The sequence below is a fragment of the Aquibacillus albus genome (assembly GCF_016908325.1).
GTDB classification, from domain to species: Bacteria; Bacillota; Bacilli; order Bacillales; family Amphibacillaceae; genus Aquibacillus_A; species Aquibacillus_A albus.
This window is the reverse complement of sequence record NZ_JAFBDR010000012.1, coordinates 1-115,343: the sequence shown is the minus strand read 5'-3', so window position 1 is coordinate 115,343 and position 115,343 is coordinate 1. Positions and strand designations below refer to the sequence as shown.

General features: G+C 37.3%; 94 protein-coding genes and 2 pseudogenes (1 of these 96 running past the window's edge). 21 read left to right on the top strand and 75 right to left on the bottom strand.

Annotation, left to right across the window (positions count from 1 at the left end; genetic code table 11):
• From JOC48_RS11915 to sppA, 22 genes are all read right to left on the bottom strand, one after another.
• Positions 1-194, bottom strand: partial view of a BglG family transcription antiterminator gene (locus JOC48_RS11915; RefSeq protein ID WP_204499991.1) — the beginning only. The gene continues 1,894 nt to the left of window position 1, outside the view; the window shows 194 of its 2,088 coding nt (coding positions 1-194); the start codon lies at positions 192-194; the stop codon falls past the left edge of the window.
• 103 nt (positions 195-297) lie between these two features.
• Positions 298-2,223 (bottom strand): PTS mannitol transporter subunit IICBA, encoded by a 1,926-nt coding sequence (locus JOC48_RS11910; protein WP_204499958.1) that lies wholly within the window; start codon positions 2,221-2,223, stop codon positions 298-300.
• Positions 2,224-2,649: 426 nt separating this feature from the next.
• Positions 2,650-4,875 (bottom strand): alpha-galactosidase, encoded by a 2,226-nt coding sequence (locus tag JOC48_RS11905; protein WP_204499956.1) that lies wholly within the window; start codon positions 4,873-4,875, stop codon positions 2,650-2,652.
• Between the two features lie 145 nt (positions 4,876-5,020).
• Positions 5,021-7,081, bottom strand: coding sequence for a beta-galactosidase (locus JOC48_RS11900; RefSeq protein ID WP_239584335.1), 2,061 nt, complete (start codon positions 7,079-7,081; stop codon positions 5,021-5,023).
• Between the two features lie 214 nt (positions 7,082-7,295).
• Positions 7,296-10,355, bottom strand: coding sequence for a beta-galactosidase, LacZ type (lacZ, locus tag JOC48_RS11895; RefSeq protein ID WP_204499954.1), 3,060 nt, complete (start codon positions 10,353-10,355; stop codon positions 7,296-7,298).
• Between the two features lie 186 nt (positions 10,356-10,541).
• Positions 10,542-13,664, bottom strand: a complete 3,123-nt coding sequence (ebgA, locus tag JOC48_RS11890) for a beta-galactosidase subunit alpha (RefSeq protein WP_204499952.1) — start codon at positions 13,662-13,664, stop codon at positions 10,542-10,544.
• 137 nt (positions 13,665-13,801) lie between these two features.
• The gene (locus JOC48_RS11885) at positions 13,802-14,629 is read right to left on the bottom strand and encodes a carbohydrate ABC transporter permease (protein ID WP_204499950.1); all 828 of its coding nucleotides are present in this window, start codon (positions 14,627-14,629) and stop codon (positions 13,802-13,804) included.
• Positions 14,626-15,552: a carbohydrate ABC transporter permease gene (locus JOC48_RS11880; RefSeq protein WP_204499948.1), complete on the bottom strand. Its 927-nt coding sequence runs from the start codon at positions 15,550-15,552 to the stop codon at positions 14,626-14,628. Before JOC48_RS11880 ends, JOC48_RS11885 begins: the two co-directional genes overlap by 4 nt.
• Positions 15,553-15,791: 239 nt before the next feature.
• Positions 15,792-17,099, bottom strand: coding sequence for an ABC transporter substrate-binding protein (locus JOC48_RS11875; protein ID WP_204499946.1), 1,308 nt, complete (start codon positions 17,097-17,099; stop codon positions 15,792-15,794).
• Positions 17,100-17,530: 431 nt separating this feature from the next.
• The gene (locus tag JOC48_RS11870; RefSeq protein ID WP_204499944.1) at positions 17,531-19,291 is read right to left on the bottom strand and encodes a cache domain-containing sensor histidine kinase; all 1,761 of its coding nucleotides are present in this window, start codon (positions 19,289-19,291) and stop codon (positions 17,531-17,533) included.
• A 15-nt stretch (positions 19,292-19,306) separates the two neighbouring features.
• Positions 19,307-20,836: a response regulator transcription factor gene (locus JOC48_RS11865; RefSeq protein ID WP_204499942.1), complete on the bottom strand. Its 1,530-nt coding sequence runs from the start codon at positions 20,834-20,836 to the stop codon at positions 19,307-19,309.
• A 745-nt stretch (positions 20,837-21,581) separates the two neighbouring features.
• Positions 21,582-23,123 (bottom strand): malate:quinone oxidoreductase, encoded by a 1,542-nt coding sequence (locus JOC48_RS11860; RefSeq protein ID WP_204499940.1) that lies wholly within the window; start codon positions 23,121-23,123, stop codon positions 21,582-21,584.
• Positions 23,124-23,453: 330 nt separating this feature from the next.
• Positions 23,454-24,632, bottom strand: coding sequence for a DUF4871 domain-containing protein (locus JOC48_RS21280; RefSeq protein WP_239584334.1), 1,179 nt, complete (start codon positions 24,630-24,632; stop codon positions 23,454-23,456).
• Positions 24,619-25,143, bottom strand: coding sequence for an RNA polymerase sigma factor (locus JOC48_RS11850; RefSeq protein WP_239584333.1), 525 nt, complete (start codon positions 25,141-25,143; stop codon positions 24,619-24,621). The genes JOC48_RS21280 and JOC48_RS11850 overlap by 14 nt, the downstream gene beginning before the upstream one ends.
• A gap of 188 nt (positions 25,144-25,331) precedes the next feature.
• The gene (locus JOC48_RS11845) at positions 25,332-25,679 is read right to left on the bottom strand and encodes a DUF4260 domain-containing protein (RefSeq protein WP_204499937.1); all 348 of its coding nucleotides are present in this window, start codon (positions 25,677-25,679) and stop codon (positions 25,332-25,334) included.
• Positions 25,680-25,683: 4 nt separating this feature from the next.
• Entirely contained in the window at positions 25,684-27,216 is a 1,533-nt protein-coding gene (locus JOC48_RS11840; RefSeq protein WP_204499935.1) for a gluzincin family metallopeptidase, read from the bottom strand.
• Between the two features lie 210 nt (positions 27,217-27,426).
• A complete protein-coding gene (locus tag JOC48_RS11835; protein ID WP_204499933.1) occupies positions 27,427-28,800 on the bottom strand; it encodes an MATE family efflux transporter in 1,374 nt (457 codons plus the stop codon).
• A 222-nt stretch (positions 28,801-29,022) separates the two neighbouring features.
• On the bottom strand, positions 29,023-30,111 hold the full coding sequence (locus JOC48_RS11830; RefSeq protein ID WP_204499931.1) for a serine hydrolase domain-containing protein: 1,089 nt from the start codon (positions 30,109-30,111) through the stop codon (positions 29,023-29,025).
• A gap of 69 nt (positions 30,112-30,180) precedes the next feature.
• Positions 30,181-30,369 (bottom strand): hypothetical protein, encoded by a 189-nt coding sequence (locus JOC48_RS11825; RefSeq protein WP_204499929.1) that lies wholly within the window; start codon positions 30,367-30,369, stop codon positions 30,181-30,183.
• Between the two features lie 195 nt (positions 30,370-30,564).
• Positions 30,565-31,620, bottom strand: coding sequence for an LLM class flavin-dependent oxidoreductase (locus JOC48_RS11820; RefSeq protein WP_204499927.1), 1,056 nt, complete (start codon positions 31,618-31,620; stop codon positions 30,565-30,567).
• Between the two features lie 89 nt (positions 31,621-31,709).
• Entirely contained in the window at positions 31,710-32,174 is a 465-nt protein-coding gene (locus JOC48_RS11815; RefSeq protein ID WP_204499925.1) for an RDD family protein, read from the bottom strand.
• Positions 32,175-32,186: 12 nt separating this feature from the next.
• A complete protein-coding gene (gene sppA / locus JOC48_RS11810) occupies positions 32,187-33,188 on the bottom strand; it encodes a signal peptide peptidase SppA (RefSeq protein WP_204499923.1) in 1,002 nt (333 codons plus the stop codon).
• A gap of 167 nt (positions 33,189-33,355) precedes the next feature.
• On the opposite strand from sppA, the gene JOC48_RS11805 reads away from it, so the two are divergent.
• Together JOC48_RS11805 and JOC48_RS11800 are read left to right on the top strand one after the other, a co-directional pair.
• The gene (locus JOC48_RS11805; RefSeq protein ID WP_204499921.1) at positions 33,356-33,499 is read left to right on the top strand and encodes a hypothetical protein; all 144 of its coding nucleotides are present in this window, start codon (positions 33,356-33,358) and stop codon (positions 33,497-33,499) included.
• A gap of 537 nt (positions 33,500-34,036) precedes the next feature.
• Positions 34,037-34,138, top strand: a complete 102-nt coding sequence (locus JOC48_RS11800; protein ID WP_204499920.1) for a YjcZ family sporulation protein — start codon at positions 34,037-34,039, stop codon at positions 34,136-34,138.
• A 130-nt stretch (positions 34,139-34,268) separates the two neighbouring features.
• Here JOC48_RS11800 and arsC read toward each other — a convergent pair whose 3' ends face one another.
• The 3 genes from arsC to JOC48_RS11785 are packed head-to-tail and all read right to left on the bottom strand — an operon-like array spanning position 34,269 to position 36,366.
• Entirely contained in the window at positions 34,269-34,688 is a 420-nt protein-coding gene (gene arsC / locus JOC48_RS11795; RefSeq protein ID WP_204499919.1) for an arsenate reductase (thioredoxin), read from the bottom strand.
• A gap of 18 nt (positions 34,689-34,706) precedes the next feature.
• The gene (locus JOC48_RS11790; protein WP_204499918.1) at positions 34,707-36,011 is read right to left on the bottom strand and encodes an arsenic transporter; all 1,305 of its coding nucleotides are present in this window, start codon (positions 36,009-36,011) and stop codon (positions 34,707-34,709) included.
• Between the two features lie 10 nt (positions 36,012-36,021).
• Positions 36,022-36,366: an ArsR/SmtB family transcription factor gene (locus tag JOC48_RS11785; RefSeq protein WP_204499917.1), complete on the bottom strand. Its 345-nt coding sequence runs from the start codon at positions 36,364-36,366 to the stop codon at positions 36,022-36,024.
• 206 nt (positions 36,367-36,572) lie between these two features.
• On the opposite strand from JOC48_RS11785, the gene JOC48_RS11780 reads away from it, so the two are divergent.
• Entirely contained in the window at positions 36,573-37,514 is a 942-nt protein-coding gene (locus JOC48_RS11780; RefSeq protein ID WP_204499916.1) for an arsenic resistance protein, read from the top strand.
• A gap of 208 nt (positions 37,515-37,722) precedes the next feature.
• Here the strand turns inward: JOC48_RS11780 and JOC48_RS11775 are convergent, their stop codons facing one another.
• Positions 37,723-38,733 carry a DUF3231 family protein gene (locus JOC48_RS11775; protein ID WP_204499915.1) on the bottom strand — a complete coding sequence of 337 codons (1,011 nt, stop codon included), beginning with the start codon at positions 38,731-38,733 and terminating at the stop codon, positions 37,723-37,725.
• A gap of 257 nt (positions 38,734-38,990) precedes the next feature.
• Between JOC48_RS11775 and JOC48_RS11770 the strand changes: the two genes are divergently transcribed.
• From JOC48_RS11770 to merF, 3 genes are all read left to right on the top strand, one after another.
• Positions 38,991-39,431 (top strand): cell wall hydrolase, encoded by a 441-nt coding sequence (locus tag JOC48_RS11770; protein WP_204499913.1) that lies wholly within the window; start codon positions 38,991-38,993, stop codon positions 39,429-39,431.
• Between the two features lie 439 nt (positions 39,432-39,870).
• Complete coding sequence (locus JOC48_RS11765; RefSeq protein WP_204499911.1) at positions 39,871-40,296, top strand: MerR family transcriptional regulator; 426 nt, start codon at positions 39,871-39,873, stop codon at positions 40,294-40,296.
• Positions 40,297-40,482: 186 nt separating this feature from the next.
• Positions 40,483-40,725 carry a mercury resistance system transport protein MerF gene (merF, locus tag JOC48_RS11760; protein WP_204499910.1) on the top strand — a complete coding sequence of 81 codons (243 nt, stop codon included), beginning with the start codon at positions 40,483-40,485 and terminating at the stop codon, positions 40,723-40,725.
• 61 nt (positions 40,726-40,786) lie between these two features.
• Here the strand turns inward: merF and pckA are convergent, their stop codons facing one another.
• From pckA to JOC48_RS11695, 13 genes and pseudogenes are all read right to left on the bottom strand, one after another.
• Positions 40,787-42,367 (bottom strand): phosphoenolpyruvate carboxykinase (ATP), encoded by a 1,581-nt coding sequence (pckA, locus tag JOC48_RS11755; protein WP_204499908.1) that lies wholly within the window; start codon positions 42,365-42,367, stop codon positions 40,787-40,789.
• A complete protein-coding gene (locus JOC48_RS11750) occupies positions 42,345-42,512 on the bottom strand; it encodes a GapA-binding peptide SR1P (RefSeq protein WP_338024292.1) in 168 nt (55 codons plus the stop codon). The genes pckA and JOC48_RS11750 overlap by 23 nt, the downstream gene beginning before the upstream one ends.
• Entirely contained in the window at positions 42,487-43,524 is a 1,038-nt protein-coding gene (gap, locus tag JOC48_RS11745; protein WP_338024291.1) for a type I glyceraldehyde-3-phosphate dehydrogenase, read from the bottom strand. Before gap ends, JOC48_RS11750 begins: the two co-directional genes overlap by 26 nt.
• Before the next feature lie 260 nt (positions 43,525-43,784).
• The gene (locus JOC48_RS11740; RefSeq protein ID WP_204499906.1) at positions 43,785-45,122 is read right to left on the bottom strand and encodes a 2-hydroxycarboxylate transporter family protein; all 1,338 of its coding nucleotides are present in this window, start codon (positions 45,120-45,122) and stop codon (positions 43,785-43,787) included.
• Between the two features lie 211 nt (positions 45,123-45,333).
• Positions 45,334-46,044, bottom strand: coding sequence for a response regulator (locus JOC48_RS11735; RefSeq protein WP_204499905.1), 711 nt, complete (start codon positions 46,042-46,044; stop codon positions 45,334-45,336).
• Positions 46,037-47,641, bottom strand: coding sequence for a DcuS/MalK family sensor histidine kinase (dcuS, locus tag JOC48_RS11730; RefSeq protein WP_204499904.1), 1,605 nt, complete (start codon positions 47,639-47,641; stop codon positions 46,037-46,039). Before dcuS ends, JOC48_RS11735 begins: the two co-directional genes overlap by 8 nt.
• 338 nt (positions 47,642-47,979) lie before the next feature.
• Positions 47,980-49,173, bottom strand: coding sequence for an NADP-dependent malic enzyme (ystJ, locus tag JOC48_RS11725; RefSeq protein ID WP_204499903.1), 1,194 nt, complete (start codon positions 49,171-49,173; stop codon positions 47,980-47,982).
• 281 nt (positions 49,174-49,454) lie between these two features.
• Positions 49,455-50,234, bottom strand: a complete 780-nt coding sequence (locus JOC48_RS11720; RefSeq protein WP_204499901.1) for a sulfite exporter TauE/SafE family protein — start codon at positions 50,232-50,234, stop codon at positions 49,455-49,457.
• Positions 50,235-50,289: 55 nt separating this feature from the next.
• The gene (locus JOC48_RS11715) at positions 50,290-50,517 is read right to left on the bottom strand and encodes a sulfurtransferase TusA family protein (RefSeq protein WP_204499900.1); all 228 of its coding nucleotides are present in this window, start codon (positions 50,515-50,517) and stop codon (positions 50,290-50,292) included.
• 20 nt (positions 50,518-50,537) lie between these two features.
• Positions 50,538-51,661, bottom strand: a pseudogene (locus JOC48_RS11710) (MBL fold metallo-hydrolase).
• Positions 51,662-51,700: 39 nt separating this feature from the next.
• Positions 51,701-52,276 carry a sulfurtransferase TusA family protein gene (locus JOC48_RS11705; protein ID WP_204499899.1) on the bottom strand — a complete coding sequence of 192 codons (576 nt, stop codon included), beginning with the start codon at positions 52,274-52,276 and terminating at the stop codon, positions 51,701-51,703.
• A gap of 117 nt (positions 52,277-52,393) precedes the next feature.
• Positions 52,394-52,873: a DsrE/DsrF/DrsH-like family protein gene (locus tag JOC48_RS11700; protein WP_204499898.1), complete on the bottom strand. Its 480-nt coding sequence runs from the start codon at positions 52,871-52,873 to the stop codon at positions 52,394-52,396.
• A gap of 484 nt (positions 52,874-53,357) precedes the next feature.
• Positions 53,358-53,948 (bottom strand): DsbA family protein, encoded by a 591-nt coding sequence (locus JOC48_RS11695; RefSeq protein WP_204499977.1) that lies wholly within the window; start codon positions 53,946-53,948, stop codon positions 53,358-53,360.
• Positions 53,949-54,412: 464 nt separating this feature from the next.
• Here JOC48_RS11695 and JOC48_RS11690 point away from each other — a divergent pair, with 464 nt between their 5' ends.
• Positions 54,413-55,948 carry a BCCT family transporter gene (locus tag JOC48_RS11690; protein ID WP_338024290.1) on the top strand — a complete coding sequence of 512 codons (1,536 nt, stop codon included), beginning with the start codon at positions 54,413-54,415 and terminating at the stop codon, positions 55,946-55,948.
• 73 nt (positions 55,949-56,021) lie between these two features.
• On the opposite strand, the gene JOC48_RS11685 is transcribed toward JOC48_RS11690, so the two are convergent.
• Positions 56,022-57,329 carry an MDR family MFS transporter gene (locus JOC48_RS11685; RefSeq protein WP_204499896.1) on the bottom strand — a complete coding sequence of 436 codons (1,308 nt, stop codon included), beginning with the start codon at positions 57,327-57,329 and terminating at the stop codon, positions 56,022-56,024.
• Between the two features lie 640 nt (positions 57,330-57,969).
• A complete protein-coding gene (locus JOC48_RS21680; protein WP_204499895.1) occupies positions 57,970-58,974 on the bottom strand; it encodes a DUF3231 family protein in 1,005 nt (334 codons plus the stop codon).
• 378 nt (positions 58,975-59,352) lie between these two features.
• On the opposite strand from JOC48_RS21680, the gene JOC48_RS11675 reads away from it, so the two are divergent.
• Positions 59,353-60,294: a glycine betaine ABC transporter substrate-binding protein gene (locus JOC48_RS11675; RefSeq protein WP_204499894.1), complete on the top strand. Its 942-nt coding sequence runs from the start codon at positions 59,353-59,355 to the stop codon at positions 60,292-60,294.
• A 164-nt stretch (positions 60,295-60,458) separates the two neighbouring features.
• Here JOC48_RS11675 and JOC48_RS11670 read toward each other — a convergent pair whose 3' ends face one another.
• Together JOC48_RS11670 and JOC48_RS11665 are read right to left on the bottom strand one after the other, a co-directional pair.
• On the bottom strand, positions 60,459-60,887 hold the full coding sequence (locus JOC48_RS11670; RefSeq protein WP_204499893.1) for a DoxX family protein: 429 nt from the start codon (positions 60,885-60,887) through the stop codon (positions 60,459-60,461).
• A 35-nt stretch (positions 60,888-60,922) separates the two neighbouring features.
• Positions 60,923-61,714: a DODA-type extradiol aromatic ring-opening family dioxygenase gene (locus JOC48_RS11665; protein WP_204499892.1), complete on the bottom strand. Its 792-nt coding sequence runs from the start codon at positions 61,712-61,714 to the stop codon at positions 60,923-60,925.
• Positions 61,715-62,036: 322 nt separating this feature from the next.
• Here JOC48_RS11665 and JOC48_RS11660 point away from each other — a divergent pair, with 322 nt between their 5' ends.
• Complete coding sequence (locus tag JOC48_RS11660; RefSeq protein ID WP_204499891.1) at positions 62,037-62,576, top strand: helix-turn-helix domain-containing protein; 540 nt, start codon at positions 62,037-62,039, stop codon at positions 62,574-62,576.
• 73 nt (positions 62,577-62,649) lie between these two features.
• On the opposite strand, the gene rlmD is transcribed toward JOC48_RS11660, so the two are convergent.
• Positions 62,650-64,152: a 23S rRNA (uracil(1939)-C(5))-methyltransferase RlmD gene (gene rlmD / locus JOC48_RS11655; protein WP_204499890.1), complete on the bottom strand. Its 1,503-nt coding sequence runs from the start codon at positions 64,150-64,152 to the stop codon at positions 62,650-62,652.
• Positions 64,153-64,344: 192 nt separating this feature from the next.
• Entirely contained in the window at positions 64,345-65,298 is a 954-nt protein-coding gene (locus JOC48_RS11650) for a tRNA dihydrouridine synthase (RefSeq protein WP_204499889.1), read from the bottom strand.
• A gap of 487 nt (positions 65,299-65,785) precedes the next feature.
• On the opposite strand from JOC48_RS11650, the gene JOC48_RS11645 reads away from it, so the two are divergent.
• The gene (locus JOC48_RS11645; protein WP_204499888.1) at positions 65,786-66,049 is read left to right on the top strand and encodes a hypothetical protein; all 264 of its coding nucleotides are present in this window, start codon (positions 65,786-65,788) and stop codon (positions 66,047-66,049) included.
• A 68-nt stretch (positions 66,050-66,117) separates the two neighbouring features.
• On the opposite strand, the gene JOC48_RS11640 is transcribed toward JOC48_RS11645, so the two are convergent.
• Both JOC48_RS11640 and JOC48_RS11635 read right to left on the bottom strand, forming a co-directional pair.
• Positions 66,118-66,708 (bottom strand): PIN domain-containing protein, encoded by a 591-nt coding sequence (locus tag JOC48_RS11640; RefSeq protein WP_204499886.1) that lies wholly within the window; start codon positions 66,706-66,708, stop codon positions 66,118-66,120.
• A complete protein-coding gene (locus tag JOC48_RS11635; protein WP_204499884.1) occupies positions 66,692-67,369 on the bottom strand; it encodes a helix-turn-helix domain-containing protein in 678 nt (225 codons plus the stop codon). The genes JOC48_RS11640 and JOC48_RS11635 overlap by 17 nt, the downstream gene beginning before the upstream one ends.
• Positions 67,370-67,675: 306 nt before the next feature.
• On the opposite strand from JOC48_RS11635, the gene JOC48_RS11630 reads away from it, so the two are divergent.
• From JOC48_RS11630 to JOC48_RS11595, 8 genes are all read left to right on the top strand, one after another.
• On the top strand, positions 67,676-69,217 hold the full coding sequence (locus tag JOC48_RS11630) for a glycine betaine uptake BCCT transporter (RefSeq protein WP_204499882.1): 1,542 nt from the start codon (positions 67,676-67,678) through the stop codon (positions 69,215-69,217).
• A gap of 853 nt (positions 69,218-70,070) precedes the next feature.
• Complete coding sequence (locus JOC48_RS11625) at positions 70,071-71,132, top strand: amidohydrolase family protein (RefSeq protein ID WP_204499880.1); 1,062 nt, start codon at positions 70,071-70,073, stop codon at positions 71,130-71,132.
• Between the two features lie 14 nt (positions 71,133-71,146).
• Complete coding sequence (locus tag JOC48_RS11620) at positions 71,147-71,506, top strand: Rieske (2Fe-2S) protein (RefSeq protein ID WP_204499878.1); 360 nt, start codon at positions 71,147-71,149, stop codon at positions 71,504-71,506.
• A gap of 19 nt (positions 71,507-71,525) precedes the next feature.
• Positions 71,526-72,527: an NAD(P)/FAD-dependent oxidoreductase gene (locus JOC48_RS11615; RefSeq protein ID WP_204499876.1), complete on the top strand. Its 1,002-nt coding sequence runs from the start codon at positions 71,526-71,528 to the stop codon at positions 72,525-72,527.
• 3 nt (positions 72,528-72,530) lie between these two features.
• A complete protein-coding gene (locus JOC48_RS11610) occupies positions 72,531-73,112 on the top strand; it encodes a chromate transporter (protein WP_204499874.1) in 582 nt (193 codons plus the stop codon).
• 7 nt (positions 73,113-73,119) lie between these two features.
• On the top strand, positions 73,120-73,653 hold the full coding sequence (locus JOC48_RS11605) for a chromate transporter (RefSeq protein WP_204499872.1): 534 nt from the start codon (positions 73,120-73,122) through the stop codon (positions 73,651-73,653).
• Between the two features lie 18 nt (positions 73,654-73,671).
• Positions 73,672-75,147: a betaine-aldehyde dehydrogenase gene (gene betB / locus JOC48_RS11600; protein WP_204499870.1), complete on the top strand. Its 1,476-nt coding sequence runs from the start codon at positions 73,672-73,674 to the stop codon at positions 75,145-75,147.
• Between the two features lie 180 nt (positions 75,148-75,327).
• Positions 75,328-76,116: an HAD family hydrolase gene (locus JOC48_RS11595; RefSeq protein ID WP_204499867.1), complete on the top strand. Its 789-nt coding sequence runs from the start codon at positions 75,328-75,330 to the stop codon at positions 76,114-76,116.
• A gap of 99 nt (positions 76,117-76,215) precedes the next feature.
• On the opposite strand, the gene JOC48_RS11590 is transcribed toward JOC48_RS11595, so the two are convergent.
• The 13 genes from JOC48_RS11590 to JOC48_RS11530 all read right to left on the bottom strand — a co-directional run bounded on the left by JOC48_RS11590 (position 76,216) and on the right by JOC48_RS11530 (position 93,976).
• Positions 76,216-77,946: a prenyltransferase/squalene oxidase repeat-containing protein gene (locus JOC48_RS11590; RefSeq protein WP_204499865.1), complete on the bottom strand. Its 1,731-nt coding sequence runs from the start codon at positions 77,944-77,946 to the stop codon at positions 76,216-76,218.
• A gap of 24 nt (positions 77,947-77,970) precedes the next feature.
• Entirely contained in the window at positions 77,971-78,981 is a 1,011-nt protein-coding gene (locus JOC48_RS11585; protein ID WP_204499863.1) for a LacI family DNA-binding transcriptional regulator, read from the bottom strand.
• A gap of 189 nt (positions 78,982-79,170) precedes the next feature.
• Positions 79,171-79,734: an HAD family hydrolase gene (locus tag JOC48_RS11580; protein WP_204499862.1), complete on the bottom strand. Its 564-nt coding sequence runs from the start codon at positions 79,732-79,734 to the stop codon at positions 79,171-79,173.
• A complete protein-coding gene (locus tag JOC48_RS11575) occupies positions 79,715-80,746 on the bottom strand; it encodes an ABC transporter ATP-binding protein (RefSeq protein ID WP_204499860.1) in 1,032 nt (343 codons plus the stop codon). The genes JOC48_RS11580 and JOC48_RS11575 overlap by 20 nt, the downstream gene beginning before the upstream one ends.
• The gene (locus JOC48_RS11570; protein ID WP_239584331.1) at positions 80,739-81,791 is read right to left on the bottom strand and encodes an ABC transporter ATP-binding protein; all 1,053 of its coding nucleotides are present in this window, start codon (positions 81,789-81,791) and stop codon (positions 80,739-80,741) included. Before JOC48_RS11570 ends, JOC48_RS11575 begins: the two co-directional genes overlap by 8 nt.
• Before the next feature lie 89 nt (positions 81,792-81,880).
• Complete coding sequence (locus JOC48_RS11565; RefSeq protein WP_204499857.1) at positions 81,881-83,050, bottom strand: ABC transporter permease; 1,170 nt, start codon at positions 83,048-83,050, stop codon at positions 81,881-81,883.
• Between the two features lie 3 nt (positions 83,051-83,053).
• A complete protein-coding gene (locus tag JOC48_RS11560; RefSeq protein ID WP_204499855.1) occupies positions 83,054-84,052 on the bottom strand; it encodes an ABC transporter permease subunit in 999 nt (332 codons plus the stop codon).
• A gap of 78 nt (positions 84,053-84,130) precedes the next feature.
• Positions 84,131-86,113 carry an ABC transporter substrate-binding protein gene (locus JOC48_RS11555; RefSeq protein WP_239584330.1) on the bottom strand — a complete coding sequence of 661 codons (1,983 nt, stop codon included), beginning with the start codon at positions 86,111-86,113 and terminating at the stop codon, positions 84,131-84,133.
• Positions 86,114-86,386: 273 nt separating this feature from the next.
• Complete coding sequence (locus tag JOC48_RS11550; RefSeq protein WP_204499853.1) at positions 86,387-87,430, bottom strand: Gfo/Idh/MocA family protein; 1,044 nt, start codon at positions 87,428-87,430, stop codon at positions 86,387-86,389.
• 1 nt (position 87,431) lies between these two features.
• Positions 87,432-88,454, bottom strand: coding sequence for a Gfo/Idh/MocA family protein (locus JOC48_RS11545; RefSeq protein ID WP_338024287.1), 1,023 nt, complete (start codon positions 88,452-88,454; stop codon positions 87,432-87,434).
• Positions 88,455-89,081: 627 nt separating this feature from the next.
• Positions 89,082-91,508 carry a glycoside hydrolase family 2 TIM barrel-domain containing protein gene (locus JOC48_RS11540; RefSeq protein ID WP_204499851.1) on the bottom strand — a complete coding sequence of 809 codons (2,427 nt, stop codon included), beginning with the start codon at positions 91,506-91,508 and terminating at the stop codon, positions 89,082-89,084.
• Positions 91,509-91,582: 74 nt separating this feature from the next.
• The gene (locus tag JOC48_RS11535; RefSeq protein WP_204499848.1) at positions 91,583-92,971 is read right to left on the bottom strand and encodes an MATE family efflux transporter; all 1,389 of its coding nucleotides are present in this window, start codon (positions 92,969-92,971) and stop codon (positions 91,583-91,585) included.
• 153 nt (positions 92,972-93,124) lie between these two features.
• Complete coding sequence (locus JOC48_RS11530; protein ID WP_204499845.1) at positions 93,125-93,976, bottom strand: helix-turn-helix domain-containing protein; 852 nt, start codon at positions 93,974-93,976, stop codon at positions 93,125-93,127.
• 217 nt (positions 93,977-94,193) lie between these two features.
• On the opposite strand from JOC48_RS11530, the gene JOC48_RS11525 reads away from it, so the two are divergent.
• Entirely contained in the window at positions 94,194-96,593 is a 2,400-nt protein-coding gene (locus tag JOC48_RS11525; RefSeq protein ID WP_204499843.1) for a glycoside hydrolase family 2 TIM barrel-domain containing protein, read from the top strand.
• 179 nt (positions 96,594-96,772) lie between these two features.
• Here JOC48_RS11525 and lacZ (JOC48_RS11520) read toward each other — a convergent pair whose 3' ends face one another.
• The 8 genes and pseudogenes from lacZ (JOC48_RS11520) to JOC48_RS11485 form a co-directional block, all read right to left on the bottom strand.
• Positions 96,773-99,832, bottom strand: a complete 3,060-nt coding sequence (gene lacZ, locus JOC48_RS11520; protein WP_204499841.1) for a beta-galactosidase, LacZ type — start codon at positions 99,830-99,832, stop codon at positions 96,773-96,775.
• A gap of 48 nt (positions 99,833-99,880) precedes the next feature.
• Complete coding sequence (locus JOC48_RS11515) at positions 99,881-101,494, bottom strand: glycoside hydrolase (protein WP_239584329.1); 1,614 nt, start codon at positions 101,492-101,494, stop codon at positions 99,881-99,883.
• A gap of 202 nt (positions 101,495-101,696) precedes the next feature.
• On the bottom strand, positions 101,697-102,311 hold the full coding sequence (locus tag JOC48_RS11510) for a YesL family protein (protein WP_204499839.1): 615 nt from the start codon (positions 102,309-102,311) through the stop codon (positions 101,697-101,699).
• A gap of 142 nt (positions 102,312-102,453) precedes the next feature.
• On the bottom strand, positions 102,454-103,284 hold the full coding sequence (locus JOC48_RS11505) for a carbohydrate ABC transporter permease (RefSeq protein ID WP_204499837.1): 831 nt from the start codon (positions 103,282-103,284) through the stop codon (positions 102,454-102,456).
• A complete protein-coding gene (locus JOC48_RS11500; protein WP_204499835.1) occupies positions 103,281-104,291 on the bottom strand; it encodes a carbohydrate ABC transporter permease in 1,011 nt (336 codons plus the stop codon). Before JOC48_RS11500 ends, JOC48_RS11505 begins: the two co-directional genes overlap by 4 nt.
• A gap of 109 nt (positions 104,292-104,400) precedes the next feature.
• Positions 104,401-105,858, bottom strand: coding sequence for an ABC transporter substrate-binding protein (locus JOC48_RS11495; RefSeq protein WP_204499834.1), 1,458 nt, complete (start codon positions 105,856-105,858; stop codon positions 104,401-104,403).
• Between the two features lie 176 nt (positions 105,859-106,034).
• Positions 106,035-106,397 (bottom strand): annotated as a pseudogene (locus JOC48_RS11490) (glycoside hydrolase); the annotation flags it as partial.
• A gap of 125 nt (positions 106,398-106,522) precedes the next feature.
• Positions 106,523-107,563 carry a LacI family DNA-binding transcriptional regulator gene (locus tag JOC48_RS11485; RefSeq protein ID WP_204499833.1) on the bottom strand — a complete coding sequence of 347 codons (1,041 nt, stop codon included), beginning with the start codon at positions 107,561-107,563 and terminating at the stop codon, positions 106,523-106,525.
• A gap of 421 nt (positions 107,564-107,984) precedes the next feature.
• On the opposite strand from JOC48_RS11485, the gene JOC48_RS11480 reads away from it, so the two are divergent.
• The gene (locus tag JOC48_RS11480; RefSeq protein WP_204499831.1) at positions 107,985-108,152 is read left to right on the top strand and encodes a hypothetical protein; all 168 of its coding nucleotides are present in this window, start codon (positions 107,985-107,987) and stop codon (positions 108,150-108,152) included.
• Between the two features lie 47 nt (positions 108,153-108,199).
• Positions 108,200-108,322, top strand: coding sequence for a DUF6254 family protein (locus tag JOC48_RS21275; protein ID WP_239584328.1), 123 nt, complete (start codon positions 108,200-108,202; stop codon positions 108,320-108,322).
• Between the two features lie 134 nt (positions 108,323-108,456).
• Here JOC48_RS21275 and JOC48_RS11475 read toward each other — a convergent pair whose 3' ends face one another.
• The 7 genes from JOC48_RS11475 to JOC48_RS11445 all read right to left on the bottom strand — a co-directional run bounded on the left by JOC48_RS11475 (position 108,457) and on the right by JOC48_RS11445 (position 114,838).
• The gene (locus tag JOC48_RS11475; protein ID WP_204499830.1) at positions 108,457-108,690 is read right to left on the bottom strand and encodes a DUF2316 family protein; all 234 of its coding nucleotides are present in this window, start codon (positions 108,688-108,690) and stop codon (positions 108,457-108,459) included.
• 254 nt (positions 108,691-108,944) lie between these two features.
• A complete protein-coding gene (locus JOC48_RS11470) occupies positions 108,945-109,223 on the bottom strand; it encodes a nucleotidyltransferase family protein (RefSeq protein ID WP_239584327.1) in 279 nt (92 codons plus the stop codon).
• Positions 109,224-109,269: 46 nt separating this feature from the next.
• On the bottom strand, positions 109,270-109,671 hold the full coding sequence (locus JOC48_RS11465; RefSeq protein WP_204499827.1) for a nucleotidyltransferase substrate binding protein: 402 nt from the start codon (positions 109,669-109,671) through the stop codon (positions 109,270-109,272).
• 219 nt (positions 109,672-109,890) lie between these two features.
• A complete protein-coding gene (locus JOC48_RS11460) occupies positions 109,891-111,009 on the bottom strand; it encodes an SMP-30/gluconolactonase/LRE family protein (RefSeq protein ID WP_204499826.1) in 1,119 nt (372 codons plus the stop codon).
• Positions 111,010-111,249: 240 nt separating this feature from the next.
• Positions 111,250-112,371: an IS200/IS605 family element RNA-guided endonuclease TnpB gene (tnpB, locus tag JOC48_RS11455; RefSeq protein WP_204499825.1), complete on the bottom strand. Its 1,122-nt coding sequence runs from the start codon at positions 112,369-112,371 to the stop codon at positions 111,250-111,252.
• Positions 112,372-112,759: 388 nt separating this feature from the next.
• Positions 112,760-113,818 carry a homocysteine S-methyltransferase family protein gene (locus tag JOC48_RS11450; protein WP_204499823.1) on the bottom strand — a complete coding sequence of 353 codons (1,059 nt, stop codon included), beginning with the start codon at positions 113,816-113,818 and terminating at the stop codon, positions 112,760-112,762.
• 99 nt (positions 113,819-113,917) lie between these two features.
• Positions 113,918-114,838 (bottom strand): LysR family transcriptional regulator, encoded by a 921-nt coding sequence (locus JOC48_RS11445; protein WP_204499822.1) that lies wholly within the window; start codon positions 114,836-114,838, stop codon positions 113,918-113,920.
• Positions 114,839-115,343 lie beyond the last annotated feature (505 nt).

The following is a 115,343-nucleotide window of genomic DNA, read 5'->3' as shown; positions in this document are numbered from 1 at the left end:
ATAAAAAGACCATCATTTGAAGTACGTTTTAGCTCTAAATCAAATTGTTTTAAAATCTTTTCTACTGATTTTAAATCTCTTTGTACCGTTCTTACACTAACGTTTAAGAACGTAGATAGAGAATGTACAGTATGCTTTCCTTTTGTCTTTACGATTAAGTCAACGATGGACTTTTCCCTTGATGTAATAAACATTGTTCTCACTCATTTCAATGAAATAAATCCTTTTTCAAGAGAAAAAAGCATCCAAAGTAGAACAGAAAGGTAGGAAACCCCCACCTTTCTCATTCTTTTTATTTTATTTACTGTTGATAATACCCTTTAACTCCTCTGCCGTTTTTGCTTGTACCATTTGATCGACACTTTCCTGTTCTGAACAAATGACTGCAATATCGGAAAGGATTTCTAGGTGTGTACCATCTTTTCCAGCAATTCCGAAAATCATTTTCGCTTGTTCCCCGTTAAAGTCAACGCCGTTAGGTACTTGGATAACCGTAAAGCCAGATTTAATCACAGCTTTCTTCGCATCTTCTGTACCATGTGGAATAGCCACGTTATTGCCCATATAAGTAGATGTGATCTCTTCTCGTTCAATCATCGCATCCACATAGCTATCTTCCACATATCCGGCTTTGACTAACACTTCTCCAGCAAAGCGGATTGCTTCTTCTTTTGAAGAGAATTCCTTGCCGATAAAGATGTTTTCTTCAAGTAATAAATCATCATCTTTATCCATATTCGGTTCTACGTCTACTGCATCTTCCTCAGATTCTTCTACAAGCTCTGCCTGCTCGCTTGTTATTTTATTTTGCAAACTGGAAATAAGCTTGTCGTATTCAGGGCTTGATAAGAAATTATCCACTGATATATGATAAGCACTTGGAAGCTTGTTCTGTGCCCGAGGTGTCAATTCTTCCTGTGTGATGATAACTTGGGCATCACTTGGAATATCAGTGATTGATGTATTTGTAACCGTTATATCAAGGCCTGCTTCTTTTACTTTCTTGCGAAGAAGGGAAGCCCCCATCGCACTTGATCCCATTCCTGCATCACATGCAAACACAATTTTATTTACTTCTTCAGGCAAAGTTCCTTTCGTTTCTGTTGCTTTTTCAGCTGCTTTTCCAGCCACTGAACTTTTCTTCCCTTTCATTTGTTCCATTTTCTTTGTCGCTTCTTCAATATCTTCATCTGTTTGTTTTCCTGATTTAATCACTACAGCAGATACCAAGAAGGAAACGGTCGCTGCTACAATTACTGCTGCGAAATTTGCTACATATACCATACCCTGTGGAGGGGTAACAGCTGTAATCGCTAAAATACTACCAGGCGATGCCGGTGCAACGAGACCTCCACCTAAAAGTACAAGCGTAAAGACGCCACTCATTCCACCAAGGATTACAGAGACAATTAACATTGGTTTCATCAGCACATACGGGAAGTAAATCTCGTGAATACCACCAAGGAAATGAATGATCGTTGCTCCCGGAGCTGATTGCTTTGCAGTCCCTCTCCCAAATAGCATGAAAGCTAATAACACACCAAGACCTGGTCCCGGGTTTGCTTCAAGAAGGAATAGAATCGATCGTCCACCCTCCTGAACCTGTTCTAACCCGATTGGTGACAGCACACCATGGTTAACTGCATTATTTAAGAACAAAATTTTTGCAGGTTCAATTAAAATACTTGTTAATGGTAATAATCCAGCATCAATTAACCAGTCAACACCTGCAACAAGTACTTTTGTAAAAGCGTCGACAGCTGGACCTATACCTAAGAAAGCAAGGATTGCAAGCAAACCACCAAGGATACCTGCCGAGAAGTTGTTAACGAGCATTTCAAACCCAGCTCTTACTTTTCCTTCAATCGCTTGATCAAATTTCTTAATAACATATGCACCGAGTGGTCCCATAACCATCGCACCTAAAAACATCGGAGTATCAGGCGCACCAACAATAACCCCCATCGTAGCGATTGCACCGACAACCCCACCACGCTGATCATGGACAAGCTTACCACCTGTGTAACCAATAAGTAGAGGCAACAGATAAGTAACCATTGGACCAACTAATGAGGCAAGGTTTTCATTTGGGATAAACCCAGTTGGTATGAATAATGCGGTAATTAATCCCCAGGCTATAAAAGCACCGATATTCGGTAAAACCATCGAACTCAAAAAGTTACCGAACTTCTGTACTGCAACTTTAATATTTGATTGAGCCATTTCACTCTTCCTTTCATGTAGAAAATTATCTCTAATGATGTCCTTATTTAGCATAGTTTAGTAATAGCTGTTCATTCAACGATAATGAAAACTAACTTTGTCGTACGATTAATGACAAACTTATTGTTTCTCATTTTTAAACTGTTATTCTTTGGTGCCTGGAACCACCCGGAATTTGTCATGTTTTGTCGAAGGAGAACCTGTTCCTCTGTTGCACAAAATGCAAAAGGACAAGGAGATTGATGTCCCCTTGTCCTAAATCAGTACCAATTTAGCGCCTGTTTTTCAATTTCTTTTACCAGTTTTTCTTTACCAATAATATAGGCTTCCATATGATATGGATATCTTTTAGCTAGTTGTTTAGTATTTAGACGAGTCCAATATCTAAGTAAAATTAACCCTCTTTCGCTGTTAGTATTTCATTTTCTACTGAAAGCATTTTTCAACGCTAGTTAACTTAAAAATCACGGATGTAAAGTCCCCTGTTAGACGATCAGCAAAGTACTTCTCAAGTTGTAATCCTGCCTGCATTAATTCATCGCCGTAAAATGTTTCTTCAGTCCCATCCATGCGGTACTCGACATCTGCTTCCAACCCTTGAAGAATTAGGCGTTTAAAACCAGGATTCGGGGATGCTAATATTTGAAAATAACCTACAATTGCTTCAGTCTTGTCTTCGGAGACGACCATCCAACTAGTATAGTTTGTCTCTTCGTTAAAAGGGCTTTCCAACCTGTAAAATATTCCTTTTTGAATTAAACTCCGATTTGCTTTATAAAACTGAATTTGCTGTTTCACTTGGTCTTTTTCTTTTTCGTTCATTTTAGTTACATCTAGTTCATATCCGAATGCACCAAAATATGCAACGTTCGCACGAGTAGCTAATTTAGTAATTCGACCTACTTGGTGATTAGGAATCGCCGAAACATGAGCACCCATCGTACTGATTGGATATACCATCGATGTACCATATTGAATCCTTAACCGTTCAACAGCATCTGTATCATCACTTGTCCACGTTTGTGGGGCATAGTAAAGCAATCCTGGGTCAAAGCGACAGCCACCGCTTGCACATGATTCAAACAAAACACCTGGAAATTCACTAGTCAATCTTTCATATAACTCATAAACACCGAGAATATATCGATGAGCAACTTCTCTTTGACGATTAGCTGGAAGGTTTACAGAACCTATTTCAGACATGTAACGATTCATATCCCACTTCACATAAGAGATTGGTGCTTCACGTAAAATATCTGCCATCAATCCGTAAATATAGTCAATTACTTCCTGACGGGAAAAATCTAGGACATACTGATTTCTACCATGGCTAATTTTACGTTCTGGTCTATGTATCACCCAATCCGGATGAGCTTTATATAGTTCACTGACTTTTGATACCATTTCCGGTTCAAACCACAAACCAAAATCTAATCCTAAATCTGTTATTTTCTTAGCTAAACCAGTTATACCGTTCGGTAATTTAGCTTCATCCACAAACCAATCACCTAGTGATGTTGTGTCATCATCCCTTTTTCCAAACCAGCCATCATCAAGTACAAACAACTCAACACCCAGCTGTTTCGACTCTTTAGCGATATCAACAATCTTTTGTTCATCGAAATCAAAGTAAGTTGCTTCCCAATTGTTAATCAATACAGGTCTTTCTTGATCACGCCACGTGCCACGAGCTAGTCTGGTTCGATATAATTCGTGAAAGGTTTGACTCATACCGTTCAACCCTTGGTCAGAATATACCATCACCACTTCCGGCGTTTGAAAGCTTTCGCCACCTTCTAGCAACCAATTAAAGTTAAACGGGTTTATTCCAATCATTAAACGACTAACATCATAGTGATCGACTTCTACTTGGGCTGAAAAATTGCCGCTATACACTAAGCTAACACCAAACACTTCACCTTGATGTTCATCAGCAGTAGGTCTTTTTAACGCAATAAATGGATTTTGTTGGGCACTGCTTGCTCCTCGTGCACTACTAATGCGTTGGATGCCCGGGACTAGCTTTCTCGTTATTATGTGTCTTTCCCTTGCCCATGAACCAGAAAGCTGGATCATTTCAAAATCTGAGTCAAAGAAATCAATACTGGCACTCATTACCCTTGTAAGATTTAGGTTCTGATTCCCATGATTAATGAATTTCGTTGTTCTCGTGATTGCATCCAACTCTTCAAAGACTGTATAGGTTAGTTTAATTTCTGCATCTATTACGGAATCGTATAAACAAACTTCTAATGTAGTGGCCTCAGTTTCTGATTCCACATACGTAGCAGGTAAACCTTCTAACTTCTTTTTCCCTTTGTAAATGTTATGTTCCTTGTATTCAAAATTACTTGTATTACTTCCACTTTCTTGTGAAATTTGGTAAGCAGGTTCTCTAAAATCAGTCGTACCAAATGCCGGGTATTCCTGCTTAATTATATCTAATGAAAATTCGCTATTGCCTTCATATTCATAATTGGTATTCGGACGATGACTAACGTAATACAATCGCTCGAATGAATTGCGGTGTGTTAGTCTTTTGCCATAATAAATATGACCGAGATGATTATTTTCTAGTAATTTAAAAATATAACTAGTGTTTCTTGCTTGAAGGTGAAACTCTCTTGTTTGATCATTAAATAGGATTGGCATAACAACTCTCCTTGCAAATTAGTATTTTTATAGACTTTGCATGGGAAAGACATCCACTCTTGTCTTTATTTTCTTAAGAATGGATGTCTTTAATTTTAGTTCATTAAACTTATGGGGTTACTCTTATGTTACGAAGGAAAACACCCTATTTCTTTTCTTCGACAATTCTAACTTCATATTTTTTAAGAGTTACTTCACCGGTGAGTTCTTCTCCGCTAATTATATCTTTTACCGTTGATTCAAATACAACTGGTTGGGCTTCTTCAGTGAAGTTCATGATAAATGCGTACTTACTATCGTTATCGTGTCTCGTTTGCACGGATACACCTTTTTCATGTTTAACGCGAACTACAGGCTCCAACACTAGTTCTTGCATTAACTCTTCATAAAAATCAGTATGGAATTCTGCTTCCATACGCCCACCAATATAGTAAGTTTTGCCTTTACCAAAATCATGGCTAATAACCGCTGGTGTGTTTGCATAAAAATCTTCTACATACGTACCTTCCGTATTAGCTGTGTTTAGTTCTAGCACAGTTGCATAATCTCTCAATTCGTATTGCTTATTGCGGAAGGTTACATAGTTGCGGTCATTTGGATAAAACGTATCTGTCTCTACAGGCTGCATACCGAAGATTTCTTGTAATTCTTTATGCCACCCACCTTGGTAAGTTAAGTCATGTTCATTTACAATACCGCTTATATATGTCATAACTAATCGTCCTCCATCTGCCACGAATGCTTTCAAGCGTGCAATGGTATCTTCACTCATTAAATAAAGCATCGGTACGATTAATAGCTTATATTCTGAGAAATCTTGTTCTTTTGTAATGACATCGACAGGAATATCTTTTTCCCAGAACGGACGATAATGCTGCTGCAACGTTTGTGGATATTGTTTTGTTTTCCGGCCATAACCTTGTGCATCATTTAACGCCCAGTTACTTTCCCAATCGTAAAGAATTGCTACATCAGCAGGACGATTCGTTCCAACAATGGTTGTTAATTTTTCTAACGTCTCACCCACTTGAGCAACTTCTTTAAATACACGATTGTTTGAGCTATTATCATGGTCTACAACAGCACCATGGAATTTTTCTGAAGAACCCCTTGATTTCCGCCATTGAAAATACATTACACTGTCCGAACCGTGGGCAACCATTTGCATTGAAGACAATAAATGCATCCCAGGGCGTTTTGCCTTATTTACTTCATGCCAGTTTACTAGACTTGGAGTTGATTCCATTAATAAAAATGGTTGCTGTTTTAGGCTTCTGTAAAGGTCATCAATAAAGCCTACTTTCATTGCGAGATTTGCGGTTGACTCCCAATCATTATGCCAAGCAGGATAAGCATCCCAGCTGATGACATCGACATGTTTGGCAAATTTGCTGTAGTCCAATGATTGAAAAGGAATTAAATCAAACGTATCTGCCATAAAGTTTGTAGTGATTGGGATGTCCGGCGTAATTTCTCTTATCGGTACAATTTCATTTTCATAGAATGATATGGTTTGGTCAGTAACAAACCGACGCCAATCTAAGTTTAAGCCATGAACCGCACTTTCCCCGAGTGGTGATGGTGACTCAATTTGAGACCAGTCAGAGAAAGTGTGACTCCAGAACGGTCCCCACCACGCATCATTTAATGCTTTAAGATCATTGTTGTATTTTTCTTTGAGCCAACTTCGAAACGCTGCCTGACACTGGTCACAATGACACTCCCCACCATATTCATTCGATATGTGCCACATTAACAACGCTGGATGGTCACCATATCTCTCTGCAAGTAGACGATTCAGCTGTTTTGTCTTTTCACGGTACACTTCCGAAGAAAAGCAATGATTGTGGCGTCCACCGTGTAATTGCTTATCGCGGCTGCTGTTTACACGCAATACTTCTGGGTATTTTTGTGACATCCAAGCTGGACGAGCACCACTTGGAGTTGCCAAAATAACGTTTCCTCCTATGCCATGGATGTTTTCAAAGATTTCATCGAGCCACTCAAATTGATAATTTCCTTCTTCTGGCTCCAGTGTACTCCAAGCAAAAATACCTACTGAGAAGGTATTCGTATGAGAAAGCTTCATTAATTTTATGTCATCAGATAATATTTCGGGACGGTCCAGCCATTGGTCTGGATTGTAATCACCACCGTGGAGCATATTCTTAGCTTTTGTTACATATGTCTTCTCACGTTTTGCCATAGTTTTCGCCCTCTTTCGTATTAGTTGGTCTAAAAAACTCTTTGTATCACATTCTCCATTCCTTACCCCTCGTCGATACTGTTGTCTTTCAAAGGCGCACCTTTGGATTCTTTAGCTGTTGCTTTTCCCGTTGGAGTCAACTTCCTTCCGCTTCAATCAACAATCTAAGATACAACACTGTTGAGATATGGTTAATAATGAATTATGAAATTAACTAGATTCTACTTACAAAAAACTCAAACTCCATATCCTCATTTGATTTAATAAGATGCTCATCATGGACCGGTGCACCCCAGCTATCGTCTCCACCAACTCCCATTTGTTTACCTGCAACCGTTACAACTGTGTAATGAACATTCGGTAATTCATAATGATGTTGTGCATTCTCAAGTTCAAAAGCGGTATATGGGGAAAAATTACATTCAAGCGCTTTGTTAAACGATGATATTTTTATCCCTTGTCCTTTTTGGTCTGTTACATTTACCCAGCGCACACCAGTTCGATTTCCTGATTCTTGCGGCATTAAATATTTTGATAAATTATTAGTTACTTGATTTTTAAATATGCCTAACTTAGTTCCCATTGCTCGGTCGGAATAATTTTCTTCTGGACCCTGCGCATACCATTCTAAATTGTGGTAGTCTGCTGGTATTTTGAATGAAACTGCAAAGATTGGCATTATTGGTAAACCATTAGCACCTTGATATGCAGATTTCACCCGGATACTTCCATCCGCATAAACTGTGTATATTACCTTTGTCTCAATTTCATCATTTATGGAAAATTTATAGGTAAATGCTACTTTCACTCTGTTTTTCTCTTCTTTAAATGTAACCTCCGTACATTTTCTAGCAAGACTGGCTGTTAACCAGCATCCTGATTGAAAACTTTGTGCATATCCTCGATCATTGTCTGTTGTTGCTCTCCAAAATAATGGGGCAGGTGGAGATTCAATCATTTCTTTTCCTGCATAATTAACTGATATTAAGCTGCCTACTTGTTTAGAGAACATAATTTTAAAGTCATTGCCATGAACTCCGATGTTCACATCGCCTTCTACAACTCGAAAACTATCTTTTAAACTTTCTTTTTCACTTAGTTCGGTTTGTTTTTCTGTAAACACAAACTGACCAAAAGCAACTTCATATCCAACATCTTCCCACAAAGTCTTCTCTTTCAACTTAAGTGAAGTATGGATACAATACTCCCCAGACTCCGTTTGTAAATGATTTGGCCAATCAAAATCACTCCGTCCTTTACTCTGTGCTTCCACATCAACCGAAAGTTTGCTTCGATATATTTCTTTTCCTTCTAAATATAGGATATATTCCAGATCATACTCATTCACATTCGTAAAGAGATTATCGTTAATAATCGTAACTCCAGTTCGATCAGGAATGAGCTTGACGTTTTGATATAAAAACTTCACCTCTTGTATTTTGGGTGATTCTTCTCGATTAGCATAAACAATACCGTTTCCACAAAATTCATAGTCAGTTGGGCGATCACCAAAATCTCCGCCGTATGCTAAAAATTCATTGCCATATCGATCTTTTTTCGTGATAGACTGATCCATATAATCCCAGATAAACCCACCTTGATACATTGGGTATTTATGTTCAAGGTCAGTATATTTATACATACCACCTAGTGAATTGCCCATCGCATGCATATACTCACAACTAATATATGGCTTTTGAGGGTTTTCTTTAAGATATTGCTCTATATCAGCAGGTTTTGCATACATACGACTTTCCATATCACTCGTATCATTATAATCTCTATTGTAGAAAACTCCTTCATAGTGAACAAGACGACTTGGATCAACCGATTTAAAATATTTAGAAACGTTTAGAATCACTTCTCCAGCATAGGATTCGTTACCACAAGACCAAATAAGGATAGATGGGTGATTTTTATCTCGTTCATACATGGAAATCGCCCGGTCCATGACAATGTTTTCCCATTCTTTTTTATTGCCTGGTATATTCCAAGAAGGTTCAACAGCACCCATCTTTTGCCATGAACCATGCGTTTCCAGATTCATTTCATCAATCACATACAACCCATATTCATCACATAGTTCATACCAATATGTTTGGTTTGGGTAATGGGATGTTCGAACAGCATTGATGTTATTTCTTTTTAATGTCTTAACATCCCATAACATGTCCTCTTTCGTAATTGTTCGTCCACTATAGCAATTAAATTCATGGCGGTTAACACCCTTAAAAACAATTCGCTTTCCATTGATATGCATAATTTTATCAATCATTTCAAACCTTCTAAAACCAACCTTTTGTGGGATAACCTCGACTAGATGATCAGACTTATTAAAGGTTTGAATATACAATTTATATAAATATGGGTCTTCAGCACTCCACAAGTGAGGAGTATTAACCTCAAGAGAAATGTTGCCTATTAGTTGCTCAGGCTCAATCGTATGGGATACTACTGAATCTCCACTTTTATCGGTTAATATTGCTACTACTTTTGTGCCGCTTGGTACTTCTGATAAGAAGCTTAAATCAATGTTAAGTGTGCCCATTTTATAAGTGGAATCTAACTCCGTACGAACTTTCAAATCATTCACATGGATTTTAGGCACAGTATAAAGGTACACATCTCGGAATATACCAGAGAATCTCCAAAAATCCTGATCTTCCAACCAGCTTCCTGTGCTTCGCTGATAAACCTCTACCGCTAACTTATTCTCTCCAACAGTTAAAAAGGGAGTCAATTCAAATTCAGCCGGAGTAAATGAATCTTCACTGTACCCCACAAACTCACCATTTAACCAAACATAAAAAGCTGACTCTACCCCCTGAAAAGATATGTAAACCGGATTATTTTTCATATTAAATGGCACATGAAAAGACTTTATGTAACTACCAACCGGATTGTAATCATTCGGGATTTCTGGTGGACGGATATCGTTATGCCCATCCCACGGATACATAGTATTGACGTATTGGGCCTTACCATAACCTTGTAGCTGAATATGGCCTGGAACAGTTATATCTCCCCACGCTGAGTAATCAAAATCAATTTTATAAAAATCTTCAGGTCGACTTTGCGGATTGACTTCATAATTAAATTTCCAATTCCCATTTAAACTATGTCTCATTTTCATAGGAGCATTCGAACTTGCCTCAGTCATTGTTTCATAATACACATGGTCTGAGTGTGAAGAAATTCGATTAACTGCAAATACATTTACATCTGAAAGCCAATTAATATTTGGCTGAGTTTCTGTTCTATAGTTTGTTTTCAATCTACTCACAATTCCTTTCTATTTAAATGTTCATCTACTTTTTAAAATAGAGTGGCGTTAGTAACAATTATTCCCATCAGAATGGAACCTTGCAAAACTAGGACTTTTGACCTAATCCATGCAAGATTCCCATTTTCCCTATAGCACTTTATCTAAACATTATTGCGCAAAGATTCCTCCTATCACTTAGTTAACACTAGGCTTCAACTGTAACGCAAACTGGAATGGACCACTGTATAATCTGTACTTTTCGAGTACGTCAGGGCCACAGCTGGAAGATCCCAGTCCGTGTTGCTTGTGGTCAACTTGTATGGTAATGAAGTCTTGTTTCACTAAGTCATACGTATGCTGCGCTTCTTCGATAACTTCTGGTGTATAATAACAAACATTAAAGTCAAAGTTTGGCTGTCCTTGGAACTTCATACCAACACCACTTTCGTTTGTTAGTGTTGCCCAACGCACTTCATGCCTATTTCCACTTTCTTGCGGATAGACGTAAGGTGTATAAAGTTCTTCTACATTTTTCGACCAAACGCCAAAGGCATTCGCTTGTCTACTATCGACGTAAGCTTCTCCGGGACCGCGACCATACCATTTCACACGATTAAGCATGTTAGGTACTTCCATTTTCAAGCCGATTCTAGGGAACGTCTTTGGAAGCTTACCATATGGTTCACCTTTTACATCGATAGCAATCTTGCCATTTACGTCGATTAAATACGTGTAGGTAGTTGTAATTCCCCAGCTCAATACTGGTGGTGCAACACGTGCCTCAACAACTACTTCCACTTGATAGTCTCCTAGACTGTTATAGTTTACAGAATCCACTCGTTGCTGTAACCTATGCAGACCATGATCCTTCCATTCTTTGACCGACGGAACATCTTTCCAATGAGGTTGAGCCCATAAATCATTATCAATTGGTGCACGCCATAGATTTAATTTTGGCCCCGTTTTAATTAAATCTATACCTTGGTGTTTCCACTCTTCTAGACTACCGAAAACCTTATCGAATCGAACCTCAAAGTCATCGCCACTTACAACTAAGCTATTACGTAAATCTTCTACACGCAATTGGTTATCCGAGAAAGCTACTTCCTCTATCTCTGCTTTTTGTACAGGTAATTCGAATTGTGCCCAAGCAACTTTATGTCCTGTTTGAGCCCACTCTGTATCGTTAGTTAGCGTGAAATCAATGTTTAACCAAAAATCATCTGTTGAACCATGAAACACGTTAAGGTCATAGCCTAACTCAACTACTTGACTAGAACGTCCAGCAATTTCGCTTACTGGCAGTGTTCCTCTTGCAACAACGGATTCCCCTGTCTTAATTGACCATGTCGCGTGTAGATGCGCTAGTGAGATAAAATCATAACGATTCGTGATGTTTACTTCGCCTCTTTCCAAATCAATGGCTTTTACCAACACGGGCTCAATCACTTTTTTGTACTCAATTAAACCTGGTGAAGGCGTACGGTCTGCCATCACTAATCCATCAATAACAAAGTTGGAATCGTGTGGTTTTTCACCAAAGTCACCACCGTAAGCAAAGTATTCTTGTCCATCTTCTGTGTATTGGCGAATACCGTGATCCAGCCATTCCCAAACAAAACCACCTTGCAAACGCTCATGTTTATAGAAAGTTTCCCAGTATTCTTTTAAACCACCTGGACCATTCCCCATTGCATGTGCGTACTCACAAAGAATGTGTGGTTTTTTTAAATCCGTACGCTGACCTAATGTGTCCATCACTTCAACTGCTGTGTACATCGTTGTAAATATATCAGAAGACTCTGGGTCACGATTAGGGTTATAGTCGCTCTCTGTACGTGTAATGGCACGACTTTCCCCTTCATAGTGGATGAGACGTGTGTCATCATATGCTTTTGCCCAATTTGCCATTGCAACATGGTTACGGCCATAACCGGATTCGTTTCCTAGTGACCACATAATAATTGATGCATGGTTTTTGTCGCGATGTACCATACGCTTCATGCGGTCTAAGTAAGCCGCTTCCCATTCCGGGTCATCACTTAGCTGATCCCAATTACCAATCACATCAAACCCGTGTGTCTCTAGGTCCGCTTCGTCAATCACATATAAACCATAACGGTCACACAAGTCATAGAACCTTGGATCGTTCGGATAGTGAGCTGTTCTCACTGCATTGATGTTGTGTTGCTTCATTAGCTCTACGTCTTTAATCATCCACTCAATTGGAACCGCTCGCCCTAAATCTGGATGATGATCATGACGATTCACACCTTTAAGCATTATCGCTACACCATTGACTAAGAATACGCCATCCTTAAGTTCAACAGAACGGAAGCCAACCCTTGTGGGAATCACTTCAGAAACTTCGCCAGTGCCATCTTTTAATGAAAGTAATAAATTATATAAGTACGGATCTTCCGCAGACCACTTATTTGGTTTTGAAATATTAAATGTTTGAACGATTGTTTCTGTGCTGTTTGCAGCTATAGAAATAGATTCTGATTCGTGCTCAGTTACAACAGCTTTCCCATCAACATCCATCAACTCATACGCTAGCTTGTAGCCATCAACTGATTGATCACTACTATTCTCAACGATTGTTTCTATTTCAAGAATAGCGTTTTCATAATTTTCATCAAGCATTGTTTTAACAAAGTAATCTTGCACATGCACTTTAGGCTCCGCTAACAAATAAACATCACGGAAAATACCACTGAGCCACCACATATCTTGGTCTTCAATATACGTCGCATCTGACCATTGGTATACTTGGACAGCAACACTATTTTTTCCCTCTTGAATATACGGAGTAATATCAAATTCTGATGGAATACGACTTCCTTGACTGTAACCAACTTCGTCACCGTTTACCCATACGTGAAACGCACTATCTACACCTTCAAACTTAAGCGTAATTTGCTTATCCAGCCAAGCTTTTGATATGAAAAACTCTCTTGTGTAAGAACCAGTTGGATTTTCATTAGGAACAAATGGTGGATCAACCGGAAATGGATAAACAACATTTGTGTATGCCGGCTTACCATACCCGTGCATTTGCCATGAAGATGGAACGTATAAGTCATCCCAGCTACTTGTGTCATAGTCTGCTGCATAAAATTTCTCAGGTGCAAGGCTTGGATTAGTTGCATAATGAAATTTCCAAAGACCGTTTAATAGTTTGAAAGATGATGCATTGTTACGATCAAATGTTAACGCGCTTCGCTTATCATCAAACGGAATAAAATGAGCGCGATCCGGTCTGCGGTTTCGTTGTAGTACGTCTAAGTTTTCCCAATCGTGTTTAATTGTAGGCAATTTCTATCCCTCCATGCAATTTAAGGACGGATCTCTTGACCCATTCAGTTGGGACAAGGGAATCGTCCCTTTGTTAACTTTAAACATAAAACAGGCATCCTTGCCCACCAAAGTGGGACAAGATGCCTGTCCCCAAATTATCCTTTTACTGACCCCATCATACCTGCAACGAAGTGCTTCTGCATGAAGAAGAAAACAAGCGCTGTTGGTAATGTTGCAATTACAATTGCAGTCATTATTACACCATAGTCTGGTGAGTAACCAGCACCAAGATTGGAAATTAACAATGGAATCGTCAATTTTTCTGGTGACTGTAAAACAACTAATGGCCATAGATAGTTGTTCCAGCTATTCATAAACGCAATTATTGCTGCTGCTGCATATGTTGTTTTCATTGTTGGAACATAAATACGGAAAAAGATTCCCAGTTCACTTAAACCATCAATTCTACCAGCTTCCACCAATTCCTTCGCAAACATCTTTGTGTTTTGACGGAAGAAGAAGATGAAGAAGGCGGTAATAACAGTAGGCAATAGTGCCGCCGCTAACGTATCAATACCTATAAACGGAGCAGTTCCTGAGATTCGACCAAACAAGCGGTACAACGGAATCATAATAGCCGCAAATGGAATCATCATCGATAACAGTAGAATATTAAAAATCATGTCTTTCCCACGCGTACGATAAATTTCAAAACCATAACCTGCTAAGGAGCCGATTAACAGTGTCAAGAACGTTGTGATTACCGCTATAATGGTTGAATTCCACATAGCACTTGCAATATCTACTTGCCCAAATAATACTTTCAAGTTTTCAAATAAATGCGTACCAGGTAACAACCGACCAGCGGTAACATCCACGGATTTATTTGTCATACTTACTAGCATCCATAAAAATGGAAATATCGATACCAAAGCTGCAATACTTAAAAATAGATAAGTAGCTACTCTTTTTAACTTCTTCATCTTTTATCACCTGCCACTCTGAATTGAATCATGGATAGGATAACAACTAAGATAACAATGACGTAAGATACGGTCGCTGCATATCCAAAGTCTGGCGTATATTCAAACGATAGGTTGTAAATGTACATGGAAATGGAAAGTGTCGCATTTCCTGGCCCACCAGCCGTGATGTTCATAACCTCATCAAACAATTGCAATGTACCAATAGTAGAAATAATTGAAGTAAATAAAATAATTGGCTTTAACATAGGAACTGTAATATAAAAGAATTGTTGGATAGCAGAAGCTCCGTCAATTCTTGCCGCTTCATACATTTGCTTGTCTACGTTTTGAAGTGCTGATAAATAGAAAATCATGTTATAACCAGTCCATCTCCATGTGATGGCTGCAATAATTGTGATTTTAGCTAAGACAGGATCAGATAACCAATTTAAAGGCTCTGAAATAAGGTGTAAATTCAATAATAACTTGTTCACTAGACCATCTACACCAAATAAATATTTAAAAATTACTGCGTAAGCAACTAATGAAGTTACACACGGTAAAAAGATAGCTGTTCTAAAAAATCCTTTAAATTTTAAAGTCGCATCGTTTAATAAAACAGAAAAGAATAATGCTAACACGATCATAATTGGTACCTGAACCAATAGATAGATTATCGTATTGGTTAGTGCTGAAATAAATGTAGGATCATTAAATAATCTTGCATAATTTTCTAAGCCAACAAATTCAAGGTTAGCACCCATACCAGATTTTAATGAAAGTAGAAATGCTTGTACCATTGGGTAAAAATAAAATAAACCAATTCCGACTACTGATAACGCAATAAACAACCAACCAATATAATTCTTTTTAAAACGTTGGACGAATGTCTTTTTATTCAAAGATGATTGTACATTCGTACTTTTCGTTAGTTCACTCATGTTCCAACTCCTCCTTACTCATGCGGCCTTTAAAAGAAAATGATTCTTTTGAAAGTATGTTGCTTTCGTAGAATCCCCATTACCCTTACATGCTTTTTCAAGCTTGCGATGCTTCTCTAATAGGTCATAAACTAGACTTGTTTTTTAGTAAATAAAGCCTAAGGTTAGCTCTGTATTGGCATAGTACTTTATCTACTTTATCCAGTTCAGGCTTTCCCTTAGGCTTATTTACTTACTACTTATCTCAATTGTGATTCTGCCTGAGCTTGTGCGTCTGCAAGTACATCTTCTAACGGCTTACCTTTTAGGTAATTTTGCATTTCAGCAGATATGATATCCTCAATAGCATAAGTGTGTAATCCCATGTTTACAGGAGGAACATCTGCCATCCATTCAGAGAAATCTTGAACAATTGCTTGGCCACCAAAGTATTCATTCGGAGTAGCATAAGCATCGCTTTCAGATGCTGGCTTATACGTCCCAATCGCACCTACTTCAGTAACTAACTGCTCATAGAATGGAGTGCTTGAACCAAAAGTTTGACCTAAGAATTCAGCAGCTTTTTCTTTGCCATCAACGTTAAGAACATACCATGAGCTACCACCTTGGTTAGATGCATTTTTTGCACCATCGATGTCCAAGCGTGGAGTTGGAGCTACTGCCCATTTACCAGCTTGAGACTCTTCCGCTTCGATACTTGCTGCAATCCAGTTACCTACAGGAACAGTTGCAACGTCACCACTGTTAAATGCTGCAAGGAATTGGCTCCAGTCAGAGTTAGCTTTTACCAAGTCCGCTTCCATAATTGCTTTATAGTTTTCCATAGCTTGTTTCAATGGTTCATTGTCTACTAGATTTACAGTAGTACCATCACCTTCTACATACCAAGCACCAGCTGTTTGCATCATAACACGAAGAATACCTAAGTCGTTTGGATCTAAAGATATGAAATCATGACCTGTTTTTGCTTTTACATCTTTACCAATTTCAACATATCTTTCCCACGTAATGTTAACTAAGTCATCATGAGTGTATCCAGCTTCTTCAAGGTAGTCCGTACGATAGAATAAACCAGTTACACCTGTGTCAAATGGAAGACCAAATTGAACACCGTCTAAGCTAGTTGGCTCCAATTTGTATGCTGCAAAATCGTCTTTGTTGAAATATTCATCAATTGGGAAGAACGCATCTGGATACGCTTGCAAAAAGCTTTGAGCACGTTGGTCTTCAATTAGTACAATATTTGGCATACCTTTCATTGTACCTGAGCTAAGACCAGTGTTTAATTTTTGAACGATATCATCTTGTGCATTTTCAACGATTTCTAATTCTACATCACCATCGTATTGTTCTTCAGCAATATTAAGTGCAGCGATGTTAAAGTTTGGATCCCATGCCCAAGCTTTGATTGTTGTCGTTTCATCACCTGAACCAGCATCACCCGAGCCAGAACCGTTGTCTCCTGAAGTTCCTGATTCTTCACCGCCACAAGCAGCTAAGAAAAGGATTGATAATACAGTTATTGCTAAAAACCATAGTTTTTTCATGATGAAAAAACCCCCTCTTATTTTTGTGTTTTTGGAAGCGTTATCACACCGCCTGAATTAATCATAACATTGAATAAAAAAAGACTGGTAGAACGATATTTAGATAATAATTTGAATAATTTTAGATATTTTTGAAAGCGGTATCATTATTAATTGTAATTTTTTTAGAAATTGTAATATGTTTAGATTTTTATATACTCTAGACCACACTAGCCCGTGTAGTTACTTTTCCTATAACAAAAATTTAACTATAGCGCGCTTTACATAGTCTTTAGAAGAACTCGACATTCGTCTCGTACTATAACGAGTGTCGAATATTTTCTTATACTTCATTCCTGAAAATTTGTACTACGCCGAATTACTTCTCCGCTAAAATTTTCTTAACGTAAAAAAACTGCCACTCAGCGAGACCATCTCACCGAGTGGTAGTTTTACTTCATTAGAGGTAAGGTGATTTTCACTTTCGTTCCTTTTCCTAGTTCACTTGTTATTTCTACACCATAATCTTTACCATACAATAACTGAATTCGTTCATTTACGTTTCGCACACCGATGCCACTAAATAATTGACGCTTCTCTTTTAAATAAGGCAATTTCTTTTCTGTCTTGTCCACTGCGATCCCATCACCAGTATCGATTACTTCACAAACAAGGTTATTCTCTCTCTGAGCAATCAATATTTGAATATAGCCATGCTTTTTATGGGTAAACGCATGGAAAAAAGCATTCTCGATAAATGGTTGAATGACAAGCTTTGGTAAGTGATACTGCAAGCAATCTGGAGAGATGAGGTAGTTTACTTTTATCCGATCTCCATACCTCGTTTGATTTATTAAGACATAATTTTTCATATTAACAATCTCTTGTTCAACAGAAATAGTCTCATCTACATTTCCTAAAGCATTTTGCAATAAAGAAATCAGGGCATCTATCGTATCAAAGGCTGATTCTTTTTTTCCTTCTTTTACTAAAAACTTAATCGAAGTCAACGTATTGTAAAGAAAATGCGGATTGATTTGATGTTGCAATGCTTCTAATTCCGCTTTCCGTTGCTTTTGCTGCGTTTTCATTAATATATTGACATATTCGTGTAGCTCATTGAGCATATAGTTGAATGCACTTGCCATTTTTCTTGCTTCATACCCACCAGTCACTTGAACAGGTTTACTAAAGTTGTATCGTGCCATATTAGAAATTTGATTGATTAATTTACTTAACGACACTGTCATTCTTCTTGAAATAATAAATACCACTAATACAGCTAAGAGTACTATTCCGATACTTATAAGAACTATTTCTTTCGTATCTACTAGGTTGTCTATTACTAAATCCTTATTAATCAAATTAACAATGTATAAATCGAGGGTTGGTAAATACTCCGATAACATTAAATAGTCTTTTTCAAATACGTTTACTTCTTTATGATCTAGATTATTGTCTTCAATTTCGCTCGTATAAGATAATAGATTAAGCGCATTTTCCCCAATCATCTCTAGTTGATTACTAGATATTATTCTCCCATCACTATTCATTACTAACACATTGTTGCCCTGACTTGTATAGCCTTCATAAAATTCTCTAAAATTTTGTTCACGGATTGGAACATATAAATACCCATAGATGTTTCCCGTTGATCTTTCAGTAAGAACCTTTGTTGCCACAATCATCGGTACTCCATTTGTCGCTTCAGACCAATCAAACTGATACAGAATTTTATTGGGATTTTCCCTTGTCTTAACCGTCATCGGATGATTGACTAACGTATCCGCTGTAACAGGCCAGTTGGAATATTTCATGTTAAATAAATGATAATTAACTCCTAATAAAATCATATTTGCATCGGTAGAATTATCATTATAAATGCGTTCCATTTCCTCTTTAATCGAATAGAATGAAGTATTCATCTGCAAGGAACTGCCATCTTTTTGTGTCAGAACTTCTTTAACCGTTCCGTTATTTTGTACATCAATTGCTGTAACAACAACTGAGTAATTAAAGGCTTCGAGCCGTTGTTTAATCTGGTTAAGAACCTTCGTATTGGTAATACTAAATGTTTCCATAAAAAGGTTACTTGACATCCGGATTGTGCTAAAAGTAATTAAGACAGATACAGACACGATACTTATGACCATCACTAGAAACATTTTCACAAATAGGTTGTTGTTTTGAATAATTTTTAGTAAATTCTTCATAAGATTTTCCTCAGATCATTGCTGAAATTTTTTTCGATAACTACTAGGAGACATGCCTTCGATCCGCTTAAACACTTTACAAAAATAACTTGGCTCTGAATAGCCGACCATTTCACTAACAGTCGCAATTGGCATTGTTCCGGAATTCAAGATGAGCTTCGCTTTATTAATTCTTACTTGATTCAAATAATCACTGAAACCTTCTTTATGATGGGTACTAAAATAACTAGATAAATAAGATGGATTAAAATGAAAATGGTTTGCTAACGTTTTTAAGGATAGTGGCTCTGAAAAATGATCCTCAATATATTGTAATAACAACTGCATGTTCCTTGGGCGATCCTCTTTATCTGTTGAAACAATTTCTTTTACCTCGGATAAGAAATCATAGAAATGGTCAAGTGCGTCACTTGCATACTTTGCTTCATTAACACTAGTAAAATAATCATATTTTTTGGACTCGAGTTCCGTCATATCATATTTCATATTCCCTAATAATACAACGATATTAAAGATAATGTTCGACAGCCATGACTTAAATTCATGTATATCTTTTGTATAGTTACTCGCTAAAGCATCTAAATGCTCCGTTAAATAATGAATTGCAACACTAAATTGCTTATGTTTTAAAAAATGAATAAACTGGTTTAAATCAAACTGGTTATTATTTTCCACTACTTCTGGCAAGTTATCGTACATTAATATTTTTCTATCTTGTAAATAGAAGATATAATTTTTCATTCTTACTAGATCTTCTTCATATATTTTTTTTACTTCGAGAATGGAAGTAAAAGGATTACTCATAATCCATACGCTAACTTGGTTTGAATCGTTGTATTGATTTGCTAATTCATTAACTACCTCTTTAATAGAAGGTAATTGGTTGAGCTCATAATTAAGCACAAATATGATATCGTTTGCATTCATTGGAATCAAATAGCTCTCGATTTGTCCTACACGTTGTTTCATTTGATCATGTATTTCTTTATAAGTTAAGACATTTTGATTATCCTCGGGACAATAAACTGCTACTAAACTATAATGGCTAAATGGAAAAGCTTCGATAAGTGTGCTTTCGCTGTTCATTAACGAATAACCATTAATACTTTTTTGCAATAGTTCTTCTACGGAAATTTGACTATATTTTGTTCCGCTATTATCTAACTCGTTAGGTACAATTTTGCGCAACGTTTTAATTAGCTCTTCTCCATTAAGCTTTGGCTTTAATATATAATCCGCAACACCACTCTGAAAAGTAGAGCGAACATAATCGAAATCTTCAAAGCTGCTTAGCACCACGATTTCAATCGCAGGGTACTTCGCTTTAACCTCTTTCACTAGTTCAATACCATCCATGCCCGGCATAACAACGTCGGTAATAATAATGTGAGGTTGATCTTGTTCAATTAATTGGAGTGCTTCATCTCCGTTTCCCGCTTCTCCAATAATTTGAAAACCTTCTTCCTCCCAGTTGATGTAATTAATAAAACCCTGTCTAATAAGCATCTCATCATCAACAATTAATACTTTCCATGATTCATTCATATTGTCCCTCCTTTTTTTCACATGTGAAGGCCAACGAATATTTTGAAGATGACTGACCAATCAATGACAACATTTTACTAAGGTGGCCTGTTCCCAAAATTGTCTCATACTGATTCATTCACCTTGTGCACTGGATAAGATTTCTGGCAGAGTAATGTCTTCACAACTACTAATTCAGTTAAACAGTATTTTCAAAATCTAGTAATTTGTCTAACTTTTTCGTAGAAGTTAATATCTTTTGAAAAACATTTGTTAATAACACATTATTCACGAATAAATCCGTTTCTTTGCTGAATCAATGTTAAAAAATTCTTCTAAATTAAGTTCCTCTTGTTCTTCATCATAAATGCAAAATGCGTGTAAATAAACCCTAAATTAATGGTAAAAATTTCAAACTAATGATGAACCACAGTAGGAAAATCTCAAAATCTTAAAAAATACAGGGGCTTACCTAGGGTTAGGCATTTATTAGAAAAGTATGTTCAAGCATTTCAACAGTCTATGCGAGAAAAGAAAAAACAACTTTTCAGCTTTTAATAAATAAGAGAACAATCGAAGTTTTTCTTATACTTCATTCCTTGAAATTTTACGACGTCGAATTACTTTTCTGCTTATATTTTATGCTTTCTTAACGTGCAAAAAAAGAACCCTCAATCCAAATAGATCAAAGGTTCTACGTTTTACATTTGATGATATAATCTCTGTTTTCATTCTCTTCCTCATAGAAACACTTGTCCAATATTGGTTAAGCTTTTTCATTCAATACATCGTTTTCTGCATCCAAGGAATTACTAAATCCCGACTCTTTTTCGCTTAGACCAAGCGTCTCTGCTGTTGAAGCATGAATTTCTTGCAGCAGATCTGGGTTTTCCATTAGTGATACACCATAAGAAGGAATCATTTCTTTGATTTTCGGTTCCCACTCCTTTATGTGATCAGGGAAGCATTTTGTTATTACTTCTAGCATGACGTTAACGGCCGTAGAAGCACCTGGAGATGCGCCCAGCAATGCTGCGATTGAACCATCAGCTGCACTAACAACTTCTGTACCAAATTGAAGCGTCCCTTTACCACCATCTTCTGTATCTTTAATAACTTGTACACGTTGGCCCGCTACTACTAAATCCCAATCCTCGCTTTTGGCGTTCGGGATAAACTCACGTAACTCTTCCATGCGTTGCTCTTTCGATAACATGACTTGCTGAATCAAGTATTTTGTCAATGACATATTTTTTGCGCCTGCCGCCAACATGGTTACGAGATTATCCGGTTTTATAGAAGTTAACAAATCAAACATAGAGCCGGTCTTTAGAAACTTTGGTGAAAATCCGGCAAATGGTCCAAATAGCAATGATTTTTTATTGTCGATAAATCGTGTGTCCAGATGCGGAACAGACATTGGAGGAGCACCAACCTTAGCTTTTCCGTATACTTTTGCATGATGCTGCGTAACAACATCCGGGTTATTACACACCATAAATATTCCGCTTACCGGGAATCCTCCAATATGTTTCCCTTCAGGAATTCCGGATTTTTGCAGTAAATGTATGCTTCCTCCGCCGCCTCCAACAAAGACGAATTTTGCAGTATGGCGTTCGACAGTACCGCTATCGAGATTCTGTACTTTCACTTCCCACCTGCCGTTGTTTGTCCGTTTCATATTTTTAACACTATGCTTGTAATTTATATTGACATTTTTACTTTCTAAGTGGTTAAACAACTTACGCGTTAATGCGCCAAAGTTGACATCTGTTCCAGAGTCAATTTTTGTTGCCGCTATAGGTTCACTTGATGCGCGGTCTTTCATAATAAGCGGAAGCCATTCCATCAGTTTTTCCGGATCATCGGAAAATTCCATCCCTTGAAATAAGGGATTGTTTGACAGCGCTTCAAAACGTTTCCTTAAAAAGTTTACATTTTCTTCCCCTCTTACTAAACTCATATGAGGCAATGGCATGATAAAGTCCTGTGGATTATGCATCAGCTTGTTGTTTACAAGATAAGACCAAAACTGCGTTGAAACCCGAAACTGTTCATTAACTTTAATAGCTTTGCTAATATCTATAGACCCGTCTGCTTTTTCGGGTGTGTAGTTAAGCTCACACAGTGCCGCATGTCCTGTTCCCGCATTATTCCATTCGTTAGAGCTTTCCTCTCCTGAGTTTGCGAGCTTCTCAAAAACCGTAATTTCCCATTCCGGTACTAATTCTTTCAAGATTGTCCCTAAAGTGGCACTCATGATTCCAGCGCCAATTAAAATGACGTCTTTCGTTTCTCTGTTGCTCATTTATACCAACCTTTTCCCCTAAAATTTGCAGAAAAGATGAGGCGTCACACCTAGAAAAACACGACAATTCCTCTCATCTTATAACGAATGTCGAATTTTTTCTTATACTTTCAACCGCTCCAATTTAAACTCTGAAAGTACAAGCTATGTCACACACCTTTTCTGTCTCACTTTTACCCCTATCAAAATACATTACAATTATTTATAAATTAAACCACCTACTATTATATGATATTTATAAGTTATTTAAAAGCTGAGAAAAGTGGAAGAAGTTTTAAAGGGGTCTGACCCCGCTTGTGGACATTTGTCCTCTGTGGGAGGACAGTTCATCTATTCATTAATTTCATAAACTAATACGTCAAATAATTCTTCATTGATATAAAGTAATATTGCCCACTCTCCTGGATCTGGGATTTTTACTGTTGATGGTGTGTGTGCATCTGCACCATTATTAGGTCCAGAAAGTCCTATTGTCCAACCATTTGTCAGAATTTGATGGACTGTTTCTGATTCTTTATGAAAACCAACAACCGTTAAGCTTTTATTCTGAGGATTTTCAATTCCCCAAAGATGCCACATCCACTTTTGATTACTTAAACTAGGCATATCAGCACCAATGACACCTGACTTATTTTTATTTCCTGTCATTCTGTTATCACCAAACTCATTTGCCTTTCTTTCCCAATCAATCGTTTCAAAATCCTTTTCATTTACAAAATTGGGAGTGACATTAATTTCTTTATCGTCATTTATAGTCGCATCCGCTAGTCCTCTATCTACTGTAATTGAGGTTATCATTTCATTTGTTTCGGATAAGCCTTGTATTTCATATTTTCCCTCTTCCATTTCATCCAAGAAAACAAACCAGATGTGATGGTTTTCCATTATTACTGTTTCAGCATGATATTCAGCATTATTTTCTAAGTTTATTACCTTGATTCGATCAACTTCCTGGTTATTAATTTCTCCATAAAGCATAGGAAACGGTGACTGCCTATTCGATTTAGGGAGGTATTGACTGGTAATATCCTCTCCAATATTTGAAGAGTATCCCCCTCTATCATTGGTTCCTTCCCAACCCAACAAAGTCTTTTTTATAAAAATAGCACTTAGTTCCGATAAATTAGTATCATCATCATCCGTTTCTATATTCGGAATATAAAATACGACCACTCCATTATTTACTTCTTCTTGATGAAGGATTGTATCATAGTCCAACTCATTTACTATTTGTCTAATGCTTTCATCTTTACTTAAATTTCCTGTTGAATCTTGAATAATATTAATTAAGAAAGGCATTATCAAAATCATTAATATAAAGGAGGCAGATGATAAAGCAAGACGATACTTCCATTTTATAGATAACTGTTTCCGAATGGATGGTTTCCTCTCTATTTTCATATTTATTTTATGGAAAACCTCTCTTTTTTCCGTTTCAGAAAGATAAACCTTATTTTTCATCGATTTAAAGCTATCATCATAACTATCCATCTCTTCAAAATTTGTCATGACTATACCCCTCCTTTTCCAATTCTTTTTTCAATGCTTTCATTCCTCTAAATAAAGTAACCTTCACTTTACTTTCAGTCCACCCCAGAATATGAGAAGACTCACTTATAGAGAATTCTTTCATTTTTCTTAATACAATGACATCTCGATAGGATCGTTTAATTTTACTCAATGCCTTATACAATTGATGCTCTGTTTCATTTAGTACCAACATTTGTTCCGGGGTTCTATCTGTTGCGTTTATAGAGGTTATAGAATCGATAATATAAAAAATAGGTTTTCTCTTTCTTATGTAATCAATGGTTAAATTTCTAGCAATTTTAAATAGCCAGCTTTTCGCATTGTCACCATTGAAGGATTCATATTTGTTGTATGCTCGCAGGAATGTGTCCTGCAATATATCCTTTGCTTGATCATGTTCACCAATCATAAAAAAGATATATTGATATACATCGTTACTATACTTTTGATACAAAACATTAATGTTTTGCTTGATTAAATCCTTATCCAATATCTCAGCTCCTTTCTTTTTGGTGTACACCCTACTAACGGATGGAAGGTGAAAAAGTTACACCTTATATTATTTTTGTTACCCAAAATAAAAAGCCCGTATATTGATACGAGCGTAACTTCTCATTTAATTGCATTATTATTTTGAATGGATAAAACTTTTCAGTACCCGCTAATATAAATAGTAGATTAAACACGGTTCAAATGAGTAGCTTTAAATTCTGTTGGATACTTTAACCCGTATCCAATCATCCTGTCCATTCCAATATGGGCTGACCATATCAAACCAATGGCTAGGAGCGTTTCATTTGGGACTATTAGTCCACAGATAACAACACTAATCGATAAACTGTACGTATGAAATAAATTATAAATGATAGCCCCAACCTTATTATTAAGCAAATATCCAATCATGGAAATATCTGGTGCAAATAGCAAAATAAAAAACAATAACCAACTAAATTGACTTTGTCCGTAAAAATATACACTTAAAACCAAAACGGCAAACCCTTCTATGTGTAAAAGAATTTTATTCATTAGTTTAAAATTTTCCCTTCGCCAATTTTTTTGCCAGGTATGTAAAGGTATGAGGTTCACCACAAAGTCGCTCTACACGTTGATTCCAAGAGTATAGCTGGTTTGGTCCAATAAACTTTTTAATAAGTTCTTGAAATAAGTTTGTTTTTTTATAGAGACTTGTTACTGCAAATTTCTCCCGAATCATGTCTCGAATAGCCAAAGCATAATTATAGTCTTGGAAAAATGCTGGATTTTCAATGTAAAACATCTCACTTGCAGGGTGGAACGCTTCTCCCTCATACCCAAATACATGTAGATAACACTCATTTGCGATTTCTTGAAATGAACGTTCTGGATGATTATATAATTCAAATTCCACTATGCTGTAATAGTAATTCATTTTAAACATTTTTATATCTGTTAAATGATTGATTTCTATAATTTGAGAATAAACTTCATCTGGAATGTTAAAATTATTTTTTAGAAAATCTCGTTCCGTTATAATTGTTTGAAATAACTCAGCTATTGCTTCGGCTGCTATGCTTGAATAGAAACGATATAGCTCTGGATATTTATAAGAACTGAAATGACCATCAAGAGCATGTCCCATCTCATGTATGCCGGACAAAAACACCGAATAGGAATCTCTTTTGTTCACAACTAATCGGAGATCGTTTGGATTGATGTTAATGCAGAATCCACCATAAGGTATCTCCATACTCTCTATCTTCATAGGTAATTGGTGCATAGGTATTCCTAGACTATTAACTATATCGCTTAACACCTCTTTCATGCGATTGGATGTAAAAGCATTGCTTTGAATACGATTGAAATTAAACATTGAAAAATATTGGTCATAAAGATGTATCTTTTCCCAACCAAACTTATCTATTATCCTATCATCCCAATAGTCCGAGGCTTCTTCTGATTGCTCTATCAAAGCTTTCATTTCTTCCATATATGAACTCATGTTAATTTCCTTGAGACTACATCTAAATTGATAGTAGTTATTGAACCCTTGCTCTTTGGCTAGTTTGTTTCTTTTTTGGATCAACTTTCTAAATAACTCTTCATTATCTCTACCGATTTTTTTCGTTTCTAAGAAAAGCTGCTTCCGAAGTTCTCTGTCTGGATTTTCCATAATATTAGAATGGGCCGTTCCAAGATTATATTCTTTTTCGTTTAATGTAAACCTGCTTTCCATTAAAGTTGTTTGTAATTTTTTTTGTATCTCTGTAACATCTGGATCACTATCAAGTGCTTCTTGTTTCATTTTAAATAAAAATACACCTAGTCGCCGCTTCCAAACTTCATTATTACTAAACGTATTTCTCCACGATAAAAAAGTTTCACGAAGACTTTCGTTTGTCATTAATTTATGCTTAATCGTTGTAATTTCGTCGATTCTTTTAGATCGTATGCCTTCTGTATACATTTCATAATATAAACGCTCTTCTTCTTGATAAAGGTGATCAAGCTTCTCAATTTCCTCGCTATACGCTTTTTTCCAATTTTGCATATCTGTTATTATATTTAATCGTTCAAAGTTAAGCATACATCATCTCTTTTCTAATTTTCATATAAAGTCAACTCTACCTGGCCTCATAGCTCATCGTCTTACAACGATGACACATGCAGGAGTATTGATGGATGGTTTCAAGAAACATAGTTCCATCATTCCCATCCTCCGTTGTAAATTGATTTAGCTCAATTTTTCTCCATGAACTCAATCAAATCCGTTTCCAAAACTGTAAAATTTTTTTAGCTAAGCTGACTCTGGACTCTCTGATTTCTCGTGCTTAACAAGCGCCTTATTTTCCCATTTCCTACTTTTCCATCTCACCCATAAAGCGATTCCACGAACCCACTCATCTGCGATAAAAGCGAGCCATATACCAATTAAGCCCCACCCAAAATGGATTCCTAAAATGTAGTACAGGGGAACACTTAGTCCCCAAATAACAGTAACAGAAACAATCATCATATACCGAGCGTCACCTGCTGCCTGTAGTGTAGCACCATAAACAAGATTAAAACACCTTCCCGGTTCCAGGAGAAACCCCATGACTAATAAAGTAGCACCCATTTGAATTATCTCTGGATCATTCGTAAATAAGCCGAGTAACGGATTTCTAAATAAAACAATAATACACGTCATAGCCAATGCCATCAGGATACTCCAGCGAACATTACGCACTCCTTGTCTGAACGCTTCCTCCATTTTTCCAGCTCCGATCAAATGCCCGACAATAATTTGTGATCCTCTACCAAGGGAAATTCCTAAAACCATTACAAAGAAGAGAACATTTAATGTATATATTCTTGTTGCAAGCATTTGCGCGCCGAGCAAAGTAATGAAGGCGGTGGTAACAATTTGGCTACTAGAATAAGAGATAATCGACATGGACGAAGGAATGCCGATACTTAATACTTTTTTTAGACGTTCCTTTTGTAAATCTATCAAGTCATGCCAAGTTAATTTAAGGTTTACGCGATAATATAGAACTAGCGCAAAGGCTATAAGCGCTAAAAACTGACTAAAAGCAGTAGAGATGGCTACTCCAGGAACTCCCCATTGTGGGAAACCTAAAGCACCATAAATAAACAAATAATTACCGATTATATTTATAATGTTCATTCCACCACTAACAAACATTGTTTCTCTAGTAAATCCATGGGTTTGAATAATCATCGACATTGTAATGCTCATCGCTTGCATAACAAGAGCCCCTCCAACAATCATAAGAAACGTTCTAGCTTGCGAAAAAAGTTCTGGCTCTAATTCAAATAAACCTAACAATTGTTTACTAAAGATAATTAAGATCGTTGATACAATGAGTCCGAATAGAAAATTGATGAAAATTCCATTCCCTGTGTACTTCTTGATTTCATCGAATTTCTTTGCACCAAGATATTGAGCAATAACAACCGATGAACCTATTGCAATAAATTGAAACAAGAAAAACACAAACATAATTAATTGATTGGCCACTCCTACTGATGCAACCGCTTCATCAGAAACCTTACTTAACATAAATACATCGGCTGCTCTTAATGAAAAATGTAAGAGTGATTCAATAAAAATAGGCCAAGTGACAGCAATGATCGATAATTTTTTTACATGAGATGATTTTGTCATAAGAATCCCCTTCGAACTTGACGTTTTATTACAAAAAGAAAGAGAGAGAGCTGAATAAGCCCACTCTTATTCTTTACGTTATTCAATGGATTTGTGTTAAGGCTTACATTAAAAACTAATCTTATATATAATAATAAACTTACGATAAAAAAGAAAGAGGAACTGGAATTTTACTCCAAAAAAAATGAACCCGATACAATGCCGAGTTCGGTTACCTTCATGTTAATCATTGGTGTTTTTTTGAATTTTATTTATAAGTTGAAGCATAAACCGAATACCCTTTTGCCCATAGCCAAAGTGGTTAAAACTCCCGATAAGGTAAGCATCTGAACCAGGGTGATAAAACATAAAGCTCCCTGTTGACCCTGCATTTCCCCAAGCATTAAACTTCGCTGGCATTAAGATTGGAATTGTTTTTATATTCATTAGACCATACCCATAATCAATACCAAGAAAAAACCTTCCGTAATCTGCTTTCATTTTTAGAAGGGTTTCTTTCCTAATTATCTTATAATTCACCAATGCCTTCATAAATTTTAGCAGGTCTTCATTTGTCGAAACAATGCCACCCCCAGCGTATACGACACTTAAGCTTTGATAGTCAATTATATTGATATTTTGAATATACAAATCTGCCACAGGGTGATCGCTCTTTTCAATAGACTCAGAGCCATGAAGGAATGAGTGTTTCATCTCAAGCGGCTCAAAAATATATTCGTGAAATACTTCATCTAGTGGCTTGTTCATGATACTTTCTATCGTCAAACCTAATAAATGATAACCTGTATCCGAATAATGGAACTTTTTTTCCGGCGGCGACAAAGGTTCTAAATGCTGCTTCGCCCAATTAAGTACATCTCTAGGTGTCCAACTACGTGATGGTTCATTAACGATCGAATCTACGATAGTTATACCTTTCTTTGGTTTGTCCTCCATAAAATCATATAATCCCGAGGTGTGATTCAATAAATGCTTTATTTTAATTTCACTAGTAAAATCCACACCTTTATACACATGTAATTTGTGCAGTAGGTCATTGTCTAAATAGGTTGAAATGTAGTCGTCAAAAGAACACATGCTTTTTTCAACAAGCATAGCAATAAGTACAGATGTAAACAGTTTGCTAACACTTGCAATATAATAAGGTTGTTGTGCGTGTGCAGATATCTCTCCAGTAGATCCCTCTGCCAAATGCAAATGTAGGTTGTGCTTTTCCGAATAAACTAGCAAATTAGCATTGTGGATCTTAGGGTCGTTCTGTACCTTTTTTCTAAAATACTCCTCTATTACAGTATTTACTCGACTTTCCATATTCCTTTTCCCTCCTTTAAAACTACTAATTACATTTGTGTTTTTCCTAGCTTAAATTAGGATTAATCATCATAAAGCAACAAATGCTACTAATGCAATCAAGGAACCTAGTATTGCAATCACATAAATTAATGTTAAATGTGTTACATTTTTTTTAGCAGCATCATTATATCCTTGATCACTCTTACCAAATAATAATATGGTTGAAACTAAAGCAATAATTCCTACGATAATAATAAGCGTTATCGCTAATTTCATACCAATCACCTACCTTGCTTCATTTGTAAATCGTTTTAACTGTTGCAATTTAATTCTACTATCTATCTTTTGATGAAAAGGAACACCTACATAAAGTTGACCACCCAATTTTAAAACAAAAATGACTCTTTTCTTCCAACAAAGAGTCATTTTTTATATTTATTTCCAGGACACAGGGACAGGTCCACTGTCCCACTATTTCGCTGTGTATTTTTTTATGGCTGGCAAAATTTCTGTGCCAATCAGCTCGATATTTTTTTGTAACCGTTCAAATGGGACGCCACCGAAATCGATTTGTGCAATATAACGTTGATGACCGAATACTTCATGCTGATAAAGTATTTTTTCAATAATCTCTTGTGGACTTCCGATATTCATGACATTATGCGGATCGACACCTTGGGCAAAGTGCTGCTTCGGAAAGCCTTGTCCGTTCGTTTTCTTCATTCCTTCATTAATGTGCGGATACATATCTCTTAACGCCTGCTGGGATGTTTCAGCCGCATAGAAAAATCCAGCTGTTGCAACCGGGAGTTTCGCTGGATCAAAGCCTCCACGTTCCGCTGCATCACGATACGCATCCACTGTTCGTTTAAATGTAGATACTGGGCCGCCTAAATGGGCCATCATCATTGGAACTCCGGCATATCCCGCTTTTACCGCACTTGCAGGTGAACCACCTACTGCACGCCAAATTGGCAGCGAACCATTTTGTGGACGTGGAAGCACCTTCGCATTTTTTAAGGAAGCACGATACTCTCCACTCCAGTTGATCACTTCTTCTTCATTGATTTGACGCAATAAGTCAAACTTTTCTTCATACAACGCTTCATAATCACGAAGGTCATACCCTAATAAATCAAACAACCCTACTCTTGATGCTCGACCTGCAATGATCTCGGCACGACCATTAGATATTAAATCAACCGTTGCAAAATCCTCGTAGACTCGTACGGGGTCTGATGTGCTGATAATTGTAGAAGAGCTTGAAATTTTAATGTTTTCAGTTGCCTGAGCAATCGCAGCGAGAACAACAGAATGCGCTTGTGTTGCGAAATACTCCTGGTGACTTTCCCCGACACTAAAAAAATCAATACCAGCCTGATCCGCAAGCTTCGCGTATTCAATGATTTCATGAATCCGTTCTTCAGCTGAAATTCTTTCTCCAGTTGCAGGATTGGGTAAGTGGTCACCTAATGTATAAATCCCAAACTCCATTCCCTTACTCTGATTAATACGATACTTTTCCATTTTATTCACCTTTCTCATATGATTGCCTGACACCACCCGAATTTTGTCATATTTTGTCGACGAAGAAACAGGGGGCAAATCCTTTGTCTCTATTCATCAAACACAACACGGGTGCTGCCGATGATATCATGAACTCCTTGTTTTTCTGCTGTAAATCCGACAACAATATATAGAAATACAGTAATAAAAAACGCGCGGTGAATGAATCTTCCGACTACTTCTCTAAAGAGTAAATCACTCCATTGTAGTGGTTTTGCATCTTCCCGAATTACTTTTAAACCAAATATCATTTTTCCTAACGTCTGGTTAAAGGCTTTTGTCATGAACAAAAAATACAGATAAAACATAATAGATCCTAGAATTCCCGTGACTGTCCAGAATCCAATATCTAAACTCGCACCATCATTGATAAATCGAAATGGAATAAGTAGAATGCCGTTAATACTGAAAACTATTATTAAATCAGCCAAATATGCCCAAAAACGCATCCAAAACCCCGCATATCTTCTACCCGTAGTTGGTGTTGAATCATAATTAACATGCTCTTCACTCATAACGACACCCCCTTATTTAGAATATAAATACATCGCACGTGGTGCATTATTTTCTCGCAATAGATCCTTGATGCCAATTAAATCCGATTCCGCGCCAAACATGCTTCTCATCGTTCCACCAAGAAACTGGTTAATAGTCAAGCCTTGTTCATATTCGACCACTTGCGCATTGCCTAATTCTTGATCTTCCTTCATCATCGTTATCGTATCGTTTAACGAACCAAGACGGTCGACAAGATCTGCCTCCTGCGCCTGTGCTCCAGTGTATACTCGACCATCTCCTAATTCACGGACACGATCCTCAGACATGTCTCTACCTTCTACGATTACCTGTACAAAGTCATCATACATATCATCAATCATCGTCTGTAATATTTCCCGTTCATCCTCCGTCATCTCACGTGACATTGACATGATATCTTTATATTCACCACTTTTGATCGTGTTAAAATCGATTCCATGTTCATCGGCAAATTCTGCAAAATTAAAGCTTTCCATAATTACGCCGATGGAACCGGTAAGTGTGGCGTTATGCGCAACAATTTTATCCGCTGGAGCAGAAATATAATATCCCCCTGACGCTGCTGTATTTCCCATCGACACATAGATCGGCTTTTCGTACTCTTCTTGGATTTCTACGATTTTAGCGTGAATTTCTGCACTTTCCACCACTCCCCCGCCTGGTGTATTGACGCGTAAAATAATTCCGTTGACACGAGGGTCCTCTGCTGCTTTATCCAGCATATCTAAAAATCTTTTATGGTTATAGGAACTCGTATTAATCAATGTGTTTGCCGTTGTGTTTTGTATCACCCCATTCAAGCGAAGCACTGCAATTTTACTCATTCCAGAGCCTTCCTCTATCACTTTTTCATTAAAGTCATCATCTAAATCTTCCAAACTAAACATTGCTTCATAGTTTGTAGTTACCAAGCTTGTTAAGAACTGAAAACCTAACGAAGCAAAAAATAGTGCTACAGCAACAGCAAGAGCGATCCAACGTTTTTTATTCATATGCATTCCTCCATTTCTTCTTAACCTACCCTAATAAATCATACATTATATAAAAATTGATTTCGAGTGGGACACGGGGACAGGTCCTCTGTCCCTCCTCTGCCCACGACCCTCATATAGAAAGGAACGTCATCGAATAGTGTAAGTGAAAGGAAGGTGAGCGCTATATGAATGAGCGTACAACGAAGTTAAGCTATGACGAAATCGATAAACTCCTTGAATCCATTGACAAGGACTGCTTAAAAGATATTAAATGGAAGTCCGTAACGGATGAGGAAATGGAATCTCTATTAGCCCATACCCATGGTTAATTTAATTTCGATAATATGGTTTGTAACTCCATTAAGTTATTCATTACGATGTCAGCCTGACAAAGTTCACCTTCTCGTGCAAATTTTGAAAGCGCGTTCCATCCTCCATCCATATCAAAAATGAGTGATTGAAAGACTGTTTTCTCTCCCTTTTTAAATAACTAACGCACCTTCCAAAGTTTAACAAAAAAATAAAATAAATGGACACTTCTTCGTAACTATGTTTTTATATAACAAAAAGTGCGATAATCCTTCTTGGATCAACGCACTCCAGAGTTTAAGTGTATTTACTCACATCTTTGCAATACCAGGTTGATTGTCGATTATTAAATATCAACTATTGTCCGTTTCAAAAAGAATTATCTTTACATAAACTAAAGTATTTCAATTGCACCCATATAGTACACCCTTATTGAGCACTCCCATCGAGTGCTCTTTATTTGTAAAATAAGGCTCCTCATCCATTTCACATGTCCAATCACTTTCTGTTTATTTTCATATACTTTAGTAACCTCGAAAAAAAGGAGGTGCTGAATCGTGAGTGGAGGATACGGTTATGGTGCAGGATTTGCATTGATTGTTGTGTTGTTTATCCTTCTTATCATCGTCGGAACGTCTTACGTTGGCGGCGTATATTAATTAATCTTTTCATGGAGCAGATCATTTTATGGTCTGCTTCTATGTTTAAGGGACAGAGGGACAGATCCACCGCCCCAACTGTCCTTCCACAGAGGACAACTGTCCACGAGAGGGGTCAGACCCCTAATAGTTATTCACCGGTTTCTGCAAATCGTTTAATTCTCTCTCCGATTTGATCACGTACGCGCTGGAATACTTGCCATTTTTCTTCGTCTGTTCCTTCTGCTTTTGCAGGGTCATCAAAGCCCCAGTGTTCACGCTTTACGCTTGGTGGGGTAACCGGACACTTATCTGCAGCATCCCCGCAAAGGGTAACGGCTAATGTTGCATTGTTTAGAATCTCAGAATTAATAATTTCAGACTCTTGATCAGAAATATCAATGTCAACTTCCTTCATTGCTTTTACTGCATTCGGATTTAATCCATGTGCCTCGATTCCTGCACTATAAACTTCCCAATCATCTCCAAGATGTTTTTTCGCCCAGCCTTCAGCCATTTGGCTTCGACATGAATTTCCTGTACATAAAAAATAGATTATTTTTTTAGACATAATTAAAAATCTCCTTTTTTAAAGAATTAATAATGTTAGATATAGTCCCACTAAAGTAATAAATAGAATCGGAATCGTTAAAACAATTCCTGTCTTAAAGTAAGTTCCCCAAGAGATTTTAACTCCTTTTTGCGATAACACATGGAGCCATAATAACGTTGCTAGGGAACCGATTGGTGTAATTTTCGGACCTAAGTCAGATCCAATGACATTAGCGTAAATCAGTGCTTCTCTCATCACACCAGAAGTATTCGTTTCGGCAATCGCGATTGCGTCAATCATTACGGTTGGCATATTGTTCATGATGGAAGAGAGAATCGCTGCAATAAATCCCATCGCAACCGTACCAACAAATAATCCTTGCTCTGCACTTGCCTGAATCACACTAGCTAATACATCTGTGAGTCCAGCATTTCTCAAACCAAAAACAACGACATACATACCAATCGAGAAAAATACGATTTCCCATGGCGCGCCTTTGATGACCGCCTTTGTATCAACAGCCTTACTATTTCTTGCCATCAAAATAAAGAATATCGCAATCACACCAGCCACAATCGAAACAGGCAAGTTGATAAACTCACTAATAAAATAACCAATTAAGAGTACACCGAGTACATACCAGGAAAGACGAAACATCTTCGTATCTCTAATTGCTTCTACCGGTTGCTTCAGTTGTCCCAAATCGTAATTTCTAGGAATACTTTTTCTAAAATAAATCAATAAGACTACGATCGTTGCACCAAGCGAAAAGAAGTTCGGAATAATCATTCGAGATGCATATTCGACAAACCCAATCCCAAAAAAGTCGGCTGATACAATATTCACTAAGTTACTTACGACCAATGGCAAGGAAGTTGTATCAGCAATAAATCCACTCGCCATGATGAATGGAAACACCATTTTTTCTTGAAAATTCAAGTTGCGAACCATGGCTAGTACAATCGGAGTAAGTATCAATGCTGCACCATCATTGGCAAAAAAGGCTGCAACAATTGCGCCTAGTAAACTAACGTAGACGAACATTTTTATACCGTTACCATTTGCAGCTCTCGCCATGTGCAATGCAGCCCATTCAAAAAATCCAATCTCGTCTAAAATCAATGAAATAAGAATAATTGCAACAAATGCAAGCGTTGCGTTCCAAACAATTCCCGTTACTTCAATGACATCATTAAAACCTACTACTCCTACTATTAAAGCAAGGATTGCCCCACCACATGCAGACCAACCAATCGATAATCCTTTTGGCTGCCAAATCACTAATACTAAGGTAACCAAGAAGATAAGCGATGCTAGTATAACCGAAGATGACAAATCCATTTCCCCCCAATTAGCAACACGTAATCCGTGTTCCTTTTTCTTCTAGTTCTTTTAATTTATAATCTTGATCAGGTAGTTGTTGAAGAAGCTGTACTACGAAAGAGTAATGCTCATTATTTTTGTTTAAGGAATAAAAGATCCACTGACCTCTTCTTTCTTCTTTCACTAATCCAACATCCCTTAATTTTCGAAGGTGTTGACTAATTGACGGTTGACTTACTTGAAAAATCTCAACAAATTCGCAAACACAACAATCATTATTCTCCAATAACTTAATCATTGTTAAACGCGTTCTATCCCCCAGCAACTTTAAAATCATCGCCGCCTTTTCCATCTCAATCAACGTTTTTTCCATAACAAAACACCTCCTTCTTCATTCGAATATTATCATATAATGATTTGTTTATATAAGCAAGTTAAAAAATCGTCCAACTGTCCTCCCACAGAGGACAACTGTCCACAAGAGGGGTCAGACCCCTTTTTTTGGCTATCGTCACCTGTTTCTACTATAATTAAAGTGTTTAGTGGGATTATACTTTTATTTTTGGATGTGAGTGGGATATGAATGTAATCGAGAAGTTGTATTCATTTATCATTTTATTAGCAGTTATTGTTGGAATCAGTATAGGACAATTCGAAGGAATACAAAAGAACTCAGAAAGCTTTATTGTGCCTTTATTAGTAGCTATGTTGTTTATTACTTTTTTGCAAATTCCTATGAACGAAATAAAAAAAGCGTTCAAAAATAGTATGTTCACATACATATCAACGACGATGAACTTTGTTTGGACACCTATTTTAGCATGGCTCCTAGCATTATTATTCTTAGGAGACACTCCAGCCTTATATATTGGATTTATTATGCTAATGGTTACCCCATGTACAGACTGGTATTTAATATTCACCGGGATAGCAAAAGGAAATGTTGCTTTATCTACAGCGATCTTACCTTTAAATTTAATTCTGCAAATCATTTTATTACCTATCTATCTTCTCATTTTTGCTGGTCAGACAGGGGTTATAGAACTCGCATTTCTCGCGGAAAGTATTCTGACTGTTTTATTCATCCCATTAATTTTAGCTTTTCTAACAAAGTTCTTCTTGAAAAATAAGCAGCAGCTAAGAGAAAAAATGATGGCGAAGCTTAGCGTGTTACCAATTATTTTTCTTAGTCTTGCAATTGTTGCGATGTTTGCTTCACAAGGACAATTACTGCTTGATCATTTAAATTTAATGTGGCAAATAACAATTCCTATCCTTTTATTTTTTGTAGTAAATGTTATCGTTGGTCAAAAAGTTGGTAAGGTCATGAAATTTCCTATCTCTGATAGAATTAGCTTAAGCTTAACTACATTAGCCCGGAATTCACCAATCGCTTTAGCAATCGCTATGACAGCATTTCCAGACCAACCTTTAATAGCTTTAACATTAGTAATAGGTCCATTATTGGAGCTACCAATTCTTGCAGTCATCACTCAGCTATTATTATTGATTAATAAATAGATATATAAACAGGAACACATAAAATGCTCCGTCACGCGGTTGCGAATACCACTCGTTTTTTTCCACTGCAGTAGATAGGCTAATAGCGATTAGGCGCTACCCAAGGGATAACGCCATAATCGTGAGTGATGCAGAACAAATGAAAAAACGGAAACATTAGACTGACAAACTTCACTAATATACAACAGCTTGCAAAGTGATTAAGACCTTATTTTTTAATAATTTGTTGACGTTCTTCCATCTGAGGCGGTTCCTCCATCCACCCGTTCTTAATCATAATTTTTGCACCTTCATGAGCATATTCAAAGATATCTTTCATAAAAATAGTCATTTTTGCCGGCAAATCATTCCGTAAACTAAAAGCAGTTCCTAAGGAATTCCCTCCCAAAGAAAAACTACAAAAAAGACTGGTGCAGTACATCATGATTTTATCAGAAAATGGAGCGACAGTTGAACGCGTGGCATGACCACCCGCTGTTCCAGGCACCTGAATACCATTTTGAAGAAAAACTTCACTCAACTCTTTCGTAATGCTTTTGGCAATTTCTGCTCCTTTAGAGAAATATTTTGTTACCTCTGCTTCATTTGCACATTGAGCAAACCCTGTAATCATCTGCATGCCAGTAATATTTGTTTCAATAGCATGATAAGTATTAGCAACTTCAACTGTATTTAATGGACGTTTTTTACTAAAAGGATTCATTGCAAGTCCACCTAAATAATTTGTATCTTTCACAAACTCAACTGCATCCGGCATGGAAACATAAGGTGGTCGAGCAATCATACCTCTTTCAATCAAATACTGGGTGCAGTCATTGTAATACTTTTGGGTAATAGCAGTAAGTTCTTTAAAAAGCATGACAATATCTTCGCGATAGGACATGGTTATATTTAGCGTATGCATAGCCATACTTATTTCTTTGACCAAACGAACAAACATAATATCGAAACCATTATCATATAGCTTCGGTACACCTTTGTTAACATCTTTGGAAGTAAATCCGACGGGGATTACTGCACCTTCTTCTTGGAAAATTTTCGTTATTTTTTCAACATAAGGGGTAATTTCATCATATAAATTTGTCATAATTTTTTTAGCATCTTCGTCATCGGCTTTTTCTATAAAATATTCTAACATTCGTAAAATCATTGTTTTTTGTTGGTACGTAATCCACAACGTGCCAAGTTCAGATGACGTTATTGCAGGTTTTTCAGGCATATTAGCAGTCCTCCCTAAAACTTTCTAATTTTAGGTTGAACATAAAAGGGTAAAACAATTCAGTAATTTTAAAGTTAGATATTCCATTTATTTATATTTAACTTAATAGCAAAAAAATTAAGCGACGTTGCAATCCATTCTTTTACTCTTGCACCCTTTCACAACCATTTTAATCTAAGCTGTTACTTGTATATTGTTTATTTATAAATGCATTTTTGTAGTCTTTTTTCATACAATGCTTCTAGAGGTGATGAAAAGTGACAAGAATAAAATATACAGACAATGACGTTGCTTTAATGGCAAGGATGATGAGAGCTGAAGCTGAAGGTGAAGGTCGGCTCGGGATGCTTATGGTTGGCAATGTAATTGTAAATCGGGCAAAGGCTGATTGTTTAGATTTTAAGGATGTAAGGACAATAAATGATGTGATTTATCAAGTCCAAGGAGGAAATTATTCTTTTGAAGCAGTGCAAAAAGGGAATGTTTTTTATAATAGAGCAAGAAGTGCGGAAAAAAAATTAGCCGAACAAACCTTAAAATATTGGAGACAACACCCTTCCAAGTACGCGCTTTGGTATTTTAACCCGTATGGTGAATGTCCACCTACATGGTACGGCCAACCATTTACAGGACCATATAAACAGCATTGTTATTATGAACCAGTAGCTAATACATGCGAAAGTGCTTATAGATGGTAAACAAATCCCCACACTTGTGGGGATTTTTTGAGCGTTAAGCCTTCTTCGACCAACGCACATGTTTTTGCGTATTTTCGATGATTTCCAGCCACGATCGTAACGTACCTATCCCTAAATAAAAGATAAACTTATCAAAACAAAACCAAACATAAGAAATCAAAAACACCTTTCACTACCTCACCTCTTAATGTATCCCCCTAATTATTCTATATTACTGCTTCCATCATTAGAATCGGGGTTGCCACATTTACAACTCCTTAGCCTATTTTTTACCCTTCATTTAGGAAGTCTTTGTTACTTTATATTAAAGGATTGAATTTCATCATCTTCCACAAACTGAAGATGATGCTCATAAACGCAAGCAAACATTGAATCTCCAAGATAAACCCCTTGACCTTGAAGTATACTTCAGGGTTTAAAATAAACTTGAGGTGAAAAAATGACACTACAAATTGGAGAAGTAGCAAAAAGAAGTCAAGTTACTAAAGACACTATTCGATACTATGAACGCTTAGGTCTAATCCCTGAACCAACAAGGACAGATGCTGGGTATAGAACCTATGCAGAAGAGATCGTGGAACGTCTAAGTTTTATTAAAAGAATGAAAGAGCTTGGCTTTACTTTAAAAGAAATTGACAAACTTTTAGGAGTGGTAGATAAAGATCAAGCGAAATGCAGTGATGTGATTGAGTTCTCCAAAGAAAAATTAATCGATGTTCAAGACAAAATCAGAGATTTACAAAACGTTGAAAAGATGTTGATGGACTTACAAACCTGTTGTGGTTCACCAAACGAAACAGGGATATATGAATGCGAGATTATTGAAACAACGTTAAAAGGTAAGTCGAATTGTGATACAAAATAAAGCACTTTAAGAGGAATGTTCAAAAAGTCACCAAATGATAAGCGGTGCATCTGTTCGTTGGCTCGTTTTTCCGGTCCTCATGTAGGGAAAGCCTACACTTCGGTCCTGCATTTAGTCTATGGACTTATTTTTGGAATTTTTATGGATAGAAAAAAGGGTAAATAATTTTCAGACAGGAGAGAAAAAATGAAAGATAATAAGTTATTTGCAACTGGTATTGGTGCTTTTAGTTTGTGTGTGTTATGTTGTGTTGCTCCATTTTTGGCGATTGGTTTAGGGGCAATAGGACTTGGTTTTCTAACAGGTTATTTAAATTATGTGATCCTCCCTATCATTGCAATATTAATAGGAATAATCTTTTATAAATGGAAACAGAAAAAGTCCAAGTCCTTATGCAAAACAGGCAAATGTAAATGTTGTTCTTCATAATATGGTGGAGTGGAGTAAAAAAAGGAAGGGGGGGTCTGACCCCTTTAGCCCTACATTTCGATCAAATTTTTGGTCCTGCCTGCTGGATGTCTTGTGAAACATTTGAAAAGCGGTCAAAATTTGCATGAAACCTTTCTGCTAACTCTCGTGCTTTTTTGTCATAAGCCTTTGGGTTTTCCCATGTATGACTTGGGGTTAATAGGTCTGTTGGAACCCCAGCTATCGCTTCTGGAATAAATAAACCAAAGATAGACTCTTGTTGGTAGTTTACGTTTTCCAAATCACCATTAATTGCTGCCCGAACCATGGCACGGGTGTATGCTAATTTGACCCTTTCTCCGACTCCATACGGACCTCCTGACCAGCCTGTATTGACAAGATAAACACGTACATCATGGTCATCAATTTTTTCACCAAGTAATTCAGCATATACACTTGGATCAAGCGGCAGGAACGGCTCACCGAAGCAGGCAGAAAAAGTAGCTTCCGGTTTGGTAACCCCTCGCTCGGTACCTGCAAGCTTTGATGTGTAACCGGATAGAAAATGATACATGGCCTGTTCTTTCGTCAGCTTTGATATCGGTGGAAGTACGCCAAATGCATCCGCTGTAAGAAAAATAATGACTTTCGGATGACCAGCCATACTCGGTGTAACTGCTCCCGGAATTTTTTCAATCGAATAAGCTGCACGGGTGTTTTCTGTATGTGTATTATCATCAAAATTTAACGTACGTGTTTCTTCATCCATTGCTACGTTTTCTAATACTGAACCATATTGGATTGCCTTCCAAATTTGTGGTTCTTTTTCCTGTGATAGTCCGATACATTTAGCATAACAGCCGCCTTCAAAATTAAAGACACCGTTATCTGACCAGCCGTGCTCATCATCTCCAATCAGCTTCCGTTCGGGGTCTGCCGATAATGTTGTTTTACCTGTTCCAGATAAGCCAAAAAACAATGCCACATCATCCGAACGCTCCCCCATATTAGCGGAACAATGCATTGGAAAAATGCCTTCCAATGGTAATAAATAATTAAGAACGCTAAACACAGACTTTTTCATTTCACCTGCATAAGCTGTACCGCCAATTAACACCATTCTTCTTTCAAATGAAATAGCAATAAATGTTTCTGAATTAAGGTTATCCTCGGTTGGATCTGCTTTTAATCCAGGTAAGCACATAACCGTAAAATCGGGCTCCTGCTTTTCAGAATCTAGGGGCTCTTCATCAATAAATAATTGTTTTACAAACAAATTATGCCAAGCAAATTCATTGATAACCCGTATAGAGAGTCGGTGCTTTGGATCAGCACCGGCTGCTCCTTCAAACGTAAAAAGCTCTCGTTCAGACATATATGCTAATGCTCTTTGGTAGAGCGAATCAAACGTTTGTTGGGACATCTGTTGGTTGACATTTCCCCACTTTACCTTATCCTTTGTATAGGAATCTACAACAATATATTTGTCCTTTGGTGATCTACCGGTAAATTGTCCGGTGAAGGCATCTATCGCTCCACGCTCTGTAAGTTTAGCTTCCTTCCGTGTTATGGCCTTTTCAATAAGCTGAGATACTGACAAATTTTTGTATACGTTTTTTAGATTAAGCGTATCCATTGTATTAAGCACTTTCACTTTTCTCATTCCTTCCACTCTCTTGTTCTAAGCAATCCGAGCTACAAATAGCATAAAAAGTGGTAACTTTAAACGAAGGAAACGTTTCTACTACACGTTCACAATGTCTACAAACTACAACACCCATCTCAGGAAGATCTTTGTAATTTTCCACTTTCAATCATCCTCTCCTTCATATAATAAGAAAGCTCAGCTACTCGACACGTGTAAGCCCATTCGTTGTCATACCAGGCTAATACTTTAATCTGGTCTCCCATTACTGCAAGCGATGGACTATCAACAACCGCTGATTGTGAACTGCCGATATAATCAACAGAAACAAGTGGCTCCTTTACAATACCGACTATTTTATTCATATCTCCCCGGGATGCTGAATCAAATGCTGCTCTCACTTCATCAACGCTATATTCGCCAGCTACCTGTACAGTCAAATCAGCTAAAGATACATCTTGTGTTGGCACCCGAACAGCGGTACCTTCCATGCTAGTGGCTAAATGCGGCAGCACATCTTTCAACGCTTTTCCAACTCCTGTAGTTGTCGGAACAATTGATTGTGTACTTGCACGTGCTCTACGCAAATCTTTGTGCGGATTGTCCAAAGACTTTTGGTCGGATGTTATCGCATGAATACTAGTTAACCAACCTTTTTTTACATGAAACCTGTCATCTAGAACCTTTAATACAGGAGCAACGCAATTTGTTGTACAGGATGCCGCAGAAACAAACGTATGTTTTACTGGATTGTATAATTGCTCGTTTACTCCCATAACTACGGTTAAATCGAGGTCTTTACCTGGTGCCGTCACGATTACGGAGGATGCCCCTGCATGAATATGCCCATCTACACTTTGCCGTTCCTTGAATTTCCCAGTTGCATCAATAACCAGGTTGACACCTAGGTCTTTCCATGGGATATTAGCAGGCTCTCGACAATATACAACGTGAATGAGGTTTCCATTGATGCGAAGTTCATTAGTTGAAGCAGAAATATCGGCATCCCATATTCCATGTACGGAATCATACTTGAGTAAATGTGCGATTGTTTCTGCTGGATAAATACTGTTAATAGCCTTCAAGGAAGTCCTCATACCCTTTTCAGATATCATCTTTCTGATTAACAATCGTCCAATTCTCCCCATACCACTTACCCCAATACCTAATTCCACTTCATCTCCTCCTTAACCAGGATATAGAATAATATAAATAATTAAATATGTTATACTATATGTTGTTTTTTACAATAAAGTGTACATTATATCAATAAATATAGAAATCAATCATACGACCATATAAATAATAGATTAATATACACGAATTACCCTGAAACGAACTGCTTTATTCCTTAACTACATGCTCGCAGCAACCAAATCACGTCCCAAGTGAGAGCTATTTACTTGGGACAGATTTTTTATAGGACATTCAAACTCTATATAAATAAAGGAACGATTAGACCGGCTAATAATAAAATAATTGCTCCACCTAAACGTGAAGAGATTTGTGCAAATGGCATTAATTCCATCCGTTTTGCTGCGGAAAGTACCGCTACATCACCTGTACCTCCCATGTTTGCCATACAAAGACCAGCCGTAATCGCTGCTTCAATTGGATAGAAACCAACAAGTTTACCTAATAACGCTGCTCCAATAATCCCACCTAGTACAACGCCAAATACGGTTAAGACATATTGCAAAGTCAATGCCTCTAATACGGTACCTAAATCGGTATAAGCAACGCCAATACCAAATAGTAAGGCAAACGTCCAATTTTTTGCTACGAACTGGTACCATTGACTGGCACCTTCAACAACCTGTGTAGGAATTACATTGGCAATCTTAGTAATAGCTACAAGAATAATCATGATTGCATATGGGTGTAATGGAATCACAGCGCCTAATAGCGATCCAGCTACAAAAAATGTTAATGCTGCAAGCAGGCCGGCACCCATTTTCTGAATATCGTATTTTAGTTCTGGTTTTTCATATGTGAAGCCTTTAACTAATTGTCCATTACCAGTTAGCGAAGGATAGATCTTACCGATTTTATCTAATAGACTAGCTAATACAATGGCGAACACATTACCAAGTGCTAGTGCTGGCACGAGCATCGAAATGTAGTAACTCGGATCATTTCCAAGTAACTCAGAATAAACTTGACTCATGGGAACAGCGCCTGCACCCATTCCTCCGCCCATAATCGGCATTGCAATGACTAAGACAGCCTCTTGAAGTGTGAAGCCAACAATGGAGCCAATTAGTCCAGTGAGTGCCATTGCACCAAGAACAGCTCCTCCAATTGGAAGAAAATAACGCAAGCCAACTTTCACTAATATTTTTGAGTTCATTCCTAAAATACTACCGGTAATTAATGCTGCAATATAAAAATTTAGAAAACCACCAGATCTCATAAAGTCAGTAATAGAAGTTGTGACGGCTTCAGGCAGTAGTCCACCATACACCATGTAAGCGGAGCCAAAAATGGCGAGTATAGCTCCTCCACCAAGATAACTTTTCACGATTGGTAATCGGTCGCCTATCCATCCAAATAACTCACCCAAGACTATCATTACAAGTAAGCTTCCGATCATGCCTCCTGGAAGATTTCCGGTATACATACTTGTTAAAGTAACTGCCGCAAATATGGCAAACCAAATTACTGGAACATTAAAAATTGAAATTTCAGATTTAGAAAAAAGATATTGCACATTTGCAGGATTTGCATTTTTAATAGCTGTATCTTTTGAATAGTCTTTTGCTAATTGTGTCATGAAACTTCCTCCTCATCCTTTGCTTTGGAGTCCAGTTTTAGGAAACCGAACTTCCTTCTTCTGTTGTAATCGTTTCCAACCTTAAACTCATCTTAATACTCCTTTTACAAACTTAAAAGTTTATAAAATTAATGAATTCTTTTTGTAATTAAAAAAAGTAAGTGGTTTCTTTGGCATTAAAAAAATGACTCAAAAACTTGTCGCTTTTGAGTCATTTTAAATAGGCATCGAGTATGTCGCTATTTCCTTTATAAGAGTATTGATAAACCGGCCTGCCAATCCCATACGTCAGCGTTTCTTCCAATACATCGATATCAACTAAAAACATGAGATACTTACGCACGGAAACTCTAGAAATACCTGTCGATTCCGCGATGTCATCTGTTGAAAAAGATTTCACTTTTTTTATCGTGTCGATAATTATCAATAGCGTACTTTTCGTTAACCCCTTAGGCAATACTTTATCTTCCATCATTTTTTCTCGTTCTGAATTTAATAATTTTTGATCAAGTTCCTTCTGATTTAGTCGCTCTCGCTTATGCAATATTTCAAATTTTTCTTTATACCGCATAAGTGCTTGTTTAAACCGAGCAAATTCAAAGGGCTTGATTAAATAATCAATTGCCCCATAGTGTAAGGCGGATTGGATATTTTCCGTATCGGTAGCAGCGGTAATTAAAATAACATCAATTGGTAAGCCTTTTTTTCGAATCGTTGATAACATGTCGAGACCATTTTCCCCTGGCATATAAACATCTAGTAAGATTAAATCAATGCCATTTTCCTTTTCCTCCATTAGTTTTGTCGCCTCTTCTACAGAACCAGCAATGTCAACTAATTGAAATCCTTCAACCTTACTAAGATAGCGCTTATTAAATTCCGCTACCATTGGATCGTCTTCTACTATTAACACATTAATCATCATTTTGAATCCCATCTCTCATTGAAGCATAGTCAACCACTACGTTAAACGTCGTACCTTTTTCACTGGTGGACACCTTAAATTCCCCTTTTAATTTCTCAATACTTTGTTTCATTAGATAAAGCCCGAAGCCTCTGTTTGAACCTTTTGTGGAAAATCCTTTTTCAAAAATTTTCTCGAGATACTCTTTGGATATTCCAGGTCCCGAATCGGATACATCTATGGATAACTTTCCGTCACTTTCCTTTAATTGTAATGTGAGTTTCTTTTCATTACTAGTGGAAAGTGCTTCAATTGCATTATCAACTAGGTTACCAATAATGGTAATGAGCTCTTGACTAATTTCTAAGCTAAGCGCCTTATCAATCCATGTATCGTTTGTGATTGTAAACGTTACATTCCTCTCCCTTGCATAGCTCATTTTTCCCATCAGAAAACCTGCTAGCACAGGATCCTTGATACTTTTTGTAATCGATTCCGCTTCTTGGTTATTAAGGTCAATAATTTTTCGGATAAACGGTACTAATTCATCATAGGCTTCCATTTGGACCATACCAAGTATCACATGAAGTCGATTCATGAATTCATGTGATTGTGCACGGAGCGCCTCCACGTAGGTTCTGACACCTGTTAATTGCTTTGCCAACTGATTCACTTCCGTTTTATCTCTAAATGTAGAGATTGCCCCTACCACCTTATTGTTTACAACTAATGGCTCACGGTTAGTTAAAATAGATATGCCATTTAATGTTTGTTCCTCATCTCGCTCTGATTCTCCCGTTTCAATGACACGGTCTAGTTTCGTGTTAGGCATAAAATCCGTTATTTTCATACCAATCGGTTGATCAGGCAAGCCGGCTTTTTTAAACAATTGACGCGCAGATTTGTTTACTAATGTAATTCTTAGATCATCATCCACCGCCAAGATTCCTTCATGAACGGACTGTAGCATGGTACTCCGCTCTTCTAGAAGCTTTGAGATCTCATAAGGCTCCAGGCCAAATAGTATTCTTTTTATATATTTAGCGAGTAAAATTGCTCCAATTACCCCAATGATAATACCAAGCAAGCTTCCTTCGATAATATTGCGGTGGCTTTGTGACAGGGCAAGCTCAACATTCTCTAGAGAGATTCCAACCGCAACAGCACCGATTTGGTTTCCACTGTTATCGTAGATCGGTGTAAAAGCTCTTAGAGAATCTCCAAGCGTACCTTCAGACACCGATACATATTCTTCACCTTGGAGAACCCTTTGCTCATCTCCCCCGGTAAAGTACTCCCCAATCATGTCCGGATTGGGGTGGGTATATCGAATTCCATCCATATCCATTACAACAACAAACATCATTTCGGTTATTGTTTGGACTTCTTGCGTATATGCTTGAATAGCTTCTGATTTCTCTTGCAATATTAGGCTTTCTTTTACAATCTCAGATTCAGCAACTGTCCTAGAAACAATCTGTACCTTCTCTTCCTGATTGGCTCTTATCCGCTCACTTGTTGTATTACTAATGAGAAGATCTGTAACCAATAAGGAGACTACTACAACGATACAGCCAAAGATCACAATAATGGTGCTTAGTTTAAAATGTCGCATCAACAATCACCTCATATCCTATAAAAAGGATTATAACAAAAACTAGTTTATCTATGTATTTTCTATTATTCGTGAGTAGGCTTCTCCTATTTATTGTTAGACTTTTACATCTATCAGGTAAAATCAAATGAATTGTTTTACTGTTAGAACGAAAAAAATCGACTGCTTGAACGACAGTCGACCGATTAGTTGATAGTACAACGATTATATACGCGCCATATACTATCATTTTACATTCGTATATCACTTAGCTTTTTCGCTTTTGTGTTAATCTTAGATTTTCGTTTAGTTCATCTGCTTTTTATTTGATGAACTGCACTAGCCTAGGCAGCAAGTATTCATTTAAGAACAACAGCCTTTCTAGCTACCCCCGTTTCCATTGCAGCATTTGCAACTGCCTCTGCCACTGCAGGTGCTACTCGTTCATCAAATGGTGCTGGAATAACATATCCCGCAGACAATTCCTGTTCTGAAATAAGGGATGAGATCGCAAGTACAGCTGCTTTTTTCATCTCTTCATTGATATGTGTAGCTTGTATATCTAATGCACCTCTGAAAATTCCCGGAAAGGCTAGTACATTATTTACCTGATTTGAAAAATCCGAACGACCGGTTCCGATCACTCTTGCACCAGCAGCCTGGGCATCTTCTGGCATGATCTCCGGTATTGGATTTGCCATTGCAAAAATAATAGCGTCCTTATTCATCGTAGCAACCATTTCTTTTGTTAATGCAACAGCAACAGATACTCCAATAAATACATCCGTACCTACTACAGCTTCCTCTAGTGTACCTTCTACATTATTGTGATTGGTACTTTTCGCGATCGTCTCTTTAAGTGGATTCATTCCATATGGACGTCCTTCGTAAATCGCACCTTTAGAGTCGCATAAGATAACATCAGAAACACCAAAGTTATTTAATAAATGGACAATGGCAATACCAGCAGCACCTGCACCATTAATCACTACTTTGATCTCTCCCATTTTCTTATTAACTAGCTTTAGTGCATTTACTAGGCCCGCAACAGTGACAATTGCTGTTCCATGTTGGTCATCATGAAATATTGGGATGTTCGTTTCCTTTTTCAACCGTTCTTCAATCTCGAAACATCTCGGTGCTGAAATATCTTCTAAATTAACGCCGCCAAACGTTGGCTCAAGAAGCTTTACCGTGTTAACAATTTCATCCACATCATTTGTATTTAAACAAATCGGAAACGCATCAACACCGGCAAAGCTTTTAAATAGAACTGATTTTCCTTCCATTACAGGCATAGCCGCTTCAGGTCCAATGTTACCTAGGCCTAAAACAGCGGATCCATCAGAAACGTTTGCAACGGTATTTCCTTTCATCGTATAATCATATACTTTCTTCTTATCATTATAGATTTCTTTGCAAGGCTCTGCTACTCCAGGTGAGTATGCTAGACTTAAATCATACGTGTTTTGAACTGCCACTTTTGCAGTTGTTTCTAGTTTCCCTTTATTGTCTCTATGCATTTGCAATGATTGATTCCGCAATGTATCCATCGTTATCCTCTCCATTTCCCACATTAAAATTGATATCATAAGATTATTTCCTTTGACCTGATCCATCTTGGTTGCAAGATGAATACTTTTTCAAATAAAAAAACGCTATCATTTTTGAATATCGTCTTATACACCTATTTATAATAAATATTTTCTGCTTATTGTAGGTTTTATAACTATTAAATTCTTTTTGTAATTAAAAAAAGAGATGCTCCATACCTGGTATAATTCAGGAAGCGAGCACCTCTTTAAGTGAGTGAAAGGTCATGCTTTTCAACATCCTATATCAAAATATCTATCCAAATCTTCATTGAAGTGCCCAAAATCAATAGTGCCAGTATCCATTGTAGAAGTTTTGTATTTACTTTCTGACCCATTTTTGCTCCCATTGGAGAAGCTATCAAACTGGCTATTACCATGATAAATGCCGGTAAAAACGCTACCTGACCAGTTGATATTTTTCCAACGGTAGCCCCTATGGAAGAAATAAAAGTAATGGCTAAGGAAGATGCAATGGTCACACGTGTTGGTAATTTTAAAATAACTAACATAATTGGCACCAACAGAAATGCCCCTGCTGCCCCAACAATACCGGCCCCAACACCTACAATGAATGCTAATAATGCTGCCAGCCATTTATTAAAGGTTACTTGACCGGTAGGGGTATCCTCTTTTCCTTTTTTCGGGAGGAACATCATAATCGCCGCTAGAAGCGCCAATATACCATAGACAAGATTGATAACTTCTCCTGACATCATCCTTGAACCATAACCTCCTATTAAACTACCAATTAAAATACTTACTCCCATATAAATAATGAGCGTCTTATTTAAATATCCACCTTTCCGATATGCCCATACACCTCCAATCGTTGCAAAGAAAACTTGTATGGCACTTATTCCTGACACCTCATGTGCACTAAATGCCGCCAAGCCAAATAGAGGTGGAACATAGAATAACATAGGGTACTTTATGATTGATCCACCGATCCCGACCATACCAGATATATAGGAACCGATGAACCCTATCAAAAAGATGGTTATCACAAACAGAAAATCCATATAGCTTACCTCCTAACTAGAAAAGGGAACCATGTTTTCTGGTTCCCTTCATTATTTACCCTTTTTTCACCCAGAACTTTAAAACACCGTCTTCTTCTGTATCTTTTAGCAATTCATGACCGCCTGACTTTGCCCATGCGGCAAGGTCACTTTTGGCGCCTTTGTCTGTTGCATGAATTTCTATAATTTCTCCTGTTTCTAATTCATTGATGGCTTTTTTTGTTTTAACAATTGGCATTGGACATGCTAAACCTTTTGCATTTAATACTTTTGTTACGTTCATCGCTTATCTCCTCCTAATAGTTATCGAACTGCACAACGATTTGGACCGATTTCCATTTCACGTTGTTTTTCATTATCTGGACTGATTTTCCCCATATTTGTTTCACGTATTTCTTCGTAAGCATTTGGTTGCGGTGGCAAATTTTCCGTTACTAATTTTCTAAATGCCGTATCGTCTTTCATGTTTAATCCATGGTTTTTTTCAAATAGAGTACCCAATGTTTCAGAGACACTCCCGTCTTCATTTAGTTCATCGATGATCATGAAATGTGCTGGAAGAACAAGGAGTTCCTCTGGTAGTTCGCGATAACGGGTGAAGAGACTTTCTCTTAAATCGTCTACCCAATCTTCTGCCTTCCCTGCTAAATCAGGTCTTCCTATAGAGTCAATGAATAAAATGTCACCAGAAAGTAAAAATTTCTCGTCGACAACAAAAGATGTTGATCCGATTGTATGACCTGGTGAATATAAAGCGTGAATCGTTAATGTTGTGTTGCCGATCGTTACATTTGTGCCACCTTCTAATGGCTGATAATCAAAGGTAGCTTCCACTGCATCTTTTGGTGGCAGCCAGTACGTTGCATTTGTTCTTTCCGCAATGGCACGACCACCGGAAATGTGATCAGCGTGTAGATGTGTATCGAAAACATTTGTAATTTCCACATCCATATCACGGGCAAAATCAATACATCCACCATCCGCGTTGCATCAACTATGGCAGCCTCTCCATTGGAAATAACCATGTAGGATAAACAGCCTTTTCCAATTCGGACAAATTGATAAATTTCTCCACCATCTTTTAAGTCTCCTACTTTTACAGGTTCTAAATGTTCGCTCCATGCTTTCATACCGCCTTTTAAATAAGAAACATCTAACCCTTCGTCAGAAAGCATATCAGCAACCAAAACAGATGAGCCTTCTTTTGCACATACAACCAAAATCTCTTTGTCTGATGGAAGTTTACCCAAAATACCCTCCACCCCATCTAATAGCTCGAAGTAAGGGACATTTAAATAATCAAAGTTCGCTCCTTCCATTTTCCAATCACTAAAAGCATCTTCATTCCGAACATCTAAAATAAATAACTCATCTTTATTGATTACTTTTTGTGTTACTTCTTTTGCACTCATTTCTCTTATTGTCATCCGAAATACCTCCCACTGTATATTTTTATTCAAAAAAATTTAATCTACCGTTTTTTCCGTTTGACCTTTCCACTCGCTCATCCCTGGGACAACATTTACTACGTGTTTAAATCCTTTATTCGCAAGCTTTTGTGCTGCTAAATCACTACGATTTCCAGTTCGACAAACGACATAAATTGGAGTTTCAGAATGTAATTCATGGAAACGATTCTCTAACTCCCCAAGCGGAATTGATTTAGCCTTTGGAATGTGACTAAACACGTATTCGGCATGTTCTCTTACATCTAGCACAGTCAATTCCTCACTGGATGAAAGTTTTTGCTCTAATTCCTCGTTTTTCATGACATGCGGATGCTTCTTTGGAATATTTTCTTCTCCACTTGCTTTACGAAGATAATGCTTTAACACATTACCAGCTTCTACTGTTCCTAAATATTGATGACCTGAACTTTCTGCCCATGCTTTCAAGTCTGCTTTTGACCCTTTATCCGTTGCCTGAACCTCTATCACTTGCCCAGGCTCTAAGTGATTCATTGCTTTCTTCGTTTTTACAATTGGCATAGGGCAAGCTAACCCTTTGGCATCTAAAACAATATCAGTATTGATCATTTCCATTTAACATACAACCTCCTATTTTTATTACCTGTCATGGTATTTTTCACTTTTAAAATTTTTCTTTTATAACACGTGTATTTTTTCATTTGATATGCCTGCTTATCCTTTCTACGGTTACTAGATAAACAGATTTACGTTTCCTTCTTCTGCGTCACCGATATAAGCAGCAACTCCTGCATAATCTAGCCCATCGAGCAACTCTTCTTTTTGCAGACCAAGAAGATCCATCGTCATCGTGCATGCAATTAGCTTCACCTCTTGTTCTTGTGCCATTTCAACTAGTTGTGGTAAAGACAGCGCATTATGCTTTTTCATCACTTGTTTAATCATTTTTGGACCCATTCCTGCAAAATGCATTTTTGAAAGCCTCATTTTATCGGCGCCACGTGGCATCATTTTTCCAAACATTTTTTCTAAGAAGCCTTTATTTACTGGCACTTGTGTGTCTTTCCGTAGTGCATTTAACCCCCAAAAAGTGTGGAAAATAGTAACTTCATGATCATAAGCGGCCGCCCCGTTTGCAATAATATAGGCTGCCATTGTTTTATCGTAATCACCACTGAACAGGACAATGGTTGTTTTCTTTCTATCAGACATTGTGATTCCTCCTCGTTCTCAATTACCCTATAGGGTATATTTTGTCTCAAAAAAAATTAGCCCTTCTTTTTAATCCAGAAATTCCTGTCCGGTTAATTAGTCCAAACCGTTAAAACACTTTTCATATTATACCCATACAGGTATTTTGTCAACTAAAAATTTTTCGCTCCTATTCACTAGCTTTAGGAGCAGTTGACAAGTCATATTTTATACCCGTTATGGTATATTGTCAACCGAAAGAGATATAAACTTGTTTCCATCCTCTTCTCATTCCATACGAGACGCTAGTGGGTACACTCAATCAAACGTTGCTCAGTACCCTGCTGAAGTTTTCATTGTTCTCTCTATTTGATCAAACGTTTGTTTAAATTGTTGGAGTGGAAATCTCCCGCTTCAGAATCAGCAACATGGCTCTTGCTTTAATGATATCTTCTATACAGTTGTTTAAATGCTGGTTACTTTTCAACCAGTAACCAGCATCTATTTATGATTGATCTTCTGCTATCACTTTTTCCAATGCTTGGACAAAAACCTCTGTTGGCTGTGCACCATTGAGGGCGTACTTTTTGTTAATGAGAAAGAAAGGCACACCACTAATGGCATACTCATTAGCTTGTTGCTCATCAGCACGTACTTCTTTCTCCATCTCATCGCTTTCAAGCATATGAACTACCGCTTCTCGATTCAATCCAACTTCCTCAGCAAGTTCCGCTAATGTTTCGTGATTACCAATGTGCTTGGATTCAGAAAAATAAGCATGTAAAATTCTTTCTGTCATTTCTTTCATAAGACCATGTTTCTTAGCGAAAACAGCCAACCGATGGGCATCAAATGTATTAGTCAAAATGAGTGTATCCATCTGATAATCCAAGCCAGCCTCTTTCGCCATTTGCACCATGTTCTGGGTATTTGCTTTCGCTTCCTCGATACTCATTCCATATTTTTTCGATAATTTTTCATAGATATTTTCTTTTACATCTCGTTCCATTGTGGGATCCAATTCGAAGCATCTATAAGTAACTTCAATTGGATGGTCAATCTGTTGAAGAGCGCCCTCCAGACGCCTTTTGCCAATATAGCAAAACGGTCAAGCAAAGTCCGTCCACATTTCAATGTGCATCATTCATCCCTCCATTTACCTTATTATAAGAATTAGTATACCGCAATGGTATACGAATAGTCTTGGTTAGTGCTTGTTTAACTAAGGCCTCCGTGTCTACGTACAATCTTTAATAGATGATACAAAACAAAATTCTATCAACGACACACTTTGCGAAAAGCCCTGTCACATTTGATTTGTCACTTTCTGTTAAATTGTCTCTTATGAAGGAATTGATTCGACATAACACCGCAATTATTTCCAAGGAAATATTCTCCATGACATAAAAAATTGTCACCGATACGCATTTTGGGGTCAGACCCCTTATACTCCTGCGGTGCACAAAACATCACCCTGATTACGGTTATAAAAATTTGGAGGTGTGGAACATTAAGGGATACTGAATAAGTTACTGAAAATATGATACATGAGGTGAGATTGTGAAGAATATAAGCTCGGTTTTTTGGTACGCATTACTTATTTGCGTTGTGTTAGTACTATGGGGTGGGATTGCTCCCGGACATTTACAAAGCGTAACATCAAACATAACAGCATTTATTTCTAAAGCATTTGGTTGGTACTACCTATTAATTATTATGTTGTTATTAGCTTTCTGTATCTATTTAATTTTTTCTCGGTTTGGAAAAATTAAATTAGGTAAAGACGATGATAAACCTGACTTTAAATTAGCTACATGGTTTGCCATGCTATTTAGTGCAGGGATGGGAATTGGACTTGTTTTTTGGACAACTGCAGAACCAATTTCCCATGCATTTAAAAGCCCACCAGGTGCGGAGGTCGGATCCAACGAGGCAATTAAAGAGTCGCTTCAATATTCCTTTTTCCATTGGGGGATACATGCCTGGGCAGTGTACGCCGTTGTAGCACTTGTTTTAGCATATTTCAAATTTCGAAAGGATTACCCAGGACTAATTAGTGCAACACTCATACCTGTATTTGGCGAAAAAAGTATGCGAGGCAAGCCAGGAACATTAATTGATATATTAGCTATTTTTGCAACGATTGTCGGGGTAGCTTCTACGCTAGGTTTTGGATCCGCACAAATTAACGGCGGATTGTCTTATCTATTTGGCACACCAAATAACTTTGGAATGCAATTAGCGATTCTTGTTGTTGCCACCGTGCTGTTCATCATTTCCGCGTGGTCTGGAATTGGTAAAGGTATTAAACACTTGAGTAACGCCAATATGGTGCTCGGATTAATACTAATGCTTCTTCTATTCATTGTAGGACCTACGTTATACATTTTAAACATGTTTATAACAACACTTGGTGGCTACATAGCTAATTTTTTTCATATGAGCTTTTACCTATCGCCGCTTAATGAACAAGGCCGTACATGGATAAACAGTTGGACTATTTTCTACTGGGCATGGTGGATTTCATGGGCACCATTTGTAGGCATATTTATCGCTAGAATATCCAAAGGCCGTACCATTAAAGAATTTATGCTTGGTGTATTATTTGTACCAGCCATTGTGTGCTTTATCTTTTTTGCCGTATTTGGTGTTTCCGCATTGAATATTGAGCAAAACGGAATTGATCTCATTTCTGAGTACACACTAGAAACAACTACGTTTGGCGTGTTACAGCACTATCCGTTAGGCATAATGATGTCATTAATTACCATCATCGTGATTGCCGTCTTTTTTATCACTTCAGCTGATTCAGCAACGTTTGTGCTGGGAATGCTAAGTACAGGTGGCTCTATCAATCCTGCTAATTCGGTTAAAATCACATGGGGACTTACGATGTCAGCGTTGGCAGCAATCATTGTTTACTTTGGCGGTACGCCAGGTCTACAAAATATGTTAATCATTGCTGCACTGCCATTTTCAGTTATTATGATGTTAATGGCATTCTCCTTCTATAAAGCAATTGATCATGAAATCGTAAAAATAAAAAGGAAAGACCGCAAGCGGCAAAAACGTGAACAACGCGGGGAATTAACTTAATTGTAAAAGACGACATCGTTAAAAACCACCCTTACGCTTTCGAGCTAAGGGTGGTTTTTTAACGATGTTACCTTCACTCCACTTGCTCCCTCAAAACAAAGTCTTGTTCCTTTTCAGTAGATGCTAAATCTTCTCCCTGATTTTGAACTCTTCGCTCTAAGCCAGGAATAATTTTATTGATCATGAGAAAACCAATCAATCCCGTAATTAGTAAAAAGATACTCATCAATTCTTTGGAGAGATACGCTCCTAACGTTACAGATAGAGAAGCAAGAATCATTGAGCCTTGGAATGTAAAGGCATTGACGGCCATGTAGCTGCTTCTTTTATCATCCGGTGGAATCGCAGCCATATAGCCTTGTTGAACTGGAACGCGCATAAGTTCTCCTAACGTTGCAATCACCATTGCCACAAATAAAATCCAAATGTTATCAAAATAACTAATCGCCGTATAGCCGATCGTAAACAATACAATCGACGTTAAAAAGATACGCTTATCTTTATACTTATGGATCAACTTAGTAATTAGTGCCGCGAACAGTACAACAAGCACCGTGTTTTCTGTTCTTAAAATCCCTGTCATTTGCAATCCATCAATTGACCATTGAAACAAATTTTGACCGGGCATCTGTTCGTGCAACCTGACCGCAATGTAATTGGTTAATTGAAATTCAAGCGATTGGATAAATAACCCCGCAATAACAAACAAGATAAAAACTTTATCCTTTGCTACTGTTTTATAGCTCTGAATGATATCTGTAAAGACCTGAAACCTTCCCCCATTCGTTTGTTTTTTCGTTTGATTCGGAAAAAAGCTTTCTTCAATAAAGAAAATTAACACGAAAGCAACCACGCTAGATACGACTGTCATGCCGATAAATAAATAAAATAAATATTCCTTAAATAAGAACGCTCCAACCGCTCCTCCTAAGGCAAGCGATAAGTTGCCTGACCAATACATGATCGCGTACATCAGCTTCCGTTCTTCAGGCCTGCTGACATCAATCAGCATGGCATCTGTTGCTGGACCCTCAATTCCCCAACAAATACTAACAGCCAGAAACATTAAAAATGTTAAAGCAGGTGATTCTAACCAAGGAGAGTTAGCCAAAGTCATGACGATTAATGACAGAGCTCGTATAACTTCTGCTGTGACCATCAACTTCTTTCGGCCCATACTATCCGATAAATAGCCACCATACATCCCAACAATCGCTCCAACAACAATATTAACAATCAAGAGAATCCCAGTTATTTTTGCTCCAAAATGAACTGCAAAGTAAATCGCCATAAACGGAAAAATCATACTGCCAATCATTTCACTAAAAAACCCAACCATAATTCTCCATTTAATATTTGGATGAAAATCTCTAAACCGCATAATAACTCCCCCTCTTCTCTTTCTCTCTAGGGGTCAAGTAAATGGATAAAAAGGCGCAAGATTCGATGTACCTTCATAACCTATTTCCCCAACCGATTGATTTGTCGATTATAATCATATCCTTTTATGCTGGAAATTACTTCGGGCAGCGGAATGAACAAAACTCAGACTTTAGGTGGAGGGGTACTTTGGGGAGTGTTTAAGGCGATTATTACCATTTAATCGGTTGGAAAAGACAGTAAAAAGGGATCTCAGTTTATTTGAGATCCGTTGTTTTTTATTTTTGGCATTGGTGTTCGAGGTCGAACCGATTTATACAATCAGAGATTTTACAATGATACAAACGTACAAACATATCATGGCCAGGCACTCAGAGGAAGCCTATTTTTAGCAAAAAGGGTCTGGCCCACTAAGGTGCACAGCTGTCCAAGAGTCGGACCCTTCAGGTAAAAACTTCTCAAAATTCATGGCTATCAAGAAAAAAATTCTTTTTAAAAGCATGAAAACTTTTCTTAACGTAAATAGAGAGAGATTTCCTAAAAAAATAGTACCAGTTCATTATCTTGTTATTCTTTCCTGAGACTAACACACTCAAGATAAGAACAAATAATATGCCAAAGATATATTTTCTCAAAACGCATCACTCCTTTGTGTCCATTAACCCTTTACGATCAGGTGCTTCAGGAGGTTCCTCCATCCACCCATTTTTAATCAAAAGGTCTGCACAATCATCTGCAAACAAGGCCGTTTCAGTTGTCAACCTAACATACATTAGCGCCAAATCTTGTCGCACACTTGAAGCCATTGCCAGCCCATAATTTCCAATCCCTGCAGCATTTAAAAATGCAGTTAAAAACAACATTAACTTGTCAGAAAAAGGTGCTTCTTGTGAATCCGTAACACCTAAATCTAGAGATGATGGACTTGGCAAATCTTCTTCTTGTAATTTTTGAGTAAACGTCAAAGCATGTTTTTCTGCTATATTCTTTCCTTTCCTCATCATTTTTCTAACCGAATGTGATTTAGCAACTTGAGCAAATGCCATCATTAAGTTTTTTCCTAACAGATTAGTATCTGTATTTACAAAGAGTTGTGTAATTTCTTGAGAAATTAGTGCCCGCTTTTTTTCTAGTATTCCCTTTTTAAACATCTTACTATTTACAAAGTGAGCCTCATTTGGATAAGGCAGAATAGGTGGTCTCTCTAATAACCCTTTATTATTCATTACTTGATAGGCTTTTTCGTCTAATATTATGGTAGTTTGAATCCACTCTTTTAATATAGGTCTTAACTCAGATTTTGTAGTTAGAGAATATGCCAAAGAATATGTAGATAATCCCATTTTCGCCATACTTTTAAGAAAATTTATAATAAATTTATCAGTAAATAATCGTTTTGCCTTTAAATTAACATCCTCAGTGGTAAAACCTTTAGGAATAGGGAAGTTTTCTTTCTTAAAAATAGCAATTGTTTCTTTGGTATATTTTATCGATAAATCATTGGCGTATTTAACTACTTCTTTAACTTGCTTATCTTCAACTTTTTCTAAAAAATAACTGGTTAAACAGGTCGACATGGTATTATTCAAGTATCCTGTCCACAAACTCGATACCTCTGCAGAAGTTAGCCGTTCTTGGGTTTGCACTCTCTACACCTCATTTCTTTTACGAATTTCAATGTTCATAGGTTAGGGGGTAAGTATAAAAATATTATTTTCACAAAAAAGGAAAATATTCAAGTCCTCTAAAAATGAAGATGTTTGTTGCGCAGTAAGAAAAGTGAAGGAATTAAACGTATTATACCTTACAAGCAAGGGTATCTTAAATAATACATACTATTTGACAATAGTAATAGTATTTGCCATTTGAATCATATATAGAAGAAGATTTACCATGGAAGGCAGTTCGTTTTTAATTTCGCTATCTCAATATGCTTTTTATTGTTGGTAGTATAGAACATTAAAGACAACAAAAATTGTTATTAAAAAAATAGTAGCAATAGAAACTAAAGGAGTGTACAACATATGTTTAACTGGAGAAAATTAGGGATTATTACTGGTCTATCTTTATCCCTTGTAGCCGCTGGATGTGGCCAAGAGGAGTCAGATGATACGACTAACAATGCGAATGAAGGTGGAGACGAGCAAACTGAAGCTACCACAAATGTTAGTGAAGAAATGGAATATACAATTACTGGTATCGAGCCTGGTGCTGGACAAACACAGACAAATGAGCAGGCTATCGCTGAGTATGAAAGTCTTGCTGGTTGGAATCAAGAAACTTCTTCAGCTGCTGCCATGCTAACCGCGTTAGGTGATGCTATTGAAAACGAAGAGCCCATTATTGTTGCTGCATGGTCACCTCACTATATGTTTGCTCAATATGATATAAAGTACTTAGAAGATCCTAAACTTGTTTTTGGTGAGGAAGAGCACATTACTACAATCGTAAGAAATGGCTTAAAAGACGAAATGCCAAATGCTTATACGATTCTTGATAGACTTTACTGGGAACTACCAGTATTGGAAGAAGCCTTACTTAAAGCTAAAGAAATTAATTTTGATTTTGAAACAGTAGCACAACAGTGGGTAGAGGAGAACCCAGAAAAAGTTGCAGAATGGACAGAGGGGGTAGAAACTGTTGATGGCACTTCAATAGACTTAGTTTTAACTCCTTGGGATGCAGAAAATTTCACAACAAATGTAGCCAAAATTGTATTAGAACAACAAGGGTTCGATGCTTCGCTTACACCAGTTGATCCAGCTGTTATGTTTGAGGCAGTAGCATCAGGTGATTCCGATGCTACTCTATCTCCATGGATGCCTGCAACACATGGTTCTTTCTATGAAGAGTATGAAGGTCAATTTGAGGATTTAGGTCCGAACGTAGAAGGGGCTAGGATTGGTTTAGCTGTACCAAGCTATATGGAAATTGATTCCCTCGAAGACCTTGAACCTGCAGAGTAAGTACACAATTGATATGCTCCCCTTTAAGTCATTTGAATACTAAAGGGGAGCATTTTTTATGTCACAGTGACGTGCCGAAGTATTTTAACACCATTTCCTGATACAACAGGATTAGGGTTTAAGGTTGCAATAACCACTCTTTTTTATCCTGCTTTTTGGCTACACTAGTTTAAAGTACCTGTGTTTTTCGTTTCTTTTCCTTTAAAAATGATTTGATCAAGAGCATATGCTTTTGATCCATTGATTGCAATGAATACTGCCATTGCCATCAATGCTAAGTCTAGTTCGTATCCAGCCATTTGGCCATTTCCTAAAAAGCCAACAGCTAGTTTTACTTTCACAATAGCACCAACCATGATTATTGCTAATAAACCAGATACAACTCTACTAAACAAACCAATAATTAACGCGATTCCACCTAGGAGTTCAACTAACGCCACACCATATGCCAAGAATCCTGGTAATCCAATGCTCTCAAACCAACCAACTATATTTTCAATTCCACCTTGAAATTTATCTAATCCATGAATAAAGAATGTCAAACCTAATACGACTCTTAAAATTAATGTGCCAATTTCATATTTATTTATCATTTTATATTCCTCCTAATATATCCTATTTTTATTTTTTACTTCGATTCTCCAAATTGCCATACACTATGACTAAGATTGCCGTATCGATAGCTTCGATGTAATAATGTTGCACGCTTATCATCGTCTGCTGCACCCATTGCATAAAAGATGGGAATAAAATGTTCATTTCCATAAGAAGGAACTGCTAATTCAGCACTTGGCGCTAATGAGTTGTATTTGAATAGCGCATCTAAATCCCATCTTGATAATTTATCTTCTAACCAGGTATCAAAATCCAGTGCCCATTGATCTATTGTTCTATCATCATTACCCATTTTTATTGCTGCTAGGTTATGGACTGTACCTCCGCTTGCGATAATTAGGATATCCTGTCCTCTTAATTGAGACAAACTCTTTCCAATGTTATATTGCTTCATTGGCGATAAGTTTGGATTTACAGACATTGATATAACTGGGATGTCTGCATTAGGATAGATCTCCCTAAGAACTACCCATGCCCCATGATCTAAACCACGATTTGTATCTAGTTCACAAGGTATTCCTTGTTTTCGGAAAGTCTCTTCAATTTCTTTTGTAACGGAATGTTCCCCTTTGGCTGGATACTTTATTTCGTATAAAGCTTGAGGAAAACCACCAAAATCATAAATGGTTTCAAATTCATCTACCTTACTCAGTTTTTGAGTACGTGATTCCCAGTGCGCTGAAAACATGACAACAGCTTTAGGTTTCGTCCATTTCCCACCTAATTCCTCTAAAAATTGTGTGTACTCATTATCCTCCATTGCTAGCAATGGAGCTCCGTGTGCAACAAATAGTGATGGTAACACATTCATTCCTCCTTAGTTTTTAGTCAAGTCCTCCAATCGCAAGCTTACCAAGAAGGACAGCGTATCTTACCAGTAAATAAACAAGATTTTACCCATTGGCTACTTGGTATAGTAACTTTCAGACAAGAAAATTTATTTGAATAATGATAAAATATTCATATTAAGAAACAAAAGAGCAAAAAATAAATCAAAAAACCATTAGATTCCTAATGTGAATATTTGTTGTTTATAAGATAACAGCATAAGTGATGGATTGTCAACACTTTTTTTGTTAATATATAAATATGTTTCTTATCAGTGAACTAATTATGAGGTGATTAATTTGGATATTGGCACTAAAATTCGTGCAATACGTAACAGAAAAAAAATAACTATTGCACAAATGTGTGAAGGAACCGGTCTTTCAAAAGGCTTTATTAGCAATGTTGAAAACAATAATACCTCTCCTTCCATTAATACATTAAATACGATAGCTTCATTCCTAGGGGTTCCATTACCATACTTACTGTTAGAAAAAAAGCAACATATGCATGTAGTACGTAAAGATTCAAGAAGAAAATCTACTTTCAATGATTTAAAAATAGAACATTTAACTTCAAAGGGAGGATTAAGAATGATGATGGTAGAGTTCCCTCCTGGTGCAACGATAGGAGAACCCCATGCTCATGAAGGTGAAGAATGTCATCAAGTATTAGAAGGAAAAATCCTAGCTGAACAAGGAGAAGACTCTATAATTGTTGAAGCGGGCGATTCGTTTAGTTGGAATGCTAGTGTTCCTCACTTTGTAAAAAACATTGGGGATGAAAAAGCAGTGGTATTAATTGCCATTTATTCAGATACGGAGTTAATAGATGTTATGTAGAAAATAAAAAATAGCGCTCAGCGTAATTATTACTGAATCATTGATCTTCTTAAACTAAAAAAGCAGGAACCTGTCAAGCTCCTGCTTCTTTCTTCAACACTATCTCCGCGACCGTTTCTACATGAACCGTCTGAGGAAACATATCCACTGGCTGAATACCTTTAACCTCATACCCGTTCCGGACTAAATATTTCATATCCCGCACCTGTGTCACCGGATTACAGGACACATAAACGACACGCTTTGGCTTAAGCTTCACAACGCTAGACAAGAACGCTTCATCACTCCCGCTTCGTGGTGGATCCATAATTACTACATCCGCTTTCTCACCGCGTGCCGCCATCTCGACCATGAATTTTCCGGCATCTCCTTGATAGAAACGGGCATTTTTCACACCGTTGCGCTTTGAATTGCGAATTGCATCTCGAACAGCATCCTTATTCAGCTCAACCCCAATGACCCTGCCAGCTTGTTGGCTTGCAATCAGACCAATCGTACCGATCCCGCAGTACGCATCGATTACGGTTTCCTTTCCAGTCAACTGGGCCATTTCAATGGCTTTTGCATATAATTTTTCCGTTTGGACCGGATTGATCTGATAGAAGGATTTCGCGGAAATGTCAAACTTCAGTCCACAAAGGGTGTCTGTTATCGTCCCTTTACCGAACAACACTTTTTCCTGATTACCTAGAACCATACTCGTATCCCGATTATTCACGTTCATGAGGATGGTCGTAATCTCTGGGTGAGCCTTCCTGAGCGCTTTCACAAAATTATTCTGACCCTTAAATATAGGCGAAGAAACAACCAGCACCACCATGATCTCACCACTGACCTTACCGACCTTTACCAGTACGTGACGTAAGAAACCTTTTCCAGTGTCTTCATTATATGGCTGTATTTTAAAGGACTTCATCATGCCCTTAATGGTTTGCCAGATCTCGTCCGCTTTCGGATCGTGAATAAGACACCGATCCATTGAAATAAGTTGATGACTATTCTGAGCGTATAGCCCACCAATAATCTGCCGTTCCTTATTCAGACCAAATGTCGTATGGCTCTTGTTCCGGTAATCATACGGATGGTCCATGGTTAAGATGGGTGCCGGTTTACCGAACGGTTTCATCAATTTATCTATCGTTTCCTGCTTGAAACGCTCTTGCGCCTGCTCGTTCATATGAAGCAGCTGACATCCCCCGCAATCATAATAATACGAGCATATTGGCTTGATCCGATCTTTAGACGGGGTGATTACTCGCTTCAGTTCCGTGTCAACATATCGCCCACTAGTGGACACAGTTATCTCAGCCGTTTCGCCTGGCAATAGATGCTCTATCTCTAGCTGCTTTCCTTCCCACTGGACAATGCCCTTCCCCTCATTGGTCAGGCCTGTACAGGTCACCTCTAAGGTTACGGTTTTTTTGTTACGTCGACGCTTATTTGCTGTTGAATACTTACCTTGGGATTTATCGCCCTTTCGAGTAGCCTGTGCCGAGTTCTTTTTCCCTTGTGGTTTATTCGATTGCTTGTGTTTTTTTCCCAATTTTTTATATCCATTGTTCTTTCGTTTATTCATAGACACTTCCCATCTTTTCTTCTTTGACCTCCCATTATATACTGCCCAAAGACAGTAGTAAAACGCACGAATATAAAAAGACTGCCACTAAATATTGGATTGGGCAGCCTTCTTCTACTATTAACTAAGCAGTTGTCGTTAATAGCTTTATCAGGATCTTAAAGCTAGGTAACTACCATCAACATTCTTTCCCTAAAAGTTATCAATCAATGCACGCACTTCATCCGTTGACTCTGTGCTCATCAATTGATTTCTTAATTCACTTGCCCCTCGAAACCCACTGACATATATCTTAAAGAAGCGACGAAGATGTTGGAATGGACGTGTTTCAAGTTCCTTTGAATAGTGATCATAGAGGTCAAGATGCAACCTTAAGAGATCCAATAATTCATGACTACCATGCTCTGTCTTCTCCTTTTCAAAAGCAAATGGATTTTTAAAAATACCGCGTCCAATCATAACCCCATCAACACCGTACCTGCGAACGAGTTCCAAGCCAGTTTGTCGATCAGGGATATCTCCATTAATCGTCAAAAGTGTATCTGGTGCAACTTCATCACGAAGTTTCTTAATTTCCGGAATTAGTTCCCAATGAGCATCTACTTTACTCATTTCCTTTTTTGTACGCAGATGAATGGATAGATTAACGATGTCTTGCTTCAATATGTGTGTAAGCCAGTCGCGCCATTCCTCTACATCAGTATAACCAAGCCTTGTCTTCACACTTACGGGTAATCCTCCAGCTTTTGCTGCTTGTATTAGCTCTGCTGCAACTTCTGGACGACGGATAAGACCGCATCCCTTCCCATTCCCTGCCACATTTTGTGCAGGACAGCCCATATTGATATCGACACCGCGAAAACCCTCTTTCGCCATTCCAATACTCATTTGCCGAAAATATTCGGGTTCATCCCCCCATATATGAGCCACTATTGGTTGTTCGTCTTCTGTAAAAGTCAAACGTCCTCGAACACTATGGTGCCCCTTTGGATGACAATAACTTACCGTGTTTGCAAACTCTGTAAAAAACACATCGGGTCTAGCTGCTTCACTTACTACGTGGCGGAAAACAACATCCGTCACATCTTCCATTGGTGCCAATATAAAAAACGGCCGTGGTAATTCACGCCAAAAATTATCTGTCATATTCAATATCCTTTCATTATCGAGGTATTAGAACTCTCTGATATGACCCCATTAGAAAAAACTCGGCATACGCCTCGTCCTATAACGAGTGTCGAAGTCTTTCTTATACTTCATTTCTTAAAATTTTTACTACGTCGATTAACTTCAGTGCTAAAATTTTATATCCTTAACGGAAAATAAGAAGCAAAGAGACCTCTGCTTCTTTTACACTTATACCATGCTTAAGCACTTTTTATCAAACTATAGTAAATTTTTGATTATTATACTATTTACTATTAACAAATAAAAGTGGAAGAAAATAGCAACACTAGGGGTTGGGAGCATATATGAACAATTGATTTAAATGTCTACTGGCATTTCTTATTTCACATAATATTTACCTAGCTTTTGCACAAAAAAACTTAATATTTTCAGAAAATTTTAAACATTTTTTCGTTTTATTTCAGTATAATATTAAATATCTAAACTATGGAGGTAGGTTAATGTTATGATTACAAAAAAATTTGTAGTAATTCACAACATCCAGAAGCCAGAGCACTTTTATAATGCTGTAGAAGCCGCTATGAGTTTGGGTTTACCAGAAGGATTTTCGTTGCCCATCCAAGCTAGAACCTCTGATCACAAAAAGGCTGTAGTTTTTTGGGAAGGACCTTCCTTAGAACAAGTTAAGGAGCTTGTAGAACAAGTAGTAGGAGAATTTAGCAAAAATGAATATTATGAAATGGAAGTTGAAACACCTTCCGCAGGATAAAACCACATTTGTGTGGTTTTATTTTTTAGGTTTTTCGCTTATGTCTAATAAAAACTGATCCTCATAGATTAAGGTCTTGTTAAATCTTCAAATAAGGTACTTGGGTGGATCCGTTGAATCTTACCTATTTGGGATGGAAAACGACGATGATTGGTTGTTAGTATGTAATCACATTCTTCGTGGATTGCCGTAATCCAAACATGGAAATCATCTTGGTCATACCGTCGGAGCGGCTCGGACATTTCTTGAGAGGATGCTATTTCTTTTGCTGTTTCATGACTACATCCACTTAATTCTACCAGTACGTCTCCAATTGGGCGATGTTCTCGCATAATAGTCTCCACATTATACCTTCCTACTAAACTATTAACTGGTAATTCCATATAATGATTAAAAATAGGGGACAAAAAATGATTCATAAACCCTTCAATTTCTTGTTGTGTGTACACAACCCTTTTGTTCCCTTTTCCTAACCCTTGAGAGGCATTGCGAACAAATTCAAATAAACAAACGCGCGATATAACTGGTCGGTACAAATGCGGGTTTCTGGCTGCTGTTAAAAGCTGACGATTTGCACCATCAACACGTAACGCCCCGCATAATACCGTGGTATCTATAAATATTTTCGGAGGATTAGGGGCATCATAGATCAAATTCATCTACATCCCCCGCTTCCTTATTTTTAGTATCTATTTGTTGGAATAGTTGTTCTGCTTTCTGATCTTGCTCTTCGTTCGTAATGAGAACATCTTTTGGGATTTTCCAATGTCCCCCGTCGGTTTGATAAGCACCAGGAAATTTTCCTCTGTCACACATACGTCGAACCGTTTGATCACTTACGCCTATCCGTTTAGCTACTTCTTTTGGTTTGTAATATAACGGTTCATCTTCTTCATCAGAGATTGTTATGGTTGGTATTGCTTTTTTTCCAGTGAGACGATATGGCACGGATGCCGTCCGTTTACATCGCTGTCTTAAAATCGACGCCATCAATCGTCTTCGAATGATTTTGGAGTCGGATTCTGTAAGATCGCTTAAAGCCTCAATATATTCAATTAAAAACTCATAGGCTTTTTCTTCTTCTTGTTGTGCTATATGTTTGATGATTTGTTTTTCAAGATTTTTTAACAATTGAACATGTTCATGATCTGGAAGCCTAAATGGAATACTAGCAATAAAAGGCGTAAACATGCCAACGTGACGTAATGACCGTTCAATGACGGCTTTAAACACGACTTTTGCTTGTTCCGTATCAATGTTTGAAAGGGTAAGAATGCTGTCCCACAATTTTTCTTGCTCTTGTTCTCTGACATCAATCATGTGCTTCCACCTCCTATTCCTATTATACGCTGTTTTATAAAAATACTCAACAAACGTGACAAACTCAACAAAATGAACTTATGTCACAGTGACGTCCCGAAATATCCTTACTTGCAGTGGCTGCTGAATTGGATTGATAATCATTTTTATTAAAGAAATTCACTCATATTCTGACCTTCATCAAATAGGGATTTTTGTAGAGTTATACACTTACCTCTCCAGTGCTTTTTGTCGTAAATTGTTGATATTTCTGAAATGTTAAGAGATAATGGCAAAGTTGTAAAAATCTTTAATTGAGGTGAAATTGTGAAAGAAGTTAGTTCAGTTTTTTGGTACGCGCTTGCTATATGTGTCGTACTAGTCGTATGGGGAGCTGTTGCTCCGGAACATTTACAGACAGTATCATCAGATGTAACATCGTATATTTCTGAAGCATTTGGATGGTACTACCTTTTAATTATTATGCTATTACTGGCTTTTTGTATCTATTTAATTTTTTCGAGATTTGGAAAAATTAAATTAGGTAAAGAAGATGATAAGCCAGAATTTAAGTTAGCTACATGGTTTGCCATGTTATTCAGTGCAGGAATGGGGATAGGCTTGGTTTTTTGGACAACCGCTGAACCGATTTCCCACGCATTTAAAAGTCCACCTGGGGCTGAAGCAGGATCTAACGAAGCAATTAGACAATCCCTGCAATATTCATTTTTCCATTGGGGAATTCATGCTTGGGCAGTGTACGGCGTTGTCGCGCTAGCGTTAGCTTATTTCAAATTCCGTAAAGATTTTCCGGGATTAATCAGTGCTACACTAATCCCTATATTCGGAGAAAAAAGCATGAAAGGCATGCCTGGAAGATTGATAGATACACTTACTGTTTTCGCTACCGTTGTAGGTGTGGCTTCTACACTTGGCTTTGGATCGGCGCAAATTAACGGTGGTCTGTCCTACCTTTTCAACACGCCGAATACCTTTGGGATGCAATTACTCATACTTGCCGTTGCCACTGTTTTATTCATCTTTTCGGCATGGTCTGGTATAGGAAAAGGAATTAAATACTTAAGTAATGTCAACATGGGTCTTGGGTTTGCACTATTGCTTATGTTATTTATCGTTGGACCTACGTTATACATTTTAAATATGTTTACAACGACGCTTGGCGGTTACATTGCAAACTTTTTTGATATGAGTTTCCGTCTGTCGCCTTTAAATGAACAAGGTCGAACTTGGATTGATAGTTGGACAATCTTCTATTGGGCATGGTGGGTTTCTTGGGCTCCATTCGTAGGGATTTTCATCGCCAGAATATCGAAAGGACGTACTATAAAAGAATTTATGCTCGGTGTCCTTTTTGTCCCCGCGTTAGTATGCTTTATCTTTTTTGCCGTATTTGGCGTATCTGCAATAAATATTGAGCAAAACGGAATTGATGCTATTTCAAACTACTCTCTTGAAACAACAACATTTGGAGTCCTTCAGCATTATCCACTAGGTGAAATCATGTCACTAATCACCATTGTTGTCATTGCGATCTTTTTTATCACTTCAGCCGATTCAGCAACATTTGTACTTGGTATGCTGACTACATCAGGCTCGATCAACCCTGCCAACTCCGTAAAAATCACTTGGGGTCTTGCTATGTCAGCGATGGCAGCTATTATTGTCTATTTCGGTGGTACGCCGGGGCTGCAAAACATGTTGATTATTGCGGCACTACCGTTCTCAGTCGTAATGCTGTTAATGGGTGGTTCCTTCTATAAAGCGGCTAAACAAGAGATTGTAAAAGAGCCTAGACGAAGAGATAGAAAAAAGAAAAAACAAGAAGAACTTCATACGAAAATAAGTTAGAGACACGAGGAACACGTCACTAACTTCTCTGCAAACCACGCTTGGCTTCCATTAGCCGAGGGTGGTTTTTTAAATTTTTTGCGCTTTGCTGTCAGCTCCAGCGAAATTACTACATCAAATAAGCTTCGAAGCATTTTGCGCCGAGTAACCGCACCAAGGAAAGCTATTTGGATTAATCGCAAGAACATGCTTTTTATGTTCTGAGACGCAGCTACACCCTCGAGGACGAATGTTTGGTTTTCGTTTAATTCAGCGAACTATATTTCTGTGTATTAAACGAATCTTGGGCTTTCGTTTAATTCAGTGAACTATATTTCTGTGAATTAAGCGAATCTTTGGTTTTCGTTTAATTCAGCGAGCTATATTTCTGTGAATTAAACGAATCTTGGGGTTTCGTTTAATTCAGCAAGCTATATTTCTGTGAATTAAATGAATCTTTGGTTTTCGTTTAATTCAGCGAGCTATATTTCTGTGAATTAAACGAATCTTGGGCTTTCGTTTAATTCAGCGAACTATTTCTCTGTGAATTAAATGAATCTTTGGCTTTCGTTTAATTCAGCGAACTATTTCTCTGTGTACTAAACGAATCTTTGGCTTTCGTTTTGTTCTTTCTGTGAATCGAAACCTTACTGCCCCCCCCAAATACTTTTATCACCTCTTCATGCCCGTTTTCTACTTTTTAAACATTTTATTTAAAAAAGTTAAAAAAGGTCACTGACGTTCACTGAGCTTCACTGGCCTTCACTGACCTAGCTAATTGGTACTCAATGCCACTCAGTGGGTTTGGAGGAATTGTTCATGTGCTGATAAAATTCACAATATCGTAAAAACAACGTATCGGGAGGAATGAACCTTGGCTAAAAACCAAATTAGAATCGTAGATACAGATATACACGAACGCGTGCAATACGCGGATATATTGAAATACCTTGATGAGCCTTTTAAACATTACATTCAAAATTGTCATTGGATACAAGAAAAGCATATGCCGTATACCCAGCCGGCAGTAGCAGGTGTAGATCGAGCTGACGCTGTTCTACCAGATGGTCGTCCAGCTGGATCAGACTTAGCATTTATGCAAAAACAACTGCTGGATGATATCGGTCATGAGTTCGGCATCTTAACGAGTGCATTAGACCCTTCACCATCATCTATGCATGGTTGGTATGAAATGGCGACAGCACTAGCATCTGCCTACAATGATTGGCAAATAGAAGAATGGTTAGACAAAGATGACCGTTTATATGGATCTGTGCATATCGCAGCACAGGATCGTGACGCTGCAGTCAAAGAAATTGAAAGAGTTGGATCCCATCCAAAGATGGTCCAGGTTTTACTGCCGATTGATGACATCATGTGGGGCGATCCATTCTATCACCCAATTTTTGAGGCTGCTGAAAAGCACAACTTGATGATCGGCATGCACCACAATGAACCACCTGTCTATTACGGAAAATGGCCAAGATATTTCATTGAGTGGCACACATTAATTCCTACTGCTCATATGAAGCAAGTGACGAATATGATTTTCAATGGTGTATTTGATAAGTTCCCTAATCTCGGATTAATGATGATTGAAGGTGGATTTACTTGGGTTCCTCACCTCATGTGGAAAATGGACCAGCAATACCGCGACCTGCGCCATGAAGTACCTTGGTTGAAACGTAAGCCAAGTGATATTTTCAAAGAGCAAATTCGAGTAACAACACAGCCAGCAGAGGAATTAACAAAGCAAGAGTTTATGTCTCTTATTGAACAAATGGGGACCGATGAAATCCTATGCTTCTCTACGGATTACCCACACTGGGATTATGATTCGCCGACTCGCGCATTGCCGAATATGGATGCCGAATTGAAACAGAAAATTTTCGCAGAGAATGCAAAAGCATTTTATCCAAAACTACCAAATTCATAGGAGGGTTGAACAACATGAAAGAACAAGTCGTATGTAAAACAACAGAACTAGAGCCTGGCGAAATGAAGGCGGCTAATCTTGGAAAGCAAAATGTGTTAGTTTGCCGAACATTAGATGGTAAATTTTATGCTTTTCTAAACCAATGTAACCACCAGGGTGCTCCACTTGATAAAGGCATGATCTGCGGAGCAACGACTGACAAAAGTAAACCAGGAGATTACCATTACTGTCGAAAAGGTGAAATTATTCGTTGCCCATGGCATGGGAGAGAATTTGATATAAAGGACGAAGGTAGAATGCTAGCCAACCCTAGCAAAAAACTACCAAGCTATAAAGTTCGAGTAGAAGACGAAGATGTCATTGTCTATAAATAAAGAAAAGAAGGTGAAAACGATGAATCAAACGGAAAATGTTGTGGACTCCATCATTATTGGAGCAGGTCCTACCGGTTTATTCGCTGCCTTTTACGGAGGTATGCGTGAAATGTCGGTCAAAGTCATCGACAGCTTGCCACAGGTTGGCGGACAGCTAATGGCTTTGTACCCGGAAAAATATATTTACGATGTTGCTGGTTTTCCAAAAGTTTTAGCAAAAGACTTAGTTAACCAACTAGAAGAACAAGCGAAGCAATTCGACCCAGAAATATGCCTGGAGGAAAACGTTCAGTATGTGGAAAAGCTGGATGACCAGCTATTTAAAGTAACGACGACAAAAGATGTTCACTACGCGAAAACAGTGATCATAACGAGTGGTGCTGGTGCCTTCCAACCACGCCGCCTAAAGCATGAAGCAGCTAGCGAGTACGAAGGAAATAACCTTCTCTATTCGATTACAGACCTTCAAGCTTTTAAAGGTAAAAAAGTGTGTGTGGCAGGTGGTGGAGATTCTGCTGTTGATTGGGCTCTTATGCTGGAGGACATTGCTGAGGAGGTTTCACTTGTCCACCGTCGAGATGCGTTTCGAGCACATGAACACAGTGTCCATCAATTGAAAGAATCAACCGTTCAAATTAAAACACCCATGGTTATTGATGATTTAATCGGTCAAGACGGTTTCATTGAACAGGTTGTTATCAAAGAAAATAAAGGTGACCTTACGGAAAACCTAGAAGTAGATGCTCTCATTGTCAATCACGGCTTTCTTTCTGACTTAGGTGCGATTAGAGAATGGGGATTAGATCTAGAAAAAAATTCAATTGTAGTAAATGAAAAAACGGAAACCAATATCTCAGGAATTTATGCTGCTGGTGATATTACAACACACGCCGGCAAAGTGAAACTAATCGCTTCCGGGTTTGGGGAAGCACCAACCGCTATTAGTCAAGCGAAGCATTATATTGATCCAAAGGCAAAAGTGCAACCGCCCCATAGTACAAGAGTGTTAGGCGGCGCGTAAAATTTGATTTCCCAAGAGAAACAAGTCGTAGCAACTGGAAGCTATGTAACAGATTTATTTGCTATTTTTCTCACCTTTATCAAAATTAGCCCTCTCACCTTTGGCGGTGGGATTGCCATGATTCCCCACATTGAGAGTGAGGTAGTAAATAAACGAAACTGGCTTACCAAAGAAGAGATTCCAAACGTTGTAGCAGTAGCCCAATCAGCCCCTGGTTCGATTGCGATTAATTCCGCTATTTATATTGGCTATTCCGTTAGAGGCGTATTGGGTGCCTTATCTGCCATCCTCGGTATGGTTTTGCCAGCTAGTCTGATTATTATAGGGTTAACCTATCTATATCTCCACTATCAACATTTATCGATTGTGGAAGATGCGTTTAAAGGGATTCGGCCCGCTATTATTGGACTCATTGTATTTGCATCCTACAAAATTGGAAGACGAGCGATTCAGAACAAATTCACTTTATTAATTTTTCTGATCACGCTAAGTACACTCGTCATCCTTAGCCTGTCCCCCTTTTTCTTGATTATCGGAGGTGGATTGGCCGGGCTGCTTCCATCGATTTGGAATCGTAGAAGGTGAATAAACCATGCTCATTAATCTGTTTTTGGCGTTTTTTAAAATAGGATTACTGGGATTCGGTGGTGGTTACGCGATGATTCCGCTAATGGAGCAGGCAAATCGCGCGCACCATTGGATTCCTAATCAACAATTCACAGATATCATTGCGATTGCCGGGTCCTCACCTGGACCAATCGCGACGAACTCAGCTTTATTTATTGGTTACCACACAGCAGGACCATTGGGAGCAATCATTGCAATATTCGGTAATTTGCTCCCTTCTTTTATTCTAGTATTAGGCATTATCAAAACCGTAACGCACCAGGCACACCTAACAATCGTTCAGAAGTGCTTATATGGAATACATCCAGTGATTGCGGCCCTTATCCTTTATGCAGGATTAATCATGAGCAAACAAACAGATTTATTGTCATCGCCAGCGACAGCATACCCTCAGTATCTTATTTTCATTTTTTCCATCATACTGTTGGTGAAAAAAGTGTCACCAGTTTGGGTTATTGGTTGTTCAGGGTTACTAGGGATCGCAATTTATGGTTTTTAAAAGGAGGAAGGCGACTTTATGAAAATAATAAAGATGTTCATCGATGGAAAATGGGTGGATGCCACTAATGCGCAAACACGTACCATTATTAACCCATACAATCAAGAAGAGATTGCAACAGCTGCAGAAGGGGATCAAACAGATGCCAAAGCAGCAATTGCAGCTGCTAAACAAACGTTTGATCAAGGAGATTGGCCAAACACACCAGCAACGGAACGAGCTAGCATTGTTCGAAAAATTGCGGAACTAATCGAAAGAGATAAAGAAGAACTAGCTGAACTTGAATCACTTGATACAGGTAAAACAGTAGATGAAAGCCGTTGGGATATGGATGATATCGCCGGAGTATTCCGCTATTATGCTGAAATCGGCGACAAAGATGGTGGAGAAATCATTGCGTCTCCAGTTCCAAATTCAATTAGTAAAGTCGTACACGAGCCTGTAGGTGTTTGTGGACAAATCACACCTTGGAACTATCCATTGCTACAAGCATCATGGAAGCTTGCACCAGCCTTGGTTACCGGGAACACGCTTGTGATGAAACCAAGTGAAATTACACCTCTTACAACGGTTAAAGTATTTGAGTTAATGGAAGAAGCAGGTGTCCCAGCCGGCGTGGCGAATCTTGTGATGGGAGCAGGTAATACAGTTGGTGCGGAGCTTTCTACGAATGTTGATGTCGATTTAATCTCCTTCACAGGCGGCATTGAAACTGGGAAAAAAATTATGCAGGCCGCTAGTGTCAATGTAAAAAAACTAGCGCTTGAGCTTGGTGGAAAAAACCCTAACGTTGTGTTTGCAGACGCTGACTTTGAAACAGCAGTCGATCAAGCGATGAATGCCGTATTCTTCCATGCCGGACAAATTTGTTCAGCTGGGACGAGACTGATTGTCGAAGAAAGTATTCACGACAAGTTCGTGGAAGCCCTAGTGGAACGTGTGAAAAACATTAAAATCGGCAGCGGTTTTAATGAGGATACCCAAATGGGACCACTCATTTCAGCTGAGCATTTAGCGAAGGTTGAGAGCTATGTGGAAGCAGGTAAAAAAGAAGGTGCTAAGCTGTGTATAGGCGGTAAACGTCCAGAAGATCCAGCACTTCAAAACGGCTTTTTCTATTTACCGACGATTTTTACGGATTGCACAACCGATATGAGCATTGTTCAAGACGAAGCATTCGGTCCAATCATTACTGTCGAGAAATTCCAAACAGAGGAAGAAGCTGTCAAGCTAGCAAATGACTCCATTTATGGATTAGCTGGCGGCGTATGGACAAATGACATCGTTAAAGCAGAGCGTTGTGTTGCCAAAATGCGCATGGGCACTGTATGGATTAACGAATTCAACCTTTACTTCCCTCATGCACCATGGGGCGGTTTCAAACAATCAGGTATCGGCCGTGAATTAGGCAAACCTGGACTAGAAGAATATACAGAAACAAAGCACATTATGCACAACCTGAATCCAGAACCTATCAACTGGTTCGGAAATTAACTGGGACGGAGGGACAGGTCCCCCGTCCCTTTCCCTATCAAGATACCCCCTGAAACGCCATCCCTCATCAAGTGACCAACCAAAAAATGAAAACTTCACTTAATCTGTACACCCAGTTTACTGGACCTTAATATTCAGATGATATGATTGCCTTACCCTAGAAAAAGGAGGCAGTAAAAAATGAATGTACGTGCAATGTTTATTGATATGGATGGGACACTACTAACAGCTTCAAATACCATCTCTCGTCGAAATATAGAAGCTATAAATAGGCTTGTTAATCAAGGAGTAAAGGTTTTTCTAGCCACTGGTCGACACTATGAAGTGACCGCTCCCTACCATAAAGAGCTTGGATTACGAACGCCGATGATTTGTTTGAATGGTGCTGCTATTCACGATGCATTGTCAGGAAGAGTTATGCAGATGAAAACCGTCCGATTGAATGAAGAACGATTTCACCATCTAACCGCTGAAAGTCCTTGTAATGTTATTATCCATACAGCAACCGGGCTTTATTGTAAAGAAACAAATGAAGAAATCGATTATTGGACAAATGTTGGGCAAATTCCTCCACGTTATGTTGGAGATTTAAGGCATGCAAGTTATCAAGATGTATTCAAATATAGTATTCGAACAGGTAAACCAAGCCCGGAACTATCCGCTTTGTTTAAAGAAGAAGCAAATGTTATCGATTGGGACGATGGCTTTGAAATGGTCGCTCATGGCGTTTCAAAATGGGCAGCGATCAAAACGATACTCCGCACATTTGGAATTAATCCAAAGGAAGTAGTAACAATTGGAGATGGCCCAAATGACATCCAAATGCTTCGCCATGCTGGAATTGGCGTTGCGATGGGTAACGCTAGTAATGAGGTCAAAGACGCAGCTGATTTTGTCACAGGGCATCATCAAAATGACGGTTTAGCTGAATGTATCGAACGGTATCTTATCAAGTCCTATGTCATATAACTTGTGAGATACCCTGTCTCTTTATATCGGCTGTAATTGTTTGATTATTGTTAATGAACAATTAATTCCGAGAGAATATGTTAAAGCACGCACTTTAAACTATTCGCAGCGTATTCGAAAAGTTTTATCAACTGGCGATATAAGATTTACCTTTATTGTGTGCAAGCCTTTATTATTCATAACAGGACTTCCCACACTAGATTGCCAATGTTCATGCTCACCAGATTCAAGAATAATTCTATTGTTACCAGAGCTTAAAATAAGTTCACCGTGTTTCCAGAAAGATGATCCTTCCTCCATTTGCTCGATTCCTTGTCCTGAGTACGTTGCATCTGCTTCAAGTATAAATACGACCTGAGTAAATACATCTTTTCTATCATCTGATTGAATATGAATAACCCAATCATTCCCTTCCCTAAAAATATCAGTCTTCATCTGATAGATTTGGTTATGTGTCATGGTACGTTTTTGATGTGGAAGCAAATACCACGTACTCGTTTCTAGATCACTGGATGAGTTTTCTTGTAGAATTGGACCTTTATACCCTTTTTCCATCTGTTTTTCTAGCCGATAACCACTATTAATACGTTCAACAGTATCAAATTCAATGATTCCTGGTGAAAAACTCGAATAAAGCTGAACTCCTAATAGCTTTGCTTCATTATGACGTAAAGCAAAGAAGGAAGAATTATTAGTCATTATCGTGATACTTTGTTGTTCATTTCGATAACGGACAGTTTGGGAACCGAAAGCCGTATGCATACTGCTATGCTCTATTTTTGAATGATGTCCAACCTCCTTCATTTTTTTCAAATACGCTTTTACAGGAAAATTTTCATTTATCATTACTTCATAGTTTTTTGGTAATTCTACTTTCTCGAAGTTAACATCTTTTATCCATGGGAACGACAAATAGCCTAATATTACATGATTATTAACTGGCCCCATATCAAATAGGGATTCAGCTGCGAGATGAGACATAGCTCCGAACATAGGGTTATTATCTTCAACAGCCATTAATCGATAAATTAAATGATAAGGTGATAAGTCATAAGTATCTCCAAAATCTTGACGCCCTGAGTATTCTGTTACAACATCTCCGTTAGGGTGTACTAAATATTTCATCATATCTAAGTTTTTTCTAACATAGTTTAATAGCTTTGGCTTATTCAACAATTTCGCAGTATGATAAAGAAAAATATTGCTAACAGAGTTATAAATACCGTTGCTTCGTTCTGTCCATTCTCCATCCTCTGTAATATCTATTCCCTCATTCAGCCACTCCTCTGCGCGTTCAACCAATGCTGGATTTCCGAATATTTTATAAAGATGACTTAAAGCTGAAGTTAGTACCCAACGATGATTAGGGGTATGACAGCCACCAGTTAACATAGCCGGGATTGTTCTTTCCAAAAACAATAAAACTTTTTTCGCTAATTGATCCGATTCTTCACTTGTATCAGCATCTAATAAATGATAGATTTGAGCAAATCCTGTGATAATAAATCCTGTATCAGGAGGAGAATTATAATTGGTCCACCCTGGAGAAATAGTCCCATCTTCGTGTTGCTGATCTATCATATAGTCTAACGCCATACTTATTCTTCTCTTCAATTCAGGATCATGGTAGTATTTTGAATCCATATTAACGAATGAGCTTACCCATGACCCAATTACGCTACCTGTTCCTGTATGGCTCGGGCTTGGGATCCCTGTTTTCTTCTCTATAATTCCTCCATAGTAACGGCTATCCTCACTTAGTATCTGCTCATCCATAAAAGATTGAGATATTTTGTCGTTAAGTTTAACGATTTGTTTAAACAAATTCATCCAATCACTACCTTCATACCAGTTTTATTTTACTTTTTCCTGTATTTCAGCAGTTGTTTCCCTTTCAATCAATTTAGGTAGAAAGAGAACTCTTTCCCTCGATACATTCTTCCCTTTAATTTCGTCTATAATGATATCTACTACTTTAGTACCCATATCTTTTATTGGCTGAGAAATAGTAGTTAACGCCGGAACAGTAGTAGTAGCAAGAATAGTATTATCAAAACCTACAATAGACAGGTCTTCTGGAATTACTATTCCTCTTCCCTTCGCACCTTGCATTACCCCAATAGCTATTAAATCATTACATGCAAATATAGCCGTAGGAATATCTTCTTTATCAAATATTTGTTGCAAACATTCTTTTCCATTTATTATAGATGCAGTTGTCCTTATCACGTTATCCTCTTTAAAATTGAGCCCATATCTTTCATGGGCTTCACGATATCCATAAATTCGCATTTTACTACTAGGAGTAGTTTCGGCAATAATAACTATATTTTGATGACCTTTAGATAATAAATGAGAGGTCGCCTCAAAACCACCAACGAAATCATCAACAGATACGGATGTAATGCCAAGAGAAGGATCATCCTGTGTAAGCAAAACTAGCGGAACTTGGCTATCCTTTAATTCTTTTAATGAGGTTTTATTATGAAAAGAAGAGGCGATGATTAAACCATCCACTTGCTTTCTACGTAGTAGTTCTAGATACTTCTTTTCCTTCCCTTCATTTTCATCCGTACTACATATAAAAATACTCATCCCCCGTTCATGAGCACGGTCTTCGATTGTACGTGCGATTTCTGAAAAAAAAGGATTGGAAATGTCAGGAACAAGTAGCCCAAAAGTTCCTGTTCGTTTTCCAGTTAATGCAGACGCCATTGGATTAGGAGAGTAGTTTAATTCCTTCATGACTTTCATAACCTTTAATCGAGTGGAATCTCGCATTTTCCCTGTATTATTTATCACCTTTGAAACAGTGGCTATTGACACACCCGCTCTTTCCGCCACCTCATAAATCGTGACCTTCATACCATTCCCTACTTTCCACTCATTTTAATTAAATCATCTATCCATTTTACATAAAAAATGCAACGAGGAAACCATTTTCCTAACCAACAAATGAACGTCTATAGCTATTAATTATCCTGTAACAGAGAGTAACTAAAGCACCTATATCATTAGTAAAGATGCAAATATAAGATCACTACACTAGAATAATTAAGGAGTTTTAACATCTAGTAGTTGATTGATCTCCTCTACCAAGTCAATCAAATCCACTGGTTGACTTATCGTATAGTCTGGTACTTCATCTTTATCTCGAGCCTCTTTCGGATATCTCGTTGTCCAGTCTAAATAAACACTTGTGATTCCCATTCGATTAGCACCGGCGATATCTCTCCGCAGATTATTACCCACCATGATAATCCTAGGAATATCCTTTTCACAAAGATCTAATGCTCCAATCGCTGCTTTAAACATACGAGGACTTGGCTTTAATTCTTTAATATTTTCTGAATAAATCATCGCTGTAAAATAATCGTATAATCCATTTTGTGTTAATGTATTTTTAAACGATTGAGCGAGACCATCTGCTACAACTGCGAGCGTATAGCCTCGTTCCGCTAACGTCTTCACCATCGTATCGGCTCCTGGTATCAGATCCGCCTTGATAACTACTTCCTGATCGTCGCGAATTTCCGTTCCTTCATCGACGATTGTATCACCAACATCTAAAAATACAATTAGTTTCTTTTCACTTTCGTTATTGAGCTTTTGCACCATAGTCTACACCTCTTAATTGTAATTCTTCAGCATAATGGCATGCCGAGTAATGTCTTTTATCTTTACCTATCGCCTTTATTTCTGGTATCTCTGTCATACACTTCTCTGTTGCGTACGGACATCTTGGGTGGAACTCACATCCACTCGGCGGGTTTCCTGGGTTTGGCACTTCCCCCTCCAAAATAATGCGGTCACTTGTAGCATCCGGATCAGCCTTAGGTACGGACGATAACAGCGCTTCTGTGTATGGATGCTTCGGATTGTCAAAAATATCATCAACCGACGCCAGTTCGACAATTCTTCCTAAGTGCATCACCGCTACCCGATCCGAGATTGTTTGCACGACTGATAAGTCATGGGAAATAAAGATATAAGTAATTCCAAATTCTTTTTGCAAATCCCCTAGCAGATTTATAATTTGCGCCTGAATAGATACATCAAGTGCAGACACCGCTTCATCACAAACAATAATTCTTGGTTGTGTAATTAAAGCCCGAGCAATCGCAATCCTTTGTCTTTGCCCACCAGAAAAGGCATGTGGATAGCGTTTCATTAAACTAGGATTCAAACCTACTTTTTTCGCAATATCACCGACAAGTTCTTCGACTTCTCTTTTTTCTAAATCAAAATTAGTAATAAGGGGTTCAGAAATAATATCATAGACAGTCATTCGGGGATTTAATGCTGAATAAGGATCTTGGAAAATCATTTGGATATCTTTTCGATATTTTTTAAAATCTTCTTTATTTAGATTTAAATAATCTACTTCTCTATCATCTTCTGTTTGATAGATAACCTCACCAGATGTTGCATCCAATCCCTTAAGGACACATCTACCTAACGTTGTTTTACCCGAACCTGATTCACCAACAATACTTAACGTCTCTCCTTCCACTAAGTCGAAGGTAATATCCTTTAATACTTTGACTGGTATCGACCTTTTGAATATTTTATTCGTTTTAACTTTGAATTCCTTATTCAAATCTGTTACTTGTAAAATTCGTTCAGGCATTTTTTTCTTCCTCCCCATACTCGCTATATAGAAAACATCTTACGCTATGATCCGCGGATAATTGCGTATCTGGAACAGCCTTCACATCGCATACTCCTGCTATTCGCTCGCTACAACGGTCATAGAAACCACATTTATTCCTCATATTGATAGCTAGTGGGACGGTGCCTTCAATTGGTTCTAGACGCTTTTTTTCACTACCTAATTTAGGCATAGATTTAATTAGTCCTTTTGTGTACGGATGTTTCGGATTATAGAAAATTTCTCTAACAGATGCTTTTTCCACAACTTTACCTAAATACATGACAGCAACTTCATCACACATTTCAGCAATAACCCCGAGATCATGCGTAACAAGCAGGATTGCCATGCCAAATTCATACTGTAAACTTTTCATAAGCTCCATTACTTGTGCCTGGATTGTCACATCTAAGGCAGTAGTAGGCTCATCTGCAATTAGTAATTCGGGATTACATGACAAAGCCATTGCAATAACTACACGTTGACGCATACCACCAGAGAATTCATGAGGGTATTGATCAAATCGCTTTTCTTCATCCGATATACCTACTTTTCTTAACATTTCCAACGCGATTTTTTTAGCTTCTTTTTTATTTTTTGTACGATGTAGTAATATTGCTTCCATTATTTGATTGCCAATTGTGTATAAAGGTGATAGAGCTGTCATTGGTTCTTGGAAGATCATCGATATTTTCTTTCCACGAATAGACCGAACCTTTTTTCCAGTAGGATCTAAATCTACGATATTTACATTATTCATCTTTTTATCTATCGTTGAATTATAAAGGATCTCCCCTGTTGTTTCACATTCTTTGGGGTTAAGACTCATGATTGATCTACTAGTTAAGCTCTTCCCACAACCAGACTCTCCTACTAAACCAAGTGTTTTTCCTTTTTCAATGTTAAAACTTACCCCATCTACAGCGTTTAGCACTGCATTATCCATTTGGATTTCAATATTAAGGTTCTTAACGGATAGAAGAGGTTTTTCTTCAGGCTGTTGTTTTATATTATTCACATTCATACTATCCCCTCATTCTAATTTAAAGTTTTATGTCTTCCATCTAGTAACGTTCTATAGCATCAACTCACTGTACTTTATGAACAGAATGGCTACCTCTTATATGGGTCAGCAGCATCTCTTAGTCCATCCCCAAAGAAGTTAAAGCAAAGAACTGAGAAAATAACAAAGAATAATGGTATTAGTTTCCAAGGATAAAGTGCAACATTATCAATTTGCTGTGCCTCTTGTAGTAACACACCCCAACTTGTTGCTGGTGAGCGTATACCAAGACCTAAGAAGCTCATCGCTGTTTCGGCTAAAATCATTCCTGGTATTGCTAAGGTAACCGCAACTACTAAATAACTAATAATTCCTGGTACAAGGTGCTTTGAAATGATTTTTGGTGTACTAACACCAGCAATCCTGGCAGCCAATACATATTCCTCATTTTTCAATGACATAAACTGCCCACGCACAACCCGTGCTAAACCGGTCCATTCAATAAATGAAATAATGATAACAATATAAAGATACATCATCACAACGTCTATCCCTGCCGGAATCGCAGCAGATAAGGCCATCCACAATGGTAAGGTTGGAAATGACCGAAATAGTTCAATGATACGTTGAATAATCGCATCAATCCACCCACCGAAATATCCAGAGATACCGCCTAGAATCAACCCAATAACCAAACTAATCGCTACCCCTACAAGTGGTATACTTAGAGATACACGGCTTCCTATCACAAGACGTGAAAATAAATCTCGTCCCATTCCGTCTGTACCTAATATAAAAATCTCACCCGGCTCCTCTACTCCAAATAAATGGATATTGGTTGGGATTAACCCTAATAACTTATATTCTTTTCCCTCTGTAAAAAATTGAATGGGATACATCACATCTCGATCCTCGACAAAGACCTTCCTATATGTCTCAGGGTGCCTGGTACTCTCTATTCCATACACAAATGGACGAAGGTGAAAGTTCCCTTCTGTATCAAAAAAATGAATTTGCATTGGTGGAGTATTTGAGTAATCACTCTGATATTCTTGTAACCCTTGGGGAGCAATAAAATCAGCAAAGATAACGCCTAAGTAAAAGATAATTAGAAAAGCTAAACTAAACCGGGCTAATTTATGCTTTTTTAATTTCTTCCAAATCAAGCTCCATTGGGAAGCATAATAATCCTCCGTGTTATCTGTAGGAATTTTAGACCCAACCTCATTATCGGTGTTGTTTTTACTAAATAGTTTTTTGGATAAAGGCAACCTTTTCATTCATTACCCTCCCTTTATCTCGGTTCGAATTTTCGGATCAAGCCATGCAAGTAGAATATCCGAGATTAATGTTCCAAGAACAGTTAGGATTGCCATAAATAATAACCATGTTCCTGCCAAATACATATCCTGACCTAAGAGCGCGTTATACATAACTGGACCTTGGATAGGTAGGTTTAAAACAATTGCAGTAATCGTTGAACCTGTAAATATATTCGATAATGTCCAACCGAATGTACTAACAATTGGGTTCAATGCAGCACGAGTCGGATATTTAAATAAAATTCTCGATTCAGATAAACCTTTTGAGCGTGCTGTTACAACGTTTGGTTTGTTAATTTCATCTAACAATTGTCCTCTCATGATACGAATCAAACCGGCAGTACTAGCGGTACCGATAACAATAATTGGAATTACCATATGCTTCGCTAGGTCCCAAACCTTCCCCCACGACCATGCAGCATTTTCATATTCACTAGAGAAAAGACCTAACAGTGGGTCACCAAAATTGACATAGGAAAAGTACATTAAAATAATCGCTAATAAAAAGTTCGGTGTTGCCATTCCGAGAAAACCTATTGTTGATGCAATATAATCACCAATTGAATAATGTTTAACAGCTGAATAAATACCAATAGGGATAGCAACTAAGTAAGTGAATGCCATCGTTATAAATGATACAATTAATGTCAACGCCATATAACGATCAATAACAGCAGTTACAGGCTCGTCGTAGTTAAAAGAATGACCAAAGTCAAAGTGTAATAGAATATCTTTCATCCAAAATAAATATTGAACAAACCAATGGCGATCTAAATTTAACGTTGCTCTCAATTCATCCATTTCTTCTTGTGTCAGTGTTTCCCCTTGAGCAGCCATTTCTGCAGCAAAGTGCGTAACGTAATCACCTGGTGGAAGCTGAATAATAAAGAAAACAATAACCGAAACCAATATAAGGACGGGAATTACTAAAATTATTCTTCTTAATATATATTTAAGCACCCTCTTTACCCTCTTTTCATGTAGTATTGTTGTAAGTTAGTGGGGAAAAGGGTTCCCCACTAACTTATAATCCATGATTTATTCTTTAATAAAGAATTGTGCCGGATGACCATGTCCGATTTCACGGAATTCATCAGCAAAGAATCTTTCTTCAGGTACATTACGTAAAGAGTTTGCAGCTACAACTAAACTTGGTGTTGGACCTGCATAACCAAGTAACCACTGGTTCTTGTGGTGTAGCTTATAAATTTCATTTGCGTATTCCATTGCTTTTTCTTCCGTAGAAGCAGCTCTTAATTTATCCCAGTTTTCTACTAACTTAGCAATCTCGCCTTCTGGTTTTGTACCTTCTTCACCGTTTGATTCACGGTATAATCCGAAGTCACCTTGCCATGGTTGGCCAAGTCTTAACGGTACAAGTACGTCAGGGCGTAATGCAACGTTGACCACTGATGGAATTGCTGTAGTTGCCTGAAGTTGGTTGTTATATAACTGGTCTGAGTAAGTTCCAGGGTCAACAAATTTAATATTGACTTTAACACCTACATTTTCGTAGTAATTTTTAACTAACTCCAAGAATTCTGCCGACGCTTGGTTTTGATCTGTAATAGTAAGTGTTACAACGGATCCATCTTCATATAAACGGAAACCATTACTGTTTTTTTCCGTAAGACCGATTTCATCTAGTAGTTGATTGGCACGATCTGGATTAAATTCTGCCCACTGATCCTTCCAACCTTCTTGGTGCCCTACTAAACCTTCTGGAACAGAAGCTTGGATTGGCTCTCCTATCCCATTAGTAACAATTTCTGTTACCTCATGACGATCAACAGCTACAGATAGCGCTTCTCTGAACTTTATATTTTGGACTAAGCTACGCAAATTATTGTCTTCAACACCCTGATTTAATACGATAGCCGCACTAGTAAAGTTAACCGATGGCCATAATAAAACTCGAAAATCTGCTTTTTGTTCATTTTCTTTTAAAACTGTAAAATCTTGAACTAAGAATTTACCTAAGTTAAAGTCCCCACCAAGCATACCAAGCATAGCGTGACTTGGATCTTGAATTTTCTTAGCAATAAAGTTATTAACGTATGGAAGTTGATTACCTTCTTTGTCAACTTTCCAGTAGTATGGATTACGCTTCATAACAAATTCTTCACTGTGTGGGTCGTTACTAGCAACCCAAGCCCTTAGTGTTGGAATTTCTACATTTGTCCAGTAGTAATACCCTGTCGCCTTTAAGAATGACTTAACATCAGCAAATCCCCACTCCGTGGCAATTTCAGAAGCTTTTTCTTCTCCCACAAACTCAGGAAGAATTGTTTTATGGAAATGCGCAGGAGCAAAGAACCACTTGTTATCAATTGCAACACGCTTTAAAAAATCTGGACTAGAGAATTTATGTGTCACTTTAAAGGTATAATCATCTACCTTTGTAACTTCTGCCATGTGTCTCTCTCCTGTTTCGGGATCAACAGAGAAGTATGCATCATAAACTGATTTACCAAAAGTCTCCTTTGTCAGCATGTGTTCCCAATAGAATAAAACATCATCTGCGGTAAAAGGCACGCCGTCTGACCATTTCATTCCTTCCCTTAAATAAATAGTAAATTCTGTTGCATCATCATTAACGTCGTACCCTTTAGCTACGTTAGGTTCAACTCTACTTCCATCTTCATTAAAACGGAAAAGAGGTTCCTCTGTCGGTTTACCAACTGTCCATTCATCATCAGCACCCTTCCAAGGAATAGTTATATTTCCACCATAAACACCAGTTTCCTCATAAACCTCTTCAACCATGACATCTTCTGCAACCGGTAAACGCTCTTCTACTGACGGGATTTTGCCTGATTCAACAAGTTCTTTTAGTTCTGGTGCTTCATTATAGGAACTTATGCTTGAAGGATCTACCTCTTCAACAGGTTCTTTTTCTGCTTCAGTTTCTTGTTCATCACCTGTTTCGCTGGTAGCTAATCCCTCACTTGACCCCATACATGCCGTTAGGAACGATAAAAGTAATACTAAACTAAGAAAGACTATTAACCTTTTTTTCAATTTACTCTCCTCCTGTAAGAAAAAATATATGATTACTATTTACAGCAAAAAAATGACTCCTTTACACCTCCCGATAAGAATTAAAAATATAAAAAAAACAAATATCATCTTTTTTAATCTAAGAAGTGTGTTTATTTAGTCCGGGTTAAGATAATATTTGTTTTAATAACATAAAATAGATTTTCAGTTAAATAAGCTTGATAAGCTTTCCATTTAAGTAACTGAGTAAAATCTAGTTGAACATTAACCTGCCATTAATAAGAAAAATTACTTTCAAAGCTTAATAGGCTCACCTGTTTCAGCTGATTGATAAATCGCATTGATGATTTGTTGTAGAATCACACCTTGTTGAGGTGTACTTAGTGGTTGTCCACCAGTTAAACAAGCATCAACAAAACGCTCAATTTCTAGCTCATGATTACCTTTTTCGGGCAAAAACTTTGGTGTCATATCGGTTAAAGCTTGGTGTTTTTCTTGATAAATTTTTAATGGAAATACATCGGCTCCACCTTGATCACCCATCAATTTAACATTCATTTCCTTGCGTTTTTCAACATTGGCAGCAAAAGCAGTTTCTAGTAAAATCGAAGCACCATTTTTAAACGTGATCATGCCACGAGCCATATCTTCAACCGAAAAGTTTTCCCAATCCCAATCACCAGCCAGGCCAACACCTTTACGGTTACCTAACTTTTGATAAGTGACACCGAAAACAGTATCTGGTTCTGGATAATCCATTAAGTAAAGCGCCGTATCTAACATATGGACGCCAATGTCTATTAATGGTCCTCCACCTTGAAGCTCCTTGTTGGTGAATACACCCCAGCCTGGAATACCACGTCTTCGTACCGCCAACACACGAGCGGCATATATTTCTCCCAGTTCACCACCATCGACAAACCGCTTTAATGTCTCTACTTCTGGCTTGTGACGGAAATGGAAGCCATAGGTTAAAATTTTTCCTGCCTTCTCTGCTTCACTTGCCATTTGTTTGGCTTCCACTACAGCCATTGCTGGTGGTTTCTCACATAACACATGACACCCAGCTTGAAGTGCAGCTATCGTTGCCGGTGCGTGAAATTTGTTTGGTGTACATACACTGACTGCATCTATCTCCACTTCCTGAAACATTTCTTCATAGTTGGTGAAGTAATTTTCAATATTAAACTCCTCTGCAACCTGTTTCGCCTGTTCTTCAATAACATCTGAAATTGCAACAATTTCCACTTTTTCCTCACATTTCAAATAAGCTGGAATATGTTCTCCTGTCGCAATTCCACCTGCACCAATAATTCCCACTCGTAACGTATTTGACATCTTATTTGCCTCCCATTAGTTCCGTAAGATATACTGTTTTTTCCTGTTGATTTGACAGTAGTGCAGCTTGATTAATTAATGTTAAATTGAATACATCATCTTTCGTTATGGTTGGTTCCTGATTGTCTGTCATCATATTTACCCATTGTTCCATCGGCATCGGTAATGCCTCTGGTACATTTTCTGGCACAACCCAATCTTTTCCAGTCTGCTTACTATTAAGTCGAATCTGATTAGCTTCTATTAATAATGTTCCCTCCGTGCCATATAGTTCTAACTGAAACGGACTTCCATGAGATAGGAATCCTGATTCAATCACACCAAGAGCCCCTGATTCATATTCAACCATCACAACAGCATTATCATCGACTTCATACTTTTCACTTGTTGTTTGTAATCTAGCAGATAAACTTATTGCTGGCCCTGCTAATCGATTCGTTAAATAAATCGGGTGTGCCCCTAAATCAATTAAAGAACCTCCTCCACACGCTTCTCGGTCAAAAAAGTGGTCCGGAAGCCAGCCATTTGGTTTGCCTTCTTGTGGTACCGCACCATTATGAGCCTTTCGACACCGCACCATCGTTATCTGACCGAGTAACCCTTGATTAACGGTTTGTTGTGCATATAAATAATTTCCCTTTGTTAATTGTGGTAACGAAACCATTAAGTGGACACCAGATTCTTCTACTACAGTCATAATCTCTTGGCAATCGTCTACGGTAAACGCTAATACTTTTTCTGTAAATATATGCTTTTTGTTCTTAGCAGCTTGCATAATCACTTCTTTATGTAGATTCGTTGGTGTACCTACGATAACTGCATCAATTGCAGGATTTTCCAATACATTTTCTAGTTTAGATTCAAAGGCGACACCAAGCTCATCCGCCCATTTTCTCCCTCGCTCTGCTTGTTCATCCCACACTAGCTGAATAGATAAATTATTGTTTTGGTTTGCCTGTCTAGCATAATCATCCGCATGAACATGCCATCTACTTAATAATGCTACATTAACCAGAATGCTCACTCCCTTTTTATGTAAATATGATTTTCCAAAAAACACTTCGATGTAATAACGTCATAAAATTACCTGAATATGATTACTATTTTTCATCTACCTTTACTATAAGAGACGATTATTAACCTAGTGTTAATGTGGTGTTAAGTAATGTAAAAAAGGGAAAGCGCTTAACTACAAAAAGACAGTATGGGATATTTAGTTGAGCTTTCTCAAACCAGGATCTTCCACTTACCAGTTTCAAGAATTTTATTCAAAATCAAGCTGTATAAAATAACGCTTACCTTGTAAGAGAGCCGTTTATAATGACCTTCTAATCCCATTAAATTTAGTTTGTTTTATACATCTATTTCACAAACTAAACAATTTCTAGGATGTGATATTTTTTAAAAATATGAAAGCGCTTAATTTAACTAAGATTATAACAAGCAACACCGCTCCAATCGCACGGACACTTGACTTGGCGTAATATTCATTGCCTTACCATGCGGATAGAATTTAGTTGGCAACTAATTTAAGCTGTTCGATAAAAATAAAATGACAAGTAATAGATATTACTTGTCATCCATCATACTTTATTCAACTAAATCTGCTGATACAACTGCACTCGGCTAGCCACTATCAACTTTATAAACTCTAATCATATAATTGCTCTGTATCAAGCAAAATAGAAGCAGTTTCCAGTCCTTTTGCGGTTGCTGTTACTTTAACTTTACCAGCATTTAATGTTGACTGAATAATCACTAGAGCTAATCCGTTAAATGCTTTACGACGATTAGACTTAAAATCCTCATGGCTCTTCGGATTTCCATTATCTAGGCCAATTAATGTACCCTCACCTTCAACTGTAAGCAATATTTCGTTATCTGCAGTTGGAACAACGCGACCATTTTCATCAAGTATCTCTATTGTGATATGACTAACATCTCTTTGATCTGCTATTAGTTTACTTCTGTCTGCAGTTAATCGTATTTGATGTGGAGATCCTGTAGTCGTAATTGTTTCTGAGCGAACAACTTGATTATTTTTCTTTCCTACCGCCTTTATTGTACCTGGCTCATAAGGAACATCCCATGATAAATGTAGATCAGCTGTGGTCGGATATTGAAATGGCTTTTCATAATGGCCATATTTTTCTGACATTCCTTGTAAAGGGAATTCATAACTTTTTTCACCAAATGATTTACCATTCACGAACAGCTCGACACTATCACAATTGGTATAACATATTACCGGGATTACTTTTCCTTCCATCCCCTCCCAATTCCAGTGCGGGAATACGTGCAACACGTCTTCAGTGGTCCACTGACTTTGGTAGAAATAGAAGGCATCTTTAGGGAATCCACATAAATCAATCGGCGCACAGCTAGAATTTTTCTTCGGCCATCTAGATTCTCCAAGGTAGTCAATACCTGTCCACATAAAGTCACCAGCAACATAGTCATTCATTTTCGTAAATTTCCACAGTTGCTCGACTCGGATCATATTCGTATGATATGGCCCTCTCCACCAACTAGATGATTGATTATCTAAAACATATTCTCCTCTAACACTTTGAATTGATCTATTTTCACTACCTATTACTTTCCAATGCGGGTTTTCCATTTTATCTTCTGTGTAATAGGTCTCTGTACGTGTGCGCCAGCGGTCGACATAGTTATAACCAACGACATCTAACAGTTCCAAAAATTCTTGACGTGCTTCTTCCGGCTCTGCTTTTATTTGATCACAAGCAACTGTTACTGGTCGAGTAGGATCTTCTTGATGACAAATATCTACTAATTTCTTTAAGATTTTATGACCGTCCAATACTTTCTGTTCAGGTATCTCATTACCAACACTCCACATAATCACACTTGGGTGGTTGCGATCCCGGTGCAACATGAATGTAAGATCCTTCTCATAATCCTCTTCAAAATATTGAAAATAGCCAAAATGCTCATCCTCTTTTAATTTACGTCCATCCGCAATCGCTTTCGATTTGTAGATCATCCATTCATCAAAGGGTTCATCCATTACTAAAAAACCCATTTGATCACAAAGGTCGAGCATTTCCGGAGATGGAATGTTGTGACTCATACGGATGGCATTACAACCCATTTCCTTCAGTTTTTCTAACCTGCGCTCCAATACCCTTTCAGGAACTGCAGCACCAACTGCACCTGCATCATGGTGTAAACAAACGCCATTTATTTTCACCTGTTGATCGTTGAGATAGAAGCCTTTTTCACTATCAAAGTGGATTTTTCTTATACCAATTGGTGTAACCACCTTATCTACTATCTTGTTATCGATAAGAATTTTCGTTTTTAGTTTATATAGATAAGGATTTTCTACTGACCATAAACTCGGGTTAGCAATTTCTAGCTTCTGTGAACATTCAAAAGTATCACCAGTATCTATTACACAATCCGTCTTTACTTCCCCAACTTCCTTATTTTCACTATTAAATAAAGTAGTATGTAGCATTACGTTTTGTGATTGATTTTCTTGATTCACGACATTTGTTTTAGCATGAATGATAGCAGATTCAGCCGAAACCTCTGGTGTTGTAATGTACGTGCCATTAAATGGTACATATACTTTATTCGTATATACTAGCCAAGTATGTCGATAAATACCGGAACCCGTATACCACCTTGAGCTAGGTTGCTGAGAGTTATCGACCCGAACAGCAATCACGTTTTCTTCTTCTAGATAGCTCGTAATATCATATTGAAATCCTGAATAACCGCTATGGCGTTTCCCTAGGTAATTGCCATTAATCCACACTTCACTATTACAATAAACACCGTCAAATTCTATAAAAACCTTTTCCAAGTTAGTTTTACCCTTAATGTGGAAGTGTTTTCTATACCAACCGATTCCTGTTGGCAAGTAACCTCCATCTCCACCTGCTTTATGATTCTTGCTAAATGGACCTTCAATACTCCAATCATGCGGAACGGTTAACTTTCTCCAATTGCCATCATCAAAGTGTTTTGCTTCTGCGTTGGCAGGATCTCCTTTTGTAAATTTCCAATTAAAATCAAATGATTCTCTTAATCTCGAAAAGTTCCCCATTTTGACATTCATTCCTCTCCAATTTTATTTGTCTAAAACTTAATATTTTAAATTAATTTATTAAGAGTTTTGTGTCACATCTCTCTTACCTCCTTTTGCTTATTATTTCGTTCTACCACAGCCATACCTTCCCACTTACGACTTTTCCATCTAAATAACATAACGATTCCCCTGACCCATTCATCTATGACAAAGGCGAACCACATGCCAATCAATCCATAGCCTAATGTAATTCCAAATAGATAAGATAACGGAACACTTATTCCCCACATCGAAACGATACCCATCATCATTGGAAAGGTAGCATCACCAGAAGCCCGGAGTCCACTCATAGTAATATGGTTGAACGTTCTACCTGGCTCTAAAATGATCCCTATCAATAAGAGAATCGAACCGATATAAATAATGTCCGTGTCAGTTGTGAATAGGTTAAATAACGGCTTACCCAAAAGAGCAAACAGGCAAGCAGTAACAATTGCTAGACTCAAAGCAAATTTTAGGCTTCGAAATAATTGATGATATGCCTCTTCTATTTTCCCTGCTCCAACTAACTGACCAATATAAATCTGCGTACCTTTAGAAATGGACATCGAAAAAACGGTTATTAGAAGTATCAAATTTTGTGTATACACTCGTGTGGCTAAGGCCGTCGCACCGAGCATGGTTATGAAAACAGTAATAATAATTTGACTTGTATTATACGATAAATGCTCACCTGCAGCAGGAACACCAATCTTCATGATTTTTTTGGTGAAATATGTATTTAGCCTAAACATATCTTGCCATTTTATTTTCACATCAAGAGACCTATACAATAGCATAAATAACACTACCATTGCTGCTGCACGACATACTGCAGTTGAAATCGCCACACCAGTAACCCCTAGCTGAGGTACACCGAATACACCAAATATAAATAAATAGTTTCCAAGGATATTCAATAGATTCATTCCAATCGCAACGTACATAACCGTTTGAGTGAATCCCTTCGCTTGTAAAATGGAATTAATCGTTAAGACCATCGCTTGTGTAAATAATGTCCCACCAACAACAATCATATAAATATCAGCAAACGCTACTAAAGAGGAAGATAAATTAAACAAATCTAGGAACTGATAGCGAAACATTATAATAAGACTACTTATAAAAATACCAAATAGTAAGTTAATCACTATGGCATGAATAACTGTATCACTTATTTCCTTGGGCTTCTTTGCACCAACATATTGAGAGACAACAACACCTGATCCCATGGCAGTGAAATTAAAAAGGACGAAGGTAAACCCCATTATTTGGTTAACAACACCGATGGCAGCTACCGCATCATCTGAAACAAAACTGAGCATAAACACATCTGAAAATCTCATCAGCATCTGTAAAGACACTTCAATAAAAATCGGCCAAGTGATAGCAAATAGAGTATTTTTTTTAAGGGTAGAAGTAGTTTGGTTTACATTAGTCATTAAAAACCTCCTTTAATTAATGTAAGTGCTTACACAAATAAGAGTGCATAACAAAGGACCTCCTTATAAAAAATATTATTCTGTCAAACTCTTTCTTTCCCCCATATTTGACAATCGATCTAATTAAAACTTCCAACTAAGCATAATATCAAGTTAATGGAATTGCTCTTTGTAACTACTTGGTGGCATTCCAACAGCATTGCGAAACACCCTACTAAAGTATAATGGATTATGATAGCCAACAACGGACGCAACTTCCTGCACACTAAGAGATGTCTCTGAAAGGAGACTTTTCGCTTCATTGATACGAACACTAGTAATATACTTTATTGGTGTCGTACCTGTTACAGCTTTAAACTTATGAATGAACCGATAAATACTTAAACTACACATCTTGGCTAAATCTTCTATGATAAGATTTTTATTATACTGCTCATGCATTATTTGTATTATGTTGTTTATATCTTCATGATAATCAGATTTTAGCCGATTTCCCTTATTTTGTAGCTTTCTGCCTAATAGAGTGAGTAATTCGATAAGATTTGCAGTTGTCATATGCTCGGATAAAGGTTTATTCATGTTTAGTTCATAAATTATTTTTTCAAATAATGCTACTACCTCATTCATCATTCCTACTGTATGAATCGAACTGTTTAATAAACCAAACTGTTCCAAATATTCTTGAGCCGCATAACCAGTAAAATGAATCCAATATGCTTCCGTGTAATCTCTCGCATAGTAACTGTAATGTTGAGATTGATTAGGAGAATAAACAACAATTTGTCCGCTAGAAACATATGTATGCTTATTTTCAAAATAAAAGGTTCCCTGTCCGCCTACAATGTATATTATTTGAAAATCCACTCTTCCATTGTCACGCTGCCGAGTCAAATCCTTGGTAATTAACTTCTGATACCCACAACAATTTACTGCTAATAAACGTTCATTATCTTCTATCCCATGTTCATTCCAATAGTCCAATGCATTTCCAGAAATACTAATCATAATTGTTACCCCTTTAGCAATTTTGTGCATATTTCTAGCAATATAATCCATTCATTAATGTTACTTATGACAATATAATTAAACTATGAAACTAATCAAATTCAAGTGTTTTAAGTTTAATATGAATGTACAACATATTTTAACGGATTGCAATTTTATGAATGTAGGAACAATGAATTTTAAATAAAAAATGAATGTACTGGAAAGGGGCAAAAAAATGGGAAAAGAAAGAATGATTAATAGCATGAACTTGGATTGGAAATTTTTCAGAGGAGACGAACCAAAGGCATGGTACAAAGGTTATGATGATTCAAGCTGGCGTGATGTTACCCTTCCCCATGATTGGTCCGTCGAAGAGCCATTTTCAAAGGAGCATTCTAGTGGAACCGGTTACGTAGCTGCTGGCAAGGGCTGGTATAGAAAAAACTTTAACCTCCCTGATGAATTAAAAGGAAAGCGAGTATATATTACCTTTGAGGGAATATATAACAACTCACAGGTATGGTGCAATAGTTATTACATCGGGAAAAGGCCATTTGGATATAGTACTTTTACATATGACATTACAGATTTTGTTGATTTTGAAAACTCTAATGTTGTTTCTGTAAAGGTGAACCATAAAGATGTTGCTGACTCTAGGTGGTTTACAGGCTCTGGCATTTATCGGGATGTCTACCTTACCATTACAGATCAAATTCATATCAATCAGTATGGTGTGTTTGTGACTACACCAACAGTTACTAACGAACTAGCAACTGTAGCAATTAATACACAATTAACGAATGAGACTACCAATGCGGAGAATATAGAAATAAAAAATACTTTATTCGATCAAAGCGGAAATATCGTAGGTTCATCTGTTGACTCTAAAAGCATTGCAAGCGAATCAGGCTTGAACGTGGATCAAACGATTACTGTAAGTGACCCCCAAGTTTGGTCACCTGAACAGCCTTATTTATACTCCATAAGGACAGAGATTATAAAAGATAATCAAGTAATTGACAACATAACAACAACCACAGGTATCCGTACATTTTCATTTGATGCGAAGAAAGGCTTTTTCCTTAATGGTCAAAATATGAAGATGAAAGGAGTTTGTGTTCACCATGATGCCGGTGGATTAGGTGCTGCAGTTCCTGAAAAAGTGTGGGTTAGAAGACTTAAAGCTCTTAAAGAAATGGGTTGTAATGCGATAAGAATGAGTCATAATCCACCAGCACCAAACTTGCTTGATTTGTGTGACCGTATGGGCTTTCTTGTTATGGATGAAGCCTTTGACGAGTGGGAAGGTGTGAAAAACAAATGGTCGACTGGACACAATGTCTATCCTCCTAAACACTTTGGTTATTATGAAGATTTTCCACAATGGGGCGAAACAGATATTAAGGAGATGGTTTTAAGAGATAGAAACCACCCATCAATTATTTTATGGAGTATCGGCAATGAAATAGATTATCCTAATGACCCTTACTGCCATCCTTATTTTGAATCTATGACAGGTAATAATGATTCAAATAAACCTGCAGCTGAAAGAGCATATGATCCTAATAAACCAAATGCTGAACGACTCACAACGATCGCTAAGCGACTTGTTCACTATGTGAAAGAATGCGATACGACTAGACCTGTTACATCAGCCTTAGCATTCCCAGAACTCTCTAACCTAACTGGTTATGCACAGGCCTTGGACGTGGTTGGTTACAATTATAAAGAACATCTTTATGAAGATGATTTAAAAAATTATCCTGATCACATTATTTATGGAAGTGAAAATGGCCCTGGTTTAGATCAATGGTTAAAGGTGAGAGACAATGATGCCATTAGCGGACAATTTATCTGGACAGGTATTGATTACTTAGGTGAAGCAAAAGGCTGGCCAGTTCGGGCTGCTCCAGCTGGATTTTTAGACCTTGCTGGTAATAAAAAATCTAGCTTCTATTACCGACAAAGTCTGTGGAGCGAAAAGCCAATGGTATTCCTAGCAGCAATGCGAAAGGACGATCCCGAGGCAGAACGCAAACGTAGATGGATGGGGGATTCTCACTGGAATTGGAATCAAGGCGATCAACTGGATGTTTTCTGTTATACGAACTGTCAAGAAGCAGAGCTATTTATGAATGAAAAGTCTTTAGGAACAAAACGGTTACTAGATGCAGATAGTTATTTAAACTGGGATGTAGCCTTTGAAGAAGGGGAATTAAAAGTAGTCGCCAAGGATAAGGATGGTAAAGAATACACGCACCAGCTGGTTACCGCTTCAAGCCCTAAAAAGCTTGCTGTCGAAGTAGACTATCCTGAATTAGAAGCGGATGGACAGGATATCACTCATATTGAAATGCAAATTGTTGACGAAAATGGAAATCCTGTTTCTATAGCAGAGGATAAAATTGAGCTTTCCATAGAGGGGCCTGGAGATATTATAGGTATCGAGAGTGGTAACATACAAGATTTAGAACCTTATAGTTCAAAAGAAAGGAACGCATATCAAGGTAAACTTGTTGCTTTTGTCCGGTCTAGAACGGAGGAAGGACAGATTGTTGTAACAGCGAAATCAGCGAACTTAGAGACAACCCAAATACCGATTACTGTTCAGGAATTAGAGAAGGTACCAAACTAATTAAGTATAAAGTCCATCTTTTGCAATTATTACAAAAGATGGACTTTTAATTTTGCCGAGTGTTTTCGTAAATAAAACAAAATACGAAACAGGACAGGTATGATAACTAGCAAAAGGAGCCCCGCCTAAAGAGCTCCTACTGTACTAGAAGAATATTTATAGGAACTTATCCTTCTGTATTAAATTTTACTTATAAAAAACTCAAATTCCATATCTTTATTTGCCTCTATAAGGTGTTCATCATGAACTGGTGCACCCCAACTATCATCTCCACCTACACCCATTTGTTTACCGGCAACCGTTACTACAGTGTAATGCACATTAGGTAATTCATAGTGATGTTGCGCATTTTCAAGTTCAAACGCGGTATAAGGAGAAAAGTTGCATTCAAGTGCTTCATTCGTTGATGCTATTTTTATCCCCTGTCCTGTTTGGTTTGTTAGTCTTACCCAGCGCACTCCAGTCCTATTCCCTGACTCTTGCGGCATAATGTACCTGGATAAATTGTTTGAAACTTTATTTTTAAATATACCTAACTTTGCACCCATTGCTCGATCTAAATAATTTTCTTCCGGACCCATCGCATACCATTCTAACTCGTTGTAGTCTGCCGGGGCTTTAAATGAAAGTGCAAAGATTGGCATTTGTGGTAAATTCTCTGCACCTTGATAACTTGATTTTACTCGAATACTTCCATCAAGATATACGGTATAAGCAACCGTAACATCTATATCATCATGAATGGGTAGCTTATACGTAAACGTTACATTGATATGGTCACTATCCCTCTCTACCACTGTCGATACACATCTTCTAGCAAGACTTGCTGTTAACCAACAGCCTGAATGGTAACTTTGGCCATAACCCTTGTCATTATCCGTGGTCGCTCTCCAAAATAATGGTACAGGAGGATTTTCAATCATTTCATTTCCTGCATAATTGATAGAAATAAGGCTACCAACTTGTTTAGAGAACATTATTGTAAAATCATTGCCATGAACTCCAATGTTAACATCGCCTTCAACAACCTTTAGTTTACCACAAGCCTTAGGTAAGTTATCTTTGACCGCACTATTCATTTCCTCAAAGACATATTGACCAAAAGCAACTTCATAACCAGCATCAGCCCATAAAGTAGATTCCTTCAATTTCAATGAAACTTCAATACAATATTCACCAGAATTACTTCTTATGTTTCCTGGCCATTCAAACTCAATTCGTCTTTTGTTCTGTGGTCCAACATCCACAAAAAGTTTGTTACGGTATAATTCTTTCCCTTCGAAAAATAGCAGATATTCCAAATAATAATTTTCTAAATGTATAAAGAGATTATCATTTTTTATCGTGACTCCATCCTGATCTGGAGAAAGTTCCACGTTCTGATATAGGAATTTTACTTCCTGCATTTTAGGAGTTGTCTCACGATTTGCAAAAACGATACCGTTTCCGCAAAAACTATAATCTGCCGGGCGATCTCCAAAATCACCACCGTACGCCAGAAATTCATTCCCATAACGATCCTTTTTCACAACAGCTTGATCGATGTAATCCCATATAAACCCACCTTGATACATCGGATACTTATCTTCAAGCTCCGTATATTTATACATACCTCCTAATGAATTTCCCATTGCATGCATATACTCACAGGTTATAAAAGGCTTTTCAGGGTTATCCATCAGATACTTTTCAATATCAGCAGGTTTGGCATACATCCGACTTTCCATATCACTTGTATCATTATATCCTCGATTATGAAAAACCCCTTCATAGTGAACAAGTCTACTAGGGTCGACCGTTTTAAAGTACTTGGAAACATTTAGAATAACTTCCCCAGCATAGGACTCATTTCCACAAGACCATATAATGATTGAAGGATGGTTTTTGTCTCTTTCATACATGGATATTGCCCTATCCATGACAATATCTTCCCATTCTTTCTTATTACCAGGTATGTTCCATGATGGTTCAACCGCACCCATTTTTTGCCACGAACCATGCGTCTCTAAATTCATTTCATCCATTACATATATACCATGCTCATCACACAGCTCATACCAGTATGTTTGATTAGGATAATGAGATGTGCGAACTGCATTAATATTATTTTGCTTAAGCGTCTTGATATCCCATAACATGTCTTCCTTTGTAACAGCTCGACCACTATTACAATTAAATTCGTGACGATTAACACCTTTAAAAATAATTCGTTCTCCGTTTATACACATAATATTATTAATCAATTCAAATTTTCTAAAGCCTACATTTTGTGGGATAACCTCTACTAGATTTCCTGATGAATCAAAGATTTGAACATATAATTGGTATAAGTAAGGGTCTTCGGCACTCCATAGATGAGGCGTATCTACTTCAAGTGTAACTTTAGCTTCCTTTTGAATAGGATCACTTTTCTGAGACACAACCAAATCACCATTTTTATCCTTTAACAATGCAATTATCTTTGTTCCACTAGGTACTTCAGATAAAAAACTCAAATCTACCTTAAGTGTTCCTAGTTGATAGGAAAAATCTAAATCCGTTTGGACATGCAAATCATTGACATGAATTTTAGGGACAGTGTAAAGATAAACGTCTCGAAAAATACCAGAAAATCTCCAAAAATCTTGATCTTCCAGCCAACTCCCTGTGCTACGCTGATACACCTCTACTGCTAACTTGTTATCTCCATTCGTTACATAAGGAGTAAGATCAAAGTCGGCTGGTGTAAATGAATCCTCACTATATCCAATGAATTCACCATTTAACCATACATAAAAAGCTGTTTCCACACCTTGGAAAGAAATATATAATGGCTTATCTTGCATATTTTCAGGAATATAAAAAGACTTTATATAGCTACCAACAGGATTATGATTATCCGGGATTTCTGGTGGACGGATATCATTATGGCCATCCCATGGATACATCGTATTAACATATTGTGGTTTTCCGTAACCCTGCAGTTGAATGTGACCAGGTACTGTTATATCTCCCCAAGATGAAGAATCAAAATCGGATCTATAAAATTCCTGTGGTCTACTTTTAGGATTAATTGCGTAATTAAATTTCCAATTTCCATTTAAACTATGTCTCATCCGCATAGGTACACCACTGCTTGCTTCTTCCATTGTTTCAAAATACTTATGATCAGAATGTGCAGGAATCCTGTTAACTGCATACATACTTACATCCGTGAGCCAATCGATACTAGGTTTCGTTTTTGTACTAAGTGTTTCCATGTTATCCACTATCCTTTCTATAGTAATTTCAATGTATTTTGAAGTTCATTAAAATTCACCTACAAATGTTACAACTGATTTAGCAGGAACTGAGTATACATCAGATGCTGAAATAGCATCACCTTCAACTAAGTCATTCTCCTCAGATGTAACATAAGGAACAAGCTTTTGAATTTCTTTTCCTTTTGGCAAGCTATCAAATGAAAAGTTGATTAATTCTTCTTCTTCACCATGATTAACAAATACTGTAGTGAGCTGTTTCCTTTCTTCATCAATATATGCAGAACCCATTAATCCGAGTTTATTATCGGCACCATTTAACTGAACCCTGTATGCTCCTGGTCGAATAAATCTACTATAATTCCCGAATGACCATAAAAGCTTAGATTCTATAATACTTTCTTCGTTACCATGGGATAAGTAATCTGTATAAATTAACCCATCCTTATAATCTTCTTTAGACACAGCAGTCCACCATTGCCATGATGATGCATTCGCTTTAGTAAGGTCATAATGAATGATTCTTGCAACCCTTAGTGCCGTATCCATCCCTAAATCGCGTCCATGTCCATCAGCGCCAAGCACACAGTATTCTGTCATCCAAAACTTAGCGTCTGAGCTATATTGATTTATATTGTCATGTAACAATTCTCTTAATCTTATTAATCGGTCATTGCCAGCACTATCCTCCATTTGATCAGACCAATAAGCATGAGAACTAATTTTATTTCCTATTTTTTCTTTTATTTCGCTATCACCTAATAACTCTTTAATATATTCACGATACTTTCCCCCATATCTACCATCAGATACGCCACTTGTATAGTTGCTTTCCGTTCCCACAAATTCAGCATACTTTTCATCATCAAGCATTGCCAAATACTCGACGCCTTCAATGACATCAATTTCTGTATTTAAGTTCCTGGCTTGAATTTCCTGATATAATGCATGAACAACCGCTTTTATATCTTCTATGCTATAGCGATTTCCTTCTTGTCCTGCGAGGTTCCAATCCCATGTTGGTTCATTAATCGGACTTACGTATTTAAAATCAATTCCTTTATTTTTAAAATGCTCTAGTACATCCGCTAGAAATATTGCAAAGTCATCGACATACTCCGGTTTTAAATTGGTTGTACCTACTTGGCTGTCAGGTTGGGCGTGCCCATTTTTTGTCATCCAAACTGGCGGACTATTTACAAAAGCAACAAAATTTTCTACTCCTCTTTCCTTTGCTGCATTTAAAAACCACTGTTGACCCGCTTGCTTTGACCAGTCATACTCAGCTTCTTCATTTTCTTTGAAACTCTCTACACTTCTCCACGGGTTCTTAATGATTAATTGATCCGTTTTATCACTACCAGCTCCAATATTAAACCTCCAAACAGATAATCCTATCCCTTTCTCTCGGGAAAAGAGTAAATCAGCAATTTTATTTTTGTTTGGTTCTGACCACTCAGAACCAATTGGGTCCATTGACCATGCTCCAGATGCACCAAATCCGTCAATTACTTGATAACGTTCTGACCCATTAATAAAAATTTCTGTTGAATCATCTAATAATTCCTTTTGAGCTCTATTTGAAGAAGACATATCTATTAAATACACGAACACCACCACAACAACTAGAAATATTGATAACATTAAAATTTTTTTAGTCAAACACCAATTCCCCCTCTCCATGTTTTGAACTTATTTCAAAACATTAATCATAGACTTCATTTTTAATATTCAAAAAGTGTAACTCCCATAATGGTAACCGGTTACTATCTTCTCAAAAAAAAACTGATAACATGGATGACTTACCAGTTTCTTTTAGCAGCTAAGCTACGAACGGAAGCATTGGTGTAAGTATTACGCTATCTCAAGCAGCTTTTGCCAATTTATTATTGTTTTTCAATTCTATTTTTTCAAATGCTACATATGCAAACCGCATAATAAGTAAGCTTAGTAAACTACCAGAGAAAAATAAAAACAAAACTGGAAATGAAGCTGTTAAATAATAGATAACAAAAGAAGCAACTGTAATATATATCGTTCGTAACGGGTAAGAAGCTCCAATGATAAATGCATACTTCAGGCATTCAAATAGTTTAATGTCATAATGTACATATACGGGTATCACAAAAAACACAATCATCAAATAATAAAAGGAAGTGGTTAAAAATAAAAGGAACGCGACCATGCCAAGAGTACCGTTTATATCTTTTATGAATGTGTAATCTAAATACAGTACTACTCCGCCAATCACACTTATAAACCCGAGTAAATTTGCCTTTACGAGACTGCCTTTAAACGATTGCCAATATGTTTTTAAAATTGGAATATCTGTATTACCTATAATCCAATGCCGAACAATAGTAAACATTGCTACTGTAGCCGGAAAGAAACCAATGATACCAACTCCTATTACCGTAAATAGGAGCCACAGTAAATTTAAATAAGCTAATCTCATTACCCATTCTGAGGCTTTGTACATAAATTCAGAAAAACTCGAGTTCACTTTTATCAAACCCTTCATCTATTATTAATAAGGAAGATATCCCACAGTAAATGGACGAATTCTGTGGGATTAGCTTCTTTTTAATTCAGTATCTTTTATTTTTAAATACATGAATAAATTAACTTTTAACAGCTCCAGCTACACCTTCGATAAAGTACCTTTGCATGATAATAAAGATAATCATTACTGGTATTAAGGAAATTGTTGCACCTGCAGCCATACCCGAGAAGTCAACAGAATATGTTTGAACAAAGTTTTGCATACCAACCGCTAATGTTCTTAGTTCTGGCTTATTAATGGTCAATACTAATGGTACTAGGAAAGAGCTCCAAGTCCAGATAAATTGCATGATCGCAGTTGTTGCGACAATAGGCATGCTTAACGGTAGCATTACTCTTGTAAATACAGTTAAAAAACCTGCTCCATCAATTTCAGCTGCTTCCTCAATGGAATTAGGAAGGTTAGCAAAGAATGATGCAAACATTAATATAAACAAGACGTGTGCACCTGACGATTCAGCAACAATAATACCAACGATAGAGTCAGCTAATCCCAACTGATTAACTAATTTAAATAATGGGATAATCGTGTAACCTTTTGGAATAAACATAATAGCAACTACAATAATCATAATCGTTTTTCTACCTGGAAAATCGATTCGACCCAAAGCATAACCTGTCAATGAAGATAAAACAATGACAATTATAACAGTTGCAACTGTGAAAATTACTGTATTTATAAAATAGCCTTGAAAGTTTGCTGTAGTCCAAGCATTTGCATAATTTTCCCACTGTGGATCTTCTGGAATAAGTGAGGTACCACTTATTAGGAATTCTTTATTTGATTTTAATGAAGAAAATACCATCCAAACGAAAGGATAAATCCAAACAATTCCAAGAGCTATTAAAAATACGTGTACGATAAGGCGTGCTGATTTTGTTGAAATCATGCTTTTACACCACCTTTTTTCTTTTTATCTCCTCTAATTTTTGCTATTTCCTTCGTAAATGACGCAGCACCGAACACCATACTGATCACAAATGTGAATAGACCTAATAATACACCTGCGGCAGAGGCATAACCCATTCGTACTTGACCGCCACCAAGTTGTGCAGAAAAAGCGAAATTATAAATAAATAGATCCATTGTTTCTGTTGCAAAGTTCGGGCCACCACCTGTTAATGTCTTAACTAAATCAAAGGCATTAATACCACTCACTAATGACAAAAGGATAATAACAGCAGCTATTGGTTTTAATAGTGGCAACGTGATATGTCTTAACGTTCTCCAAAAACCTGCTCCATCTAATTGTGCAGATTCATATAGCTCATTAGGTATGGATTGCAAACCTGCTAGCCAATAAATCATGTTAATACCAAGCCCTTTCCAAGAACCAATCACAATAAGGATGATTATTGCAAGGGGTCCATTGGTTAACCACGGAATTGGTCGATCAACTATATTAAAGGTTAAAAGCAATTGGTTTACAAAACCATTGATACCAAAAATACTCCCCATAATAATACCGACAATCGCCGTCGTTGTTACAACTGGTAGGAAGTAAATCGTTCGGTAAAGTCCTTTCCCCTTCAGCTTTTGATCATTAAGAATAATCGCTAGAATTAACGCAACACCAACACCAAGTACAGTTGTTCCTACAATATAGTAGATAGAAACTAATGCTGAGTTCCAAAATCGTGGTTGACTGAGTAATTGTGCATAATTTTCAAATCCTACAAATTCATCTAATGGTCCAATTCCAGTCCAATTATAAAACGAGTAAACATAACTCATGATAATTGGGTATAAGGAGAAAACAAAGAAGATAATAATTTGTGGTGCAAGAAAAATATATGCCCAAATAGCTTTTTTCTTTTTGTGTGTCCTCAGTCTTGACTTTACTTTTGGCCTGCTATTCACTTCTGTTTTTTGTTCTATTTCCATATTTTTAGCCAAAGCACTTTCACCCTTTCTAACTTTTTCTCGCAGAAAAGGATACAATTACTATAGCTTAGATAAATCTAAGCTATAGTAATTCATTTTGCACCCTAATAAAAGCTTTGTATTATCTTAGTTCATCGTACATATCTACTGTATATGGTTCGAAAGGTACCCAGTTAGGGTAAATATAATCGTCTTGAGATACATCTGGGTTTTCTTCTAACGTTTCGTAGAATGCATCCTTCATTGCTTGATCTATTTTTCCTATTTCCCCTTCAAGATCATCAATATTCCCAGTTAAGTAACCTACAATAGCGTCACCAATACCGCCAACTTCTAACTTACCTCTCCAGTCTCTGTTGAATTCAACAACAGCTGGGTTAAATTCTTCTGGCTTTGGTACAGGAATTGATAATTCATTTTCAAGCTCTAAAATATCAAAATATTGCTCGAATGGCGGCTCTCCACCAACATCTTTCTTCGCTGGCAAACCAGCACCAGTGTCTACATATACAGTTTCATGAAGATGTTCTAGTGAATACTCTAGGAATGTTTTGACTTCTTCCCAATGTTCTGTGTGATTACTTACTTGGATACTAGTCGCTTCTGACCCAGCACGGTAGTAGTATGGGTTACCATCTTTCGTTGGCATTGGAGCTACTCCCCAGTTATCAAATTCTTGTACAACATGAAATTGTCTTCCTACCCAATCACCACTCCAATAGAATGCAGCTTGACCAACCGCAAATGTTGCTTCTGCTTCACCAAGGCCAATTTCTATACTTTGTGGTGCCATTAGTCCTTCATCTAATAATTCTTTTAAGAATTTTGCAGTTTCAATTTTACCTTCTGTAAGTACTTGTGGTTCACCTGTTTTATAGTTTTCTTGCCATGGTACTTCTGGTGTAATTGCTGAACCCATCATCGCAGCCATTTGTTCATTAGCCCAATTCGCATTGTTCCATACCGTAGGGTAAATAGCTCCATTTGATTCATCAATAATTCTTTGACCTACTTCTCTGAACTCTTCCCATGTAGTTGGAATATCAGCTTCCGTTAATCCCAACATGTCAAAAACGTCTTTATTATAATACATGATAAATGCTTTACTTCTTGGTGATGCAAGTGGGAATCCGTAAACAGAACCATCTGCAGTTGTCCCATTTTCAAACCATGTACCATCTACGAACTGAGCTTTCACTTCATCAGTAAAAATTTCATCCAAGTTCTTAACTGCATCTACTTCCACTAATTCTGATAGTTCTACTATATTAGTCCACATATCTGGTAAATTATTTTCAGAAAGCGCAGTACGTAATTGCGTTTCAGGCTCTGGTGCTTCCTGACTTTCGATCTTAATACCTGGGTGTTCTGCTTCAAATTGTTCAATTAAATTTGCAAATCCACCTCTTAGTTCTGGATATCTATTCCAAAACGTTAAAGTAACAACATCTTCGTCTTCACTACCATCATTATTGCCGCTATCACTACTACCACTGCTTTGACTATCATCAGAGCTACAAGCACCGAGTACTAATATTGCCAACAATAAAGTAAGAAATAACCAACATAATTTTTTCATCATCACTACCCCCATTATATAATTTAGAAAGTAAATAAAATTAACTTACGAACTGTTTTGTATAGTACACCACCTCCTTAAATCTTTTGATAAAAATCTAAGTTGAAAGTTGTAATTTTGTAAGCGCAAACATTTTTGTTTTTACATGTCTATCAATAAATGTTCCAAATAACTATTTATACACTTGCAACTATATTTGGTTTAGTTAAACAGATTTCCATATATTCTGTTAGATTCACTTTATCTTCCTGTTCAGACCAATAGGAATGAACATCAAAATTCGTAAGCGCATACATTAAAGCGCTATCACTATAGATAAGATCAATATAGTTTTGGGCCGTTTTCCATTCTCCAGCTTCAACAGCTGATATTTTATATTCTGTGATAGAATTTTCTTTCATTTTACTATGTAATACCTTTAATAATTTCACGCATTGCTCTGGAGTATAATGGCAACCTTCTTGCCCCTTCTCTCGTTTCCAATCCCACTTAGGACTGTTGGCAAATGCTACAAAATATTTAACTCCTTTATTAAAAACTTCTTTTAATACCCTTAACCAATCATTAGTAGTAACCGGTTACTACTAATCTAAAAAAATAATCTTTCATTATATTAGTATTCATTTAATCCACCTCATAGTAACCGGTTACTAAAAGTTGCAAATTAATTTCCTATCATCTCGTAACAAGAATCTCTTATCTCCAATTTTGGATTAATTTCTACATCTTTATTTTTATGTTTTTCATTCTTAGAATTCAAAAGTAAGTCTACTGCCTTCCTTCCAATTTCACTATACTGATGACTTACAGTTGTCAATTGGGGATTAGAAATTTCAGCTAAATTGGTATTATCAAAACCAACAAATGAAAACTCATTTAAATCAATTTTTCTTCTTCCACATTCCCTTAAAGCACCTATAACAACCATGTCATTTATTCCTATTACTGCGGTCGGTAAATCCTGTTTATTATTTCTAAGCAATTTGTCCATAGCTTGTTCACCACTTGAAATATCAAAACCACTGTAGATTTGCCAACCTGGTACGAATGGTAAATGGTGTCTTGAAATTAAACTTTTATAAGCTTCCACTTTAATGTCAGTAGTTGTAATACCTTCTATTCCACCAAGTAGTGCAATTTTTTCGTGACCTATACTAACTAAATAATTAATAATTAATTCGATACCTTTCGCCTCATCAGTTCTAATACTGTAACAATCAAGTCCCTCTATTTTTCCATTAATCATTAACACAGGTAAACTATTCATTATTTCGGATAGTTCATTTACCTCAACCCTATCAGGAGCTGATTTATTTATCCTTCCACCCATTATGATGATACCTTCTACTTGGCGTTCTGCTAGTAATTTTAAGTGCTTAGATTCCATCTCACTATCGTTCATAGAATTACATAGTAATAACGCATACCCTTTTGTTAATGCATATTTCTCTACTTCAATAAATACTTGAGAAAAAAAAGGATTAGTTATATCGGGCAAAACAAATCCAATCATCCTTGTTTCCCTCTTTGTTAAACTTCTAGCTACAGCATTAGGCTGAAAGCCATATTTATCAATAATGCTTGCAACTCTTTTTCTTGTTTCCTCTTTCACAGGATAATTTCCTGCTAAAACTCTTGAAACTGTTGCAGATGAAACCTTGGCTTCTCTTGCAATATCATATATGGTTATTGACTTTTTTTTCATTGAAAAAACCTACTCTTTCTAGTTTGTTCCACTCGATGTAACCGGTTACTATTACCTTATAGCAAAAGCAACACAAAGTCAAGTAAACTTTTTTAAATAAATTTATTTTGTTGATTAACCAATCAAAACAGAGTTTTACTTAAATTAAAGCATTATTAAGTTTAACTATGTTTTGGGAAGCTTGCCTCAGTGACGTTTAGTTCCGACATTGAGAAATCTCCAGTTAAAGCCTTTTCAGAAGTGTGATAAAACTGCTTATGTCGATAGTACTATCGACATATTATGACAAATCACAGGTTATGATACGCACCCCCCTAATAAAAAAACTAACCTTTTCCAAAAACCAACACAAATTCAATGACTTTTCACACATATTTCTTTCCGTAAGTTAGATACTAAATCGGGAAAAGGAGGATTTTAGATGGCTAAACGAACTAAGAAAAATGACCCTCAACAAAAGAATTTACAAGGGTTTGACTCTAGCAAGACAGATTCTGAATTCTCTAATGAGATTAGTGGTAGTGCCGCTGCAAATCGTGCACACAAAGAAAAGGCGAAAAAGAAGAGAGAGCTTAGAAGCACTAAATGATCACCATATCCTTTCAATTTTCTAACAAAAAAGGAGTATGAATGACGATGTCTAAATCTAAAAGCCAACGTGAAAGACAATGGGAAACAAGAAAAAGATCACAAGACCCACATGGAAAAGTAAAGTCGTTTGAGCAGCTATCTGAAGAAGCGAAAAGAACGGGAAAGTAGCAGAGGAAAAGAAAAGGCTTTTCTGTCTGAGACAATGAAATGAAAAACCACCCATGATCAAACAAAAACCGTAGGAAATGATAATAACCATTCCTACGGTTTTAAACTTAATCATATCAAAGTAGGTATTCTTTTTAAGAATAAGATGAAGGTTCCTTGCCTTGTTCTTTTAATTTCTCCTCCAAATAATTACGCAGCCGCGATACTGCTTCTTCATCAGAAGTAGGACCAAGTTTTATCGTCTCTTCGAACTGTTCATGACTGAAAGCAAGGTCAGCTTGAATAACTTCCGGTGTTAATCCAGAAAGCTCGAAGTTGTCTCTTAATTCTTTCCCCACATGCTTTCGTTGTTCACGATTTAAACTCATATTTTCACCTCCAAGTTCATTCTTTTTCATTTTTCCCAAATATCTATTTCTTACTACCGAGTAGTTTTTAAATGTATTATCCTGAAAATAATCCGTCTCACCATTGTTAATTACATAAAAAAAGACAAGGTTGTATCCCCTGTCTTGTTTTTCCGATAATAATATTTAATTTTTGGGTGCTTAGACTAGATACCGGTGGACCATATACCAGTTCATACACACAATAACTTTATTCGCATTGGGTGCTCTAGCTACTAATATCCGTACTTGATTGGGTTAGCTTCATAAATTATTTTACCTTCTTTATCAATATGATCTTTTAGATTCTCATTAGATATTGACTCATAATGAATAATATCAAAAAAGTACGGTAAAGGGTACTCCTCGTTTAATAAATCAGATAACATGTATAATGTTTTTGAAGTAATTCCTTTTCCAGTTATTGCAATATCTATATCAGAACCCCTTTTGTAATTACCCATCGCCCGACTTCCAAAAATAATCCCAGATTCAATTTCACTAAATTTGCCCATAGCAATTTTAATATAACTTATATCACTTTCAATTAATCCAAACATACTATCTTTCCTTTATTAATTTATCATATAAATATTTAAGTAAAAGCAAAAATTGTTCTCGTATTTCATTGACTAACTTTTCTGCTAGTTCTTCATCATAAGTATAGCTCGTCCAGTTCCTTTTAGATAATGCATCCATCCAACGGTGGCCATCTTCAATTATCTCAGCCTGGAACGCTTGTTTAATGGATTCTCTAGGACTTTTAGCAACATAGCCCTCTGCCTTCAAATAATCCTTTAATACCTTCCACGCTAATTCAAAGGTTGTCTCAAAAAATTGTATAATACCTGCTCTTTCTAATTCAGTTGATATTGGTTCTTTCGAGTATTTGTCTAGGAGCTTGAAAGATTTCTCAAAGTTCTCAAATCTTTGCTTCCAACGAATATCCTTCATTTGGTCCATGTTTTCACTCCTACTTTTATTGAACTTTATGTGAGAACAGTTATGTTGGTGTGTATGATAAACCTTTTATCCTATTATACATCATATTTAGTTACCCTGACTAAAACTTATGCCACAGTTACTGCCCGAAATTAGTCGTTTAAACTATCTCAATAAATTATTTGCTTTATGAAAATAAGGATCAGTATGCACACCCCCGTTAAATTTATGGTCAACCAGTCAAAACCCTATATCTTCTTTCCTAATCCAACCAATTGTGTTCGTATTATTTAAATGATGGAAAAACAACTTATCTTCAGACTCAGTTGCTCCAGTTATTACTGTATATGGACTGCCTGAATCTTGTAAATCAGCTAAAACATCTCCTGACTTATTAATCGCTATGACATGAGAATATTCATTACCTTTAGGCAATAGAAAAGATGGTAAGCGCATCGCTATTGAACGAAACCATGGTTTGTTTGCACTATAGTCTAAAAAGTCGTTTCTAGGATAGACTAAACCAATCCAGTACCTTCCATCACTCCCTTGCATGATATTATCAGGTAGACCTGGTAAATTATCAATTATTATTTGTGCAGATGTACTCTGGTTGAATGCACTGATATTTTCTGAAGTTACATCTAGTTTCCAAACACGATATTTCCCTGTTTCATTTATCAATAAATGCTGTTCATCTTCGCTTAAAGCAATTCCATTTGCAAAACTTAAGTCATTCATTAATACTCGTGTCTGTTTTGTTTTCGGATTGTACTCCAATACCCTTCCCGTACTGCTATTCGCTAATATGTCTAGTTCACCAGCTTTTCCAACATCACCGATTTTCTTTGCCTTCACCGCTGATGAGGCATCCGAAAAATAAATTAAGCCGTTTTTTGCTACTACAACAGCGTCTGCAAAATAGATTGGATTTCCATCAGCGGAATCTGTTAGAAGCTCTATCTCTGCTCCCCCATCAAAGTTGGTCACTCGTAGCAATCCACCATGATCTCCATACAAAGGATCGGCAATGATAAGTGCTCCCTCGGAATCGAAATCAAATCCAAGCGGACGTCCACCTGTATTTACTACAGCTTCACTTTCTGATCCATCAGGACGAACTCGAATAATTTCTCCTTCATGCATCGCAGCGTACAACCAATTATCCCGATACACCATATACTCTGGTTGACTGTAACTATCTAGTTCAAAAAATTCCATCTCTGCTAACCTACTATTAATTTTATGAGGACCTGTATACCCTTCCGATTGTGGAGCATCCCAAGAAGGAGGATGAATCGATATGGGCAATAACGTTAAATAAAGTGTGAGTATAACTAATAGACTTAGAACTATCATTAAATAACCTTTCTTCTTAAGAATCATAATTTTTTCCTTTCTTATGTAACAGTGACTGCCCGAAATTTATTGATGAGGGATTGGAAGGGGCGAGCAGCAATATATACTATATATTAGTTGGATGAATAAAAACGTTTGGTAATCCAAGCGTTTCAATTGAACCCTCTCGCCACTTAACGACCTTACGGTCTGTTTGAAGTGGGAGATTCCTAAGAACACCAACCCAACAGTCGGTTTTGATTAGGCTAACCCCGTAGGACCTACGGTTAGAATTCTTATTGCTTCCTTTTTAATATTTATGCTTGCGTTCATATCCCTGTCGTGGTGTGTACCACAAGATGGACAATCCCACTCACGTAACGCAAGATTCTTCATATCTTTATTTTGATAGCCGCAACAAGAGCAAAGTTGGCTTGAAGGAAAGTTTTTAGAGACCATGACAACCTGTTTTCCATACCATTTTGCCTTATACGCTAGCATGATACGAAACATGGACCAACTCGCGTCACTAATGGCTTTTGCTAATTTATGATTCTTTAACAAATTCGATACTTGCAAATCTTCTATACCAATAATGTCGTGGTTTTTGACAATATGGAAAGAAATTTTATGCAAGTAATCCTTTCTTATATTGGTTATTTTTTCGTGAATTCGTGCAATTTTGATTCGTTGTTTATGCCAGTTAGAAGAACCTTTCTTACGTCTTGCCAATGTCGCTTGCGCTTTTACAAGTTTCTTTTCTAAGGTGCTAAAAAACCTTGGGTTCTTGTAGATGCTTCCGTTGGAAAGAACGGCGAAGTCTTTCAATCCGACATCTATACCAACAGATAAGTTTGTTTTGGGTAATGGATCTATATCTGTTTCAACAAGGATAGATACAAAGAATTTACCACTTGGATGACGTCTAATCGTAGCATGGATAATCCGACCATCCACTTCGCGACTTTTAGAAAATGAAACAAGTCCGAGTTTTGGTAGTTTGATTTTGTTCGCAACAATCGCGATATTATCGTTCGTGTATTTTGTGGTGTAGGATTGGATCTTGTTTTTTTTGGACTTGAAACGCGGGGCTTTAGACTGTTTTCTGAAGAATCGAGCATACGAATTGGAAAGGTTTTTAAGTGAGGTTTGAAGGGCAATGCTATCCACTTCTTTTAACCAATCCAATTCTTTCTTGAGATGGGTTAATTGGGAAGAACACGTTTTGTAGGTCATACCTTTTCCAGTTTTTAGATAGGTAGTTCTCCATTGTTCCAAAAAGTGATTGAATACAAACCGAGAACAACCAATGGTTCGGTTGATTAATTTTGTTTGAACTTTGTTAGGATAGATTCTGAATTTATAAGCCCTATGGACAAGCAATACATTCACCTCCCTCTCTATTCATTATACAATACAGTTTACAAAACACAAACATTTGTTCGATTTAATTAAAATTGACTTAGGACTAGGAACCGAGTTAAACAGTCGGACAATGGAGATAGCTAAAGCTATCCCTTGTCCGAAGGCGATTCATCCCCACTTACTCATTGGGCTAGCGCCCTTCTCACTCCTTGAGGATGGGGTATTCTCGCCTGTAATGATAAACCGACCATTTAGTACTATTCAATTGCATTTAAATATAAATCTAAAGAATCCTCAGTAAATAAGACAACTAAACTTATGTCACAGTGACATCCCGTATTTTTTTGTACACCTTTTTTCTTAAAACAGTGTTTGGAACATTTCCCTTTAGATTCCCTACTATTGCTTATGCTTTTGCACGGTACTTTAGATTATGATTCTTTAATGTTTCATCTTTCCCAAATAAGAAATGCTTCTCCATATCTGGTGAATATTTCGAGTTAATTGTTTTGATTCCTGTTGCTTCTGCTACTGCCCTCAGCATAGCAGGTGATGCTCCACAGCAAAGACCAATATAATTAACACCAATGTTTTGTGCTTCTTTCGCCCAATCCGCTAATTCATATCGATTATGGTACAGAGGATCTAACGATGTTGGGAAAGTTGTTTCAGTCGGTAAGGTACAACTGCATCCTCCATCAGGTAAGTTGAAGAATGTTGGGTATTCTTCTGACGTTCGATATGGAATTGGTAATCCACCGACAAAACCTTCTACCTCTTCTCTAATTCTTTTTAGGTATGGCTGCATCGTATCTGGGCCACGGAAACAGTTCATTCCAACAACTAGCGCGCCTTTTTCTGAGAGAATTTTACAGGATTCTTCTACCGTATAACCGTCTCGCAATATATTTTCGCCCATCAGCCCTAATGTAACAACTGCTGGCAAGTCTTGTTTTTGAATTTCTTCTAATGCAATAACAGCCTCTTCGTGGTAATAAAGGGTTTCAGCATTGATAAAATCTACACCTTCTTCTTTACACCACTTTACCATCTCCGCAAAAATACTTCTTACTTTTTCCTTAGATTCAGGATCTTCAGGGTCAAAAATGTTCGTATTTGAAATGTTTCCTGCCACTAATGCTTCCTCTATCGGATGTTCTTTTGCTACTTCCTTTGCCAAACGGATCGCACTTCGATTTAATGGCTCAAGTAAATCTTCTTTACCTATAATTCTCATTTTTTCACGGTGGGCATTATAGGTGAAAGCTAAAACAACATCTGAACCAGCATTCATGTAATCTCGATATGTTTGTTTTAAAACCTCCGGGTGTTCCAAAGCTACTTCTGGTACAAAAGACCCTGCTTGTAAATATCCTCTTCGTTCCATTTCAAACAAATACCCTTCACCTACAATGACAGTACCTTCATTTAACCTTTGTTCTAAACTTCTTTTCCCCACTACCATCTAACCCTCTCCCTTTTTGTCTTTGAATTAAGGATAGTGTAGCATTGGAATAATCATATAGCATAACACCTAAAGTCTATCGTTTGCCATAGCTTTAAACTATAGCAAAGCTAATTCATCAGCAATTGTTTCTTTTAAGTAGTTAATATAAATCGTAGCTAGTGGGCTATTTGTGACATTTTTATGTGTAATATAGCCAACCGCAATGCGCTCATCCATCTTTAGTGGAACCGCCACAATATCATCATCGTTGATATCATAACAAATTACCCCTGTTGAAATCGTGTATCCATTCAACCCGATCAGTAAATTAAATAAAGTAGCCCGGTCACTAACACGAATATTTTTGGGCCTCGAAATCGTGCTGAGTATCTCCTCCGAAAAATAAAACGAATTATAGTCCCCTTGTTCAAAAGATAGATACGGATAAGGATCCAAATCAGCTAAGGTCACATACTCCTGAATCGCAAGCGGATTGGTCGAGCTAATAAACACGTGTGGCTTCGCTTCAAATAGTTCATGAAACGTTAAATTTCCCTCTCTTAGAAACTTACAAATCACCTGTCTATTGAAATCATTCAAGTATAAAATACCAATTTCACTACGAAGGTTTTTTACATCATCAATGATTTCATACGTCCTTGTTTCTCGTAACGTAAATTCATATTCATCACGATTATAGTCTTTTAACAATTTTACAAATGCACTAACCGCAAAAGCATAATGTTGTGCAGAAACAGAGAAGTGCTGCTGTGGTGATTGAGTCGTATTGGAATAGCGATTTTCAAGCAAGTCTGTCTGTTCCATCACCTGTCTTGCGTAACCTAAAAACTCCGAACCCTCAGGAGTAATCACAATTCCCTTATTCGTACGTGAAAAAATTGTAATCCCCAGTTCATTCTCCAATTCTTTGATTGCATTGGATAGACTCGGTTGACTAATAAACAATCGCTGTGCTGCTTTACTAATCGATCGATTCCTTGCCACTTCGATTACATATTTTAATTGTTGCAATGTCAACTACTCTTCCTCCTCACTTCCATACATAGTTTTATTGTAGCATAGATAGTTTGGGAGGAATTTCCTGTATTAGCTCAACTACACGGACAAAAGGAAAATCAGTGGTAGCGCGAATAATAGTCCAGATCTACTAGGATCCGATAATCGCCGTAACTGTGGCTTAAAATGTCCGAGAAGCTGGTTCTATTGGAGTGAAATATTCATAAGTATCCATTGCATATTTAACAATATTTTCCATATATCTATGGATGATGCTACCATTTCCTAAAAAGTCAAACTTTCTTAACTATTTAGCAAGGATATTGAGAAGGAATATAGAATTAAAGAATGGTGGAAGGGTTTTCGATCCTAGATAAAACGAGGAGGAGAGTTATGAAAAAAACTGCTTATATTACAGGTGCAGATAGAGGTGTGACCGTCAAGTAAAATTGAACACTTTTTGCTAATTAATTTTGTACAGTTTGTTCCTCAAATATAGATTCGCGGGTCTTCATACGATAGCTTT

Bases quoted from the DNA above. Each gene is read 5' to 3' on its own strand.
- lacZ (WP_204499841.1), bottom strand. From the start codon at position 99,832: ATGGAAACACTTAGTACAAAAACGAAACCTAGTATCGATTGGCTCACG.
- JOC48_RS11585 (WP_204499863.1), bottom strand. From the start codon at position 78,981: ATGAAGGTCACGATTTATGAGGTGGCGGAAAGAGCGGGTGTGTCAATA.
- pckA (WP_204499908.1), bottom strand. From the start codon at position 42,367: ATGAGAAAAGTGAAAGTGCTTAATACAATGGATACGCTTAATCTAAAA.
- sppA (WP_204499923.1), bottom strand. From the start codon at position 33,188: ATGAATAAAAAACGTTGGATCGCTCTTGCTGTTGCTGTAGCACTATTT.
- JOC48_RS11900 (WP_239584335.1), bottom strand. From the start codon at position 7,081: ATGGCAAAACGTGAGAAGACATATGTAACAAAAGCTAAGAATATGCTC.
- JOC48_RS11805 (WP_204499921.1), top strand. From the start codon at position 33,356: ATGAATGAGCGTACAACGAAGTTAAGCTATGACGAAATCGATAAACTC.
- JOC48_RS11700 (WP_204499898.1), bottom strand. From the start codon at position 52,873: ATGTCTGATAGAAAGAAAACAACCATTGTCCTGTTCAGTGGTGATTAC.
- JOC48_RS11825 (WP_204499929.1), bottom strand. From the start codon at position 30,369: ATGAAATTAGCGATAACGCTTATTATTATCGTAGGAATTATTGCTTTA.
- JOC48_RS11860 (WP_204499940.1), bottom strand. From the start codon at position 23,123: ATGAGCAACAGAGAAACGAAAGACGTCATTTTAATTGGCGCTGGAATC.
- betB (WP_204499870.1), top strand. From the start codon at position 73,672: ATGAAAATAATAAAGATGTTCATCGATGGAAAATGGGTGGATGCCACT.
- JOC48_RS11530 (WP_204499845.1), bottom strand. From the start codon at position 93,976: ATGATTAGTATTTCTGGAAATGCATTGGACTATTGGAATGAACATGGG.
- JOC48_RS11570 (WP_239584331.1), bottom strand. From the start codon at position 81,791: ATGAATGTGAATAATATAAAACAACAGCCTGAAGAAAAACCTCTTCTA.
- JOC48_RS11475 (WP_204499830.1), bottom strand. From the start codon at position 108,690: ATGAGTTTAAATCGTGAACAACGAAAGCATGTGGGGAAAGAATTAAGA.
- JOC48_RS11675 (WP_204499894.1), top strand. From the start codon at position 59,353: ATGTTTAACTGGAGAAAATTAGGGATTATTACTGGTCTATCTTTATCC.
- JOC48_RS11885 (WP_204499950.1), bottom strand. From the start codon at position 14,629: ATGAAGAAGTTAAAAAGAGTAGCTACTTATCTATTTTTAAGTATTGCA.
- JOC48_RS11715 (WP_204499900.1), bottom strand. From the start codon at position 50,517: ATGAACGTAACAAAAGTATTAAATGCAAAAGGTTTAGCATGTCCAATG.
- JOC48_RS11845 (WP_204499937.1), bottom strand. From the start codon at position 25,679: ATGAATAAAATTCTTTTACACATAGAAGGGTTTGCCGTTTTGGTTTTA.
- JOC48_RS11480 (WP_204499831.1), top strand. From the start codon at position 107,985: ATGGCTAAACGAACTAAGAAAAATGACCCTCAACAAAAGAATTTACAA.
- JOC48_RS11820 (WP_204499927.1), bottom strand. From the start codon at position 31,620: ATGGAAAAGTATCGTATTAATCAGAGTAAGGGAATGGAGTTTGGGATT.
- JOC48_RS11835 (WP_204499933.1), bottom strand. From the start codon at position 28,800: ATGACAAAATCATCTCATGTAAAAAAATTATCGATCATTGCTGTCACT.
- rlmD (WP_204499890.1), bottom strand. From the start codon at position 64,152: ATGAATAAACGAAAGAACAATGGATATAAAAAATTGGGAAAAAAACAC.
- JOC48_RS11590 (WP_204499865.1), bottom strand. From the start codon at position 77,946: ATGAATTTGTTTAAACAAATCGTTAAACTTAACGACAAAATATCTCAA.
- JOC48_RS11735 (WP_204499905.1), bottom strand. From the start codon at position 46,044: ATGATTAATGTGTTAATAGTAGAAGACGATCCAATGGTAGCGGAATTT.
- JOC48_RS11905 (WP_204499956.1), bottom strand. From the start codon at position 4,875: ATGCCAATCCTATTTAATGATCAAACAAGAGAGTTTCACCTTCAAGCA.
- JOC48_RS11650 (WP_204499889.1), bottom strand. From the start codon at position 65,298: ATGACAGATAATTTTTGGCGTGAATTACCACGGCCGTTTTTTATATTG.
- JOC48_RS11470 (WP_239584327.1), bottom strand. From the start codon at position 109,223: ATGGGCAAATTTAGTGAAATTGAATCTGGGATTATTTTTGGAAGTCGG.
- JOC48_RS11635 (WP_204499884.1), bottom strand. From the start codon at position 67,369: ATGATTGATGTCAGAGAACAAGAGCAAGAAAAATTGTGGGACAGCATT.
- JOC48_RS11720 (WP_204499901.1), bottom strand. From the start codon at position 50,234: ATGGATTTTCTGTTTGTGATAACCATCTTTTTGATAGGGTTCATCGGT.
- JOC48_RS11815 (WP_204499925.1), bottom strand. From the start codon at position 32,174: ATGAGTGAAGAGCATGTTAATTATGATTCAACACCAACTACGGGTAGA.
- JOC48_RS11870 (WP_204499944.1), bottom strand. From the start codon at position 19,291: ATGAAGAATTTACTAAAAATTATTCAAAACAACAACCTATTTGTGAAA.
- JOC48_RS11910 (WP_204499958.1), bottom strand. From the start codon at position 2,223: ATGGCTCAATCAAATATTAAAGTTGCAGTACAGAAGTTCGGTAACTTT.
- JOC48_RS11765 (WP_204499911.1), top strand. From the start codon at position 39,871: ATGACACTACAAATTGGAGAAGTAGCAAAAAGAAGTCAAGTTACTAAA.
- JOC48_RS21280 (WP_239584334.1), bottom strand. From the start codon at position 24,632: ATGACAAATTTTGAAGAGATGGATAGTTATGATGATAGCTTTAAATCG.
- JOC48_RS11540 (WP_204499851.1), bottom strand. From the start codon at position 91,508: ATGGGGAACTTTTCGAGATTAAGAGAATCATTTGATTTTAATTGGAAA.
- JOC48_RS11595 (WP_204499867.1), top strand. From the start codon at position 75,328: ATGAATGTACGTGCAATGTTTATTGATATGGATGGGACACTACTAACA.
- JOC48_RS11535 (WP_204499848.1), bottom strand. From the start codon at position 92,971: ATGACTAATGTAAACCAAACTACTTCTACCCTTAAAAAAAATACTCTA.
- JOC48_RS11565 (WP_204499857.1), bottom strand. From the start codon at position 83,050: ATGAAAAGGTTGCCTTTATCCAAAAAACTATTTAGTAAAAACAACACC.
- JOC48_RS11550 (WP_204499853.1), bottom strand. From the start codon at position 87,430: ATGTCAAATACGTTACGAGTGGGAATTATTGGTGCAGGTGGAATTGCG.
- JOC48_RS11620 (WP_204499878.1), top strand. From the start codon at position 71,147: ATGAAAGAACAAGTCGTATGTAAAACAACAGAACTAGAGCCTGGCGAA.
- JOC48_RS11465 (WP_204499827.1), bottom strand. From the start codon at position 109,671: ATGGACCAAATGAAGGATATTCGTTGGAAGCAAAGATTTGAGAACTTT.
- JOC48_RS11485 (WP_204499833.1), bottom strand. From the start codon at position 107,563: ATGAAAAAAAAGTCAATAACCATATATGATATTGCAAGAGAAGCCAAG.
- JOC48_RS11670 (WP_204499893.1), bottom strand. From the start codon at position 60,887: ATGATAAATAAATATGAAATTGGCACATTAATTTTAAGAGTCGTATTA.
- JOC48_RS11510 (WP_204499839.1), bottom strand. From the start codon at position 102,311: ATGTACAAAGCCTCAGAATGGGTAATGAGATTAGCTTATTTAAATTTA.
- JOC48_RS11640 (WP_204499886.1), bottom strand. From the start codon at position 66,708: ATGAATTTGATCTATGATGCCCCTAATCCTCCGAAAATATTTATAGAT.
- JOC48_RS11780 (WP_204499916.1), top strand. From the start codon at position 36,573: ATGAATGTAATCGAGAAGTTGTATTCATTTATCATTTTATTAGCAGTT.
- JOC48_RS11615 (WP_204499876.1), top strand. From the start codon at position 71,526: ATGAATCAAACGGAAAATGTTGTGGACTCCATCATTATTGGAGCAGGT.
- JOC48_RS11575 (WP_204499860.1), bottom strand. From the start codon at position 80,746: ATGCCTGAACGAATTTTACAAGTAACAGATTTGAATAAGGAATTCAAA.
- JOC48_RS11645 (WP_204499888.1), top strand. From the start codon at position 65,786: ATGATTACAAAAAAATTTGTAGTAATTCACAACATCCAGAAGCCAGAG.
- merF (WP_204499910.1), top strand. From the start codon at position 40,483: ATGAAAGATAATAAGTTATTTGCAACTGGTATTGGTGCTTTTAGTTTG.
- JOC48_RS11450 (WP_204499823.1), bottom strand. From the start codon at position 113,818: ATGGTAGTGGGGAAAAGAAGTTTAGAACAAAGGTTAAATGAAGGTACT.
- JOC48_RS11880 (WP_204499948.1), bottom strand. From the start codon at position 15,552: ATGAGTGAACTAACGAAAAGTACGAATGTACAATCATCTTTGAATAAA.
- JOC48_RS11865 (WP_204499942.1), bottom strand. From the start codon at position 20,836: ATGAATGAATCATGGAAAGTATTAATTGTTGATGATGAGATGCTTATT.
- JOC48_RS11790 (WP_204499918.1), bottom strand. From the start codon at position 36,011: ATGGATTTGTCATCTTCGGTTATACTAGCATCGCTTATCTTCTTGGTT.
- ystJ (WP_204499903.1), bottom strand. From the start codon at position 49,173: ATGGATACATTGCGGAATCAATCATTGCAAATGCATAGAGACAATAAA.
- JOC48_RS11495 (WP_204499834.1), bottom strand. From the start codon at position 105,858: ATGAAAAAATTATGTTGGTTATTTCTTACTTTATTGTTGGCAATATTA.
- JOC48_RS11580 (WP_204499862.1), bottom strand. From the start codon at position 79,734: ATGGTGCAAAAGCTCAATAACGAAAGTGAAAAGAAACTAATTGTATTT.
- JOC48_RS11785 (WP_204499917.1), bottom strand. From the start codon at position 36,366: ATGGAAAAAACGTTGATTGAGATGGAAAAGGCGGCGATGATTTTAAAG.
- JOC48_RS11605 (WP_204499872.1), top strand. From the start codon at position 73,120: ATGCTCATTAATCTGTTTTTGGCGTTTTTTAAAATAGGATTACTGGGA.
- JOC48_RS11705 (WP_204499899.1), bottom strand. From the start codon at position 52,276: ATGGAAATGATCAATACTGATATTGTTTTAGATGCCAAAGGGTTAGCT.
- JOC48_RS11460 (WP_204499826.1), bottom strand. From the start codon at position 111,009: ATGATAGTTCTAAGTCTATTAGTTATACTCACACTTTATTTAACGTTA.
- JOC48_RS11775 (WP_204499915.1), bottom strand. From the start codon at position 38,733: ATGCCTGAAAAACCTGCAATAACGTCATCTGAACTTGGCACGTTGTGG.
- JOC48_RS21275 (WP_239584328.1), top strand. From the start codon at position 108,200: ATGTCTAAATCTAAAAGCCAACGTGAAAGACAATGGGAAACAAGAAAA.
- JOC48_RS11525 (WP_204499843.1), top strand. From the start codon at position 94,194: ATGGGAAAAGAAAGAATGATTAATAGCATGAACTTGGATTGGAAATTT.
- JOC48_RS11830 (WP_204499931.1), bottom strand. From the start codon at position 30,111: ATGGAAAGTCGAGTAAATACTGTAATAGAGGAGTATTTTAGAAAAAAG.
- JOC48_RS11840 (WP_204499935.1), bottom strand. From the start codon at position 27,216: ATGCTTAACTTTGAACGATTAAATATAATAACAGATATGCAAAATTGG.
- JOC48_RS11740 (WP_204499906.1), bottom strand. From the start codon at position 45,122: ATGACACAATTAGCAAAAGACTATTCAAAAGATACAGCTATTAAAAAT.
- JOC48_RS11875 (WP_204499946.1), bottom strand. From the start codon at position 17,099: ATGAAAAAACTATGGTTTTTAGCAATAACTGTATTATCAATCCTTTTC.
- JOC48_RS11685 (WP_204499896.1), bottom strand. From the start codon at position 57,329: ATGCGGTTTAGAGATTTTCATCCAAATATTAAATGGAGAATTATGGTT.
- arsC (WP_204499919.1), bottom strand. From the start codon at position 34,688: ATGTCTAAAAAAATAATCTATTTTTTATGTACAGGAAATTCATGTCGA.
- JOC48_RS11505 (WP_204499837.1), bottom strand. From the start codon at position 103,284: ATGATTTCAACAAAATCAGCACGCCTTATCGTACACGTATTTTTAATA.
- dcuS (WP_204499904.1), bottom strand. From the start codon at position 47,641: ATGCGACATTTTAAACTAAGCACCATTATTGTGATCTTTGGCTGTATC.